This window comes from Ohtaekwangia koreensis (assembly GCF_900167975.1).
GTDB lineage: Bacteria > Bacteroidota > Bacteroidia > Cytophagales > Cyclobacteriaceae > Ohtaekwangia > Ohtaekwangia koreensis.
In genome coordinates this window covers 293,358-408,700 of sequence record NZ_FUZU01000001.1, presented here as the reverse complement: position 1 = coordinate 408,700, position 115,343 = coordinate 293,358, and the positions used below count along the sequence as shown (strand labels likewise).

Annotated in this window: 100 protein-coding genes, 1 tRNA gene and 1 riboswitch (2 of these 102 cut by a window edge); of the genes, 31 read left to right on the top strand and 70 right to left on the bottom strand. The window is 42.0% G+C overall.

The features are described from left to right. On the bottom strand, nucleotides 1-792 hold the 5' portion of the coding sequence (locus B5Y40_RS01725) for a sensor histidine kinase (protein WP_079687046.1). 687 nt of this gene lie to the left of the window's left edge; the window shows 792 of its 1,479 coding nt (coding positions 1-792); its start codon is at nucleotides 790-792; its stop codon lies beyond the left edge, outside the window. Between the two features lie 421 nt (nucleotides 793-1,213). On the opposite strand from B5Y40_RS01725, the gene B5Y40_RS01720 reads away from it, so the two are divergent. After that, entirely contained in the window at nucleotides 1,214-1,756 is a 543-nt protein-coding gene (locus B5Y40_RS01720) for a hypothetical protein (RefSeq protein WP_143785567.1), read from the top strand. A 65-nt stretch (nucleotides 1,757-1,821) separates the two neighbouring features. On the opposite strand, the gene B5Y40_RS01715 is transcribed toward B5Y40_RS01720, so the two are convergent. The 8 genes from B5Y40_RS01715 to B5Y40_RS01680 all read right to left on the bottom strand — a co-directional run bounded on the left by B5Y40_RS01715 (nucleotide 1,822) and on the right by B5Y40_RS01680 (nucleotide 11,795). After that, a tRNA-Pro gene (locus B5Y40_RS01715) sits at nucleotides 1,822-1,896 on the bottom strand. 103 nt (nucleotides 1,897-1,999) lie between these two features. Then, nucleotides 2,000-3,475: a sensor histidine kinase gene (locus tag B5Y40_RS01710; protein WP_079684984.1), complete on the bottom strand. Its 1,476-nt coding sequence runs from the start codon at nucleotides 3,473-3,475 to the stop codon at nucleotides 2,000-2,002. A gap of 6 nt (nucleotides 3,476-3,481) precedes the next feature. Then, complete coding sequence (locus B5Y40_RS01705; RefSeq protein ID WP_079684983.1) at nucleotides 3,482-4,585, bottom strand: BamA/TamA family outer membrane protein; 1,104 nt, start codon at nucleotides 4,583-4,585, stop codon at nucleotides 3,482-3,484. Next, on the bottom strand, nucleotides 4,586-7,708 hold the full coding sequence (locus tag B5Y40_RS01700; RefSeq protein WP_079684982.1) for an efflux RND transporter permease subunit: 3,123 nt from the start codon (nucleotides 7,706-7,708) through the stop codon (nucleotides 4,586-4,588). It abuts the gene before it with no gap. A gap of 6 nt (nucleotides 7,709-7,714) precedes the next feature. After that, nucleotides 7,715-8,014, bottom strand: coding sequence for a DUF190 domain-containing protein (locus B5Y40_RS01695; protein ID WP_079684981.1), 300 nt, complete (start codon nucleotides 8,012-8,014; stop codon nucleotides 7,715-7,717). A gap of 11 nt (nucleotides 8,015-8,025) precedes the next feature. Further along, nucleotides 8,026-8,988, bottom strand: coding sequence for an efflux RND transporter periplasmic adaptor subunit (locus B5Y40_RS01690; protein ID WP_079684980.1), 963 nt, complete (start codon nucleotides 8,986-8,988; stop codon nucleotides 8,026-8,028). A gap of 5 nt (nucleotides 8,989-8,993) precedes the next feature. Further along, the gene (locus B5Y40_RS01685) at nucleotides 8,994-10,241 is read right to left on the bottom strand and encodes a TolC family protein (protein ID WP_079684979.1); all 1,248 of its coding nucleotides are present in this window, start codon (nucleotides 10,239-10,241) and stop codon (nucleotides 8,994-8,996) included. Between the two features lie 210 nt (nucleotides 10,242-10,451). Next, the gene (locus tag B5Y40_RS01680) at nucleotides 10,452-11,795 is read right to left on the bottom strand and encodes a DUF3300 domain-containing protein (protein ID WP_143785566.1); all 1,344 of its coding nucleotides are present in this window, start codon (nucleotides 11,793-11,795) and stop codon (nucleotides 10,452-10,454) included. A gap of 172 nt (nucleotides 11,796-11,967) precedes the next feature. Here B5Y40_RS01680 and B5Y40_RS01675 point away from each other — a divergent pair, with 172 nt between their 5' ends. Both B5Y40_RS01675 and B5Y40_RS01670 read left to right on the top strand, forming a co-directional pair. Further along, entirely contained in the window at nucleotides 11,968-12,501 is a 534-nt protein-coding gene (locus B5Y40_RS01675; RefSeq protein ID WP_079684977.1) for a hypothetical protein, read from the top strand. Nucleotides 12,502-12,662: 161 nt separating this feature from the next. Further along, on the top strand, nucleotides 12,663-13,220 hold the full coding sequence (locus B5Y40_RS01670; RefSeq protein WP_079684976.1) for a hypothetical protein: 558 nt from the start codon (nucleotides 12,663-12,665) through the stop codon (nucleotides 13,218-13,220). Nucleotides 13,221-13,624: 404 nt separating this feature from the next. Here the strand turns inward: B5Y40_RS01670 and B5Y40_RS01665 are convergent, their stop codons facing one another. The 4 genes from B5Y40_RS01665 to B5Y40_RS01650 form a co-directional block, all read right to left on the bottom strand. Then, nucleotides 13,625-14,446, bottom strand: coding sequence for a polysaccharide deacetylase family protein (locus tag B5Y40_RS01665; protein WP_159453578.1), 822 nt, complete (start codon nucleotides 14,444-14,446; stop codon nucleotides 13,625-13,627). Between the two features lie 151 nt (nucleotides 14,447-14,597). Beyond that, a complete protein-coding gene (locus tag B5Y40_RS01660; protein WP_079684974.1) occupies nucleotides 14,598-15,152 on the bottom strand; it encodes a DUF4136 domain-containing protein in 555 nt (184 codons plus the stop codon). 32 nt (nucleotides 15,153-15,184) lie between these two features. After that, the gene (locus B5Y40_RS01655) at nucleotides 15,185-15,724 is read right to left on the bottom strand and encodes a hypothetical protein (RefSeq protein WP_079684973.1); all 540 of its coding nucleotides are present in this window, start codon (nucleotides 15,722-15,724) and stop codon (nucleotides 15,185-15,187) included. Between the two features lie 20 nt (nucleotides 15,725-15,744). Continuing rightward, nucleotides 15,745-16,395: a hypothetical protein gene (locus B5Y40_RS01650; protein WP_079684972.1), complete on the bottom strand. Its 651-nt coding sequence runs from the start codon at nucleotides 16,393-16,395 to the stop codon at nucleotides 15,745-15,747. 158 nt (nucleotides 16,396-16,553) lie between these two features. Between B5Y40_RS01650 and B5Y40_RS01645 the strand changes: the two genes are divergently transcribed. The 3 genes from B5Y40_RS01645 to B5Y40_RS01635 all read left to right on the top strand — a co-directional run bounded on the left by B5Y40_RS01645 (nucleotide 16,554) and on the right by B5Y40_RS01635 (nucleotide 18,586). After that, nucleotides 16,554-17,204 (top strand): response regulator transcription factor, encoded by a 651-nt coding sequence (locus B5Y40_RS01645; RefSeq protein WP_079684971.1) that lies wholly within the window; start codon nucleotides 16,554-16,556, stop codon nucleotides 17,202-17,204. Between the two features lie 144 nt (nucleotides 17,205-17,348). After that, the gene (locus B5Y40_RS01640; RefSeq protein ID WP_079684970.1) at nucleotides 17,349-17,948 is read left to right on the top strand and encodes an RNA polymerase sigma factor; all 600 of its coding nucleotides are present in this window, start codon (nucleotides 17,349-17,351) and stop codon (nucleotides 17,946-17,948) included. 56 nt (nucleotides 17,949-18,004) lie between these two features. After that, entirely contained in the window at nucleotides 18,005-18,586 is a 582-nt protein-coding gene (locus B5Y40_RS01635) for a hypothetical protein (RefSeq protein WP_079684969.1), read from the top strand. 28 nt (nucleotides 18,587-18,614) lie between these two features. Here B5Y40_RS01635 and B5Y40_RS01630 read toward each other — a convergent pair whose 3' ends face one another. Genes B5Y40_RS01630 through B5Y40_RS01615 form a run of 4 tightly spaced genes read right to left on the bottom strand, consistent with a single transcriptional unit; the run spans nucleotide 18,615 to nucleotide 21,827 of the window. Beyond that, a complete protein-coding gene (locus tag B5Y40_RS01630; protein WP_143785565.1) occupies nucleotides 18,615-19,001 on the bottom strand; it encodes a hypothetical protein in 387 nt (128 codons plus the stop codon). A gap of 52 nt (nucleotides 19,002-19,053) precedes the next feature. Next, nucleotides 19,054-20,286 (bottom strand): STN domain-containing protein, encoded by a 1,233-nt coding sequence (locus B5Y40_RS01625; RefSeq protein WP_079684967.1) that lies wholly within the window; start codon nucleotides 20,284-20,286, stop codon nucleotides 19,054-19,056. Next, a complete protein-coding gene (locus tag B5Y40_RS01620; protein WP_079684966.1) occupies nucleotides 20,246-21,244 on the bottom strand; it encodes a FecR domain-containing protein in 999 nt (332 codons plus the stop codon). Before B5Y40_RS01620 ends, B5Y40_RS01625 begins: the two co-directional genes overlap by 41 nt. A 19-nt stretch (nucleotides 21,245-21,263) precedes the next feature. Next, the gene (locus tag B5Y40_RS01615) at nucleotides 21,264-21,827 is read right to left on the bottom strand and encodes an RNA polymerase sigma-70 factor (RefSeq protein WP_143785564.1); all 564 of its coding nucleotides are present in this window, start codon (nucleotides 21,825-21,827) and stop codon (nucleotides 21,264-21,266) included. A gap of 288 nt (nucleotides 21,828-22,115) precedes the next feature. On the opposite strand from B5Y40_RS01615, the gene yiaA reads away from it, so the two are divergent. After that, the gene (gene yiaA / locus B5Y40_RS01610; protein ID WP_079687045.1) at nucleotides 22,116-22,514 is read left to right on the top strand and encodes an inner membrane protein YiaA; all 399 of its coding nucleotides are present in this window, start codon (nucleotides 22,116-22,118) and stop codon (nucleotides 22,512-22,514) included. Between the two features lie 76 nt (nucleotides 22,515-22,590). Next, entirely contained in the window at nucleotides 22,591-23,103 is a 513-nt protein-coding gene (locus B5Y40_RS01605; RefSeq protein ID WP_079684964.1) for a hypothetical protein, read from the top strand. Between the two features lie 104 nt (nucleotides 23,104-23,207). Here the strand turns inward: B5Y40_RS01605 and B5Y40_RS01600 are convergent, their stop codons facing one another. Further along, nucleotides 23,208-23,786, bottom strand: coding sequence for a hypothetical protein (locus tag B5Y40_RS01600; protein ID WP_079684963.1), 579 nt, complete (start codon nucleotides 23,784-23,786; stop codon nucleotides 23,208-23,210). Nucleotides 23,787-24,439: 653 nt separating this feature from the next. Here B5Y40_RS01600 and B5Y40_RS01595 point away from each other — a divergent pair. Then, entirely contained in the window at nucleotides 24,440-24,934 is a 495-nt protein-coding gene (locus B5Y40_RS01595) for a GNAT family N-acetyltransferase (protein ID WP_079684962.1), read from the top strand. A gap of 15 nt (nucleotides 24,935-24,949) precedes the next feature. Here B5Y40_RS01595 and B5Y40_RS01590 read toward each other — a convergent pair whose 3' ends face one another. The 3 genes from B5Y40_RS01590 to B5Y40_RS01580 form a co-directional block, all read right to left on the bottom strand. Beyond that, on the bottom strand, nucleotides 24,950-25,999 hold the full coding sequence (locus B5Y40_RS01590) for an MJ1255/VC2487 family glycosyltransferase (RefSeq protein WP_079684961.1): 1,050 nt from the start codon (nucleotides 25,997-25,999) through the stop codon (nucleotides 24,950-24,952). Between the two features lie 18 nt (nucleotides 26,000-26,017). Next, the gene (locus B5Y40_RS01585; protein WP_079684960.1) at nucleotides 26,018-26,758 is read right to left on the bottom strand and encodes a phosphatase PAP2 family protein; all 741 of its coding nucleotides are present in this window, start codon (nucleotides 26,756-26,758) and stop codon (nucleotides 26,018-26,020) included. 316 nt (nucleotides 26,759-27,074) lie between these two features. After that, nucleotides 27,075-29,330 carry a T9SS type A sorting domain-containing protein gene (locus B5Y40_RS01580; RefSeq protein ID WP_143785562.1) on the bottom strand — a complete coding sequence of 752 codons (2,256 nt, stop codon included), beginning with the start codon at nucleotides 29,328-29,330 and terminating at the stop codon, nucleotides 27,075-27,077. 247 nt (nucleotides 29,331-29,577) lie between these two features. Here B5Y40_RS01580 and B5Y40_RS29275 point away from each other — a divergent pair, with 247 nt between their 5' ends. Then, on the top strand, nucleotides 29,578-29,967 hold the full coding sequence (locus tag B5Y40_RS29275; protein ID WP_143785561.1) for a hypothetical protein: 390 nt from the start codon (nucleotides 29,578-29,580) through the stop codon (nucleotides 29,965-29,967). Between the two features lie 180 nt (nucleotides 29,968-30,147). Here the strand turns inward: B5Y40_RS29275 and B5Y40_RS01575 are convergent, their stop codons facing one another. The 3 genes from B5Y40_RS01575 to B5Y40_RS01565 form a co-directional block, all read right to left on the bottom strand. Beyond that, nucleotides 30,148-32,331, bottom strand: coding sequence for a M43 family zinc metalloprotease (locus B5Y40_RS01575; RefSeq protein ID WP_079684958.1), 2,184 nt, complete (start codon nucleotides 32,329-32,331; stop codon nucleotides 30,148-30,150). An 8-nt stretch (nucleotides 32,332-32,339) separates the two neighbouring features. Next, the gene (locus tag B5Y40_RS01570) at nucleotides 32,340-32,774 is read right to left on the bottom strand and encodes a hypothetical protein (RefSeq protein WP_079684957.1); all 435 of its coding nucleotides are present in this window, start codon (nucleotides 32,772-32,774) and stop codon (nucleotides 32,340-32,342) included. Nucleotides 32,775-33,076: 302 nt separating this feature from the next. Continuing rightward, nucleotides 33,077-33,259: a hypothetical protein gene (locus B5Y40_RS01565; RefSeq protein WP_079684956.1), complete on the bottom strand. Its 183-nt coding sequence runs from the start codon at nucleotides 33,257-33,259 to the stop codon at nucleotides 33,077-33,079. 475 nt (nucleotides 33,260-33,734) lie between these two features. On the opposite strand from B5Y40_RS01565, the gene B5Y40_RS01560 reads away from it, so the two are divergent. Beyond that, nucleotides 33,735-34,133 carry a hypothetical protein gene (locus B5Y40_RS01560; RefSeq protein WP_143785560.1) on the top strand — a complete coding sequence of 133 codons (399 nt, stop codon included), beginning with the start codon at nucleotides 33,735-33,737 and terminating at the stop codon, nucleotides 34,131-34,133. Nucleotides 34,134-34,668: 535 nt separating this feature from the next. Then, nucleotides 34,669-35,382, top strand: a complete 714-nt coding sequence (locus B5Y40_RS01555) for a DUF4197 domain-containing protein (RefSeq protein ID WP_079684954.1) — start codon at nucleotides 34,669-34,671, stop codon at nucleotides 35,380-35,382. A gap of 127 nt (nucleotides 35,383-35,509) precedes the next feature. Here B5Y40_RS01555 and sov read toward each other — a convergent pair whose 3' ends face one another. From sov to B5Y40_RS01470, 17 genes are all read right to left on the bottom strand, one after another. After that, entirely contained in the window at nucleotides 35,510-42,664 is a 7,155-nt protein-coding gene (sov, locus tag B5Y40_RS01550) for a T9SS outer membrane translocon Sov/SprA (protein ID WP_079684953.1), read from the bottom strand. A 331-nt stretch (nucleotides 42,665-42,995) separates the two neighbouring features. After that, entirely contained in the window at nucleotides 42,996-44,420 is a 1,425-nt protein-coding gene (locus B5Y40_RS01545; protein ID WP_079684952.1) for an efflux transporter outer membrane subunit, read from the bottom strand. A 24-nt stretch (nucleotides 44,421-44,444) separates the two neighbouring features. After that, nucleotides 44,445-47,588 carry an efflux RND transporter permease subunit gene (locus B5Y40_RS01540; RefSeq protein ID WP_079684951.1) on the bottom strand — a complete coding sequence of 1,048 codons (3,144 nt, stop codon included), beginning with the start codon at nucleotides 47,586-47,588 and terminating at the stop codon, nucleotides 44,445-44,447. An 81-nt stretch (nucleotides 47,589-47,669) separates the two neighbouring features. Continuing rightward, nucleotides 47,670-48,854 carry an efflux RND transporter periplasmic adaptor subunit gene (locus tag B5Y40_RS01535; RefSeq protein ID WP_079684950.1) on the bottom strand — a complete coding sequence of 395 codons (1,185 nt, stop codon included), beginning with the start codon at nucleotides 48,852-48,854 and terminating at the stop codon, nucleotides 47,670-47,672. Between the two features lie 255 nt (nucleotides 48,855-49,109). Beyond that, nucleotides 49,110-49,985 (bottom strand): helix-turn-helix domain-containing protein, encoded by an 876-nt coding sequence (locus B5Y40_RS01530; protein WP_079684949.1) that lies wholly within the window; start codon nucleotides 49,983-49,985, stop codon nucleotides 49,110-49,112. Between the two features lie 253 nt (nucleotides 49,986-50,238). Then, on the bottom strand, nucleotides 50,239-51,159 hold the full coding sequence (locus tag B5Y40_RS01525) for a transporter family protein (RefSeq protein WP_143785559.1): 921 nt from the start codon (nucleotides 51,157-51,159) through the stop codon (nucleotides 50,239-50,241). 75 nt (nucleotides 51,160-51,234) lie between these two features. Further along, nucleotides 51,235-52,302 carry a cytochrome-c peroxidase gene (locus B5Y40_RS01520; RefSeq protein ID WP_079684947.1) on the bottom strand — a complete coding sequence of 356 codons (1,068 nt, stop codon included), beginning with the start codon at nucleotides 52,300-52,302 and terminating at the stop codon, nucleotides 51,235-51,237. Next, complete coding sequence (locus B5Y40_RS01515; RefSeq protein WP_079684946.1) at nucleotides 52,289-53,077, bottom strand: MbnP family protein; 789 nt, start codon at nucleotides 53,075-53,077, stop codon at nucleotides 52,289-52,291. Before B5Y40_RS01515 ends, B5Y40_RS01520 begins: the two co-directional genes overlap by 14 nt. Nucleotides 53,078-53,173: 96 nt before the next feature. Beyond that, nucleotides 53,174-53,518 carry a hypothetical protein gene (locus B5Y40_RS01510; RefSeq protein ID WP_079684945.1) on the bottom strand — a complete coding sequence of 115 codons (345 nt, stop codon included), beginning with the start codon at nucleotides 53,516-53,518 and terminating at the stop codon, nucleotides 53,174-53,176. A 105-nt stretch (nucleotides 53,519-53,623) separates the two neighbouring features. After that, complete coding sequence (locus tag B5Y40_RS01505; RefSeq protein WP_079684944.1) at nucleotides 53,624-54,490, bottom strand: alpha/beta fold hydrolase; 867 nt, start codon at nucleotides 54,488-54,490, stop codon at nucleotides 53,624-53,626. A 104-nt stretch (nucleotides 54,491-54,594) separates the two neighbouring features. Beyond that, nucleotides 54,595-55,248, bottom strand: coding sequence for an NAD(P)-dependent oxidoreductase (locus B5Y40_RS01500; RefSeq protein ID WP_185145715.1), 654 nt, complete (start codon nucleotides 55,246-55,248; stop codon nucleotides 54,595-54,597). A gap of 66 nt (nucleotides 55,249-55,314) precedes the next feature. Continuing rightward, nucleotides 55,315-55,722 carry an RrF2 family transcriptional regulator gene (locus B5Y40_RS01495; protein ID WP_079684942.1) on the bottom strand — a complete coding sequence of 136 codons (408 nt, stop codon included), beginning with the start codon at nucleotides 55,720-55,722 and terminating at the stop codon, nucleotides 55,315-55,317. A gap of 66 nt (nucleotides 55,723-55,788) precedes the next feature. After that, entirely contained in the window at nucleotides 55,789-56,322 is a 534-nt protein-coding gene (cobC, locus tag B5Y40_RS01490) for an alpha-ribazole phosphatase (RefSeq protein ID WP_079684941.1), read from the bottom strand. After that, nucleotides 56,307-57,083: an adenosylcobinamide-GDP ribazoletransferase gene (locus B5Y40_RS01485; RefSeq protein WP_079684940.1), complete on the bottom strand. Its 777-nt coding sequence runs from the start codon at nucleotides 57,081-57,083 to the stop codon at nucleotides 56,307-56,309. The genes cobC and B5Y40_RS01485 overlap by 16 nt, the downstream gene beginning before the upstream one ends. A gap of 36 nt (nucleotides 57,084-57,119) precedes the next feature. Next, on the bottom strand, nucleotides 57,120-58,163 hold the full coding sequence (cobT, locus tag B5Y40_RS01480) for a nicotinate-nucleotide--dimethylbenzimidazole phosphoribosyltransferase (protein WP_079684939.1): 1,044 nt from the start codon (nucleotides 58,161-58,163) through the stop codon (nucleotides 57,120-57,122). A 3-nt stretch (nucleotides 58,164-58,166) separates the two neighbouring features. Beyond that, the gene (cobU, locus tag B5Y40_RS01475) at nucleotides 58,167-58,682 is read right to left on the bottom strand and encodes a bifunctional adenosylcobinamide kinase/adenosylcobinamide-phosphate guanylyltransferase (RefSeq protein WP_079684938.1); all 516 of its coding nucleotides are present in this window, start codon (nucleotides 58,680-58,682) and stop codon (nucleotides 58,167-58,169) included. 35 nt (nucleotides 58,683-58,717) lie between these two features. Beyond that, complete coding sequence (locus tag B5Y40_RS01470; protein ID WP_159453576.1) at nucleotides 58,718-60,649, bottom strand: TonB-dependent receptor plug domain-containing protein; 1,932 nt, start codon at nucleotides 60,647-60,649, stop codon at nucleotides 58,718-58,720. A gap of 131 nt (nucleotides 60,650-60,780) precedes the next feature. Continuing rightward, nucleotides 60,781-60,997, bottom strand: a riboswitch (cobalamin riboswitch). Between the two features lie 99 nt (nucleotides 60,998-61,096). Between B5Y40_RS01470 and B5Y40_RS01465 the strand changes: the two genes are divergently transcribed. Beyond that, nucleotides 61,097-61,525, top strand: a complete 429-nt coding sequence (locus tag B5Y40_RS01465; protein WP_079684936.1) for a hypothetical protein — start codon at nucleotides 61,097-61,099, stop codon at nucleotides 61,523-61,525. A gap of 116 nt (nucleotides 61,526-61,641) precedes the next feature. On the opposite strand, the gene B5Y40_RS01460 is transcribed toward B5Y40_RS01465, so the two are convergent. The 7 genes from B5Y40_RS01460 to B5Y40_RS01430 form a co-directional block, all read right to left on the bottom strand. Next, entirely contained in the window at nucleotides 61,642-61,851 is a 210-nt protein-coding gene (locus tag B5Y40_RS01460; protein WP_079684935.1) for a zinc ribbon domain-containing protein YjdM, read from the bottom strand. Between the two features lie 66 nt (nucleotides 61,852-61,917). Beyond that, on the bottom strand, nucleotides 61,918-62,817 hold the full coding sequence (locus B5Y40_RS01455) for a serine hydrolase (RefSeq protein ID WP_079684934.1): 900 nt from the start codon (nucleotides 62,815-62,817) through the stop codon (nucleotides 61,918-61,920). 123 nt (nucleotides 62,818-62,940) lie between these two features. Beyond that, nucleotides 62,941-63,492: a hypothetical protein gene (locus tag B5Y40_RS01450; protein WP_143785558.1), complete on the bottom strand. Its 552-nt coding sequence runs from the start codon at nucleotides 63,490-63,492 to the stop codon at nucleotides 62,941-62,943. A gap of 355 nt (nucleotides 63,493-63,847) precedes the next feature. Continuing rightward, nucleotides 63,848-64,456, bottom strand: coding sequence for a superoxide dismutase (locus B5Y40_RS01445; RefSeq protein WP_079684932.1), 609 nt, complete (start codon nucleotides 64,454-64,456; stop codon nucleotides 63,848-63,850). 135 nt (nucleotides 64,457-64,591) lie between these two features. Then, the gene (locus B5Y40_RS01440) at nucleotides 64,592-64,945 is read right to left on the bottom strand and encodes a DUF3127 domain-containing protein (RefSeq protein WP_079684931.1); all 354 of its coding nucleotides are present in this window, start codon (nucleotides 64,943-64,945) and stop codon (nucleotides 64,592-64,594) included. A gap of 8 nt (nucleotides 64,946-64,953) precedes the next feature. After that, nucleotides 64,954-65,397, bottom strand: a complete 444-nt coding sequence (locus B5Y40_RS01435) for a nucleoside deaminase (RefSeq protein ID WP_079684930.1) — start codon at nucleotides 65,395-65,397, stop codon at nucleotides 64,954-64,956. 63 nt (nucleotides 65,398-65,460) lie between these two features. Beyond that, nucleotides 65,461-66,027 carry a hypothetical protein gene (locus B5Y40_RS01430; protein WP_079684929.1) on the bottom strand — a complete coding sequence of 189 codons (567 nt, stop codon included), beginning with the start codon at nucleotides 66,025-66,027 and terminating at the stop codon, nucleotides 65,461-65,463. Between the two features lie 56 nt (nucleotides 66,028-66,083). On the opposite strand from B5Y40_RS01430, the gene aspS reads away from it, so the two are divergent. From aspS to B5Y40_RS01410, 4 genes are all read left to right on the top strand, one after another. Continuing rightward, nucleotides 66,084-67,832, top strand: coding sequence for an aspartate--tRNA ligase (gene aspS / locus B5Y40_RS01425; protein ID WP_079684928.1), 1,749 nt, complete (start codon nucleotides 66,084-66,086; stop codon nucleotides 67,830-67,832). 116 nt (nucleotides 67,833-67,948) lie between these two features. Next, nucleotides 67,949-68,683: a class I SAM-dependent methyltransferase gene (locus tag B5Y40_RS01420; protein ID WP_079684927.1), complete on the top strand. Its 735-nt coding sequence runs from the start codon at nucleotides 67,949-67,951 to the stop codon at nucleotides 68,681-68,683. A 77-nt stretch (nucleotides 68,684-68,760) separates the two neighbouring features. After that, nucleotides 68,761-70,413, top strand: a complete 1,653-nt coding sequence (locus B5Y40_RS01415) for an N-acyl-D-amino-acid deacylase family protein (protein ID WP_079684926.1) — start codon at nucleotides 68,761-68,763, stop codon at nucleotides 70,411-70,413. A 190-nt stretch (nucleotides 70,414-70,603) separates the two neighbouring features. Then, nucleotides 70,604-72,757, top strand: a complete 2,154-nt coding sequence (locus B5Y40_RS01410; RefSeq protein WP_245840454.1) for an OmpA family protein — start codon at nucleotides 70,604-70,606, stop codon at nucleotides 72,755-72,757. 145 nt (nucleotides 72,758-72,902) lie between these two features. Here B5Y40_RS01410 and tsf read toward each other — a convergent pair whose 3' ends face one another. From tsf to B5Y40_RS01380, 6 genes are all read right to left on the bottom strand, one after another. Then, nucleotides 72,903-73,736 carry a translation elongation factor Ts gene (gene tsf, locus B5Y40_RS01405; RefSeq protein WP_079684925.1) on the bottom strand — a complete coding sequence of 278 codons (834 nt, stop codon included), beginning with the start codon at nucleotides 73,734-73,736 and terminating at the stop codon, nucleotides 72,903-72,905. Between the two features lie 147 nt (nucleotides 73,737-73,883). Further along, entirely contained in the window at nucleotides 73,884-74,654 is a 771-nt protein-coding gene (gene rpsB, locus B5Y40_RS01400) for a 30S ribosomal protein S2 (RefSeq protein WP_079684924.1), read from the bottom strand. A 10-nt stretch (nucleotides 74,655-74,664) separates the two neighbouring features. Continuing rightward, nucleotides 74,665-75,051 (bottom strand): 30S ribosomal protein S9, encoded by a 387-nt coding sequence (rpsI, locus tag B5Y40_RS01395; protein WP_079684923.1) that lies wholly within the window; start codon nucleotides 75,049-75,051, stop codon nucleotides 74,665-74,667. 4 nt (nucleotides 75,052-75,055) lie between these two features. Next, nucleotides 75,056-75,499, bottom strand: coding sequence for a 50S ribosomal protein L13 (rplM, locus tag B5Y40_RS01390; protein WP_079684922.1), 444 nt, complete (start codon nucleotides 75,497-75,499; stop codon nucleotides 75,056-75,058). A gap of 259 nt (nucleotides 75,500-75,758) precedes the next feature. Beyond that, the gene (locus tag B5Y40_RS01385) at nucleotides 75,759-76,211 is read right to left on the bottom strand and encodes a VOC family protein (protein ID WP_079684921.1); all 453 of its coding nucleotides are present in this window, start codon (nucleotides 76,209-76,211) and stop codon (nucleotides 75,759-75,761) included. A 117-nt stretch (nucleotides 76,212-76,328) separates the two neighbouring features. Next, the gene (locus B5Y40_RS01380; RefSeq protein WP_079684920.1) at nucleotides 76,329-77,111 is read right to left on the bottom strand and encodes an AraC family transcriptional regulator; all 783 of its coding nucleotides are present in this window, start codon (nucleotides 77,109-77,111) and stop codon (nucleotides 76,329-76,331) included. 78 nt (nucleotides 77,112-77,189) lie between these two features. Between B5Y40_RS01380 and B5Y40_RS01375 the strand changes: the two genes are divergently transcribed. Next, on the top strand, nucleotides 77,190-78,245 hold the full coding sequence (locus B5Y40_RS01375; protein WP_079684919.1) for a flavin reductase family protein: 1,056 nt from the start codon (nucleotides 77,190-77,192) through the stop codon (nucleotides 78,243-78,245). Between the two features lie 58 nt (nucleotides 78,246-78,303). On the opposite strand, the gene B5Y40_RS01370 is transcribed toward B5Y40_RS01375, so the two are convergent. The 4 genes from B5Y40_RS01370 to B5Y40_RS01355 all read right to left on the bottom strand — a co-directional run bounded on the left by B5Y40_RS01370 (nucleotide 78,304) and on the right by B5Y40_RS01355 (nucleotide 82,105). After that, entirely contained in the window at nucleotides 78,304-79,023 is a 720-nt protein-coding gene (locus tag B5Y40_RS01370) for an RluA family pseudouridine synthase (RefSeq protein ID WP_079684918.1), read from the bottom strand. A 17-nt stretch (nucleotides 79,024-79,040) separates the two neighbouring features. After that, nucleotides 79,041-80,093, bottom strand: coding sequence for a sensor histidine kinase (locus B5Y40_RS01365; protein WP_079684917.1), 1,053 nt, complete (start codon nucleotides 80,091-80,093; stop codon nucleotides 79,041-79,043). A 108-nt stretch (nucleotides 80,094-80,201) separates the two neighbouring features. Further along, nucleotides 80,202-80,891, bottom strand: a complete 690-nt coding sequence (locus B5Y40_RS01360) for a response regulator (RefSeq protein ID WP_079684916.1) — start codon at nucleotides 80,889-80,891, stop codon at nucleotides 80,202-80,204. A gap of 164 nt (nucleotides 80,892-81,055) precedes the next feature. Further along, nucleotides 81,056-82,105 carry an aminopeptidase gene (locus B5Y40_RS01355; protein WP_079684915.1) on the bottom strand — a complete coding sequence of 350 codons (1,050 nt, stop codon included), beginning with the start codon at nucleotides 82,103-82,105 and terminating at the stop codon, nucleotides 81,056-81,058. A gap of 336 nt (nucleotides 82,106-82,441) precedes the next feature. On the opposite strand from B5Y40_RS01355, the gene recA reads away from it, so the two are divergent. Continuing rightward, nucleotides 82,442-83,479, top strand: coding sequence for a recombinase RecA (gene recA, locus B5Y40_RS01350; protein ID WP_079684914.1), 1,038 nt, complete (start codon nucleotides 82,442-82,444; stop codon nucleotides 83,477-83,479). A 111-nt stretch (nucleotides 83,480-83,590) separates the two neighbouring features. Here recA and B5Y40_RS01345 read toward each other — a convergent pair whose 3' ends face one another. Further along, complete coding sequence (locus B5Y40_RS01345; RefSeq protein ID WP_079684913.1) at nucleotides 83,591-84,853, bottom strand: ABC transporter permease; 1,263 nt, start codon at nucleotides 84,851-84,853, stop codon at nucleotides 83,591-83,593. Nucleotides 84,854-85,054: 201 nt separating this feature from the next. On the opposite strand from B5Y40_RS01345, the gene queA reads away from it, so the two are divergent. The 4 genes from queA to B5Y40_RS01325 all read left to right on the top strand — a co-directional run bounded on the left by queA (nucleotide 85,055) and on the right by B5Y40_RS01325 (nucleotide 91,272). Then, nucleotides 85,055-86,101, top strand: a complete 1,047-nt coding sequence (gene queA, locus B5Y40_RS01340; RefSeq protein ID WP_079684912.1) for a tRNA preQ1(34) S-adenosylmethionine ribosyltransferase-isomerase QueA — start codon at nucleotides 85,055-85,057, stop codon at nucleotides 86,099-86,101. A 224-nt stretch (nucleotides 86,102-86,325) separates the two neighbouring features. Further along, on the top strand, nucleotides 86,326-87,249 hold the full coding sequence (locus tag B5Y40_RS01335) for a hydroxypyruvate isomerase family protein (RefSeq protein WP_079684911.1): 924 nt from the start codon (nucleotides 86,326-86,328) through the stop codon (nucleotides 87,247-87,249). A gap of 130 nt (nucleotides 87,250-87,379) precedes the next feature. Further along, nucleotides 87,380-90,232 carry a CHAT domain-containing protein gene (locus B5Y40_RS01330; RefSeq protein WP_079684910.1) on the top strand — a complete coding sequence of 951 codons (2,853 nt, stop codon included), beginning with the start codon at nucleotides 87,380-87,382 and terminating at the stop codon, nucleotides 90,230-90,232. A gap of 44 nt (nucleotides 90,233-90,276) precedes the next feature. Then, entirely contained in the window at nucleotides 90,277-91,272 is a 996-nt protein-coding gene (locus tag B5Y40_RS01325) for an aldo/keto reductase (protein ID WP_079684909.1), read from the top strand. 80 nt (nucleotides 91,273-91,352) lie between these two features. Here B5Y40_RS01325 and B5Y40_RS01320 read toward each other — a convergent pair whose 3' ends face one another. From B5Y40_RS01320 to B5Y40_RS01305, 4 genes are all read right to left on the bottom strand, one after another. Next, nucleotides 91,353-92,510, bottom strand: coding sequence for a PQQ-dependent sugar dehydrogenase (locus B5Y40_RS01320; protein WP_079684908.1), 1,158 nt, complete (start codon nucleotides 92,508-92,510; stop codon nucleotides 91,353-91,355). Nucleotides 92,511-92,633: 123 nt separating this feature from the next. Next, nucleotides 92,634-93,212, bottom strand: coding sequence for a GDYXXLXY domain-containing protein (locus tag B5Y40_RS01315; RefSeq protein ID WP_079684907.1), 579 nt, complete (start codon nucleotides 93,210-93,212; stop codon nucleotides 92,634-92,636). Nucleotides 93,213-93,291: 79 nt separating this feature from the next. Next, complete coding sequence (locus tag B5Y40_RS01310; protein ID WP_079684906.1) at nucleotides 93,292-94,587, bottom strand: DUF2157 domain-containing protein; 1,296 nt, start codon at nucleotides 94,585-94,587, stop codon at nucleotides 93,292-93,294. Between the two features lie 82 nt (nucleotides 94,588-94,669). Next, entirely contained in the window at nucleotides 94,670-95,515 is an 846-nt protein-coding gene (locus tag B5Y40_RS01305) for an NHL repeat-containing protein (protein WP_143785557.1), read from the bottom strand. A gap of 258 nt (nucleotides 95,516-95,773) precedes the next feature. On the opposite strand from B5Y40_RS01305, the gene B5Y40_RS01300 reads away from it, so the two are divergent. Together B5Y40_RS01300 and B5Y40_RS01295 are read left to right on the top strand one after the other, a co-directional pair. Then, the gene (locus B5Y40_RS01300) at nucleotides 95,774-96,217 is read left to right on the top strand and encodes a hypothetical protein (RefSeq protein ID WP_079684905.1); all 444 of its coding nucleotides are present in this window, start codon (nucleotides 95,774-95,776) and stop codon (nucleotides 96,215-96,217) included. 133 nt (nucleotides 96,218-96,350) lie between these two features. Continuing rightward, nucleotides 96,351-98,114, top strand: a complete 1,764-nt coding sequence (locus tag B5Y40_RS01295) for an OmpA family protein (RefSeq protein ID WP_079684904.1) — start codon at nucleotides 96,351-96,353, stop codon at nucleotides 98,112-98,114. A gap of 77 nt (nucleotides 98,115-98,191) precedes the next feature. Here the strand turns inward: B5Y40_RS01295 and B5Y40_RS01290 are convergent, their stop codons facing one another. Further along, the gene (locus B5Y40_RS01290) at nucleotides 98,192-98,653 is read right to left on the bottom strand and encodes a hypothetical protein (protein WP_079684903.1); all 462 of its coding nucleotides are present in this window, start codon (nucleotides 98,651-98,653) and stop codon (nucleotides 98,192-98,194) included. 185 nt (nucleotides 98,654-98,838) lie between these two features. Here B5Y40_RS01290 and B5Y40_RS01285 point away from each other — a divergent pair, with 185 nt between their 5' ends. The 3 genes from B5Y40_RS01285 to B5Y40_RS01275 all read left to right on the top strand — a co-directional run bounded on the left by B5Y40_RS01285 (nucleotide 98,839) and on the right by B5Y40_RS01275 (nucleotide 109,149). Beyond that, nucleotides 98,839-107,568: a glycoside hydrolase family 94 protein gene (locus B5Y40_RS01285; protein WP_079684902.1), complete on the top strand. Its 8,730-nt coding sequence runs from the start codon at nucleotides 98,839-98,841 to the stop codon at nucleotides 107,566-107,568. 72 nt (nucleotides 107,569-107,640) lie between these two features. Further along, entirely contained in the window at nucleotides 107,641-107,976 is a 336-nt protein-coding gene (locus B5Y40_RS01280; protein WP_079684901.1) for a response regulator, read from the top strand. A gap of 141 nt (nucleotides 107,977-108,117) precedes the next feature. After that, nucleotides 108,118-109,149: a BON domain-containing protein gene (locus tag B5Y40_RS01275; protein ID WP_079684900.1), complete on the top strand. Its 1,032-nt coding sequence runs from the start codon at nucleotides 108,118-108,120 to the stop codon at nucleotides 109,147-109,149. Between the two features lie 183 nt (nucleotides 109,150-109,332). On the opposite strand, the gene B5Y40_RS01270 is transcribed toward B5Y40_RS01275, so the two are convergent. The 3 genes from B5Y40_RS01270 to B5Y40_RS01260 all read right to left on the bottom strand — a co-directional run bounded on the left by B5Y40_RS01270 (nucleotide 109,333) and on the right by B5Y40_RS01260 (nucleotide 111,380). Further along, the gene (locus B5Y40_RS01270) at nucleotides 109,333-109,812 is read right to left on the bottom strand and encodes a CinA family protein (RefSeq protein ID WP_079684899.1); all 480 of its coding nucleotides are present in this window, start codon (nucleotides 109,810-109,812) and stop codon (nucleotides 109,333-109,335) included. A gap of 6 nt (nucleotides 109,813-109,818) precedes the next feature. Beyond that, a complete protein-coding gene (locus tag B5Y40_RS01265) occupies nucleotides 109,819-110,823 on the bottom strand; it encodes an alpha/beta fold hydrolase (protein WP_079684898.1) in 1,005 nt (334 codons plus the stop codon). Nucleotides 110,824-110,897: 74 nt separating this feature from the next. Beyond that, nucleotides 110,898-111,380, bottom strand: coding sequence for a DUF6232 family protein (locus B5Y40_RS01260; RefSeq protein ID WP_079684897.1), 483 nt, complete (start codon nucleotides 111,378-111,380; stop codon nucleotides 110,898-110,900). 439 nt (nucleotides 111,381-111,819) lie between these two features. Here B5Y40_RS01260 and B5Y40_RS01255 point away from each other — a divergent pair, with 439 nt between their 5' ends. The 3 genes from B5Y40_RS01255 to B5Y40_RS01245 are packed head-to-tail and all read left to right on the top strand — an operon-like array spanning nucleotide 111,820 to nucleotide 113,184. After that, on the top strand, nucleotides 111,820-112,290 hold the full coding sequence (locus B5Y40_RS01255) for a ferritin-like domain-containing protein (RefSeq protein ID WP_079684896.1): 471 nt from the start codon (nucleotides 111,820-111,822) through the stop codon (nucleotides 112,288-112,290). 23 nt (nucleotides 112,291-112,313) lie between these two features. Next, nucleotides 112,314-112,877 (top strand): DUF4142 domain-containing protein, encoded by a 564-nt coding sequence (locus B5Y40_RS01250; RefSeq protein WP_079684895.1) that lies wholly within the window; start codon nucleotides 112,314-112,316, stop codon nucleotides 112,875-112,877. Between the two features lie 25 nt (nucleotides 112,878-112,902). Beyond that, the gene (locus tag B5Y40_RS01245; protein ID WP_079684894.1) at nucleotides 112,903-113,184 is read left to right on the top strand and encodes a YtxH domain-containing protein; all 282 of its coding nucleotides are present in this window, start codon (nucleotides 112,903-112,905) and stop codon (nucleotides 113,182-113,184) included. Between the two features lie 526 nt (nucleotides 113,185-113,710). Here the strand turns inward: B5Y40_RS01245 and B5Y40_RS01240 are convergent. From B5Y40_RS01240 to B5Y40_RS01230, 3 genes are all read right to left on the bottom strand, one after another. After that, nucleotides 113,711-114,232 carry a TIGR00725 family protein gene (locus tag B5Y40_RS01240; RefSeq protein WP_079684893.1) on the bottom strand — a complete coding sequence of 174 codons (522 nt, stop codon included), beginning with the start codon at nucleotides 114,230-114,232 and terminating at the stop codon, nucleotides 113,711-113,713. A gap of 70 nt (nucleotides 114,233-114,302) precedes the next feature. Then, on the bottom strand, nucleotides 114,303-114,704 hold the full coding sequence (locus B5Y40_RS01235; protein WP_079684892.1) for a putative signal transducing protein: 402 nt from the start codon (nucleotides 114,702-114,704) through the stop codon (nucleotides 114,303-114,305). Between the two features lie 88 nt (nucleotides 114,705-114,792). After that, nucleotides 114,793-115,343 carry the 3' portion of a hypothetical protein gene (locus tag B5Y40_RS01230; protein ID WP_079684891.1) on the bottom strand. The gene runs 2,119 nt beyond the window's last position, so 551 of the gene's 2,670 nt are visible here — the last part of the coding sequence; the start codon falls outside the window, past its right edge; its stop codon occupies nucleotides 114,793-114,795.

Sequence of the window (115,343 nt, the reverse complement as noted above, 5' to 3'; positions counted from 1 at the left end):
CATGGCTTCCTGAATTTTCCTTTCCGTGATGTCAATGATGGAAACCAATACGATGATACCTTTCGCTGTTTCAATTGGGTTCAGACCAATTTCTACCTGAACTTCTGCACCATTTTTTTTAAGAGCAAAAAGATCACGCCCGGCACCCATCGCTCGCGTTTTTGGGTTTTTAAAAAATACATCTCGATGACCTGGGTGCTGAGCTTCTAATCGTTCTGGAATCAGGATTTCAAGTTTGTTTCCTATCAATTCATTTCGCTCATATCCAAAAAGCTTTTCTACCTGATTATTAATAAGGATAATGAAGCCCTCACTGTCAACAAGCACTATTGCGTTGGGTACTGATTCCACTACAAGTCTGAATTGCTCTTCCGCTTTTTTAAGTTCCATGTTGGCAATGATCAGTTCTCCTGCACGTTTTTCTTTCTCTTCGTTCTGAAAGACTAGTTCTTTATTAGCGACAATTAACTCGGCCGCTCGTCTTTCCTTTTCTTCATTTTGAAAGGCAAGTTCTTTGTTGGCGATGATTAACTCAGCAGCTCGCTTTTCCTTTTCTTCATTTTGAAAAGCAAGTTCTTTGTTGGCAATAATTAATTCAGCAGCCCGTCTTCCCTTCTCTTCGTTTTGAAAAGCAAGTTCTTTGTTAGCGATGATTAATTCAGCGGCCCGTTTTTCTTTTTCTTCGTTTTGAAAAGCGAGTTCTTTATTGGCGATGATTAACTCGGCAGTCCGTTTTGCTTTTTCTTCGTTTTGAAAGACGAGCTTTTTGGTAACAATGATTAACTCATTCATGTTTTTTATTCTATCCATATCCTGCTTAGACAACTGTCTGATTTATCACCTGCAATGAAAATGAGTTTAATGACGATAAGTTCGCTGACCTTGTATACTTTTTTATTCATTGAACCCAACATCCGATTGAAGAAAACTTCGCGCCAGTCCGTTTACAGAAGGCAGCAGGTGAGATTATCCATAAGTTAACGTAAGTTTTCCGTACCCCCTAATACAAACGAAAATGCTATCAAATTTCTCTCTTTTCACTGTTGTTACAGTAAAAAGTCGTGTTGTCTGTTTTACTCTGTACAAGATATTTTAGAAGGACGTGCTCCGAAGCGTCCGGGTAAAAACACACTTAAAGAGCAACTTCCGTTACGGGGACTCTTAGAATGCAGGTTGTGTAGGAAGACTCTATCCGGTAGTGCATCAAAAGGAAATGGCGGTAAGTATTTTTACCATCACAGTACATGGTTGTCCTGAACGTTTCAGAGCAGAAGAAACCAATGCGAACTTTCTAAACTTTCTTAAAGAGTATACACCTCAACCTGAAACAGCAGAAGTTACTTATGAAGAACTATCACAAAAAATTAAAGCCGATAGGAATATAATTATCACCGAGCTTCAAGAGATCGAAGCGGAGAGTATAAAGAATCGAAAGCGCGTAGAGAACGCGCAGTACTTAATGCTGGATGGCGAGCTTGCATCAGGAGAGTATAAAGAGATCAAGCACAAATGTCCACAAACTAACGAGGCTTTACTTCGAAGGAAAGCTAATCTGGCTTCAGCAGAAGACGACTACCGAGGGTACTTAGAATTTGCTAAGACTCTGCTGGTAAATTTAGATAAATGCTATAGGGAGAATGAAGATTTAAAAGCGAAACAATTGATCATTGGTTCCGTGTTCCCTGAAAAACTAGTCTATGAGAAAAATCAGTTTCGAACCAAAAGAGCCAATGAAGTAATGTCTTACTTCTCTTGAGAAACACAGAGTTAGCTCACAAAAAAAGTGGACGAGGAAAAATTTTTATCCTTCGTCCACCCAGGTCGGGGTGAGATGATTCGAACATCCGACCCCCACGTCCCTAACGTGGTGCGCTAACCGGGCTGCGCTACACCCCGAACTACCCAAAAATTGGGGCTGCAATATTAATAAGAAACATCAACTCACCAAAGTCGTTGTCTATTTTGATGAGGTTCCGTTGGAAGAACGAAAAAAAACGTATCAGGCTGGCAAGATTACTTTAAAAGTGGTTCCCTCTGCTACTTTACTCGACACAGAAATTTCTCCATTGATCAATGGTATCAATTCCTTTACGATAGAAAGTCCCAGGCCGGTGGATCCCTCCCCTGCTGTTGGCTTGTTGTTTAATCGCTCGAACTTTGTAAAAATACGTGGGAGGTCTTCATTCCGGATACCGAGTCCATGGTCGATGATCTCGAAGATCACGTTGCCATCAGACAAATGTACTTTGAGCGTAACTTCCTTTTCAGGATACGAAAACTTTATGGCGTTGGAAAGCAAGTTCTCCAGTATGCGTACCAACACATCTTCATCTGTATAAATAGCTTCTGACGACTGGGCTATACGCAGGGTGATATTTTTCTTCATCGCGATCGGAGTGAACTCGTTGCTCAACCGGTCGAGTATTTTATTCAAGGGTACTTTTTGAACATTAATCTCGGTAGAGCCATGCTCAATCTTATTTATATCGAGAAGATTTTCAATCAGGCGCTGCATATTTATACAGGCATCTTCCATATAGCCGAGGTATTGCAGATCGGAAGCTTGCCTGTTTGGATTATCAACCTTCATAACTTCAATGAGTCGCAGTAGCCCTGACACAGGTGATTTCAAATCGTGTGACGCAATGCCCAAAAAATGATCCTTCTCATAATTCAGTTCGATCAACCTGGTGTGTACAACTTTGAGCTCTTCTATATTTTGTTTCAGTTCTTCATTCAGCCGCAACGTCTCTTCGTTCTTTCGTCCTATTTCCGCTGTTCGGTCGCTTACTTTTTGCTCGAGTATACTGTTCGCTTCTTCGAGGTCGTATAGCAACGCGCGATTCTGCCGTTGCTTATTATATAGTGCAAGAAACGCAGAAGCAGACGTGATCACAATCAGAATCATACTTCCGAGTCGAATGAGATCTTCACGCTCATTTCCTTTTTCATATTCTTCATTGTGGAGATTCAACAGGTAACGCTCGTGTTGTGAGAGATCGTTCATGAGCACACGTAACGTATCCATATAGGTCTTACCCGTTTTAGCGGAGATCAGATTCATCGAACTATCCTGACCGTGTCTGTTAAAAGTTGATAACGAATGATCCAGGAACTCCTGCTTCTTTCTGATGATGGGCTCAATGTGATTTTGCATTAGCAAGGCTTGCCGATTATTTTCACGCACCAACCCGGTGAGCGTATCCAATGCTTGCGTGATATCTTCCTTCGCATCATAATATGGTTCGAGAAAAGAAGAATCTCCGGTAATGATAAATCCATGTTGACCAGTCTCCATATCCTTCATGAGTGAAATGAGATACGTTGATGTCTGGATAACTTTATAGGTATGCGTTACCTGGCTAATCGATTCTTTTCGTTGCTTGCTATTCTGATGCTGAATATAGGAACTGGAAATTACAAGAACCGTTGATACGATCAGGAGTGCAAACACAATATTAAGGGAGAACTTCATAGGCTATTAAAATGCTTCCGCTAAATTAATATACGTTCCCTGAGAATGCTTGCCGAAGCCTGCATCAATTCTTAAATTCAGTTTTTCTTTTTTATTGAGAGAAAAGCGAAGCCCTACACCGACAGAAGGTTTTAACCCTTGTCCGTTTACTACAGACGCTAAGTTTGGTCCAACTTTACCAATACCCGTAAACAGAACAGCTCCCCATCGTTTATATACAGGTGTACGGAATTCAGTTTGAAATGCAATCAGGTTTTTATCCTGGTATCGGCCTTCATAATATCCACGCATATACATATTGGTACCCATTACAGAAAAATCGCGAATTGGTATGGAGCCACTGGCAGCAATCATATTAAGCTGAAAGGCAAGCACACGATCGTGATGCAAGTCAAAATACTTCCGCACATCAAGGTTCTGAATATTAAAATTAAAGTCACTGCCTATAAAATCCCGGTAGGCATTAACAAAATATTGAATATAAAATCCTTTACTGGGACTAAAAGCATTATTGCGTGAATCCCAACAAAGCACTATACCTGTTCCTGAAATCTTACTACCATAGCGACCCGCTATATTTTCAGTATCGAACAGGCTCTCTCCTTGCTTGTTATCGTATTGAAATCGAAATACATTTTGAAACTCGTAGTTGATGCCGGCAAAAAGATTCGGTCGTATTTTCCGAATGAGTTGCGGGTATATATCATACTGACTGATGGTATAATCTTCTTCCGCAGAGGATGGGGTCGTATTCCCTAGTCCCCAGAATTTATCAGGAAAGTGGCTGGCACTTACAATCAGGTGAAGAATGAAGTCTTCGTGCGGGAAGTATATATTGCTTTCGGAAGCAAGTACAACCTGTTTACGTACTGTGACAAAAGATACCAGCTTTACATTGGAAGTTCTTGTCAATGAATCGGGCTTAATCTTGAAGTAATATATACCGGCAGCGCCTGCTCCCCATTTATATTCCGGAGATTTTACCAGCATTGGAAAAAGAATGTAACGGTCGCTCTTGCCTAGCGCTAGTGGAACTCCTCTGCTGACTTCCTGCGCATAGCAACCTATCATCACCATCATGCAGAGCCACACAGCGACCGTTACTTTCATTTATACTTTCTTTTTCTCAATCCAATAGTATAAGGCTGTGAGTAGAAACGGTGTAAAGATCAATGTAGACGTAAGGCCGCCTATAATTACGGTTGCAAGAGGCCGTTGAATATCAGAACCTATACCCGATGATCTGGCAGCAGGCACTAACCCGATGATCGCTACAATCAGCATCATGGTGATTGAGCGCAATTGCCCGGAGGCAGCTTTACTCAGCGTAAACTCAAGGTTCGAATTATCGAGTGTGCGTTCACGGTTGATCGCTGAAATCAGTAGCACCCCGGCCATGACCGAGAGCCCGAACAACGAAACAAAACCAACCCCTGCAGACACGTTGAAATTATACCCGCGCATTAACAACGCCATGATTCCTCCCGCCAGAGCAAACAATACACAGACCAGCGTCATTAAAGCATACTTCAGATTTTTAAACAACATAAACAACACCACCAATACCATAATTACGGTGAGCGGTATAGCAATCATTAATTGTTTACCGGCACGTTCGAGGTTTTCAAACTGTCCGCCATAATTTATAGTATATCCTTGTGGCAAATGTATAACGTTAGCAATCTTTACTTTAGCCTCTGCTACAAATCCACCCTGATCGCGACCTTGCACGTTGGTCTTTACAATAAGCAATCGCTTTCCATCAGCACGGTATAGATTGGTTTCACCATCGAGTAATTTCACCACAGCAAGTTGCCCTATCGGGATCAGTTCACCGGAAGCAGAAGGTATCTGTATAGATCGAATCATATCCAGACTATTCCTATTCTCTGGTACATAGCGAACCACTATATCATATCGTTTATCGTGATCATAAACCGATCCTACATCTTTACCGCCAATGGCAGCTTCAATCATATTTTGTATATCGGCTACATTTATACCATAACGGGCAGCTTCTCTGCGGTTGATCTGTATATTTAGTTGTGCCTGTGGACCTTCCTGTTCCATGCCCACATCCGTTGCGCCCTGCATACCCTTTACAATAGTTCGCACCGTATCGGCTATACCTCGCATTCTATTTATATCATACCCCTGAATGTTAATCGCGAGATCTGCCGCAGAACCAGTTACTGTTTCCATGACGTTGTCAATGATCGGTTGCCCGAACGAAATAAAGGTTGATGGAAGTTCCTCTTTCAATTCTCTGCGCAGCTCCGCAATCAACTCCTGTTTGGTTGTATCCTGCGACCATGTTTTATAGTCCTTCAACACCATCATTACTTCGGTACGATTCGAAGGGAAAGGATCGGTTCCATCATCGTTACGACCAGATTGTGTTACTATGCTTTCAATTTGTTTATGACGCGCTACGACTCTTCTTACCACCGGAGAAATCTTTTGTGTTTCGGTTACAGAAGTACCCGCCGGTAAAAATGCGCGCATCCAGATGGACCCTTCATCGAGTGGTGGCAAAAATTCTGTCCCCAGTTTCCCAATGAATGATACCAATGCAAACACGATCACAAATCCTATAATTACTACCTGCTTGTGATACTTCAAAATTTTAACAAGACCAACTTCATACTTTCTTTCCATCCAGCCTATAACATCGAGTTTCTTTCTCCATGCAGGTATAGTCTCTTTCTGATCTTCGTCCAGGTATTTATTATATACAAACGATATGAGTACGGGTATTACCGTGAGCGCACAGATCATTGCGCCAACTACAGCAAACGCAAGCGTGACTGCCATTGGTGAGAAGAGTTTACCCTCTACACGTTGCATCGTTAGTATAGGCATATAGGCAAGGATGATGATTGTTACCGCGAAAAATATTTCGCGACCAACTTCCTGCGATGCATTGAGGGTAAGTTTGATGATGCCCTCTTTTCGTTCTTCCGGTGTTGCCGTTTTAAATTTATGGACAAGATGCGCTGCCATCACACAGGCACCATCCACGATAATACCAAAGTCGATTGCTCCCAATGATAAAAGGTTAGCCGGAATTCCGTTCAGCTTCATGAGTATAAAAGCGAACAACAACGCAAATGGAATGGTGAACGCAACTACCAATGCCGAACGAAGATTGCCCAGAAAAAGCACGAGAACAATAATCACGATCGACACTCCTTCCAGTAGTGTATGCGATACCGTTTCGAGCGTATTGTTTACAAGCGAAGTTCGGTCATATATAGGAGTAATCTTAACACCTTCCGGAAATTCATTCACCTGCAAATCGGCCATCTTCGCTTTCAACGCCTTCAGCACATCGGACGGGTTCTCTCCTCTTCGCATGGAAACGATTCCTTCAATTCCGGAATTTACATTCTTACCATCATGAAATATAGCATAGCCTAACAAGCCCGATGGAGGCGGAGGCCCTACTTCTACTGAAGCTATATCTTTGATAAATACAGGTACACCGTTGATGCTGGTAATCACTATATTCCGAATATCTTCTTCATTGCGAATAGCACCTATACCACGGATTGCCAATCCTTGTCCACCGCGCTCTATAATATTACCACCCGTATTCCGGTTGTTGGATTCAATGGCGTCCATTACCACCGGCAATGTTAATTTGTACTTGCGCAGTTTTTCAGGTGCTGTGAAAACATGAAACTCTTTTACCGGGCCGCCAAATGTTACTACATCCGCTATACCCGGAACTTGCAATAGCGATGGGACAATGACCCAATCCTGCAGATCACGAAGCTGTGTCGGCGTTACGCTTGGTGGTGCTTCCAATACATACCTATATATTTCACCAACAGCCGTTGTCAATGGACCAATTTCAGGGGTAACACCATCTGGTAAATCAGCACTGGAAAGCCGTTCAATTACCTGCTGACGCGCAAAATAATCATCCGTACCATCCGCAAATGAAAGCTGAATCAGTGCAAGACCAAAAACTGTGCGCGACCTGCGGGCAATTACTTTCGGCACATTATTAAGAGAACGTTCTATAGGTATCGTTACCTGTTGTTCAACTTCCTCTGCAGCACGACCCGGATATTTAGCAATGATAACAACATTGGTATCTGCTATATCCGGATAGGCTTCTATCTTTAATAATTTAAAACAAACCAGTCCAACCACCATCAGCACCAGTGATACAATAATGATGGCAACACGGTTGGTAAGCGATATGATCAATAACCTGCGGATCATGGTATTTTATAGCGTTTCAATTTTTTGAATAATTATCAGTCCTCCATGGAGGTACTCTTGAAGCTTCTTTGCTACGCTTCGTACTTTTTGATCTTCATCGATGAAAGTGATGAGTATAGGAGGCTCATCGAAGGAGAAGAGCTCGTTAGGTCGCTTGATCCGATGATGACGTCCAAAGCCGGCATAGGCACGAAAAGAAGTGGCACCGGCTATATCTTGTTCAATCAGGAATTTCATTATAAAATCATGCAGCGATTGTTCACCCTGGAACCGTTCAAGATCTATATATATTTCAGCCTTTAGCATATGGGTAGTATTTAATATCCGAATGATAATCCTTTTAATTCCATAGCACCTTTCGTTACTACTTTATCCTTTTCATCGAGACCATGCAGCACTACTACCTTGTCATCAATTTGCTGACCGATCAAAACTTCCTTCCGCTCGAATATATTTGCAGTACGCTCCACGAACATATAGTCTTTGCCCTGTACGTTTACCAGCGCACTCACCGGAACTGAAAGTGTATTATTCTTCTGAAGATCAAACAGCACATTAGCGAACATCCCCACCTCGAATTGATTTGCAGGATTCTGCATGACCACACGTACTTTCACCATGCGCGTAATGTTATCGACTTCGGCTCCTATACCATCTACACTTGCTTTGTATTGCTTGTCACCAAATGCTGTGAACGTAACCGTACAAGGTGTACCCGGCTTTACTTGTGCAATTTGATTTTCAGGAACTTCACAAATCAGCCACGCTTCTTTACTGCGAGGTTCTTTCAATCGTTGAGGATCAAGACCTGCTAATTTCAACTTTGCTTCCTGTTCTGTTATAGCAGCTTCCTCATTTGCCAATTGAGTTTCTGCATCGAGCACTTCTTTACCGGTAGCTGCACCATGTTGCTCCAGGTCTTTTACGCGGTTAAGATTTACCTCGAGTGTGTGTATGTTTATAATATGCTGCAGGAATTGTGAATAGGTAGCACTGAGATCTGCATCATCAAACAATACGGTATTGCGACCACCCCGCTCCGAAGATTGGACAATAGAAACCCCTATAGATGCCGGTGCAGCATATTGCGCAGAAAGATTTTCCTTTTTTACAACTTCAGATCCAAAGAACGAGAGGCTTTTCTGGTCGTCCGGGAACGTAATCTTTCTTCCTTGTTCTTCAACCTTTGGTGGTTGTATAACTTTAGGAGCTTCTGAAGTTGTCTGCTTCTGACACGCCCATGCTGTCAGACAAAAAACGATAACAATAGTTTTGTTCATGATACTTATTCTGCCAATTGATTAATAATACCGGTTGCAAAAAGAAGCTGTATATAGCTTCGTCTGAAGTCTTCCATCGTGCTATAGTAGCGTTGCTGCGTATCCAGCCATGAACGCTGCGCTTCGAGGAGATCTATAATAGAAGTACCTCCCTTTACATACGAGTAGCGAACGCTGTTTAATATAGTATCAGCTTCGGTGAGGTTACGTTGATAATCTTCCAGGTTCTGACGTTGTGTTATATACCTGCTATAGGCAGTGGTAACTTCTGTTTCAGCCTGGCGTTCCGTAGCCCAAAGATTTTGCTCTGACTGATACTTAAGCACTTGGGCTTTTTCGCGCTGTCCTTGATTGCGATTAAATATAGGTATAGATACAGTTCCGTAAAATCCAAGATACGGAATGCCATTCTGCGGATTATACATACCGCCTACCTCCGGTTGTGGATACGCCATGGAATGCTGCATTTTTATATTTGAGTTGCTTACATCAATCGCATTCTTGGCAGCAAGAACATCGCTCCGCTCATGTGTTCCCAACTCAACCAGGCTATCGCCCGCAGTAAGTATAGTGTTGAATGTATTGTCAGAGAAATCAACCGTTACACTGTCCGTCAATCCTACAAGGTATTTCAGATTCTGCAGTTCGCTCAAATAGTTTTGACGAGCCGTCACGATATCGCGTTGATACTGTTTTTGCAGCAATTGTGTGCGTTGCAGATCGGTACTGGTGATCACTCTGTTCTTAAGCCGGTATACATTGATGCGCACCAGACTATCAATATTCGTCTTACCCTTCTCGAGTATATCCAGCCCGATCTTGGCCGACCATGCGTCCAGCCATTTGCTCGCTACGGTATAATAAATGCTTCGTGAACTTTCGCTGTAATCAAGTTTTGATTGCGACACCAGCTTGTTGGCTATATCAATTTTATTAGCACGCTGTCCTGCAATTTGCAGAGGCTTGGTTACCTGCCACCAGTACTGACTGTTTGCACTGTTGGTCCAGGATGTGCCTTCTTTACGATTGTTGCTATTGGCAATATGCAGGAGCTGCGCATTGAATATAGGATCGGGTCTGATCTTCGCCGTAGTGATATCTGCTTCTGCAGAATTGATACTATATGCTGCTACTTTCAGATCGGGATTATTCTTTTTTGCCAGTTGAAGTGATTCCTTCAGAGTAAGGATTTTCTGAGCCTGCAACTGTCCAAGAGATGTGATGCAAAACAGTAGGATAAAAATGCGTTTCATAGTTGTGTTTCTTTTGTCGCTGAAAGTTTTTACACTGCCAGCTACGGGGATGCACGGAGTTTGTGTGCGTGTTACTTTTATTTCCGGTTCTTAGATGCTGTTTCCGGTAGAGGTCACATTGACAATATTTAAAAGTTCAAAAACGAAAGTTGAAAGAATTGAGAAGCCGGTGGGATATATACTCGTCTTCCGGCTCCTCAATCGTTTCCATTACCTGCGGAAGTGCCCTCCTCCACCCGCATGTTGCCATCCCATGCTATGAAAAGATTGTGCATGAAAATGATTGAAGCCTGCATTATTAAAATGTTGCTGCGGCATGGCATTATTAAAATGAGGTGTACTGCGGTTCATACCCGCAGGGTTGGAGTTCATTTCACGTGATCGCCCTACGGGCACTGTATTTCTTCCTGCTGCCACATGATTGGACTGCGTATTAAACTCTGTACTTCTAAAAGCAGGGTTGCGTGCAAGCGTTGTAAAATGCCTGCTGGATACATGGTTGAATCCACGGTATACATTGCCATTGACTACACGGGGATTATGCATATCGTAGTATGTATGGTAGTTCCGATACATCACCGGGTAGTGTGAATAACCGATCCCAAAAAACCAGTTGGCATATATATGTGAAGGAAGACCACACACAACCATGTTACCGGAAGGGCCGTAATAAAAACCAGTATGAAAATAAGCCGGTTGCATATACCAGATGGGCGAACTATACCAATATGGATAACCGAACCAGTATGGATATGGAGAGTTGTCGTAATAATTATTATTGACTATATAAGTAGGATCAGGCTGATTATACTGTGTAGCAAATTCATCGGCAGCCTTCTTCATTTCTTCCTGTAGCTTCGGATCGTTTTCAACCTGATTCTTATATACTGCAAGATCTTTTTCATTCTGTTGTTGAAGCTGATCGTGCAATGAATCAAGGTGCTGCTTTACTCCGGTGGGATCCGTCTGATACGCCTCCCCTAATCCTACTGTCACATCAATGTTATCCGTCAGTAACGTCATGATATCGGGCATGGATACGATGGTCTGAAAGTCACGTTGTACATCAGCGGGATATTTCGAAACGATTTTCTGCATCGATGTCTGCGATGACTGGTATAGATCATGCATGCGCACGAGATCGTTGAAATGCCCACGGTATGCGGTCACCAGGTCTTTCTGAATTTCTTCAGGATATGTTTTCACAAGCGCATCAACCTGGTTCGAGCCGGAGCCCATCGCTATAAATTTATTCATCAACTCCGGGTAGCGACTTGCCTGGTATAGTGCCTGCTGATCTTCACGCGGATAGCCCGAGACAAGATCCTGAAACGACTGACTTGTTCTGGCTTGCAGGCGTTCTAACTTAACAAGCACCTGCGGGTATTGTGATGTATTCAGAATGGCAGCACGAACATCTGCCGGGTAAGGTGCAATGGAAGAAGCAATCTCGTGATCTTCGCGCGCCAGGCTATCCATAAATGTCTGCGCATTTACGGCATGAAAAAAAGACAGCGCCACCAGTGACATAAAAAGTATTCTAAGCGTTTTCATATATCTACTATATACTTTATATAATGACAGCAGGAGTTTCCTGCTGCATTATTAAGATGTTCTGTCAGGAAGAATGTCACCCCTAAAAAAAATCATAACCCCGAAAAAAAATTAGTGACCATGTGTGACTTTCTGTTTCAGGTGCATCAAAAGACCAAACAACAGCAACAGCATGAAAAAAGTATTATCAACATTGGTGCTGGCAATGGCGGTAGTGACGGGTGCAAGTGCACAAAGTTCTTCTGTCAGAATCAAGGCGGCTGAGGCGGAAATTCCGGTGAACGTTCTTGAATCATTCAAACGTGATTTTAAAGGTGGCGAGGGCGAAGAATGGGCAATCCTTCCGGCCAAGCTTGTAAATGAAGAATATATAGTTTCAGAGCTTAACACTCAGAGCGGAACGAAACCAAGTTACTATAGTGTAAAAATCAAAGGGTCGAATGTTCACAGTGAAGCTCTATACGACACTAACGGGAAGTTGGTACGAATGAAGGAAGTGGTTAAGAATACAGCGCTTCCCAACGAGGTACGCAACGTAATCAGCAAACGGAATCCTGGATATTCTATAGTAAAGGATAACGAAATAATTAAAGAAGGTAAATCTACTGTGACATTTTACCGAGTTACCATTCTAAAGGGTAAAGAAAAGAAAGTCATTACTGTCGATCCACACGGAGGACATTTAAAAGAGAAAAAAATCGTTTAGTTTTTTCATAGGGGGTTTAGGTTAAGAGAAGAGTTGCGCAGACGGTGTGACTCTTCTTTTGTTTAACACGTGACCACCTTCTGTTCATACCATCTAATCAATATACTTTTTAAATATAGTACACTTGATGAACACATCTCACAATCAAAATTCTATTGCATATGAAAACAATCTTTGGAATTCTTGTGGGGCTTTGCCTCGCGACCGGAGCAAATGCTCAGGAGTCTGAAACAATAACGATCACTCCTGTTAAAAAAGGAGAAGAACCAAAAGCTGTGATGGATGCTATCCGCAATGATTTCCCCAAAGGGATGATCGTGGATTTAAATTTTCTACCGTTAGTTCTTTATGGCGAACAATGGAGTGTGCGCACGGAAGGCAACGTGAAGCAAAGTGATAATGTCAAATTTTACCAGGTAAATATCAAAGAAGGCCAGGAAAGTTACCAGGCAGTTTACGACAAGCACGGGAAGCTTCATTATTCCAAACGGATCATTAAGCATGCAGAGTTGCCGCAGGCAGTTGTCGATGCTATAACGGTAGCACACCCAGACTACAAAATTATAAACGACCGCGAAAAGATCACTTCTGACGCGAACGGGAAACTAAATATAGTATATCACGTTACTATTCAGAAAAAGGAACACGGTATACTACAGGGAATGTTTGTAGATCCTACGGGAAAAATTCTTCGCGAGATCCGTCCCTATAAAGTTTGAACTACGGCTGATATTCACTAGGCCGTACAATAAAGCCACTTGCTGACAAGCAGTGGCTTTTTTATTTATCAGGAAATTACCTACCATAAACTATACAACCTGTACTTCTGTACAGCATCTCTTTACCACATCCAGCTACGTTAGCAACCGCAGTCTTAAGAGGCGTTGCCAGAGACTCCAAACCGTAAGCTCTAATAAGTAATCATTACTCAACAACAAGCTACACAAGCGTTCATTACAAAGTACCTGATTAGCACGATGACTACATTGTGAAGAATTATTTATTAAAATAACATACCTGACAGGAATGATAAATCAATGGCTGGAATTCATTATAAAACAAAGCACTATGTGCCTGGAGTGAATCTCCGGACGCATAGTGCTTAAAGATATATAGGTATAAATTAATGCCTTCCTTTCAGCGGGTGCAATTCAAGCTTTACAAACGTAAAGCCTCGTTGTTGCAACTCTGGCAATGCATCCTTCAATGCTTCATAGCCATTCCACTCAGGGTGGTTCATGTGCATGATAACAATAGAACCATGTTTGGCTCCTGAAAGTAAATTATCCTTTATAACCGCTGCAGGCGTTCCGGGCACAGCATCACCCGATAAAAGATCGTAGCTGATGATTGTTTCTTCCAGGTGATCTGCTATAGCTGCACAGGCTTCATCAGTTGTGGCCGTGGCAGAACGGAAATATACCGGCTTGCGTGAGGTCATGCTTTCAATCTTGCGTGCGTTCAATTCAATCTCATCTATCGCCTGACCAACATTGGCCGTACCATGTATACCGTACATCGTCTCGCCTGCTATAGCACAAGGATGATGTGTAAGACCATGATTTTCTATTTCGAATAATGGATCGGCAGCCAACTCTTTTACTTTATCAGGATGCGCATCCATCCACAAACCACTCAGAAATAATGTAGCCGGTATTTGCTTCTGTCGTAAAAAATTAATAAGCTCTTCATCGTATCCACTGCCATGCGGACCTCCACACGCATCGAACGTAAGTGCCAATACTTTTTTATTGGTAACTATATCTTCGTCTACACCTTTCACAAAAGGACCAAATTGACCGGGCGAAGCATTTTTAAAACGGGAAACGATGCCGGCCTTCAACTTCGTATAAGCACTATCTTCTTTTAATGTACGTTCATTGAAGAACTGGGCATTTACATTAACCACAAAAAGCGAAAAGAGTAAAATAAGTAGGGTACGCATAAAAAAATAATTTAGTCGGAAAACAAATGAAGCCATAAGCAGTGTATCTGCCGGCCGCTATTGTTTAGATCAGTTATATAGTAACGGTCACTATAAACAACGAAGGCCAGTCATTATTACGTGACTGGCCTTCCCTATATTATTCCTATACCTATGATTTAGGAGGAAAATGTCTGAATGACTTCGATACTTCCTTCTGAACAAATTTAGCTTCGTTGTAATTATTAATAGGCGACACTGCGTACGCTCTCCATACGAGCTGATCAGTCTTTGCATCCAGCACGTCAACAATGAGCGTGCCCTCTTCGTAATGCGTTACCCAAAAGTTATTCCACTGGGGTCCCCACCATCCGCCTAAACTATAAAATCTATAGTATGGATAAAAGGCTCCCTGATTTGACAAATAATTCTGGACCTCTTGTTTCTCACGTGCCCCCGCGAGATACGTTACAATCAGATCCGGATTGGTATCGGAGGGTGTGAGACCTTTAGACTGAAGATCCTGTGTAATCGCTGCCTTCACATTTGCATCCATAAATGTATTATCCGTGTCGGTTACACCGAGCTTTCTGATTACTTTGCCCGATTCAAATTTAAAAGTCTTGTAGTTTTTAAAATCAACTTTCTTATCAAAGTCAACATGTACTTGTGCCGATGCAGTAAACGCTAACAGCGTGAGCAGCATCATGAAAATTTTTGTTTTCATAAAAATCACAGTTAAAGGTTATATATACTATACTAATTAGAGGTAAGGCCAACCATCTTGTCACCACGGGCGGCCAGTTCTATTTCTATTATATTTTCATTGTCTATTTGCGCCAGATTTCTGTTTCCTTCCCGCAAGTAAAACCTGAAATTAAAATATAGCTTGTCGGCAGGCATTGATCCGCCAAACGCAACATCTTCTTCAAAATGAAGTTTGCCAATCACTAACTCACCGGGCAGGTTGGTAGTAGGCTTTGTTTTCAGAAATGAAAAATCAATTTGATTTCCAGGCAATTCTGCATTGATCCGTATAGCGCCACTACCTTCTGCCAGCCTCCGGATAAAAGCAAGGTCAGATGAATCGTTCAGCGCGCGAATCGATTCCACCGGAATCACAAATTCAAATCTTTCAAGTGAATTATTTATTCGCGCTTCCAGGTGCCGGGTTATACATTCGTAATGTTTCTTATCGGTTAAAATCCTGATGCGACATTCATTTGCTCCCGTAAAGGTTGATTGACTATATGCATGGACAGAAACTAAAATAAAGATAACGGAGAGCAATTTTTTCATAAATGTATAGTGAGTGGTAATTATGGATTAAACCGTGTTTCCCATTTCAACAGGAGACTATCGATGTTATTTATATTCTCTTTCAATTCTTCTTCTGATACTTTATCACCTCTTTGTAATCGTTTCGATAAAGCCTTAACATCGGCCAATAAACCGTTTTCATCTTTTGTAGGTGTATAGTGATGGAAACTTATATAGCGGCTTGCGTGATCGGCCGCGGACTGCAAATGTGTACCGGCAAGTTCTTCCGACCTGTTAAAGAACTCAGTCTCCGTTACGCGCAGCCGCAGGTGTGCCAAAGATTTTGCTGCTTTTGCAAAAGTGCCGTTCAATTCGTCAATAGACTTAACGCGATTGCCGGCTATATTATCGGAAAGTATTTTGAGTTCGCTGATCGAATGTTCTATCGATTTTTTATTCGCCTGGTGATTATTGGCAATCTCCTTCATTGCGACAATCCCTTCATTGATATAGTCTGAACTTTCTTTATACTCGCCCCGGGCATACGATTTAAGGGCCAGCCAGAATTGTTCATCAGGTTGTGTTTCTGAAAGAACTACTTCGTTTACATTGGCTTCAGCCTTAGGTTGTACAGGATGTTCCTGTTTAGATTGACAAGCAGAAAGGATTATGAATCCCATCAGCATCAAGGATGAAAATGGATTTTTCATTGTCTTATTATTTTATGATCGTAGGTATATAACATCAGGGAAAATATTTATTTAACGAGACATGGCCATGCAGATACGTTTGTATACTTGGATGCTTCATCATAAAAAAGTCACCGAATATCCAATGGAATGTATACTTTTGGGGATCATTGCTTTAAATGGAAAAGATACGCGTAGTCATTGCTGACGACCACAAGATCATCCGTGTTGGACTGAATGCCATTCTTCAATTGGAGAATGATATAGACGTAATTGCTGAGGCTGAGAACGGCACCGATGTGATTGCGCTTATGAAAACACATGTTGTTGATGTTATACTCATGGACATTGACATGGGAGTGCCCAGTGGTATAGAAACAACGCACACGATTAAATCAGATTTCCCCGACATTAAAGTACTGGCGCTTACCCAACACGAAGAACGTGACTATATTCTGAAAATGCTGGAGGCAGGTGCCAACGGATACTTACTTAAAAATTGTGGTCGTGACGAACTGCGTGCGGCTATCCATGCCGTTGTTAATGGCGACAGCTATTTTAGCAATTCGGTTTCTGCAACCCTGCTCAAGGCCATTACGGAATTAAAAGGAAACCTGAAGCCTGCAGCAAAAAGTAATAGTGATCTTACGCAACGTGAAAAGGAAGTACTTCAATTGATCGCGCAGGAATACTCCAATGCAGAGATCGCTGAAAAACTTTTCATCAGCGTTCGTACTGTAGATACACACCGCAGAAACCTCTTGGACAAATTACAGGCTAAGAACACTGCCGGATTGGTGAAATATGCCATCGAAAAAGGCTTGGTCTAAGTAATTATACGGAAAGTCTCTACGCTTTTTAGCGTAGACCGTCTACGCGTTTTACCCTATTTTATCAAAATACGCTTTTTCACTCTATTCTGCCCCCCCGGATCACTGCACCTTTACAGCGTTGAAACCAACTGTTAAAACGCTATGAAAACTTTCAGTCAATTTTCCGATGAGCAACTCATTTCACACATTCTTGAAAACGATAAAGATGCGTTGGGCGAACTATATAATCGTTACTTCAAAAAAGTATATCAGAAGTGTTTCTCTATTCTGAAAGAAAATGATATAGCTTTTGATGTAGCACAGGACTCTATCATGAAAGCTTTCGATAAGCTGGAGTCATTCAAAGGTAATGCGCAATTCTCTACCTGGCTATATATCATTACCCATCGCGATTGTCTGGCATATCTTCGTAAAAAGAACAAGACTACGATGCAGAGCCTCGAAGAAAATACACAGGAGGATGAAGACATAAAAGAAAGTGACTTTGTATCGCAGCATGAACACGAAGAAGCTGACCAGGAGAATATCATGTTTGCACTCATCGAACATTTACCTGCAGAAGAAAAAAGTTTACTGTTGCTGAAATACCAGCAAGGTAAATCAATTGAAGACTTGCAGGCTTCGTATCACCTCACATCAAGCGCTATAAAGATGCGCTTGAAAAGATCAAAAGACAGAATCAACGAGTTGTATTGGGTTGCTCTTGTTTCCGGACTTCCTTATGCATTGTCGCTTCTATAGTATATCGGTTAAATTTCATACGTATATATACGAACGTGATTAGATCATTCGCGAATATGAAGGGTTGTATCGTATATCCTTTTCTATACCACGCTGATTTCAGCAGGGGATACTCGTGGACAATTGAATTGGCACGAAAGCTTAGCATGCCGGTTTTTCTGTTCACCGTAATCTCTCATGAGTATGCTGCTACAGAGAAAGAGGCTTGCTACTACGCTTTTATGAAGGCTCACAGTACCTATATAGAACCGTTTGTCGCTACTCACACATCCACACCGGAAGTGCGAACGGAGCAAATCTGCATGGAGTCCGATACGCTCGCACCACGATTTGAATTCTCTACGAGACTTATACAGTTAGTGCGCCAGAAACGAGATGCGATTGTTGTTTTACAACCCAATCTCTTTTCTGAATCCGATCAGCAACAAATTATCCAGGCATCGAACAGCACGATCGTATTACCTGGCGGAATCGAACAAAATCGTGATGAAAAATTTACTATAAATGAAGAGCAGACGTTCTATGAGACGTTCCGGCTTAGTCATCACTTTAAGATGTCCGATTACTTTCTAAAAAGCCTGGGAAGCGACAAAGAATCGTTCAATTATTTAACGTCCGTTTTTGGCAGACGGTGTTAACCACCCGGGTGCTATAGTATATATACCGTCAGTTTCTGCAATTGGTATATACGAACAAAGTTTTCCATGTGCTTTTTTGCTTGTCATTCAAGACCTGTAACATGGTGGCATCTCTTTTCTCCCGAAGCATTTGAATCTCCGAAGAGCACTGCGATGCATCAAATAAATTATCGGTGTACGCCTTTAAGGTTTTGTCGTAAAAATCGTAATTGATCTGTTGCATCTGTTGAGTCTGCGACTGATCCAGCTTCAACATACATTGCAGTTCAGCTGTAAAATATTCCACAGAGAACCTACGTTCCTCCCACTGTTGCCCCAGGTTTATTGCTCCGATGATTGCCAGCGACAAAAAAACCCAGAAAGCTTCTTTCAAATTTGATTTAGGATTTAATAGAATACTTTTAGTTGGTGCCATACGCTTGTGCATTTGGTCTGTAACTAAAAGACAGGTAGAAATCAGATTGCCACTATGGTCGTTTGAAAAAATTTATTCTATAAGAAATGCTGGCTTCCCAACCTACCAGGTATTTATCGACCGAATAACCCTCTCGTGCATTGCGAACAATTTCAGAGATCGGCCCGCCAGGCGCTGTCGCATAGATAAAAGTAGTTTTATAACCGTAGTTGTATGGAGGGACCGGAGCCAGAGATGCTGCACTGCTTGCGCGACCAAATACTACCACATTCGCTTTCTCCAGCGAATACTTTGTTCTCATATAGCCTAACGTTGGCCCTGCACGAAGACTAATGTTTTTGGTAATGGAATATTGCAACATCAATCTTACCTGGTGGAGTTTTGCCAGAAGTTTGATATCGCTTTCAATCGTCCTATTGTAAATCCTGGCTGATAAATTTTCATCCTGCTTCAATGCACCATAGGTATATACCGGATTAAAAGACAGGTTTCTCGATAACAACAACGATGTACCCAAACCGTATGAACCGTAAAAATTACCGTTGTATAACCAGGAAGGATTATATACTACATATAGCGATCGAATACCAGCTTGTAACTCTCCTCCTGCAGCAAAGTCATTTACCATAAAACCTGCAGAGATAAACCAGCTTGCGTGGCGACTCTTCAAATTTATTTTTTGAATCTCATGTGCTGGAAGCTTTTTCAGGAAGGTGGTATCGAAATATACTTTAAACTCTCCTAAATGTCTGTTAAAATATCTCCCGGAAGTTGATGCTATAGGTCCATCAAAACTACGTTGTGGCACTGCACTGGCCGTATAGGCAACATTCGTTGGAATGATCAGCGGAGTATATCTCGGAACGTTGTAAGATCTTTCAAAATCAGAACGCCTGGTGCGGGGAATAGGTTGGGTACTAACCGCAAGTGCCGGTGATACTGCTATAGTTTTTATGATAACGTACCGATCACGCCTGGCAAATGTCAGATTCGTCTGCCGCCCCAGTAAAAGAAGAACATCGTCCAATGAGCGGTTTGTCGCCGACAATGAAACCTGCTTATTGACTTCGATCTTATTAGAGCTATAGATGAAATTTAAACCCGTTATCTCTGAAAGTTTTTCAATGAGCGTATGAAACTGGACACCGGTAGTGGTTAGTGTGATTTTCTTTGGAGTACCCGTACGGATATACTGTGGCAACGCAGTATGGCTGATAAAAAGCAATAGAAGCGCGGGCATTAGCCTACGGACATCCTTCGCCTTCCAGGGTAAACACTGTGCCATTTTTTACTACCGACAGATTTAATGACTCTGCGATTAAATTTAAGAGATTTTCCGCAGAATCATTGTCAAAGGTAGCAGTCAGCTTGCAATTATTAATATTCGAATTGCCTAAAGTGATCGAATACGGATATACTTTCTGGATGTCTGCGATTACTTCCGGTAAAGGTGCATCCTTAAAAACCAGTTTGCCGGTAGCATATCCCCATGTGTTAACATGTACAGAATCTTTTACGCGAATCGTATGGGTGGCGGGATAAACAATTCCGGTAAACCCTGCTTCCAGGTAACTGCTGTCTTGCGAAGTATATACCAGCACCTTGCCTTCTTTTACACTTACTTCGAGTTGTTCATTTCGTAGGGCCACATTAAATACAGTACCTACTACTTTTATATCCGCCAGCGAAGTATGAATAATGAAAGGCATTTCTTTATTCGGTGCAATTGTAAAAAAAGCTTCGCCACTTGAAAGACTAACTTCACGCTGTTGCTTTCCAAAACCAGAAGGGTATAAAAGCGCACTGTTATGATATAGCGTTACTGTAGAGTTATCGGGTAGACTTATCTGTTTTGATGAATCCTTAGTATTAACTTTAACTTCCGCAATGCTCTCCGTGTTAAAACGTATATATATCAGCAATGACGCCAGTATTGTGATCAGTAAAGATGCAGCGATTCTAAAGAAAATTGTATTCGTACCCTTACGCGGTTTTGACTTCCACATAGGCGCTGGTTCCATTTTCAGATTGAGCTTTTGCCATGCCTGCTTCGCGTTAACATCCGGTGGTGTTTTAGCTGGATGCGCTTGATTCCAGGTAGTCTGAAAGTTTTCATAGTAAGCGCGATTTTCAGCGTGCGTCAGCCAGTCTTGCAATGCGATTGCTTCCTCGGGATCAGCTTCTCCGGCCAAATACCCGACGATAAGTTCGTCCTTAATTTCTATATCATGTTCACGTTTCACTCAGGCCGTGGTTTATGTTTTAAAAATGATCTTTCAATTTTAGTCGCAAGATTCGTAAGGCCTTGCTGATCTGATTCTCTATTGTGTTAACCGAGATGTTCAGTTTTTGAGCGATCTCGGCATACCTTAATTCCTCATACCGGCTCATCATAAAAATAATCCGGCATTGTTGTGGCAATTCGTTTACAACGGACTGGATACTGTTGGATAATTCATCCGGAAAAATTTCCGGTTGCTGTACTCTACTTGTCCCTTCCAACACGCCATACTCCTGGTGCTTCAGCTTTATGGTGCGGTGCTCCAGGTGATTGATACACTGATGATATACCGCGCGGAATAAATAGGATCGTATAGCATGCTGTATATTCAGATCTTCTCTCCTCTCCCATATCTTCAGAAACATAGATTGCACAATATCCTCTGCTTCATCCATATCTTTCAAAATCGTGAAAGCATATTGACAGAGGTTTTCATAGCAGGCATGGAATACCTGTTCAAAGGCACCTTTATCACCCCTCTGAATAGCCTGGATTATTTCCTGATCAGGCGATTGCCCCATTTCTCCTCTGTAGATATGAACCAAATCTATTTATTTTCTTCATGCTGTCTTAGCATAGAGACAGGTAAAAATAAGGTCACCACTACGGATCGCATCAAAAATCGCAGCAACAAGGCTCTTTCCAAGACCTTATCTTCATTTGCAGAGACGAAGTGGCTGTTCGTGAAGTTTTCACGTTTAGAACAAAAACACGTTGTTAATAACTTTGACAAACATTTATGTATACTTGAGCAAACGTGGAGACCAGAAACCACGCGAAAAACGGGGCGAAACCGAAAAGCCATACGAATAGGAAAATCTAACAACAAATCAATGAATCAGAAACCATCCAATGCATTTATCGGTGCTTCCTGGGTAGCTTTATTTGCGGGGATCTTAGCTTTTAACATCGGCCTCTGGAACGCAGAGATGATGCTGAATGAGAAAGGCTACTACTTTACAGTTTTGATGTACGGATTATTCTCCGCCATTTCACTACAAAAAAGTGTTCGCGATCAATTGGAAGGAATACCCGTTACCAATATATACTATGGCCTGAGCTGGTTTTCAACCATCCTTGCAGTTGTATTACTGGTAGTCGGTTTGTGGAACGCCACACTTACGTTAAGCGAAAAAGGATTTTACGGAATGTCATTTGTGCTGAGCATGTTTGCTGCCATTGCCGTGCAAAAGAATACACGCGATAGCAAAAGAGACGATGTAAAAGAATAAAATATATAGTATTGTGATTTCACGCATGGAGAGCCGTCTGCAAGGAAGGCTCTCTTTTTTTATAGCTTTACGTATTATGAGTCCTGCATTAAAATATATAGGCTGTGGCATTATACTCGCACTTACAATGTCCTGTAAAGAAAAACTGAACAACAAAAATGCATCACCTGACACTCAAACAGTAGGAAACATCTCCACAACACTCTCTTCTGACACCGCAACGCTTGGTAAGCTTATTAACTTGAGACTCTATGAACCAACAGCAGCAAAATTCAAGTATACCTTTATGGACAACTCCGGACAAAATGAAAGGCTGTCCACTCCTGGGCCGTCCGATAGTTACCTGGAAGCGATCTTGTACTTTGACGCTGCTACATTTGCACAGCTTTTAAAAGATGCACAACAGCGTGATTCGACTATATCTTCGTTATCAAAAGAAGAATTCAATTTCGATTGGCTTGATCAAAGTATAAAGGACGAACTCATAAAGAGTGAAGCGGTATATGAGAACCATTCTGAATTGTTTGCGGAGTCATCTGAAGTATGGTTCCTTGACAATAAACTTTTGCTGCGCAAGGCCTGGAACTAACCAACAAGAAAAATATAGTCAATAAAAAAAGTGTTGCCATTTTCATGGCAACACTTTCAGGGTCTTTTTCAGAGAGGTCTTTTAAAGTCTTTTAATTCTACTGATTATAGGCTCAATGATTTTGTAACGCCTTTCGAATCAGAAACCTCAAATGTAATGCTGCCTGCATATTGTTCGAAGTTATATACCTGAGCGAAATCGCCATCTACATTTTCAACTTTGCTATATAACAGAGTGCCTTTATCACCGTAGATCTTCACCGTAAGAACATCTTGACCTTTGTTCGCAACGGTAAGTATATATTTATTACGTTCACCAGCTACATGCAGTACATTTGCAAGCTTCTCTACTTTACCAAGTTTGTAGCTCACACGTTCAATCTGGCGTCCGTTGTCACCAATAAGTTCGATTGAATATTCACCTTCTGCAAGATTTGAAAAGTTGTATGGTCTCACGAAGCCATCTACATTTTTAATAGTTTCAGAGTATACAAGGCTATTAGTTGCATTGTAGATTGATACTTTCACATCAGCCTGTTTTGTTCCTTTGTAAAACAATTTGATAGTGCTACCATTTTTCATGATAGCCATACCGGTAGCGGCATTTGGGTTATCAATTATACCTGCAAATAAAGTGCTGCTGAAGATCATCAGGGCTGCAACGATAGACAATGATTTTTTCATATTGATGTTAAGTTAAGTTCGTTTCGTATATGACTCTAAGACGGAAGAATCCTTCTTTTTGTTACAGTGCAAACGTTAATTTTCCTTAACACAGGAACTTTTCCTGAACGGTATAATTCTGTCGGAAGCGGGCCGGTCAAACGAAAGTATCATCAATTTAGATTCAGATTTCTTTAAAAAGATCTCCGTACGATTTTCACAGAAATTTGTTCCGTAATAAAAAATTAACATTCAATAAAAAGTTTTTTTCCGCTTCAAAACGACTATAACTCTACTGGAGAAAAGGGGTAAAGTATATAAAGAGTAAAGGATTCGTTCTTGACAGAATAATCTATCATAGCTGCATCGGATTACTCATATAAAATATGTTTTGATGCAACTTTGCTCTAAACAACGAGGAGACTAGAGCAAAAGCCTAAAAACATTGCACTTCACCTATTATATATAGAAGAATATGTAACCACCAATGAGACACTAATAAAATTCAACGGAAACATTATACGTACGTAGATCGAAATTGAACAGTTAGTGTTCACAAATAGATATCTGAATCATTGACAATATACACTTGACGTTTGTGTCAAGGATTCATATCTAGCACTCTTATATTATTATCATTAAGAGTTTACAGAAATTTGATATAAAATCACACAATGGAAATAATTACAGCAAAAGATGAACACCTTCTGATCATTAAACAGATCGCGTATGACACCTGGCCCGCTACATTTGGCGAAATCATCTCCATGCAGCAAATAGCCTATATGCTAGAATGGATGTATGATGTTGATGCTCTGAAAAAACAGATCAAGGAATCAAGACACGTCTTTATACTGGCTGTAGAAAACGGCGAATACTTTGGTTATGCCTCATACGAAACGAACTATAAGAATCAGCCAAAGACGAAAATTCATAAAATATACATCCTGCCCAAAAGCCAGGGAAAGGGTGTTGGCAGAATGCTGATGGATACCGTTGCTGCTGCTGCACGAGCACAAAATAATTATACCCTTACCCTCAATGTTAACCGCCAGAATAATGCTGTTGATTTTTACAAACGCATCGGCTTTGAAATTACTGGACATGAAAACATTGATATAGGAGAAGGTTTTTTAATGGAAGACTATATCCTCGATAAAAAACTCTGAGCAGCATCAAGCATACTACATGTCTTTCAATTGTTTTTGCAGGGCTTTAAAGAGCTGACTGTTGCCATCTTGTTTATAGGCAGAAAGTTTGTTTGCAAATTTATCGAGGTCGTATAAAAATGCTTTCATAGAATCGGCTTGAAGTTCATCAAAGTGTCTGCCATACCCAAGTTTCTCTATATAGGCTGCATTCATAAATTGCTCGAACTGATTTTTTAGCGGGAAAGAGTAAACCGGTTTCTTAAGGTATACGGCCTCGGATATAAAAGAGAAGCCTCCGTTTGCTATAACCGCTTTGGCGCTGGCCAGGTCGTTTACGAAACCTTGCTCGCTAAAGGTTTTAAAAATTACGTTCTTGTCCTTCTCATCTTTGTTAAAACCGTATACGTAGAATTTCAGATTCGGGATTTGATGTAACACCTGCTTGATCCCTGACAAAGAACTCGAAGTCTGGTATACCAGTATATGCCCTGCATTGCTAACCTCCGCCTTCAGAATGGCATCACGAACAATGGGTGGAACAATGCTGGTGTCCTTCTTACGGATATCAGCGGGAAAAAAGCTGGATATATAGTAATGTTTTGCTCCAGGTACTTTTGCTTTTACAATAGTTTTTGCAAGCCTGTAATTATTCGTCTCCTCTTTGGGGATATCGATGTCCAGTATACATCGCTCCATCACTTGCATATTATCTATACTGATGAGTGGAATGCGATGTTGTTTGGCAAAGAAATGTGTAAACGATTCAAAGTCGCTGATAATTACATCAGGCTTAAAACTTTTATCGATCATCAAATACTTTGAAAAATTATGCAAGAGGTTAGCAGGTGCTGATTTGAGATTCAACAAAAATGTACCCAGCGTTGAAACCTGTGCATTCTTATATGCAAAATGAAGTCCTTTGATTTCATGCACCCTGCCTGGAAAAGATTTTGACAAGAATTGATATGCCCGTGAACTGGACACCACCTGAACGTTGTGTTCTTTCAATAGAAAATCAATAATTACTTTGCTTCGGGTAGCATGTCCCATGCCTTCACCGGGTACTCCGTACAGGATATTCATTTTACGCTATATATTTTATCATCCTCTCTCCGCATGTCGCTGATGCGTTAAGAGTGCTTGTGTTACCGAGAAATAGAGAAGCGTGTGAGAAACTAAAATACCCAAGGCACCGCCTATGCTTACATCCAGCGCTGAATGTGCACCGATAGCCACCCGTGATACTGCTACCAAAACAGCCCACGTCATCGGAAGAATATAGAGCCATCGTAAGTTACGATTTGCCATGTAGTAAATACTGAAAGCTAGTATACTGCCGAGAAGAAACGCATTAAAAGAATGCCCGGATGGAAATGAATACCCGGCTTCTTCTATCCAATGACTAAGTACACGGGCATCTGTATCTCTAAATGATATCGTATCACCATCGATCAGCCCTTGAAAGAATTTTCTTCTTTCAGTAACTGGCAATGTATATAGTGAATCTAATCTGGCCAATGATTTTGTCTGCCGGATGATATAGGTATGGCTCGGTCTGGCCACTTGCAATGTCGACTTAATGAGGTGCTCATTCAAAAAAGCAAAGGTAGAAAGCACTATACTGAAGACGATAAATGTTTTAAAGAAAGTCTTCGCTTTTGCTTTTAAAGATTGTGCGTAAATAGCAAACACAAAACTTGTGATCAGGATTATTACCGGTGTACCAATCCTTCCTGCCGACTCTGTTGCCCAATAAGCAACCGAGCACCATATACTATCTTTTGAACATGCTGTAAATTCAGGATAAAAAAGCCAGACCGTGCATAGTAAGACTATATACATCGGTAGCGATACTTTCAAAAGAGGTCTTATGCTATTCTTCAACCAGTAGTATTATTGCGAATTTTCTTCGAAGGTAAATATTTGTTCGATCACTTTGCGACAAGTGCGCTTTCTCTTACAATTTTTAAAATTTGAATGTTGATTGGAAGATAAAGATATTATTCAAGGATGAGTATGAAAGATCGCAAAAGTCAGAACACTGCGTTTAATACGAAATCAACGGCAGTGCAAGCCCACCGAACCCACAAATAAAAATCTCCCGCAGATAGAGATGAATCTAAACCTGTGGGAGATTGTAGTGACAATATATTTAGTATTACTTCTTAAGAACCTTCACATTACGAAGTCCCGTGCTGGATTCGATTCTAATCAAATACAAACCCGCTGGATGTGCACTGAAGTCATATTGACCGGTAAAGTAACTTCCGTGATCTACCAGCTTTATCAAGCCAATTTGATCGCCTACATTATTCACGATGGGCAGTTCAGAAGCGGAGCTTTGTTCAATCGGCAACTTCATGTTAAATATACCTTCTACAGGGTTGGGGAATGAAGAGATCCGATCCGGAAATTGTTCAGCGCCTAGTGTATACGTTGCTGTCAATACGCAGTTTCCTGCTGTTACTTCTAACCGGTAAACTCCTTTTCCTTTTGCTTTCAATACAGAAGTTGTATCAGCGAGCAGATTGTCGTCCTGGTACCAATGATTACCCGCTGCATAGTTTGACTGAAGCGTTCTTGCATCCAATGGCACGATCACTGCGCTTTCATATTTGGTGATGGATGCCGTCTGTGTTAACGCTGTTGTAGTATTACAGCTATTCACAGCGTTGATCTGTACTATATTTTCACCTTCCACCAAAGATGATGAAGGGATCGTGAATTCAATAAAAGCATTTCCACCGGCAAGAGTGTCGCCAACTACTTCGTTCTTCACAGAGGCAAAATACATTACGTTAGCTTCTGTATTATATACTTTAACCTTACCAGTTCCTGATTCACAAACTTTAAGATTGGTGTCTACTGCAAGGTCCAGAGCATTCGCTTTTTCATTCAGGGTGATTACAAAACGATCAGATGCTTTTGACGCTGCAACATCGCTCACGGTAAATGTATAGGTAGGTGTAGCGGTAACGTTCGTAGTGGTGTTCGTATACTTATCTGTAAAAAGTAAAGTATATCCTGTTAGAAGGCCTGCACTTTCAAATGTGAATTTATAGCTACCCTTTGTAAAATCTTTCATGTCGATGCGCACCTGAGATCCGCATGCTAAATTATCGACAGCGTTTATAGCCATCCGTACATTGTCTGATGAAAGTGTTGACAGATCGAATAGAGAATTATCCATCTTCGGACCATCATAATTATCAAGCGTTGCCTTTGCTGCAGAATTCACTTTAACAAAAGCTTTATCTTCTAAAGTACCATTACTAACAGTAATAGTTAACCTATCCAATACTGGGCTTGCTTTTCTATAAAAGCTATAGGAAGAACCTTGTGGCGCTTTAACATCTTCACTAAAGGTAAGAGAAGGTGAAGCTCCTGTAGCGCGCACCCAAAATGCCTGACCAAGTGCAATAAAATCATCTCCACTAAAATCTGTATTATCATAGTAGCGATATACAAGGCTTCCGCTGCTATTATCTGATATAGCCATAACAGAACTTATATTGCTGGTTGCCCAGGCAGAAGACTCCCAATCCAATGCTGATGGATATGGATTGCCCACCAGGTTATATCCATAAAGAGCAGAGTTGCTCCCGGTTGTAGTAAAGGTTAGACTAGGCGTGCTGGATGAGTTTAAAGTTATAGTACCTTGGTTTATCGAGCCTCTAACGTCAATTATAGTTGGACTTGAACAATTACGAACAAAAGCTGAATAACCTCTTGCTGGAGTTAACACAGCGGATGAGTTTGTTGTTGGATAAGCGACATAAGTTTGTGTCGCTTCATTGAAATAAAACATAGTAGCTGCAGTACCTAAGGCATAACCGCATACGGTATTAGTACCTGTAGATGGATCTGTTTTTGAAGTGCCCGTAAATTTTCCCGTGATAGAAAAATCATCTTGCCAGTTCGCAACTGTAGCGGCTTGGACCGGAGAAGATATATAGCGGTACATTCTAAAGCCTTCGCCACTCATGTACCGTTGCACGGTTACATTACCTTGAAAAGTTGCTCCCGATGGAATTGCTGCAATGGAAGCATCTGCTGCTAGATCATCTCCTGTGGATAGGAGCGTGAGTGTACCTGCGTCGCTAGAACCATCGGCATCAAAAATATCTGTTGAACTATTCAATGTTAAAGAACCGGTAAGATTAACAGTGCCGTCCAGATTCACGCCTGCAGGATTATCAATGCTAATGTTACCGACATTTATAATACCGGTTATCGATTGGGCAGTGGTTAGATTACTGAAGACTAACGTCGCTGTACTAGCATCAAAGCTACCATTATTGGATAGGTTCCCTCCAATTTTTAAATCCGTTGAACCTAAATAAACAGTAGACGTTCCTGTTGAAGTTATAGTCAACGTACCAGCAACAGAAACAAGAAGACCGTCTAAGTTCACATCTTGCGCAAGTGCAGGTGTGTTCCATGTAAAATTCCCAAAGTCTGAATCTAGCCTTACTGGCGCGGCGGTATTAGTTGTATAGCTTGAAATCAAGCAGGTTGAGTTGCTATTCCAAGTTGCTGAGGGAATAGTACCTGCGGTTGTAGTATAAAGGTGTTCGTATATTGAGCCACCTGCAAATACTAACCTTGCGGTTGTAGAGGTAGTTGTCCCTGAGTTTTTGAACGTTCCGTTAATGGTTGCAATGGAATTTGTAGCGTTAACGGTAAATATGTTGGTATTTGTTAGAGTACCATTTACAGTTAGCCTCGTGTTACTTGCTAATATGCTTATAGTTCCAGCATTGGTGAACGAACCGGCAATTACCAAGTTGGTAAGGTTTGAAGCTGATGAACCTGCCGCAAATGCTAAAGTGCCATTGTTTGTTACAGATCCGGTTGATGACACTGTAAAATCAGCAGTTGTTCCTGTTGCAGAATTACTGATTGTTAGTTGGGCATTGGAGCCAATTATTAGATTACCATTTAAGGTGAGAGTTGGTGAAGTTATCGTTTTACCAGTCAAAATAGTTATTGTAGTTCCTGCAGCACCGGAAGGAATACTTGATGCTGCCACCCAGGAAGTACCATTGTAAGTTTGCCAATTTGAAAGTGTAGACCAAGAGCCTGACCCTGTTCCAGTCGTCTGATAATCCCCCGCTGTTTGCGAATAACCACTTAAAGACATCAAAGTGGCTAATCCAATAACTACAATCCTTTTCATAATCCGCAAATATATATTATAAGCGTTCATACACGCAATTTGCGGAAAGTAACTAGTTGTCTACGAAGACTTTCGTTGTGTAATATAATTCCCCGATTTTAAGTCTTAAAAAGTAAATTCCACTACTTGTATTTTCGGCATTGACTTCATACGTCTGGTTAAGCACATCCTGCAGTTGTTGCGCAACAACTTGCCTCCCCATCACATCTACAAGTTCGTATTGCACAGGCTGGCGCTCTGTAAGATTAAAGGTAATATAGAAGTCGCTGGGAGTAATCGGATCGCTGTCGTATACGACAAAAGGGCTGCTCACAGAATTTGGATTTTTATCATCCGATGTAAAAAATTCAATGTTATCCAGGTATATATTATTTCCGTTGTCGTTGGAAAAAACAAAGGCGAGACGAACATCACTCTTGCCAGCAAAGGCTGTGAGGTTTACGTAATTGCGCTGCCAGTCTTCTTTTGATGTAGGTATAGATGTTACAGCGCTCTCATCGATAGATAAAGATGTGCCCGTCTCGTCAAACAAAACTTTATCGTAGGTTACGCCACAATCTGATGAAGCGAGCACTTGCAGATTATCCAGGCTATTTCTATTTCCATCGGTGCTCAGGTACCGATACGACAAATCAAAAAACATACTCGCTGTAGTAGCACTAGAAAAATCAAGCACCGGACTTACAAGCCATGCTTCATCGCCTTCAACTTCATTCGTGGCAGCATTGAAATATAGCGACTGATTATAATTTGTAGTGATCTTCTCCCAGTTCATTCCACTGGATGGATTCACCATGGTCCATTGATTTTCAAATGAATTGCTGTCAAAGTTTTCGCGAAGCGGAATCACATCTGATGATGTATTTACTACAACCGTTCTGACTTTCGTGTTATCTGCAGGGTACTTATCTGAAAATCCATTGAGATCAGAAATCACCACCTCCAATGTATTCTCATCAGCAGCGAGCGTGATGGATGGCAAGTTTAATTCAATTTCCGTACCCGGTATAAATCCCGCTATATCTTTAAATGAAGAACTCTTGGCTGTACCGTTGTTCAATGTATAGGTTGCTTTCAAGCTGGTGATGGTTACCGTGCCGTTATTTTTAATGATCACCGTAGGTATCGCAGTCTCTTCGCACCGAACGGATGAAGGCTCAACAATACTAACAATAGCTATATCTCTCACTGCGTTTGGATCAGGTTCTGTCAGTCCAGGAGAATCAGGAAGTGTTACTCTGCGCGGACTATTTTCCATTACCGTTATCATGCGACCAACTTGTTCCTGCGTAAAAAGATTCATGCACGCATCATCCGAATAGTCCATATAATTCTGGAACATCGTATTCACACTGCAGGAAGATATAGGCCCCTCAGAACATTCACTCGAAGTATAGTCGCCCTGATCAGGAGTATCCGAAACATAATCACCGCTTCCACCACAGGCCCCATCGTCATCTCCCCAGATATGACGGAGTCCCAAAAAGTGACCAACCTCATGTGTTGCTGTTCGACCTTTATCAAATTCAGAATTAAGAGCGAAATCGCCATCATCGCTGCTTCCAAATACAGCATAGTCAATTACCACACCGTCGGTAAGCCTTTCATCTTCTGCATCTTCAAGTCCCGCCAGATTTGATACCGGAAATTGCGCATAGCCCAATAGGCTTGATGAGAGATTCGTTACCCAGATGTTCAAATAATTTTCGGCAGGCCAGTAACTCGTTGCCTTCAAGGCAGCATCATCATTTGTTGACCATGAGCTTTTCGCGCCTTTTACTCTTACTATACCGGTTGTCTCATCACCACTGGGCGATTGCTTTGCCAATACAAATTCTATATTTATACTTCCTGCGACAGATTGAAATGCCGCCGGTGTATTAGAAGCATCGGCGTTGAGCCGGTTGAAATCATTGTTCAATACTTTGATCTGTGAAATGATTTGCTCATCGGGAATGTTTGTGCCTACGCCTACGGCCTCTCCCCTATGAATGACATGTACTACAACGGGTATCAGAAATTTTTCGGATGCATTGGTGCGGCCTGCAGCATTAACTTTTCGTTTGTCCATCCATTGTTCGAACTGAACATCACTTTCGAGGATTGACTTTTTATTCCGCAGGTTTTGCATTACCTCTACCACTCCACATCGATCTTGTGCCTGGCCCTTCACAAAACTGCCTGCAAGCAGGCATACCACCATCACCACATGGCCAGGAATACAACGTATTTTCATAATAGCTTTTACAATTGAAATAGAAAGGGAGGTTTTGTCAACATAGATGTAGGCTCATCATTATGCTTGCCATTTTTGTGTTCTGCATAATTATGATCCCACAGCTTCTTCCATCTTCTTCGCTGGTTAGGATGAAATGTATCCCAGATCTTCTGACTCCGCTGCACTAAATATTGTGCGGCTCTTAATTGCACTGTCGCACGGTCTTGCGGAAAATCCTGAAACGCGCGTTTGAGGTTTTCATAATACTCAATATTGACACGCTGTATATATTTACACTGCGCATCTTTTAACTTCAACTGCTCCTTCCAGAACAGCGGATCATACAATACAATATCTTTCAAATCCTGAGCCTGCTGTCCATGAGCAGCGAAACTCACAACACAACATACCAACAGTGTAGTTATATACTTCAATGGTTGATTGTTATTTTTTATTCTCATAAAATCCTTGATACTAAAATAAATTAATCTTCAAATGAAAACTTCTTCCTATTCAAAATGTGTAGCTCACCGGGCCAATACTGTCGACCAAAAAGAAAAAAACTTTATTGGACGGACTCATCATCGTAAGAAATGCACCCATCCTTTTATCTTGCGGTTCTCGCTAATGGACTCATAACGTAAAACTCCACATCCGCAGTATAATTCTAAACACCCGTAGGTAAGTCATTCCCACCATTATCCCTTCCATTCCAGAATATTCATGGAATTCTCATTATCGGAACAATACTCATATACGGATCTTATATACCCGTTATATTCATTTCGTATTGTACGCTGAAAAACTTCATTGCAACCGTCTGCATTGGAGTAAATACATTTGGCAATTCACGATATGGACAATTATCATTACTCACAGCTTCACCCGAAGGGCCTTCTGCTCCTTCTGCATCGATCGCTGAAACGCGGTAACAACTAGCGTACAAAGAAAGTGCTGTTCCGTAAAGGTAGTATATATCTGAGGTGTTAGCAACAATTTATATTCTTCACCGGAAGATACAACAGCATAAACGCTATAGCCACACTATAGCGATAGACCAGGTTATACTACTGTCCTACACTACATTTTCACTAAGGCACCATCACGCATGACAATTTCGATCTGCTTCACCCCTGCTTTTGCGGCAGGTAATAAAGAAGATGCTACCGCAACACATTAACTGGTATATATTTCTGTCGCCAGTAAATTATTTACCTGCTTACATTGAATAATAAAAAGCCATGATAAAATTCAGCAACAAACACACCTCAATCCCCAGGGCTGGCATCAGAAGCAATAGAATAATTATACAGATAATTCTGCTCGATGTTCTCTTCGCAGACGTCCGGTTATTATCCCGTTTCATCTACTTTTGTTTCACATTCGGTGTAGCCTTCATAATGTTGTATACGAAATATACTATGAAGCAAATTATACTATTGGCAATATCGGCTATTACATACTTCGGCACGCATGCACAGGAAGTATCTGACAGACGAAAATGGAATGATCTTCTATTGATAGAAAGCACGCAGCGATTCCCATATGTAGGCAAGCTCGACCTTGGACAAAATTATCCTAACCCGCTATCAAAATCTGAATCAACTATAATCCGTTACCAGGCCACGGACGTTTCCAATGCGTCCATTATCGTTTACAACGATGTGAATAAAGAACAGGTACTTGTATTGAATAACCTGAAAGAAAATATAGGGCAAGTTGAGATCAATGGTGATCAGCTGCCGGAAGGAACCTATATATACGCTTTACTGGTAAATGGAAGAATGGTGGAGAAGAAGAAAATGATTATTGTTGACTGATTGGTTTTCTTCCTTCTTTAAATTGTATAGGCATGAAGGTATATTTCCATTGCCTGCAGTGAGACTGAACCACCAAACTATACATATTCATTTTACGGATGAGGTTTTTTCACCTGAAGCTCAATCACAACGTGATCGGTTACGGCTAAAAATTCCCCACATCTTAATGCTCTCGCTCACAAAAAAGATTATAGGAAGAATGTACAATATCCTGCTATACCCGTGAGCTGAAAAACAGTATTGGAAATTTGGTCCAATCAATACAACGCCCGCACAAAACATATTGTCGTTGACAGAATGTTTTCACTCATTCATACTTTACAAAACAACGCAGTTCATTCACTTGGGAGTGTCTTAACAAATTGAGATCCGGAAGTCGTTAGGCTTGAGAAAATTTAGTTTGTCGTTTTTTATTACATCACCTTACGGGATTTGGCATTCCTGAGGGTGATATTCTGAAACGATTCTATATTTACGTTCGAAAATAACACTGGTATAGTTATTGACTAACGACTCATATTAACTCTAATCACACATGAAAAAACAAATTATCCTTTTATTAAGCCTGGTGCTGCTCTGCAAAATTGGAACAGCGCAGATCTCGTTGGATAAACTGAAGAAAGCCGTAAAAGGAGAATCCGCATTGAGCACCGAAGAAGTAGCAGAAGGATTGAAGGAAGCGTTAACCAAAGGGGCATCAAAAGGATCGGACCTGGTTTCAAAAGCCGATGGATATTTCAAAAACGCAGAGATAAAAATTCCTTTTCCTCCTGAAGTTCAAAAAGTTGAAACGAAACTTCGTCAGATGGGAATGGGCGCAGAGGTCGACAAATTTGTATTGGCGTTAAACCGCGGTGCTGAAGATGCAGCGAAGGAAGCTAAACCTATTTTCGTTTCAGCGATCAAACAAATGACTATCCAGGATGCATGGTCAATTTTAAAAGGTGAAGATGATGCTGCTACTCAATATTTAAAGCGCACAACTACATCTAACTTGACTGAAAAATTCAAACCTGTTATACAGGCGTCATTGGAAAAGACAAACGCTACGAAATACTATAAAGATCTTGTTACCCGGTATAACAAAATTCCATTGGTTCAAAAAGTGAATCCGAATCTCGATGATTATGCTACTGAAAAAGCAATCAGCGGTTTATTTGTAATGGTGGCAAAAGAAGAAAAAAGTATTCGTGATGATCCCGGATCCCGAACAACCGAGCTCTTGAAGAAAGTATTCTCTGCACAATAAGTATTTGTAAGATATACTAAAATTGAAGAAGGCTATGATGAAAAGTCACAGCCTTCTTTTTTTATATAGTATAGATGCTGTTTCTTGTATAATCAGGTCAATTTAAAATCAACCATACAACTATACATTACTCCGCCAGACTAAACCGTACCTGCACACCCGCATTGGTTGTGGCCCTGCGATATGAGCTTGATACGAGTGGCTCATTAATGGAGCGGGTAAAATAAAATTGAAGGTTTAGTTTCTTGTTAACCACGTAGCTTACTGTTGGTCGGATTTGAATACTGATCGCGCCACTCGTCAATGTATTAACATCATCTATTTTACGCTGGATCGTGCGTGTATCGCTCACCGTTGTATTTAACCGAAACGTGAGATCGTTCTTTAATACAACGGTACGGCCCTGCGATTTAAAAGGTAGCTTCATGTTGTTGCGGGTGAACCCTATTTCAAACGCTATATCTTTCGTTGATATTTCAGTTACCTGCGCATTGGAAACCGTAAGCGTCAAATCGCGCCTCGTCTTGTATTGAAGGCTTGCCGTAACTTTACTCTTCGTGCGGGCACTGATACCCACGAGCGGAGAAAACTGCTCCGACAGAATTACCTGGCTGATTACGTATACCGGCACTGGCGAGCCGTCTACGGTTTTGCTATAGTAAGACGTATTATAGTCTTCAATCGATCGGTCAATTCGCAATTCTTCCACGTTGGTATACTCGAGCGAATTGGAATACGCGGATACTGCATACGTTGATTGATACGCATGCGAGACTGTGAAATTCTGAAATATATTCTTCAGCGCTTTGATATTACCAAGGCCGGAATAATCTACACGCCAATTCGGTTTAGGCATTTTTGGAAAAGGCGTAAGCGAAATAGTTCCGGCATTGCTACCGGTATAGGCGGCTATAAATGCCGGAATTAAAATATCCTGCGAAGCTGTATCATATTCGTTGCCACTGATCTTCATGAAACGATTTTGCATCACGATCAGGTTCTCTTCAAACTTCCTGAATACATCTGAATCTATATCTCCATTCGTTTTATCAAACGCTGTCTTTATACTGATGGTAGATATAGCATAGCTTCCGCTTCTATTGGGACTCAATGAAGCAAAGCCTGATGCATCGGTAGCCTGGTCAGGGTCGTAACGAAAGATCTCTTCGTAAGAAGTTATATTTTCTTTCTTCGCATTCAACGTGATCTTCAGCGTTGGCGATGGTTCCAGGTTTGCACTCAACGTAATCGTTTCACTTCTGGATTGTGTAAACATAGTCGTGAGACTTGAATTTTTGGTCAGTAAATTATTTCGTGCCGCGGTGAAGCGCATTTCCGGATCCTGACTTCCCAATAGAAAACCCCATCCTGGAGCACTCCAGTCTTCACTCATTCCAAAGTATTTCGGTGTATCATTAAATCCTGGCAAAACAGTTCCTTCTGTCAAGCTATAAGTAGCATTTATCGAGCGCACCGACATCACCAATTTCAAAATCCCTTTTACCAATCCGTTGATTGAAGCAGACGATGCTTTGACTGTATCAATCCTTGTCTGCGTCCGATTATTAACAGATGATTTTGCACTCGGTCTTGCAGGCGTGTTCAGCACTTTCAGAAACTTGATCTTGTTATAGAGTTTTACCATATCGATACGCCCGGCTATATTCTGTGTGCGGCTATTCTGAATTGTATTCTTGAAATCGAGTGAATCAACAAGATCTTGTTCACCGGTCTTTACCAGTGAATCCACTTTATTATAGGTTCCCGCTTTCCATGTATAGTCTGCATGAAAACGATAGTCGGCCGAGAGCCAATCCGTAGCTGGAATTTTATCCAATGGTAAAGTATAATTCAAAGTTACTCCTTGCGTGAAGTTCTTCATTCGGCCAAGCTTCTTCAGGTTGTGCATAACACTATCTTTCTTTTCCTGCGTGTTGATATCTCCCTCCGGCTCATCAATCACGGCATTCGCGAGCGCAGCATATTCAAAAGAAAGGTTCTTCGATAAATTCCACTTGACATTATACTGTCGATTGAATACAAAATACTTTACATACGAAGCATCCGACTCCACAAAGTCGCCACTACTACCCGAGTTCCTATATATAGTTTTCGTGAACGACCGGTTCAAGTCCATCCGCACATTTATATTGGCAGGCATCAGGCTTATATTAAAATCTTTAATAAGCTTGAGCCAGGGCGATGACAAGCCCGCTGAATTTTTAAAGGGCTCTATACCGGTTGTCTTCGGACTGAAATTATATACCACCGAACCCTTATACTGCTTGTTCAGGTTTTGCACGGTAGTAAAATCTTTTTGGATCGCATCGCTATAAGAGTAACTGAACGACAGATTTTCAACGTCCCATATATTAGAGCGTGCATTGGGATTTACTTTTACTTTCCGTACGTTGGTAAAATTCAAACTTCGCCTCACCGTTCGGTCTTGTATAATTTTCAGGTATTCTCGTTTCTCATCTTCTGTATTGAAAGCTTCAAGTGCTGCACTTAATTTTACATCGGGATTTGCAGGATCATAGTTCGGAGTGGCTGTACTATTTTCATAGCTTGCAAAGACTGGAATTTTTATACCCGTATTTCCCGGCAATAGTTTATCCAGATTAGCTGCAGCAGATACGTCATACGATGTTGTCTCATCGCGTGTGCGCTCGGATATTTTCGAACTGATGCTCCCAAATCCATAGGTGGTATGCCTTAGCGCAGCATTTATAGTAGCGAAATCTGCAAGCTTTATATTGGCTGAAGATGTTACCGCCCAACCAGCAGTACGATCAAAATCAGTTACTCGCAATTCATTCGCCCACAGGCAAACGGAGTATGATCGCTTGTCGCTTGTTCGCGGATTACGAACACCAATCATCACAGCGAGCACACTGCTGAGATCAGGGCGCCCGAGTATACGAAGTAAATGTCTGCCCACTTCTTTTGGTCCGGCCAGCGGATAGCGGTCGGTTAATGAGAAGTTGGACTTATCGCGTGCAGTCTTTAAGGTATATAATTCGTTTAGCGCAAGATCGATCTCGTTTTCTTCAGGCCACACACCGCGTTCAGTTTCGTTACTCGCATCGGAAACTTTTAAAGGAATCTGAATCTCGTAGTAATTATCTGTAAAGTCTGTACCCAGACGAATGAACGCATACAGATCATCGTTACCGGCTTCGCTGTTTGCATGGAAGAACATTTTAACACGCCCATAATTAAAAAGATCGACAGAAAGATTTTTGTATATAGCCCGCGAGGTGCCATCGGCCAGATCATCGATGCATACCTGTACAGATTGTTCATTCAGCAAACGTGATACGGAAGAGGTGTTATCACGATCGCGCACTACACCCGGTGGAATTATATATCCTGATTTATTCGCTGCTATATCTTTAACGGAATTCTCCTCCAGGTTAACTACCGATACCGTGAAGTTATCCAGGTTCGGTTCTGTGATCTCACCGAACCCGGAATCGTTCAGGTCATCTGTAGTATATCTCCGCCAATAACTTCCCACCATACGGAAATTAGCAAGACGCAATACCACGGGCTCCTTAAACTCGGTGAGCAACATGCGAACGTACTTAATCGACTTAAAGTCTTCAATGTTGCCAAACTTTGATTCATACTCGCGAATCGGAATTCTGAATAAATACCACGTTACGGATTCTTCAAGTTCATTTGTATTCGTGGTAGTGATCTTGTCCACTATATATTCATTATCCACGGCGAGTTTGCCGGGCTTAAGATCAATATCATACTGGTAATACTCTTCCGTTTCATTCAGCGTATTGTCGGCATTTATATCTTCGTTGTCTGGCGTGAGGTAGCTGGAGTATGATATCGCTGAGCTTGACGCAATGGGCGAGTTGCCATCCTGTCCATTGTAATCTTTATAGCGCTGCAGGATCTTTGCATTGGCAGCATCGTATTTACTATCGAGGAAATATGTAAAGTTATCGCCCGAAGGATCGCTCTGCACTTTCTCACGCGCGGCTGCATTTACAGTATTCAGATAACTGCTGAAATATTCTGGCTCTTTTTCATTGGGCAATCCATCGAAACCAACGTCCTGGTTACTACGGGCAGAGGTTGATGTATTATCAAAACTACTGGTAAGATATTGTTCGGTGGTAACGTATCCCCAACTGTTGGCAGCAACTTCTCCTGCCAGGTTACCATCGCCAGGCAAGCCATTCTCAAAGGCATGGCGCGAATCGCGCATCACATCTTCTGATATATTTCCAAGTTGGAAAATAAGTTTTCCTCCGGTTGTATTTACTTTATTAAAAATTCCATCGAGTACTTTTCCCGTACCGCTTGAAAGGTTAATAAACGGATCCATCATCCAGAATTCTATATACTCTATATTTGCCTTATCAAAATCGGTTTCGGATGTAACTGCTTTCGTAATCGCTCCCCAGGTATCTTGTGGTGCTGGGAGAAGTCCGTTGTTATCGAGCGAAGGATTATAGTTATAGGGGCCCCTTTCATTCGGAAAATAGGCCACATCAAATACCTGTTCGTAATATATACCTTGCGTGAGTTGCTTGTTCGGAAAAATCTCCTGTGGACCAACACCCCGTACATAATGATTATAGAGATCTTCTTCACTAATGTTATCGGGCTTCAACGAACCGCTACTGCGTTGCAATTGATTATCGATTGTATACCATGCAATTTTTCCGCGCTTATACCCGGCCGTTATATCATCCACTATCCCACCGCTTGGATCAAAACGATAGTCATCAGTTTTCGGTACAGAGGAAAGTTTCCATCCGGCAGGACTCATCAGTGAATACGGGGTTGTCGTATTTTCAAAATCATCTATATACCCTGTACCTTCACCATCAATTACGTTGGATGTGCCGGGAAGAAGCTGGGCAAATTCACCGGTAAAGTTCACCGTTGATTCTTCCTTAGTCTGGATCAACGGCAATGCATCTACCCATTTGGTGAGCATTCTGCTTTTATTGTTGATGTTGAAGTCGATGCCGTATTGAACATTGCGCGCAGGCTCAGTACCTACTGTATTGCGACTTACCGTAGGGCGTTCGTTATAGTATAGCAATGTAGAACCGAAATTGACATCATCGTTTAGTTTGTAATCCATGCGTGTACCCAACAGACTTTTATTCTGAAAAGAAAAAGCATCGGACTGCTCATACTGTACTTCTATATCCTTACCAGAATTCATAATGGATTCATTGAGGATAGTCACTTTACCAAATGTATAGTCTACTACATAGTCTGTTCCTTCGGTAAGCAAAATACCACCGGCATACACCTTTACAGAACCCTGTGCCACGCCAAAACCGGGTATAATAATTTCGCTTGAGGAACTTGCAGTATACTCTCCGGTGATATAGAATTTATTCTTGGAAGCAAATAAAGCAGCGTCCGATTTCGTGGTGCCATATAGTGTATCATAAGCATACTTTGTGATCAGTGCGTTCTCGGTAGGCTCACCATCAAAGGCTTCACGCAGTGCTTCGCTGAACGGTTTCAGGTAAGGAAATATGATAAGACCCAATGTTGAGTTGATCGTAACACCCTCCACAAAATCAAAGTTACCATCGCGTTGCCGGTCACTTAACGTGTTCAGTTTATCAAGACCCATAATTTCCACGAGCTGTCGGGTACGCACTGTGTTACCGGCCTGTAGCTGTGGATTATCTATACCGGAGGCATCATCGCGATAAATCACGCGCAGCTCAAAGCCACTCTGTGAAAGTTGTGTGGCTCCCAGGGTATATATATTCTTCATCATCAAGTCCCAGGTAGGAATCGTTTCACCATCGGAATCATGTATAGCGATCTTCCGCGGACGAAGAAGCTTCAGGAAGACTACTTCCTCATCCTTAAGATTAGAATAGTCTTCCGACAATTCGCCTACCGTATAGGACTTACCATTATAGGTATATTCATATGATACAGCCAGCGCTTCATCACTTTGCAGCTTTGTGCTCAAGGTAAGATAACCAAGCTGTGTATGGAAAGTATATTCTGTAGCAGCCAGTTTTCGCGCACCGGTGATCTTCTCAAAGTCGGTACCGTTGTTATTATCCTCAGCAAAAAAAGTTTCCAGCGTAGTATTAATGTTATCTGCTGCCCGGCTCTGCGCTGTTACAAAATCGAAAAGATTATTGGCTTTGTTGGATGCTGGCATCGCTGTTCCATTGGAAGTAACGGCTGCATTGTAAATTCTTTTACCCTCGCCCAGATCCATAAGTCCTACAACATTGCGAAGTGTTTGTGTATCACTCTTGCGATTCAATACATATACTTCCACGCGGGTTATATTTATACCAGAAATAACCTGCGGTGTGTTGGAGATCCACTTGGTATAATTATCCCGAAAGAAATGCCCGAGGAAAAAATGCCGATTCTCATCGTAGTTGGAAGCTATAATTTCAAACGGTCGGTTCTGCCCGTTGCTGCTGCCATCAACATTTACCGATGAAGCTTTGCCGCGTTGAGTCGAAGCAATTACTGTAGCCTTCAGTTTACCAAATTGCATTTGCGCTTTTACACCAAACAGATTTTGCGAGCCTTGTATCAACGTATTATTCAACGGAAGGCTAACATTACCGATTTCAAGTTTCTGAAGTATATCTTCTTTGAAGCCGGTATATTCAACCTTCATGTTATTCTGGAAGTCGAATGAATTGTTATTATCAAAGTTTGCTGAAACGGAAAGCTTCTCTCCTACTTTTCCGACAACACTCAGGTTGATCTGCTCATCAAATTCAAACCCGCCACTGCGTTGCTGGCGGATTGGAATCGAGGGATTATTAATACGCTGGAATGCAGCACCAAAATCAAGCGTAACATATCCCCGCGGCACCAGTTCTATATAGCTTCCACCGAAGATGCGATCCAGTATAGGACTGATAAAGATCTTGGGATTCAAACTTCGTCCACTCACGGCACTCTCGCCATCTTTTGCTTTGGTTCTGCTCTTCCAGTAATTTTTTAATTGCTCGCGTTCCTGGTATTGTTTGAATTCTTCCAGTGACATGGTCGATACGGGACGATATTGCAACCCGCCTACCTTTTCATATATAGTATAATTGCCGGAGGTATCGATTTGTATATCTACTTTTACCCGGTCGGGATCTTTCAGTAATAATGGTGATGATGTCTCTGGATTTGAGAAGGGGTCACCGTATCGGTCCTCTGCTTTATAGGATGGTTTTGTACCGGGTTGATATGACTGAACAGAATCTCTCTTTTCCGGAGAAGTGTTTTGCGCCCATACCGCTACCGTTGTACTCATGCATAGCGATAGCATCAGCAGTCCATACTCTGCGACACGGAGAAGGCTTAGGGGAAAACACTGTGTCAATATCAATGCTCAGGTCCTGTTATTCAAAGGTGTTTCTATTCAGCCACGTTGGTAAAAAAATACGCAGCTCCGAAAGAACGCTTTATAAGACAGGATCATGTACGATGGCAACGATGTGTAGACCAGCCCTCTGAATTCAGAGATCAAACCTTCCGAAATAAAAAATGGCCATCGCTGGCCATTTTATAGTTACGAGTTCTGAGCAATACACTACGAGCTTTTAACTCGTAGCGCACGACTCATACCTCAAAGTTTTTTAAAATTACTTCCAACCTCCACCGAGTGATTGGTATAGCTCAACACGTGCGCTTAATTGTTGGCGTGTGATGTCTGCTTTATCAAGTTCAGCTTGCAGCGCATTGCTCTGTGCCGTGATTACTTCGAGATAGTTGGCCATGCCACTTCTGAAAAGTAATCGCGCATTCTTCACAGCTTGTTGCAATGTCTCCACGCGTGTTGTTACAACTAGCTGTTGTGTTTTCAGTTTATCCAACCGAATCAACGCATTGGTAACCTCGTGTACTGCACCTGTTACGGACTGTCTGAATTCTATCACGCGTTGCTCACGTTCTGCTTTAGCAATTTCAAGTTGTGTTCGCAGGGTACGCCTCTGAAAGATTGGTTGTGTAAGACTTCCCATCACGGTTCCGAATAAAGATGCCGGTATATTAAACCAGTTGCTCGCTTCGTATGCATTTAGTCCGCCAGTAGCCGTAAGGTTTAGCGCAGGGTACATATTACCTTGCGCTATACCCACGCGTGCATTAGCAGCCACTAAACCTTTCTCGCTTGCGCGTACATCCGGACGATGACTCAACAGGTCGATGGGTACACCGGTTGCAAATATAGAGTCGTTCAGAATCAACGTACTCAGCTCTGTATTCCGGCTAACTGCACCAGGCCAATCGCCTAACAATAAACGAAGTCCGTTTTCCTGTATCGCTATAGCTTGCTCCAACTGCGGAACCAGTAACGCTGCAGTTTGTTGTTGCGCTACCGCTTGCTGCACGGCCAGTTCAGTCACTTCACCAGCGGTTTTCTGCAACTGCATCATCTGCACTATACTATCACTTAGGAGTACATTTCTATTTGCTATCGCGAGCTGTGCATCCATCATTAATAAATTATAGTATGCATTGGAAACCTGCGCCACAAGTTGAGTCTGTATTGCACGACCAGCTTCGAACGTCTGCAGATAATCCGCTAATGCAGCCTGCTTCGATCTTCTTATTTTTCCCCATACATCAATCTCCCACGAAATGGTTGAGCTCAATGTATAATCCTCAATGTGGTTTGTGCCAAGGAAACTGCTCAGGCTTATACCGTTCAAACTATTTCCGGAAGGATTGTTTGTAGAGGCTGATGCCTGTACACTCCATGTGGGAAGCCACGCTGCGCGTGCTTGTTTCGCGCGCGACTCTGCTATAGCAATACGTTTGATTGCGAGTTGCAAATCGAAATTATTGACTACAGCCTTATCAATCAATCGCAATAATGTGGTGTCGGTAAAAAACTCTTTCCACGATTGCGTTGCTATACTGCTGTCGGATGGCTGTACCGTTGTACCAAACTGCTGCGGGGCTTTCAGATCCGGGCGCTTGTAATTTTTACCTACCGAGCAACCCAGCAAAACAACCGCGAACAACACCACGCCTATACTACTATATATAAATCTGTTACTATACATGATTCAACAAATTAACTGTTATTACTATTCGGTAATTTCTTCAGGCTTGGGAGCACCCGTCACTTTTTCCTGCAGGTACTGGAAGATGATATATAGCACAGGGATCACAAAGATACCCAGCAATACACCCGTCAACATTCCACCGGCTGCACCTGTACTGATAGACCGGTTACCCAAAGCAGATGCTCCGTTCGCGCGCATCAGCGGCAACAAGCCCACTATAAATGCAAAGGATGTCATCAGGATTGGGCGCAGACGAAGTTTGGAAGCTTCAATAGCAGAAGCCAACAAATCCATTCCCGCTCTTCGTCTCTGCACCGCATACTCTACGATCAGAATGGCGTTCTTCGCCAACAGACCAATGAGCATGATCAGTCCTACCTGTACATATATATTATTATCGATACCGAATAAGTTTATAAAGAGAAATACTCCAAAGATCCCCAGTGGTATTGAAAGTATAACCGACAATGGAAGTATATAGCTTTCATATTGCGCTGCCAGCAGGAAGTATACAAATATGAGACAGAGTGTAAAGATGAAACCTGCCTGTCCACCGGAAGCGATTTCTTCTTTTGTCATACCGGCCCATTCGTAGCTATAGCCACGCGGCAAATATTGTGCTGCTACTTCTTCAACTGCTTTGATGGCATCCCCCGAGCTATAGCCAGGTTTCGGAACACCGTTGATCGTTACTGCGGTGAATAAGTTATTCCGTGTAACGGTCTCTGGACCATATACCCGTTCTAAGACCACGAGTGTACTGAGCGGTACCATTTCGTCATACGAGTTCTTCACATACATGCCTTTCAGAGAATTCGGATCATCACGGGAAGGAGCTTCCGCCTGCATGATCACTCTATAGAATTTACCGAAGCGGTTGAAGTCAGAAGCAAATGTACTTCCGTAATATACCTGCAGTGTCTGCAATATATCACTTACGGATACACCGAGTTGTTTTGCTTTCTTCTCGTCAACATTCAACATAAACTGCGGGTTGGCAGTATTGAATGTCGTAAATGCATACGCAATCTCCGGACGTTGCATCAACGCTCCGATCAGACCTTGCGTTGTTTCGTTTAACTTTTCGAGTGATCCACCGGTACGATCCTGCAAGATCAATTCAAAGCCGGCCATGTTACTGAAGCCTGGTACAGTAGGCATCGTAAACGTAAATATATCCGCTTCATTTATACTGGAAAGTTTTTGTTGTACCATCCCCATGATTGCATTTATATCTTTAACAGCACCTCGTTCATCATGCGGTTTCATCTTTACAAAACCAACAGCATAGTTAGAGCTGATGGAAGAGGTGATGATGTTCAACCCCGAAACACTTAAGTAGTGATTCGTTGCTTCAAGTTCATGCATCATGTTCTCTACTTTGTTTACCACTTCACGCGTACGTTGCAGTGATGCACCTGGCGGTAATGTTATAGAGTATACAAAGAAGCTCTGATCTTCATTCGGTATAAATCCGGTAGGCGTTGTGCGCAACATCCATACTGTAACACCTGTTACGATAGCAAGTCCACCTATCGTAAGCCACCTGTGCTTTACAAGGAAATGTACACTGCCGAGATACTTTTCAGTCATGGCGCTGAAGCCTGTATTAAAAGATCTGAAAAAGCGTGTGCTCCATTTGTCATTGCTATGTTCATGATCATCGGCATGATCTGATTTCAGGAACAACGCGCAAAGCGCAGGACTCAATGTTAGTGCATTGACAGCGGAAATAACGATCGCGATCGCTAATGTAAATGCGAACTGACGATAGAATACTCCCGCGGGACCTTGCATAAATCCGACGGGTATAAATACAGCAGACATCACCAATGTAATGGAAACAATCGCTCCGGAGATTTCACTCATGGATTGAATCGTAGCTTTCTTGGCACTCATTTTCGTGAGCTGCATTTTCGAGTGTACCGCCTCCACTACCACAATCGCATCATCCACTACTATACCAATGGCAAGTACAAGAGCGAACAGTGTAAGCAGGTTGATGGTAAACCCGAACAACTGCATGAAGAAGAATGTACCGATAATCGCTACAGGTACAGCTATAGCTGGAATAAGTGTAGAACGAAAATCCTGCAAGAAAATAAACACGACTATAAATACGAGTATAAATGCTTCGATCAGCGTTTCGATTACCTGTTCGATGGATTCATCCAGATACTCCTTTGTACTATAGATGTTAAAGCATGATATACCTTGAGGAAAATTACCTTTAGCCTTTTCCATCAGTTCATTGATAGAAGTCTGTATATCGTTGGCGTTGGAACCAGCCGTCTGGAAGATCGCCACACCGATACCGGATTTACCATTTACAGTAGTGTTCTGATTATAGGTATAGGAGCCGAGTTCTACACGCGCTACATCTCTGAGCCGAAGTACAGATCCATCGGCATCAGCCTTCAGTATAATATCCTCGTACTGCTTTCCTTCGTTTAACTTTCCTTTATACTTGATTACATATTCGAATGATTCCTGACTGTTTTCACCAAATCGTCCTGGAGCAGCTTCAACATTTTGTTCGCGTATAGCATCCAATACATCTTGTACTGCTAAACCATACGAAGCCAAACGATCAGGCTTCAGCCAAATGCGCATGGAGTAATCTTTCGATCCGAATACCATCGCCTGGCCTACACCAGGCACACGTTGTATTTCCGGAATGATGTTGATCTTGGCATAGTTCTGCAAAAATGTTTCGTCATACATTTTTTCATCGCTCACCAGGTTCGTCACCATGATCATACTGTTCTGTTGCTTCTGTGTAGATATACCCGCCTGCACAACTTCGGATGGCAATAAGCTGGTAGCTTTCGACACACGGTTCTGCACGTTCACAGCAGCAAGGTCAGGATCCGTACCGAGTTTGAAATATACTGTCAGGATCATAGACCCATCGTTGTTGGAGGTTGACGTCATATAGGTCATGTTCTCCACACCATTCACAGCTTCCTCTATCGGGGTGGCTACTGAACGGGCAACGACTTCAGCGTTCGCGCCAGGATATACTGCCTGCACCTGTATACTCGGTGGTGCTATATCCGGGAATTGTGTTACCGGGAGGTTCATTAATGAAAGCGTCCCCAGCAGCACAAGAATGATCGACACAACGGTGGCCAGTACCGGCCGTTCTATAAATACTTTTAACATAAGACAGAGTTTTAGTGACCGGATGATCAGTCACCCGGCTTTATTATATAATTTACTTGAGGCCTTCTTTAAAAGGTGGAATTAAAGCGGCTTCGCTTTCAGTAAGCTGTCAAGCGATAATGGCTGTGGATCAATAACAGCTCCATCGCGCAAGCGGCTCAACCCGGTATAGACAATTTTCTCGCCTGTCTTCAAACCGTTCTTTACAAAGTAATAGTTGCTGGTTTGTCCTTCGACAACAATGGGCCTGCTCACTACTTTATTGCTATCCCCTACTACGAATACAAGTACTTTGTCCTGTAGCTCGAACGTTGCGTCCTGTGGTATAACTACAGCTTCGTTGTGTACAGTAGGTATACGAACACGTCCTGTATTGCCGGAGCGTAACAGTCCTTTGTTATTTGGGAATACGGCTCTGAAACTTATAGCGCCTGTAGTTTTATCAAACTGACCTTCTACGGTTTCAACTTTTCCTTTTTCAGAGTAGAAACTATCGTCTGCCAACGTAAGCTCTACTGGCGGAAGGTTCTTGATCTTCTCTTCCAGTGTATTGCCTGGTATACGTTCTTTGAACTGAAGGAAATCAATTTCGCTCATAGAGAAGTATGCATATACTTCATTTACATCCGACAATACAGTTAATGGTTGCGCTTCGCCTCTGCCTACCAAACTACCAATCTTATGCGGAATGCGTCCTATATATCCGCTTACCGGAGCTTTCACCAATGTATATCCGAGACTGATCTGTGCATTTCCTGCCTGCGCTTTGGCTTGTGCTACATTTGCCTTTGCCGATTGCAAGCTTGCTTCCGCAGATTTCAGCTGTATATCCGATACTACATTATTCTTTACCAGTGGTGTAAGGCGATCAACTTCCAATTGTGCTTTTTCTAGATTTGCCTGCGAAGCAAGCAAGGCTGCACTGGCGTTGGAGTTTTGCTCGCGGTAGGGCTGATCATTAATGCGAAACAACGGTTGGCCTACGCGCACGTAAGCACCTTCGTCTACATAAATATGTTCAAGGTATCCATCTACCTGCGGGCGGATCTCAACATTTACTTTACCTTCTACCGTAGCCGGGAATTCGCGATAGGTTGTTGCTGCAAGATTGCTTACTGAAATTACAGGAAGTGAAGGCAGCGGTGGTTGCATGCCACCACCCGCGTTGCCGGATGATGTTGTGCAGCTATTCAATATAATTAAGAGACCGATGCTTCCGAGCACCGTCACTGTTTTTGTTACATAATTGTGACTTGACCTTTTCATATACATCTCATATTAAAAATTAAAAAATCATCTTCGAGTGAAGGAAGGTTTAGCTAACCCTCGTTCGCTTTTTCTAAAAAACATTCATGATTGAAATCTGTATTTAAGTTTTCTTCTGCAGCACCAGAAGAAAGTCTTTCACGAAGAAGTAGTGACAAAAGTTTTACTTTTATCACTATATATGTTCATTCTGAACGTGAACGGTAAAACAAAGTTAGCCTTTGAAGTCCCTTTTTAATTTACCTTATCAAGGTATTAATTGTACTTTTCGCGGATCGTGCGCTGAAAGAGTGATGGTGTATGACCGGTATGTTTTTTAAAGAACCTGTTAAAATAGGAGTCATCTTCAAAACTCAGATAGCCTGCTATCTCTTTTAAACTAAGGTCGCCCCAGAATAATAAACGCTTCGCTTCCATGATGCGTTTTTCATCAATAACCTGTTTCGCTGTTTTTCCAACGGTTGTTTTGATTACATCGTTGAGATGACCAGGGGTAATATATAGCATGTCGGCATATTGTGATACCTGTGTCTTATCACGGAAGTTTGTGTCAACATGCATCTTGAATTGTTGCACGAGTTTATTTTGAGAAGCATCCATGTGCAGTATCGGCAGTGATATCTTACGCATACGTGCGCTGCAAACTATAAATGCATTCAGCAAACTACGAATGACGATTTCACTCTTGGGTTTGTTACCTTGAAATTCTTCGAGCATCAGGTTTGCATATACTTCGAGTTCATGCACGGCAGCTTCGTCCATGTTCATGACAACGTGCCCAAACATACACTCCCAGCAAATTATCCAGCCCCGCATTTCGTGAATCAAAAAATCACGGCTGAATGATATACAAATCATCTCTGCATTTTCGGCATACTCGTATTGATGGATCTGATCAGCTCCTACCGATATAAGTGCAGGCGCTTCTATTACATGGCGTTCAAAATCAATATACTTGGTAACACTGCCTTGAAGTAAAAGTGAAATGTTATAGCCTTCCTGGCGATGAGGTACTTGGAGGTGACCCAATACTTCAAAGGGATCCATGCGGATGATTGCAAAGTCACTTGCTCCGACACATGCGCGGAGATTATAAATAGGAATGATGGTATCTGTAAAGTTTGCTTGCATAGGCTTTGGATTTAAACTCCTCCCTTCTTCCCACTGTGTACAGATAATTGAAAATCGCCCGGAAAAAGTTCATTCGTAACTCAAAAATAATATTCTAGGGTATATCTGCTGACTTCACGCACACGATGACTGAGGGTTCGAATCATGTTTCTGAAAGTAAAAACACGCATTTCGATCAGTACGCTTGTACGCGAAGTCAACAGAAAAAATTTTCCAGGATATAGACGGAGAACGCTATTTTTAATTTACACTTCTAAAAATTATAGGTCATTGAAACGCTCCATCGGTCTTTGGTGGTGATGTCTGCAATATCATCACTGTTATAGTGTTGATGTAGAGGATGTTTATAGTTGACACCAAGTGTAAAATTTTTAAAGTAAGTTTCCAATCCAGCCGAAGCAAGCAGCGCGGAACCACCCGTATTGGTTTGTATCGCTCTTCCATCTTTGTGAGATGCCGCCTGCTCATAATATATACCAGCATTGGGCAGAAATGATATCGCCTTTACATTCTGCCAATAGAACAATTGTGAGGAAGCATGAAACTGATTTCCAAACAGATAATCATTTGAGTTACGCGTGTTGATTTTATACCCGGTCTCTGTATTCAGACCTATTTTCTGATAACGCACGGTATACACGGCGGAGACCAGGAAATCTATACTACCGGTTCCCATCTGAAAATTAGGATTCACAAGTTTACCTTTATCCTGCAATTCAAATTTACCGGTTGGAAGTTTCAAGCCTCCGCCTGCCATCAAGGTATGCTTGAATTTTTTAGTCTTGTCGTCACCTGTATTGAAGAGTAAACAATTGGCAACCACAGTAATATCGCTCAGCCCCTGACTTGTAACATTCTGCTCCGACCCGCGCATTGTATTATAGGCATACGGCACGAAAGCAAACACCTGGAATTTCTTGCTCACATAAAATCTTCCCCACAACTCTACGGAGCTATAGGTATCATGCGAATACTCCGGCTTGGTATATTCGCTTTCGTGATTCATATAGGCATAGAACTTCGCCTGACTCCACCGAAGCCCTACAAAGTTCTTATTAAACTGTGGCAGTATACCATAGTAATTTCCTCCCAGTGAACATCCGCATACATCGCATGCTATAGCAGAAACCGATGTCAACGACAGGATGAGTATCAGCAGAATATATCTTTTCATATACTTCATTTTTTTAAATATTATCAGTATCGATCTGGATACTGTTGATTCTATTATACTACTATACCTTACTTCCTAAAAAGGATCCGCGAAGCGCTTATCCCTTCCGAATTCATCATCTGTTAAAGTTTTGATGAACGCTATTATTTTCAAACGTTCATCATCGGTTATCGGAATACCAAGCGAATCACCTGATCGCAACGCAGGGTCTACTGTTGGCGAGTCTTTCACCTGACGGGCGTAATGCGTCAGTACTTGTTCCAGCGTCTGAAATCGTCCGTCATGCATATAGGGAGGTGTAAGCGCAACATTGCGCAAGCTTGGTACTTTAAATTTACCGAGGTCGTCAGATAACTCTGTGATTCGGCTTCGTCCACTATCTTTTTTAAAATCAGTATCCAGTCCGTTGTTTCGATACGAACCATCTGTAAAAAGATCGGTGGCGTGGCAGGAAGAACACTTGGCTATAAAAAGATCATAGCCGGCAAGTTCCTCTGCTGAAAATTGCTCGCCTTCACCGCGAATCACTTTGTCATACTTTGCATTCGCGGAGACAAACATTACCATAAACTGTGATAGTGCATGGAGTAGTTGCTGACTGTCAATCTCCTCTTTATTAAATGCATTTTTAAAACGCTTTTGATATTCCGGAAGGTCATTTAGCCTTCTCACAACTTCTTCCATTGTATTATCCATTTCAACGTGTGAGGTAAGCGCATTAACTGGAACGAAATCAAGGTGATTGCTTCCACCATCCCAAAAGAAAGAAGATCGAAAAGCGACATTCGTCAACGCTGGTGTATTGCGTGTACCCAGTCGGTTGGCTACACCATGATTAACCCGATGAGCTGGATCTGCGAAAGCCGCCTGCTGAATGTGACAGGTGCTACACGAGATCGTGCTGTCGCCCGAGAGGCGTGTATCATAAAATAGCATTCTCCCCAGCTCAAATCCTTCTTTCGTTACGGGGTTGTTTTCAAGTGTATACGTGGCCTTCGGAAAATTAGCAGGTTGTTCCATGGTATAGGATGTATCAGCAGTGACGTCTGCATCCGAGCATCCCCACAGCAGTGGCACCATCACGGCAAAAATTAAAAAAACCGCTGGTATACCTGTGATCCCAGCCGCATTAGTTATGTACATGGTCTGCTATAAATGTGTTGAGATAGTTCTCCACCACAGGTATATTTTCCTTGGGTGACATTTGCACCGGCACGGCTGCAAAGCTTACTTGATTGGGTGATGCAAAGAATTTTAATACATCTACGATCATATGTACTTCCGGAGTTTTATCGGAAGCAACTTTCGCAGCCGTGAACGTAACCGTTTTGGTTTTTACATTATTAGCAGAACTCGGATTGGTATCAATTATTTTATATCCACCTACATGATACATCACAGCTTTATTCTCTTCTGTGGATGCTGCAGATATACCTTCAAACTTTAAGAATATATAGCCACTGTTCCAGCTCCAGAACATATCGTTCGCTATATCCAGTGCGCCCGTCTGTGCACCTTCCGTTACGCGGTTTGCGTCTACACCAATGGTAAAGGTCATGCTGGTATAACTTCCGGCAGGTACGTTGTTCAATGTTATTAACTGCGATACAGCATTCGCTTCATCCACCAGGTAATATCCTTTGGAACCATCCGCAGTAACTTCATCCTGGTAAATAGACCCGTCTTCACGGGTAAGTATAATGTTGCTTATATAGTATTTCAGCATGGTCACTTTAAAAGTTTCACCGGCAGCATTCGTATATACTTCTTCGGTTGTATTCAGTGTGAGGTCGTCCTCTCCAACAACGTTGTCAAATTCAATTTCGATTGAACCCGACTGCGGGTTTTCATCGTCTGAACAGGAGGTCAGTAAAATAAAAGCAATAGCAAGAACAGAAAGAGATAATATCTTTTTCATAACCAAAATTCGTAAAATGTTAAAAAATAATAATGACGAAACAGACAGCGCTTGTTAACTACAAGGCCTGCTTACGTGAGAATAAGAAAAGAATGGTTATGCTAAAGAAGGCGGGTGAAAGATGGCAGGTAACGGTGCAGTATACTTCCTGTTTTTAACATATATATTTGAAGTATCGGCAATTGCATTACGTTCTATATTCAAAGCGAAGTCGTGCTGTTGAACAAACAATAAAATTTCGTGTGCGTTTGAAAAAAATGGAGGAATACTTTGATCACTGGTATCCTGATGGACAACAGGAAGCCCTTCGTTAAAATCATAATCGCTGCTACATAAAGCGATCGGGATCTCCGAGATAAGACCGATTGTATAGGCTATATCGTGGCGCTGTTGATATATATAGGAAAGAATACCCAACCTGCTGCCGCAATGCAGTGTCATGCTTAAAAGAATTACATAGCAGATTATTTTCCTGAACACGGCCGCAAGGTAAATCAGGAAGCAATAGGAACCAATATGAAATATCTAAAAACTTAATGGGCTTTATTATTGTGGAAGTACCCTTTTCAGAAAATCATCGATGTGTGCTGCGATCTCTGCATGAAACTCTTCCAATGCGAAATGGCCTGTATTCAGTAAATGAATTTCTGCGTCTGGCAAATCTTTTTTATATGCCACGGCACCTTTGTCTGTAAACAGGGCATCATTTTTCCCCCAGGTTATCAATGCCGGAGGTTGATGATCGCGAAGGTATTTCTGCCACACCGGATACAGCGTAATGTTGTTGCGATAGTCGTAAAGGAGATCAAGTTGAATTTTTTTATTGCCTTCACGGTCTAAAAATAATTGATCATAGAGGTACGCATCCGGACTTATTTTCTCCGGGGATTCAACTCCATCCATGTATTGCATCTTAGTACCCTCTATGGTAAGTATACCACGCATGGCATTTTCGGTTTCTTCATTTCGATTCGCCCAGAAACGTTTTCCATCTTCGATAGCAGGTCCTAATCCTTCTTCATACGCATTTGCATTTTGAATGATGAGCGCCTGAATCTGTGCAGGTCTTCTCACTGCGATTCTATAGCCCACGGGGGAGCCATAATCCTGCATGTATATACTAAACTTTGAAAGCTTCAGAGCATCGATGAATTTCTCTATGGTCATCGAGAGATTATCAAAGGTATAGGAGTATATATTCCGGTCGGGCATGTCGCTGTTGCCGAAAGCCGGATAGTCGGGAGCGATGAGGTGATAATCATCCGCAAGATCATACATAAGATCGCGATACATATGCGATGATGAGGGAAATCCGTGGAGTAAAAGAATCAGTGGATTGAACGGAGAGCCTGCTTCACGATAGAATATTTTTATTCCATCAACAGATATAGTCTTGTGAAGAACTGATGCCATTTTTTTGGAATTTGGGGTGATGAAAGCAGCGAGTTGTCAGCCACGCATTAGAGAAGTATACTATATTCCTTATAACGTGAAAGCCGGCAACTCGCCGTTAATTTTTAATACGCTGCAGTAAAGCGTTTACGGATGAATTTTTTATTATCCAATTCGTCTATCAATACTATACTTAGATCTTCAGGAGAAAGTCTGCTCGCGCCATTTGCATCGAATACAGGTTGATCCGTTCCCAGACGATATTTACCCGTGCGACCATCTTTTATACCGTGGTGCATTTCTATTGCAGGACTAAAGAATGTCCAATCCAATGCATCTTCCTTACGGATGATATTTAAATAATCACGCGCAGCCAACGCACCAGATTTCCATTCGGCAGGGAATTGTGGTGTATCTACCAATTGGACACCTGGAGCGATCTCGAGACTACCACCTCCACCTACTACGATCAAACGTTTCACTCCGGATTTTTTCACGCCTTCCTGTATAGCTTGTGAACCTTTCAGAAAATCATCATATAGGTTTGGGTTTTGCCAGCCTGCATTATAGGAGCTGATAACAGCATCGTGACCACTTACAAGCTTGGCAATTTCATCTGTATTGAAAACATCACCTTTTTTAGCCTGAAGGTTGGGATGTTTCTCTGTAATCTTTTCAGGATTACGCACAATCGCTGTTACCTGGTGGCCGCGATCCAATGCTTCTTTCAAAATGTGCGAACCAACAAATCCTGAGGCTCCGATCAATGCAATTTTCATGATTATAAATTTTAATGGTTAATGTATATTGTAATAATTTTTATTACAGTTTAATTCAAAAAAAATTCAATTGAACCGGTTTGTAAATTCTGACAATGTTGTTTTGTCGAGTTTCTTCACCAGTGCCTCTTCAGCTTCATCAAAAAGATTATTCAAATGCTTATCAATTTGTTTCCCCACGAGGCACTTCGGATTCGGTGTATTCTTGGTTTGTCCTAATACAGGTGTCTGCCGAACCGCCTTGTATATATCCGAGAGACGAATCTGCTTCGAAGGCTTTGCCAACATAAAGCCGCCTGCTTTGCCTTCTTTGCTTGCTACGAGTCCGTGTTTCTTCAGATTACTGATCTCCTTGCGTACCAGCACGGGGTTAATATTTATACTCCCAGCCATGAATTCGGACGACACTAACTCGTTTGGAAACCTGTCCAGCAAAGTCAGGATATGCAAAGAGATGGAAAATCGGCCGTTCATACTGTAATCTTATTTATTACAGTACAAATGTAGAAAGCTTTTGGTTCAACGCAAGAAAAAATAATTTTATACTTGGAAGCGGATGATTTCTCCGTACGCTGACTGATACGCCATGGCGTCTTTGAGCGAGATTTTGTCAATGAGCGCTTTCATTGATTTGATAACGCCTCCGTGGGTAACAACGGCGATTGTCTGATGATCTGAAGTGGCAATAGCTTCCAGGAAATTTTTAACACGGCTTACAAGCTGCAAGTATGATTCTCCATTGGGACAACATTCTTCCTCGTAGTTGTCCATCCAGCGCATCAATGCTGTTTGTTCTATAGTATCCCAACGCTGCATTTCCCAATCACCGAAATTCAATTCTTTTAAACGATCGTCTGTTATGATGTGAACATTGCTTTGAGCCGCTATAGCAGCTGCCAACCTGGCACATCGCTCTAGCGGACTGGTATATATTATCTGTATGTGCTGGGGAATCTTTGAAAGTATAGATCGAACTTCCTCTTCAAAAGCATGCGTAACCGGGATATCGGAATGCCCATAGCAAACACCTTTGGCAACGTCTGGTGTGGTATGGCGGATTACATAAATCTCCATAACGCCAGGATACTTAAATAGATTACAACTTCATTTACCTGTTGTGTTGCACCCAGGCAGTCACCGGTATATCCGCTAATCCATTTCTTAAAATACCATCGCAGATATATAGTCACTAATACTACAGGAATAACGACTGCCAGCATCAACATATTAATATATACCAATATCGCCAGCGGTATAATGGCCCACAATGAAGCTATCAAAAGGTTTTTTAAACGCAACTGCTGAGCGACAGGCTTAGCTTTACTATCGGCATCTTCACGGGCATATACAGAGGTGAAAATTATCATCACTGCAGACAATCTGCTGAGCGAATGCGCTGTAACCAGTATCAAAGCAAAGTACAATCCTGGAAGAGAACCAAATTGTAACAACGAGAAAAATTTCAGGAGCAGAATAAAGATTAACCCAACAACGCCATACGTCCCTACCCGGCTATCTTTCATGATCGTCAGGATTTTTTCTTTCGTCCAACCGCCACCAAAGCCATCGCATACATCAGCCAAACCATCTTCATGAAAAGCACCGGTAATGAATATACCAGCCACTATAGAAAGAATTATACTTATCTCGCCAGGAAATAAATATTTACTGCCTGCAAAAATCAACCACGAAAAGGCCGCTACAATCCAGCCGACCAACGGAAAGTAACGCGTAGCTTCATTGAGATTTGCCGCATCGTGATCCACCCAACGCGGACAAGGTATACGCGTGTAGAACATTACAGCTGTAAAAAATATCTGAAGCTCTCGTCTCAAGAAATTATTTATATTATAAGTATTTCGCTTTCAGCCTTACGCTTTCTTCCCGCTTACGCTAGCCGATTCAAAACTCGCCATCTGATTTAGAAACGCTACTGCAGATTGTACAATAGGATACGCTACCGCTGCACCCGTGCCTTCGCCAAGGCGCATATTTAAATCAAGCAGTGGCTTCACATCGAGCGCCTGCAACATGAGGGTATGTCCTTTCTCCTGCGACTGATGACAAAATATACTATAGTCGCGTACGGCAGGTTCTATAGCCTGCGCTACCAGGTATGCTGATGTTGTAATGAAACCATCTACGAGTATAATCATTCCAAGTTCTGCCGCCTGCAACATCGCCCCTACTATCTGGGCGATTTCGAAACCACCAAATGTAGCGAGCATGGCAATCGGTGTATCATGTTTGTTGTATTGCTTCAGCGCTTCTGTGACAACGGCTGTTTTATGCTGGAGTGCACTCTCATTTAATCCTGTACCAAGACCGACACATTGCGCTACAGGTATATCACAGAATAAACTCATCAATGCGCTCGCAGAAGTTGTATTCCCGATACCCATCTCTCCAAAGCCGATAATGTTACAACCTTTGGCATGTATACTCTTTATAATTTCGGAGGAAGATTCTATACACCGCTGTGCTTGCTCGATTGTCATGGCCTGTCCTTTTAAAAAATTACGGGTGCCTTTGCCAACCTTATTATACACAAGACCTTCGAGACCTTCCGGAAAATCATAGTTAACACCAGCGTCCACTACGTTCAATGTTATACCATGCTGCTTGCAGAAAACATTGATGGCAGCACCACCTTGTATAAAATTCATTACCATCTGCCAGGTAACTTCTTGCGGATAAGCACTCACGCCTTCTTCTACGATACCGTGATCGCCCGCGAAAACAAGTATATGTGGATTGGACAGCGATGGTGTGAGCGTCTGTTGAATGGTGCCTATTTGCAATGCCAGTTCCTCTAACCGACCTAACGCTCCCAATGGTTTTGTTTTCTGATCGATCTTCCGCTTGAGCGATTGTTCCAGGGAGGTATTGACAGGCTTAATCTTAAATTTCTTCATACGTTAATGCGTTGCAGGTTTTATTCTGACCGGTATACCCGACACCATAAAAATTACTTCTTCGGCTTGTGATGCTATATATTGATTAGCCCATCCTTGTAGGTCTACAAACTTTCTTCCCACTTCGGTATCAGCATGAAGTCCCATGCCGATCTCATTTGTAATGATGATGAAAGTCGCTGCCTGTGCAGCGACTTTATCAATCTCGTTTTTGAATTCGACCAATGCAGCCTCTATATCTTGCTGATGATCGACAAAAAAATTAGTAAGCCAAAGCGTCACACAGTCTATTACTACAACGCTGCCGTCAAGCGGCAATGTACTTATATACTTCTCTGCTTCATAGTTGGTCCACTCCGGGCCACGCTCCTGTTGATGCCGCCTGATCCTGCTTTTAAAGTCCTCGTCCCATACCCGTGCCGTAGCAACGTATACCGGTTGCTCCGTTGCCTGCTTTGCACGTTCTTGCGCATAACGGCTCTTTCCACTACGGGCACCTCCGGTTACGAGAATTATCATAGCACTTGGTTTACTAAGTATTATTACTCAAATAATTAAAGACTAAAGGAAACACCTACATTTCCATTTATACCCATCGTAGTATAGCCATAGGTTTCGTAGTAGTCTTTATCCAGTATGTTTCGTACATCGGCAAACACCTTTAACTTCCCGGCAAGGAATTTATACTCTGCGTAAACATCCAGCAGTTCATAAGCATCCATTGCAACAAGGTCATTATTAAACGTTGTAGAATTAAAGAAAAGATCATTGCGTTTACCAAAGGTTTTCAGGTTGGCGCTTACAAACAGATTGCTTGTTACAGCATAGCCTATATTTATACCTACGGAGTGTTTCGGCCGTCTGATCAGGTTATTATAAGTGGTATCGCGTTCCGGTGTAAGCTTCGTGGTAAGATCGCCTTCTACAAATGCGTAAAATGCTTTCAGCTTTATTTTATCGGTTACGGCAAACTCTGTCTCCAGTTCAACACCTTTATCATTCTGCTTATCCATATTAATATAACCCGGATACAGATATACAATTACATTTTCAATCTTTCTTGAGAAGGCCGTTGCGCGGAGAACCAGTTTATCATTCAAAACAGTAAAATCAACTCCGGCTTCGATATTTTTACTTTTCTCAGGTTCCAGGTTTTCGTTGCCATAGCTTTTGTTATACAACTGATCAACTACGGGTGTCTTGAACCCGGTCGAGTAATTGGCAAACAACTTGATTTTGCGATTGATAAGATACGATGGATTTATACTATAGATAAATGTATTACCAAACTGCGAATGGTGTACAAATCGTCCTCCCAGTTCAGCCGAAAAGCCTTGTATATCTTTTATAAAAAATGAAGCATAGGGACTGAGCATATCGAGTGACGATTCTTTTAGTGCATCTGATCCTTCAACATTCATTTTTTGATTCTGGTAATTTACACCACCTAATGCCTGGAAATGTTCTGCAAGGTTATAGTTTACAAATGCTTCTGCATTATGAAATTTACCGGTATAGGAGGTTGTGGCGATTATCGCAGGATCAAAAAAATCGGGTTGTATATAGTCGCGACCGATCTTATTGTAGCCATATTGAATGTTTAAAGCACCTTTGGAAAAGGCTATCTGACTATTAAGACCGGCATTGAAAAATTTAGATTCATAGTCGGAGTTTTTATCATCACTAAATGCACCGGCATCATATTTACCATCAAACTTGCTGTAGCGCACAAATGGTCTGATTGAAATATTATCTGTTGGTTTGATACCTACATTTACCTGTACCGAATTCTGCTTGTATCCATCTTTATCAAAGTTACCTGTATCCGCAGTATCTTTTGCTTCGCTTATACCGTCTGTCTTTAAATATGTATAGCCTACATTATAGTCTATAATACTGGTTGTGCCGGCCACTACCAGGTTACCCTTACGAGTATTATAGCTTCCATAGCCTGCCATACCAGAAACACCTACCGGCTTATCACCTTTCTTTTTTGTAATGATGTTGATAACACCAGCTATAGCATCGGTTCCATATAATGTCGACTGACTGCCTTTGAGAATTTCAATACGCTCGATCTGATCGATCGGCAACATACGCAGATCAAATGCACCTCCACCGATACTGCTCGGGTCGTTCAACGGTATACCATCCAGCAACACCAATGTATACTCACTCTTGGCGCCACGCAGGTATACCGATTTGTCTTTACCCGGATTGCTGTTCGCTCCGGTTATAACTATACCCACCTGTTCGTTGAGTACTTGTGCCAGATCTTTACCAGCACTGCGGCTTAATTGTTCTTCATCGATAACGGTTAAAACCTTACCGGTTTCACTTTGGTTTTTTGGAAATTTTGTAGCGGTGATAACGACTTCATCGAGGTTAGATAAAGCCAATGAATCCTGCTGAGCAATTGTTTTATTTGGCGCCAACAACCAAACGGCAATCAACGTGATTGCCCATACTTTTCTCTCCTTTTTCATTACTAGGTTTTTTAAGGGATCTGTGAAAAAAGAGTAAAAGGCTTGAATGAGATCAAAGCGTGTGATTGCGTGAGTAGTATAGGCAATCATCGTCAAGGTCACATCCATTGCTTTTTACCCGAAGCACTGAATTGAATTTGTTTGTAGTGGCAGGTCTCCTGGCTTTCCCAGCTCTTGCTTGCCTTCTCATTCATCGATTTATGAATAATGACTTTTCTTGCACGAGCACAGACTTTAGTATACCTAAAGTCGGGATTACAGTAGCGGGAACTGCTCCGGAGTTACACCGGAATTCCCTTTTAATCTCATCACCCACAGGTGATAAAAACCAATACAGCTGCAAGTATAGCTGTAATTTTAATCTTGTTCAACTGCGCTTGTTAGCCATTAGCCGATTAACAATGTCTTGTGAATTACGAACTGCTATATTTGCATGTCTGATAGTATATGGCAAAAAAAATCCTGATCGTTCCCTTCCTGCTTGTTTCGATTACAACGTTTTCGCAAATCGCCAAAGACATCATGATTGGTGTAGGAACCGACCTGATGAAAACCGACAATGATAATATTGCCGGCAAAGCCCAGATTGGCGTAGAAGGTAATTATTTTCTGACGCGAAATCTTACTGCCACCGGAGGCATTGAAATCTGGACAGCCGATGAAGTTAGTTTTGTAACCGGTATACGGTGGTTTCCGGTCGAAGAAGCTTTTGTACGCTTCCGCGGATTAATTGGTGAGAACGATCTTTCCCTAGGGGGCGGCTGGATGAAACCGCTTGATGAAAACTGGAAATTTGAAGCTATCGGTGATTTTTATTTCAAAGGAGAGTTTTCTATTCGTGCAGGGTTTATATATCTCATCCGAAGGAATTACTGATTCGAACAACAATACCATTCCACAAAGTATACCTGAGATATATTCTAAAACATACTCAGTATGAATACTGAATATGTTTAGTCTTCATGAGTATCTTGAACAGGCTTCGTGCCGTCTTACATCTTCTTCAGAAATTCTGTTCTTAGCACAATGCTACTTCCGTTTACGCGGCAATCCACTTCATTGGCATCTTCAGTAAGCTTAATCTTTTTAACAACCGTACCGCGCTTTAAGGTAAGCGAAGAACCTTTTACTTTCAGATCTTTAATTAATGTAACTGAATCTCCATCGTTCAGCACGTTGCCATTACTGTCTTTAACTTCCATGTGTTAGTATACTAATTATGGCTGCAAGATAAAGCTTTAATTTACCGAATAAGAATATCGTCTAAATTATGGCTGCATCATATAGCTATAAATCATTTCCGAAACAGAAGCCATGGCTGCTATCGCTGCCTTTTCATCTTTTGCTTCTTTGGATAACAGCACTACTATATACTTTCGTCCATCGGGAAGAAATACGATACCCGAATCGTGATTCACACCGGCAATGTTTCCGGTCTTGTGGGCAACCTTAACATCCTTCGGGAGTTTTGCAGGAATGATTTCATTAAACTTCTGATCCGAAAGTATACCAATCATAATCTGGGATGCTTCCGGATTAACGGCTTCACCGTTCGCTATCTTTTCGAAGATCACCATCAAGTCGTAAGCGGTAGTTGTATTTATAAGTCCTCGATCAAAAGCTTTAGCATCCTCCACGCCTCGTAACACTTGTATATCTCTGGCACCGAGATCGCGCATCGTCTGCGTTACATTTTTAGCATCGACCAGTTCAATAATTAAGTTCGTAGCCAGATTACTGCTGGCAATAATCATGTCGTACGCGAGTGAAGAAATCGATCGCTTTTCACCCAGGTGATTATATAGTTCCTGCTCACTATCATCTTGCGGGTCTAACGTAAACACGCTGCTGTCTACTATACTTTTAAATTCATTCTTTAAGACAATAGAATCTGTCAGTGAAAATTTGCCAGCCACTACCTGTTTGCATACCTCTATCAACACGGGTGTTTTCATAGTGCTGGCGGCATGAAAACTTTCACGTTCATCAATCAATATTTCTTCGCCTGTCGTTAAATCTTTAAACGCTACAGCGAAAACGCCAGACTGTTGCCCGAGTACCGATGCTATATTCTTGCCCAGTTTCTCTTTCGTTACTTTCGATTGACAGGATAAAAGCATGATTATGCACGATGCTATCAGCAGTGTATCTGACTTTAGAGTTCTCATTATGTATATATTCGTTTCAAGATAGAAACAAAAAAAGGCTTCTGGATAGAAGCCTTATTGAATTTGTTTACCTGATAACGGATCGGGTAGATAACCCGTAGTAGCCCAATGAAAAATCTTATGTTATTTTGAACGTCTTGATACCGGGAACATTTGGCAGAAGTCGCAGTTCAATCCGCTGTCGCATGCACAGGCAGAAGCCACGAATTGACGTGTACCCGTGATCTGAACTGTTTTACTTGCCACTACCCGGTTGGTGGTTATGGATCCTCCACCTTGTGTCATAATTTTTGTATTCTCATTCGCATTGAATGTACCCTCGATGGATAGTTCACCACGATCAAGAACCTGAATATTTTTTATGGCAGTAGACTGCGCAATTATATCGCCTTTAATATATAGTTTGCCTTCGCCTGCAACGATGAGTTCAAGATCCTGACGGATAACGAGATCTCCTTCGATCAGCAACACACCCCGTACTTCCAATACTGTATTTGGACCAATGTTACAATTCTCTTTTACAGTAACAGATCTGCCCGCTTCAATCAGGAATTTACTTTTATCTTCCAATGAAGATATAGTAGTTTTCGTTGCTGTTTCAGGTGCAACAGAAATCCCAAAGAAGTTGCTGAAAAGAAAAAAAACCGCGGTTATTGAACTGATCATTAAATTCATAGGGCTATACATTTTTGTGGTCGTCTATATGGTGCAACGTTTGTGTTTACCATGAAACTGTTTTCAAATATGGCGAAACAGAAACCAACGGAAATCAGCCAATTCTGATTTTAAAAATTCATTCCCTTAGACGGTTTTTATTCATTTTTGAAGAGGAAAAAGCCTTTTTCAAACAACTGATGGGCTGTACGCACGCACCGTGTGTGGTCCATCGGATAACCACGTTGTGAAGGGATCAGAATATTTCCCTATATATCAGATATATCTGATATCAATCGATTACTGTTAACACATTTAAATGACAAAGGCCTCCTGAAAGGAAGCCTTTGTGTGTTATAACGTTTTGTTGTAACGCTTATTTAGCAGCTTCAAAACGCTTTGATACTTCACTCCAGTTTACAACATTCCAGAATGCAGCGATGTAATCTGGTCTGCGGTTTTGGTAGTTCAAATAGTAAGCATGTTCCCAAACATCCAGTCCTAAGATTGGAGTTCCTTTTACCTCAGCAACATCCATAAGCGGATTATCCTGATTAGGCGTTGAAGTGATCTGAAGTTTTTTACTTCCATCAACAATTAACCAAGCCCAGCCTGAACCGAAGCGACCTGTACCAGCTGCTCCGAATTTAGTTTTGAACTCATCGAAGTTCCCAAATGTAGCATTGATAGCATCTGCCAACGCACCTGTTGGAGCACCACCAGCATTTGGACCAAGTATAGTCCAGAACAAGCTGTGATTATAATGACCACCGCCATTGTTACGTACTGCTACAGGATACTTGGAGATATTTTTATTGATCTCTTCAATGCTAAGCTTCTCAGCATCTGTACCTGCAATAGCATTGTTAAGATTCGTTACATACGTGTTATGATGTTTACCATGGTGTATCTCCATAGTCTTTGCATCGATATGTGGTTCAAGAGCATTGGCTGCATACGGCAGCGCGGGCAATGTAAAAGCCATAGTACTTAATATTTATAGGTTGAACATTTTGTAAGAAATCAAATATACAACCATAACCTCACCGAGAAAATTTCACAAGTATTATGATTATACTAATTATTTTATGTTACTGCTACGACTGATCGTATCTGCTTCCTAGAAAGGCAGATCATCTGACGGGCTATTGTCTCCATAAAAAGGTTCATCGCCAGGAGGCGGTGCACTGCTGCTACCTTTGCCACTGCCACCACTCTTCTCAAGCTTCCATGCTCTTGCTTCAGTATACCAGCGTCCGTTATACTCTCTGCTCTCCAGATCAACCGATACTGAAACTTCATCGCCAACTGACAAATTATACTGATCAACTTTATCTCCCCATGCTGAAAGACATACTTTTTTAGGGTATTGAGTTTGTGTTTCAATAATAAATTCCTGTTTCTTCCATGTGCCTTTTTTTCCCTGGCCGGTTTGCAACTGTAACAGTTGGATTACTTTTCCTTTTATTTCCATGTGACTAATTAATTTCTGATTCTCTTAAAAAAATCGGTTAACATTTGTTTGCTCTCTTCGGCTTTCACGCCTTTCACTACTTCCGTTTTTGGATGTAGTAATGGTGTACTTACCAGACTATATCCACGCTGTATATCTGAAGCACCAAATACTAATTTTTGCAACTGTGTCCAATGCAAAGCTCCGGCACACATTACACAAGGCTCAAGTGTAACATATAGTGTACACTCGCTTAAGTATTTTGATCCTAAATAATTTGCTGCAGCCGTAATGGCTAACATTTCAGCATGCGCGGTAGCATCAGTAAGTTTTTCAGTCTGGTTGTGCGCTCTGCCTATAATTTTATTATTGCTCACTACAACCGCTCCTACCGGCACTTCCCCTATATCAAAAGCCTTCGCAGCTTCTTTCATTGCTTCACGCATGAAGTATTCATCGGTATATAATTCCATAGCAAAACGCAAAGCTAAAAGCTTTACGCTTAAACTCAAGATGCAAATCGCAAAGCCGAAAAACTACTTTACTTTAATTGCTTTCATCATCGTTCGCGCTGTTTCCTGCCACTGATCTTTTACACGCCTCGGGCAGTTGAATGAGAAGACAAGCGTTCGGCCTGGTTCCAGTAAATATTGAATATAGGTATAGCGCATAATGGGATCCTGAAATCCTTCCTGCTGTCGGTTGCCGCTGATCTTTGATTCAAATTCGAAATAGATAAATTTCTTTTTGTTGATCTCCTGAACACCTTCCTGAATCATATCAACCCGATCGAATGTATTCATCAGACTTGCTTTGAAAAATTCTTTTGCAAGTTCATGGTTGGTATCCGGCCATCGTGTTGCAGAAATGTTTACGCTGAAATCAACAATTCTATCTTCATTGGTATAGGCTGCCAACGGTGCACGAACGGAAGGATAACGTTGTGTGAAATCCATAGCATCCATGGGGCGCCAGCCTTGTGGAATAGATACCGTTATCTGGTCATTCACCTTCGTTTTCACAAGCTTCGGTTTATCGGCTGCCAGGCAGGTCAAAGCCAATACAATCAACATATTCGGAATGGCACTTTTAATTTTTAGCATATCGCGCAGGGAGACAAAGTATTGTTAAATTCGCGGCTAAATTAATTAAAACTAACATGTTACGAACCCACACCTGCGGTGAATTGAGATTAGCAGATGTTAACAAGCAAGTAACCCTGGCTGGCTGGGTGCAGCGCCAGCGCGATAAGGGTAGTGTTCTTTGGATTGACCTTCGTGATCGGTACGGAATAACGCAGTTGATTTTTGAAGAAGGAAAAACGGATGCCGCATTGTTTAGCGTGGCCCGTGGTGCCGGCCGTGAATATGTACTTCAGGTGGAAGGAACTGTTGTTGAACGCCTTTCCAAAAATGATAAGATTGCTACGGGCGAAGTTGAAGTGAAAGTATCGAAGCTTACAATTCTGAATACAGCAAAACTTCCTCCTTTTACCATTGAAGATGAGACTGACGGTGGCGATGACCTTCGTATGAAATATCGTTACCTGGACCTGAGAAGAAATCCGGTGCGCGAAAAACTTCAACTCCGTCATAAGATGGCGCAACAAACGCGCGCATATTTAGATGGCCAGGAATTTATAGAAGTGGAAACACCTGTGCTGATCAAGTCTACACCGGAAGGTGCACGTGACTTCGTGGTACCATCACGCATTCATCACGGTGAGTTTTATGCTTTACCTCAGTCGCCGCAAACATTTAAACAACTACTGATGGTATCCGGCTTCGACCGGTATTATCAGATTGTGAAATGTTTCCGCGATGAAGATCTGCGTGCCGATCGTCAGCCTGAATTTACACAGATCGACTGTGAGATGGCATTTATTACACAAGAAGATATACTTAATACTTTCGAAGGATTGGTGCGTCATCTTTTCAAGAATGTAAAAGGTATAGAGCTTCCTTCTGTACCGCGTATGTTTTATGATGACGCCATGAAACTATATGGATCTGACAAACCGGATACTCGTTTCGATATGAAGTTTGTTGAGATCACAGAGCTTACGAAAGGGAAAAATTTCCCGGTGTTCGAAAGCGCTGAACTCGTGGTAGGTATAAATGCAAAAGGATGTTCTGAATATACCCGCAAACAAATTGACGAGCTTACTGAATATGTAAAACGTCCACAGGTTGGCGCCAAGGGTTTGGTATATCTACAGTATAGAACTGACGGTACATTAAAATCATCCGTTGATAAATTCTATACTCCTGAAGAATTAAAAGCATGGGCGGTGAAATTCAACGCTCAACCTGGTGATCTGATTTTATTATTGGCAGGCGAAAGCTATACCACCCGCAAGCAATTGAATGAACTTCGTTTGTTGATGGGAGAGAAACTTGGCTTACGCGATAAGAGTAAATTCTCTGCGCTGTGGGTAATCGATTTTCCGTTGCTGGAATGGAATGAAGAGACCAAGCGTTATCACGCGATGCATCATCCATTCACTTCTCCGAAAATTGAAGATCTTCATTTACTCGATACGGATCCTGGTAAAGTACGCGCCAATGCGTATGACATGGTGATCAACGGAACAGAAGTTGGTGGTGGTTCGATTCGTATTCACGACAGACCTACTCAACAACTCATGTTCAATCATCTTGGTTTTACAGAGGAGGAAGCGAAAAAACAATTTGGATTCCTGATGGATGCCTTTGAATTTGGTGCGCCTCCTCACGGTGGTATAGCATTTGGATTCGACCGCTTGTGTTCCATCTTCGGTGGTGTAGATTCTATCCGTGACTTTATCGCATTCCCTAAAAACAATGCAGGTAAGGATGTGATGATCGACTCACCTTCTCCTATATCAGACGAGCAGTTAAAAGAACTGGCGTTGACTGTTAAGAAATAATCTGAAAAATAATAAAATATATAGCTGTGAGCATCCTTAACGGGTGCTCACAGTTTTTTTTTACAAAGATCTCGTTCCTATATATACCCGACCTTCGCTCTTTCGTATAAGAAGGTATGAAAGACTACTTTTCCAACCATTCGAAAATCTACGCTTCTTTCCGGCCCACATATCCCGAAGCACTATATCATTTTATCTTTCAACATTTAAAAAATAAAGGCACTGCGTGGGATTGTGCTACTGGTAACGGCCAGGTTGCACAATATCTTTCCAAACATTTTGCACATGTTTATGCTACCGACATTAGTCAGCAACAACTGGACAACGCCTTCCATGAAAACAACATTCACTACTCGGTAAGTACCGCTGAAAAAACACCCTTTGATAATCAACAATTTGATCTTATCACCGTAGCCCAGGCGTTGCATTGGTTTAACCGTGATCAATTTTATACTGAAGTGAAACGCATTGGTAAACCCGGATCGCTCCTCGCAGCTTGGGGGTATGCATTGCTATATATTAATCCTGTGATCGATGAGATCATACTGGATTTTTATACCAACACTGTCGGTCCATATTGGGATGATGCACGAAGACTGGTGGAGCAAGAGTATAAAACTATAGCATTCCCTTTCGAGGAAATTATAGTGCCTCCGTTTTCGATTGATGTGCATTGGACTTTGGAGCACCTCACCGGCTACCTGGAGAGCTGGTCTGCTACACAAAAATTCATCAAACAAAATGCAATCAATCCGGTGGACGCTGTAGCGGAAAATCTACGGAAACACTGGCCAACAGGCGAAACTAAAATGGTATCATTCCCCATCTTTACGCGACTGGGTATCATTTAAAGTAACTCATGCTTCTTTCTTACATCACGTTTCATTTCTCCTGAAACCTCACTATCATCGTATTCTTTTTCTTCCGCATGCGCTACTTTATTTTTTCTGCAGCAGGACTTTTTATCGTTCTGGCTTGCATACAAAAGCCCAAACAACAGTATGATCTTATCATCCGGAATGGAACGGTATATGACGGTTCCGGATCTGCACCTTTTACAGGAGACATCGCGATACAGGGAGATACCATTGCTGCTATAGGAAAATTAAGTGATGCTTCCGGCAAAAAAGAAATTGATGCAACAGGTCTCGCAGTTGCTCCCGGTTTTATAAACATGTTAAGTTGGGCCGATCAGAATTTATTGAAGGATGGCCGCTCGATGAGTGACATCAAACAAGGTGTGACGCTGGAAGTATTTGGTGAAGGCTGGTCGCCAGGACCAATGAAACGAAAAAGTAAAGTTGCTGTAGATAGCCTTTGGACAACGCTGGGAGGATACTTCAACTGGCTGCAGAAAAAAGGTACGTCACCTAATGTAGCTTCTTTTGTAGGCCAAACTTCTGTGCGCAATTATGTGATGGGCTACGATAACCGTAAACCTACGGATGCTGAGCTTGTACAAATGAAACAGCTTGTACAACAGGCGATGGAAGAAGGCGCAATGGGACTGGGCACTTCGTTAATTTACGCACCAGCAACTTATGCATCTACCGAAGAGTTGATTGAATTATCCAAAGTTGCTTCACAATACGGAGGTATATATACTACACATATGCGCAGTGAGGGTGACTTTATTCTCGATGCTGTTAATGAAACAATTCGTATAGCAAAGGAAGCGAAGATCCATACGGAGATATACCACATGAAAATTAATATAGCCCGTAACTGGAACAAGATTGATACGCTGCTTACTAAAATTGACAGTGCACAAAAAGCCGGGCTAAAAGTTACAGCGAATATGTATCCCTATACGGCCAGCGCTACGGGGCTCACCTCACGTTTACCTAACTGGGTGCAAGAGGGTGGCGCGAAAGTAATGCGGCAAAAATTGAAGACTCCGGCCATTCGCAAAAAAGTACTTTATGAAATGGAGATGGGAATTCCCTATAAAAATTCAGGACCTGAATATGTAGTATTGATGGGCTTTCGTTTGGATTCGCTTAACAAACTATATAAAGGTAAACGCCTGAGTGAAGTTGCACGTCTTCATGGTAAAAATGCAGATGAAACGGTGATCGACCTGATCGTGCGTGATAAATCAAGAATTGAAGCGCTATACTATCAGCAGTCTGAAGACAATATAAAACGCATCATTCAACTTCCTTATGTAAGCTTTGGCTCCGATGGCGGATCAGAAACCATTGATGACAAAAACCTGGAAGAAGGTGCGCATCCAAGAAGTTACGGAACGTTTGCACGTGTGTTGGCAAAGTATGTTCGCGATGAGAAATTAATATCATTACAAGAGGCTGTTCGCAGGCTAACATCATTACCTGCTTCCAACTTGAAAATAAAAAAACGTGGTAGCCTGAAAACTGGTTACTACGGTGATATCGCTATTTTCAATCCTGCAAAAATTCAGGATTACGCGACCTTCGAAAAACCGAAACAATATGCCACCGGCATGGTGCATGTTTTTGTTAATGGCGTGCAGGTTTTACAAAATGGAGAGCATACCGGAGCGAAGCCCGGTAGAACTGTAAGAGGTCCGGGATATAAGGCGAAGAAAAAAACGTCATGAAATCGCTGATGCCTCGTATCAATAGACATATGACAATTCAACGATCACGCAAAGAATGGTATACTTCATATCATCGACCAGCGTGCATGTATATCGCCAAGTCCTTGATCGATAATGTTTTTACAGGCATTTTTTCAATTATATTTACTGTGATTTTTTCACCTTTTTATAATCAATTTCTATCCACCTGATGGATAAGCTAGTTTACCTGACGCTACTCATTTTTGGCCTGATGATCTCGATCCCCGGCCAATCACAAAATCTTATTGATAAGGGTAATCGTCTATTCGAAAAGAAAGATTATGAAAACGCTTTAAAGGCTTTACTGGATGCAAATGCAGCCGATGATGCCGATGTGAATTTCAAAATCGGGATGTGCTATCTCTACCTGGAGACGAAATCAAAATCGCTTCCTTACCTCGAAAAAGCATTTAACGCCAAGTCAAATATCAGCGAGGACATCCATTACTATCTTGGTATGGCCTACCAAAATAATCATCAGTACTCCAAAGCACGCGAACACTACGAAGAGTTTCGAAGCAAAAACAAGAAGCTATATGAGTTAGCTACCGAGAAAATATTCGAATGCGAGATTGGTGATTCCCTCACGCGCAAACCTATCAGAGCTGTTATTACCAATGTGGGAGCGGGAGTAAATTCTTCTTTCAATGAATACTCTCCATTGGTTTCCAGCGACGGACAGACGATGATATTTACTTCCAATCGTTCTACAGACGACTATAAAATTAAAAGTGGCACTAACTTCGAAGATATATATATAGTACGGAAAGCCGGCAGCAGTTGGGGCACTCCTGAAAAGATCAGTCCTAACATCAACATAAAATTTAATGACGCTGCAGCTTCGCTTTCTCCGGATGGCAAAACTTTGTTTCTCTATTACGAAGATGGGGCTGGAGATATATATACTTCACATCTTGAAGGTTCCGACTGGACTAAACCTGAGCCGCTCAGTAAGACTATCAACACACCGCTGTTCTGGGAAACTTCTGCCTGCATTTCTGCTGATGGACAGAAACTTTTTTTTGCCAGCAACCGTCCGGGAGGAAAAGGTGAACTCGATATATGGGTGAGCACACTGGATGCAAAAGGAAACTGGGCCAAGCCTACTAACCTGGGAAGTGCTATAAATACACCTGGCAACGAAGATTCACCGTTCATTCATCCCGATGGTGTTACCCTATATTTCTCATCCGATGGACTTCCGAGTATGGGTAGCAATGACATCTATAAAAGCGAATTTAAAGATGGCAAATGGCAGAAGCCTGTTAATCTAGGTTACCCAATCAACTCCATTGAGTATGATGGATTTTTCAGCATTTCAGAAGACAAGAAAACAGGTTATTACTCAACGCTTCGTGCAGAGGGTATGGGTAGCGCAGATATATATACCATTACATTTTTACCTCCTGCAAAAGAAGAGAAGGAGCCGGTGTTGCTTGCCAGCACAGAGCCTGCCGTTCAGCAACCAAAAGTTGAAGAGCCGAAAGTTATTGAGCAGCCGAAAACCAAAGAACCAAAAGTGGTTGAGAAACCGAAAGAGGAACCTCCGGTAGTGATCAAGGAAGAGCCTAAAGTGGTAGTTGTAACACCTCCTCCTGCGGTAACACAACCTGTTGCAGAAACCAAAACACCAGAGCCTGCGGCAACAGAGTTTGTCGATCCGATCATCGAAGTACATAAAGCTAACAAGGTTGTTACCCTGCTGAAGGGAAAAGTAATTGATGAAACTACAGCCCAACCGTTGGCCGCTACAATTTCATTGGTGGATAACATTACAAACAAGGTTATTACGAAGATCAACTCAAATCCTCAGACGGGTGATTTTGAACTTATCATTCCTCACGGTGGTAACTATGGTGTAGCGACAGAACGACAAGGATATCTTTTCAACTCCATCAACTTTAATCTGCCTCAATTTGCCGAGTACCAGGAAATTGATACGCACATCATTATGGTAAAGGCAGAGATCGGATCAAAAGTAGTATTGAAAAATATCTTCTTCGATATAGGTAAATCCGATCTGAAACCGGAATCTATAGCAGAGGTTGAAAACATCAAGGAGTTATTAATTATAAATCCGCAGTTAAGTGTTCAGATCAACGGACACACTGATAACACCGGGAATGCGGAAACCAACAAAGCGCTTTCTTTAAGACGCGCCAGTGCTGTTGTCTCTTACCTGATTGAGCATGGCATCAATGCTTCAAGATTAACAGCGAAAGGGTATGGCTCGGAACGTCCCATTGTAAGTAACGATGATGAGTCTGAAGGGCGCGCGATTAACCGAAGAACGGAGATTGAAATTATTGACGCGAAGGGATAATAGCAATCGCTTTGATTCTATTCGCAGAGATATAGTATATCAATCAAATCCCAAAATTAATTATACAAAAGCCGGATAAAAAAATAAGCCCGTTCCAGTTGATACTGAAACGGGCTTAAATGTATAGTATATATCAGGCTTCGAACTAAGCGATTGTTACACGCTTGAATTCTGCTACCGTCAATCCTTTTGTCACGCTGTCAAGATATTGAGCAACAGTCTTTGAGTTATCCTTCACAAAAGCCTGGTGTAACAAAGTTGTTTCTTTGAAGAATTTCTGAAGTTTACCTTGAGCGATTTTCTCAACCATGTTCTCAGGTTTACCTTCTGCTAGAATTTGAGCTTTAGCAATCTCAAGTTCTTTTTCGATGATAGCTTTGTCCACAGATGATTCATCAACGGCTACCGGATTCATAGCTGCTATTTGCATACCAACATCCTTACCCGCTTCAGTTACATCTTTACCATTAACACCTTTCAGTGATACAAGCACACCTAATTTAGATCCGGCATGGATGTATGATACAATTGCCTCACCAGTCATGTGAACATATTCACTCACTTCGATCTTCTCACCGATCTTACCTACCAGCTCGATAATTTTGTCATTCAATGTAAGACCACCAGCAGTCAGGCTTAACAATGCTTCTTTCGTAGCAGGCTTATTTGCAAATGCAGTATCAGCAATCAGTTTACCAAGCGTTTGAAATTCTTCGTTCTTACCTACGAAATCAGTCTCGCAGTTAAGTGCGATAAGAACAGCTTCTTTCTGGTCATCACTAACTTTAATAAATACAGCGCCTTCTTTCGCTTCTCTGTCAGAACGGGAAGCAGAAACTTTTTGACCTTTCTTTCTTAATATCTCAATAGCTTTATCAAAATCGCCTTCGGCTTCGGCGAGGGCTTTTTTACAATCCATCATACCTGCACCCGTCATTTGGCGGAGCTTGTTTACATCTTGTGCTGAAATAGCTGACATAGTATTTACGATTTTATATTTTACGATTATTCCGTTTGGACTCCCTAAAAAAACTAAACACCGGCTTTAGGCCGATGTTTAGTGCATTATCATTGCATTAATTATGACTACCTATACATTGCTGCACCGGCACATCAGCGCATTCTATTACTTGGTTTCTTCAACCGCAGTATCTACTTTTCTTTTCTCATCTTCCTCTTTCTTCTGAGCAGCGTCATCCTTATCCTTCTTACGCTCCATCAAACCTTCTTCAATCACTTTACCAATATATTTAGTAAGGATGTTGATTGATTTGAATGCATCATCGTTAGCAGGAACCGGGAAATCTACACCTGAAGGATCAGAGTTTGTATCTACCAATGCGAACACTGGGATATTCAATTTCTGAGCTTCTGTTACAGCGATGTGTTCACGCTTTACGTCAATCACAAACAATGCAGCAGGAAGTCTGTTCAGATCAGCTATACCACCTAACAATTTTTCGAGTTTAGCTTTCTCGCGAGTAACCATCAAACGTTCACGTTTCGCCAAGTTTGTGAAAGCTTCGTCCTTCATCAACTTTTCGATTTGTGCAAGTTTTTTCAGTGACTTACGGATAGTAGCGAAGTTTGTAAGCATACCACCTAACCAACGCTCTGTAACGAACGGCATGTTAAGACGCTTTGCTTCTTCTGATACGATGTCTTTGGCTTGCTTCTTAGTAGCAACGAACATGATCTTACGACCTGAGCGAACGATGTTCTTCAGAGCGAAAGCCGCTTCGTCTAAGCGCGCCAGAGTTTTATTCAGGTCAATAAGATGGATACCGTTATTTTCCATGAAGATGTATTCAGCCATCTTCGGGTTCCACTTGCGGGTAAGGTGACCAAAGTGTACACCTGCATCCAACAAATCCTGATATGTTAATTTTTCAGCCATTCTCTTGTTATTAACGCTTGCTAAACTGGAATTTTCTTCTCGCCTTTCTTCTACCTGGTTTCTTACGCTCAACCATTCTAGAGTCGCGCGTTAACAGGCCTTCTTTTCTCAAAGCAGGTTTGTTTTCTGTGTTAAACTGAACCAATGCCCGGGCGATACCAAGACGAACTGCTTCAGCCTGGCCTTTTACGCCACCACCTTCAACATTTACTGTTACATCATACTGACCCTCTACCTTAACGGTAGCAAGAGGTTGTTTTACTGTAGTTTGGTGAATTTCAGAAAGGAAGTATTCCTTCAGATCACGGTCATTCACTTTGATATCTCCTTTTCCAGGTTTTACATACACTCTGGCAATGGAGGTCTTTCTTCTACCGATTGTGTTGATGATCTGCATGATATCAGAACTTTATTTCTTTAGGTTGTTGAGCAGTATGAGGATGTTCATTACCAGCATAAACATGCAGGCTTCTGAAAAGTTCGCGTCCGAGTCTGTTCTTAGGGAGCATACCACGTACAGCGTGCTCGATCAGGCGCTCAGGATGTTTTGAACGGATCAAGGTAGGAGTGTGCTCGCGCTGACCGCCAGGATAACCAGAGTGAGTGTAGATCACACGATCCGTCCACTTCTTACCAGTCATTCTTACTTTTTCAGCGTTGATAACAATTACGTTATCGCCACAATCTACATTTGGCGTGTAGCTTGTTTTATGCTTACCACGGATAATGCGGGCAACTTCGCTAGCAACACGGCCAAGCACTTGTGCTTCTGCGTCCACCACTATCCAGCTTTTTTCAACTGTAGCCTTGTTGGCATTCAGTGTTTTATAGCTATTATGATCCATTGTATTATTAGAAATTCAATTAAAAACACTTACCCCTTTTAAAAAGGGACACAAAGGTAAACTGCCTGTCTGGTAAATGCAAGCATGATTTCGAAATTGCTCTAAAATCAATTAAAACAATTTCGCATCTATGATAAAACACTGATCGTTAGTCGTTTGGCCAATAACCAAGAGTTCTTTCGGCTCGCAAAGTTCTCTTTTTTTCCGACTCTCAAACTGAATGCCTCGATTTTTTTACCAAAAAATTCCAAATTATCGTTCAACTCTGCGAAGAGAAACCGTTGGCGGCAAGTCTTTCCATCTCTTCTTTCGAAACATTTTTCACCACTTGCGCAATCCACCACTGATGCCCGGAAGGATCCTTAAAGCCGCCCTCACGATAGCCGTAAAACCGATTGTCAGGTTTCATGATCGAGACCGCTCCGTTCTGAAGAGCTTTCTCAAATACGGCATCGACATCCCATACAAAAACATAGGTCATGCTTTCGGTCGGATATCCCGGCTGTGCTTTTCCTAACATGATGGTGCAATCACCGATTTGAATTTCCGCATGACGGATCGATCCATCGGCAGCTGTAAGTTTTTCCGTGACCTCTCCTTCCATCACTTCCGCTAGAAATAGTAGTGACTTTTCAATGTCGGCAACCATGAGGTAAGGACATACCCTGGAATATCCCGCAGGAGCGGGAGTCTGTTTTTTCTGATCGTTCATAATTCTATTTGTTAAAATATGATGATGAAGCTAGAAGGGAATGCTGGTATATAATTGGACAAACGCGACATGATGCCGTTATCATTATCCAGATCAGAAATTATATAGATATATACTTTAAGTATGAAGCTGAATAAAATTATCAGCACGACATGAAGCAGGAAGGTTGAAATATTCACGGGGTGAGAATCCTGCAAATTCTTTGAACTCCCGAATGAAGTGAGATTGATCAAAATAACCAGCGGCATAGGCAATGTCAGTTAAAGATTTCACAGTCTGTGATTGCGCTGTACGCAACGTTTTCTGAAATCGTATAAGCCTTAAAAATACTTTAGGCGAAAAGCCTACGGAAGTCTGAAATTTTCTTTCCAACTGACGGTTGGAAATGCCGGCTTGTCTTGCGAGGGTCTCTATCTTAACATCACTATTGCTATGAATTATATACTGAATGCCTCGAAGAAACTTATCATCCGGTATATTTTGCTTTTGAGTTTTTTGAAGGAGATAGTCTGACAAAATACTAACACGAAGATCATCGGTAAGTGCACAGAGTATCCTTTCTTCCAACACACTAAACTCCTTTCGATTGAAGTCATCTAAAGGCAGATGCTGGTGTGTAAGTTCATTCGATGGAGTTTTAAACAACAGCGGCAACGCATAAGGATATAAGTATACTCCCATCATTTTAAATTTGCCCGACATTGAAAATGTTTTGTACTCCGTAGTCTGGCCATTGATAGCACCATACTGACTGTTAAAGAAAAATACAAGTCCGGGAAAACTCTCTGCGAGTAATTTGTACTGAACTGGATGTTCGATCTCTCCGTTATATTCGAGCACCCAGAAAAATCTTACCAGGTGTTGTAGTATAGCGGGCGGTTGAATCTCCTTATAGTACATGATGCTTGGGGATTATGTTAAATTTAAGCATTTGACATAAAGATTTAGAATTATAGTTACAAGATTAAATTTATACGATTGAACAATACATCATCAGCTTATAAAAGAATTGTTGTCCAGGACGTTATATCAGAGACAAAAGACGTAAAGACTTTTCAGCTTCTTTATGAAGACGGAACGCCGTTGAAATATGAGGCCGGACAATTCATTACGTTTATTTTCCCAAAGCATGATCAACAGGAAGAAGATAGAAGGAGCTACTCGTTTTCTACAACGCCTGGGTTAGACGACATTCCTGCGATTACATTGAAGCGTGTTGAAAACGGAGAGTATTCCAGAAAACTTATTGATCGCACGAAACCGGGTGATGTTTTGCTTACCATTGGTGCGTCCGGCTACTTTACATTGCCTGAAAATATTAAGGGATATAAACGCTTTATTTTTCTGGCAGCGGGAAGCGGCATCACGCCCGTTTATTCTTTGGTAAAAGATATACTTTATCATCACCCGACCTTAGAAGTGGTTCTTATTTACAGTAATCGTGAGCCCATCGAAACTATATTTCACAAAGAGCTTACTAACTTGCAAGAGCGGTATAGCAATCGCTTCAAGATTGAATTCTTATTCAGTACTTCTCCCAACCTGTTACGTGCCAGACTTAGCAAGTGGTTACTTGAAGTACTCTTAAAAAAGTATGCTGCTGAAGATTGCCATCAAACTCTTTTTTACCTCTGCGGACCCTATGACTATATGCGGATGGCTACCATCGTTTTACAAACAGAGGGTGTTTCTTCTGACAACATTCGAAAAGAGCATTATGCAATACACAAACCAGTGCGAAAAAATGAGCCACCTGATAAAGCGATCCACCGGGTTGAAATCCGAATGAATGGGAACATATATACTTTTGAAACGCAATTTCCGGAAACCATTCTTCAACATGCTAAAAAGATGAATATACCATTAGCCTATAGCTGTGAATCCGGACAATGTGGAACGTGTGCTGCCACTTGTACGCAAGGCAAAGTATGGATGTGGAACAATGAAGTGCTTGTAGATGCAGAGGTAGAAAAAGGAAGAGTGCTGACATGCACTGGCTATCCTATTGAAGGAGATATAGTCTTGGAATTGTAAAATATAAATTGCCTCGGGATTAATCCCAAGGCAATTTATATTTATGCTTCATGTTTCATCAGCTGTTATTTTCCAACTGCTTGATCAATGCCTGTATATCTTTGGGATATGGTGCCTCCACGGTTTTCTTATCGCCTTTCAAATCTGCAAAAGTAAGTGCATAAGCATGGAGTGCCATGCGCCTCATGATAGGTTGTTCTTCTGTCTCCTTCTTCAAATTGAAACCGCGTTTTACACTCGATAAAAAGAATGGTTTCCCTCCGTATAGTTCATCTCCTGTAATAGAAGCTTTCAATGTTGACAGATGGATTCGGATCTGGTGCATTCTTCCGGTAACGGGTCTGCATTCCACCAGGGTATGAAGTTTATAAGACTTCAGCGAAGTGAAATAAGTTTGCGCAGATTTACCTTCGCGCTTGCTGATCTTTACAACACCATCATCCTGTTTCAGGATCGGAAGATCAACGAGATCGTCTTTAAAGTTATGGATTCCATCTACCACAGCATGGTAGACTTTCGTTACTTCTCTCTTTTCAAACTGCAGGCTCATGTGACGATAGGCTTCCGGGTTTTTCGCAATTGCGAGTACCCCGGAAGTATCTTTATCGAGACGATGGCATACCTGTGCTGTAGAAATATAGTCGCGCGCCAGGCCTAACAAATTAACTTTCTCATGGCGGTCCTCCAGCGTAGAAACATACGGAGGTTTATTGATGAGGATAAAATCGTCATCCTCGAAGAGAATAAGGTCTTCTAAATTGATACTGGAATTCTTCAATGAAAAATGCTTTTAGTTTAATCTACCTGATCTGCGTCAGGCTTAACACGCGGCAATTTAAAACTAAAAGTAGAACCTTTACCCGGTTCACTGTGTACTTCTGCTTTTGTATTATGACCATCGAGGATATGCTTGACGATGGCAAGCCCTAAACCTGTACCGCCTTTCTCTCGGCTTCGGCTCTTATCAACACGATAAAACCGCTCGAAGATGCGGGCTTGATGTTCGGCAGGTATACCTTCACCAAAGTCGCGCACATGGGTAACAACGTTCTTCTTGCTGATGTCAAAGCTTACTACCACTTCGGAACCATCGTGCGAATGCTTGATGGCGTTGCTGATAAAATTAGTCATCACCTGGCTGATCCGTTGCCAGTCGGCATATACCAAAGCTTTATGGTGTGAGCCCTCTACACGTAACTTGATATTTCTTTTTTCGCCTTTCTCTTCAAACTGCTCAAACACTTCTTCTGTTAACTTATGCATATCGATCGTTTCAAAATGCATTTTGATCTGACCGGTTTCAATATGTGAGAGTGTAAGGAGGTCCTGAACCAGTATATCGAGTCCATCTAAACTCTTCGCAGCTTTTTTTAGAAATTTAGTCCGCACCGTCTTATCATTCACGGCACCATCGAGCAGCGTATGAACAAATCCCTGTGCAGCGAAAATAGGAGTCTTCAATTCGTGCGATACATCGGCTATAAATTCTCTGCGGAATGCTTCGAGTTTTTTGAGCTCATCAATCTCTTTTTGCTTCAGTTCAGCAAATGAATAAATATCTTCGTTGATTGTTTTAAGTGGATTGAGAGGAGCTGTTTTCTGCTTATCAATTTTCGCAAGCTCCTTCTTTTTAAGCTTCCCCATCAACTTATATATCTTATTGATTTCTCTGAAGATGAGAAACTCCAGAACAGTAAAGATTAATAAATATGAAACAGAAAAACTGATCGCGAATGCTACTAACAGTGCACTTACTGCGATGCTTTTAAACAGCGAAAGAAATAAAGACGTAATGAGTGCTATGCAGAATGCTAACAGCAGGGCAAGACCGCGAGAACTGTAAACCATGCCCGAAGATAATTGTTTAGCCGTTATCCGTGAACTGTTGATACATTAACCGTGAATCGTTGCAGTTATAAGAATATAACATAACGATTCACGAGTAGCGTATAAACTTTAATTAAGACTGAATTTATAGCCTACACCTTTTACAGTGGTGATAAAATCGTCACCGATTTTTTCGCGCACTTTACGGATGTGAACATCTACGGTTCTGGCAAGTACATATACATCCGAGCCCCAGATATTTTGAAGTAGATCTTCTCTGCTAAAAACCTTATTGGGATTTTGCGCGAGGAAGTAAAGCAATTCAAATTCTTTCTTAGGAAGATTGATTTCTTTTTCGCTCACCTTAATGGTATAGCTCGTTCTGTCAATGGTAAGTTCGCCAATGGTAATGAGGCTCGAAGGAGATGACTTCTTGGAATCTCTTCTGAACAGAGCGCTGATACGACTCATCAATGCCCGTGGCTTGATAGGCTTCGTTATATAATCATCTGCTCCTACATCAAACGCTGCTACCTCAGAGTATTCTTCAGAACGCGCGGTGAGGAAAACAACAAATGTTTTTTGCAACTCTGGAATGTCGCGTAGCAGTCTGCAGGTTTCCACGCCATCCATCTTTGGCATCATGATGTCGAGAAGTACCAGGTCTGGCACAAATTTCTTGGCAATATCTACAGCCTTAGAGCCATCAGACGCTGTTTTTACATCGTATCCGCCCTTTTCAAGGTTGTACTTCAGAAGTTCCAAAATCGGTTCTTCATCGTCTACGACAAGCACTTTGTGCATTTGCTTGTTTCCCATAGTTCAACTATTTGTTCCAAAAATATACATAAAAAAGCCCATTAAAAACCAGGAAGTGTTTCTTAACAATTCCTTAAGCACACATAACAATTCGGTAATGAAAGAAAGTTTTATGACGACCTTCGGGGAAGAAGAAGAAATTGATTTTCAATCGAAATCTCGTCTCAAAGGAAAGGATACTTCTCACTCAAGTATTTTATATACCCGCGCAGATCACCATGAAAAGTGTTGGTCCACTCCTCTCCAAAAATATTTTGCTTGGACTGATACTGACGGAAATTCATGAAGTAAGCATTGTTGGGCAATTTATCTTTGAAGCGTTGTGATGGGTGCTTTGTCAACGCAAGCGAAAGTGTATCCATGTTGGTAACGATCTTCCGGATGACACCTTCTTTCAGTTGTTTTTTCTTTTCGAGGGAATCTCCTTCATGCATAGAATTATATAGACTATCCAGCAGACCTGCACCTCGAAGCATGTGATTTACATACTTGAGATAATCCTTATCTTCATCGATATACGTTATATACTCGCGAGAATTTCTACCATACTTATAGATCAAAAATTTCTCTGCACCCCGATCACCAATAAATGTGGCCAGGTTTTCATTGAAGTCAACACTATCCTTTACAAAAATAGTGGCGTGCGACATTTCATGAATGATGAGATTCGCTAAATCTCCTTCGCTGCGGCTGAGCATTTTACTGAGGATGGGATCTGTAAACCAGCCGAGTGTCGACCAGCCTCCAGGGTTTCGTACGATCACATCAAATCCCTGTTGCTCCAGTTCTTTTTTCAACTCGAAGGCTAGGCGCTGATTGAAAAATCCTTTGTACGGTACAGAGCCGATCACCGGAAATTCCCATTCTTTCGGTTGGAGTCTGAAAGGTTCTGCTGCAAGAACAACCCACATAACCTCCTTGCCTTTCTGGTCATATAGCGTCTTATAGTTCTCGGTGTCTTTCAAGCCGAGTGAATCGATCGCATACTGGCGTACTTCATCGATCAACGTTAACCTTGCTTTGAGTGAATCAGGAAACGATGGATCAGCCATGAATTCCTCTACAGGGCGTGCACTCCACACGATGTTTAGCTGCCCGTAACCCTGACGAATGCCATAAGTAACGAGTTCCCAATAAATGATAACGAGTATAACAACGATCGCTGTGATTGCCAGCAATATGCGTTTAATGATTTTACCTGAACGCCTCAGCATACACCTAAAAAATAATTCTCTCCATCTATAGTCCGCAAGATAAAAGTATCAGGCAACTTTGTACACATTGAAAATGCCATTGCTGGTTAAACCGAAATTGATCGCAGGTTTCGGGAAAATGATACTTATAGAATAAAAAACCTGGAGCAATCAACTTTAAGCGTTTTGATTTTCTATTTTAATTAGTATTTTTATCCCGAATTAAAACTAATAATAATAGTATTCAGTTTTTTCAAGGTTAACAAAATAGATTCCTGAAGTGTGCTCTGAATGATCTTTGTACTTTCAACCAAGCTTTGTTAGCCTGATCTACAACGTGAGAATAAAATAATAAATATGAGTGATGCAAAAGAAAAACTGAAGGCACTTCAGTTAACGATCGACAAACTTGAAAAAACATACGGTAAAGGAACCGTAATGAAACTAAGCGATGAGAAAGTAGTGGATGTACCTGCTATTTCTACCGGTTCGCTTGGCCTTGACATCGCCCTTGGTATTGGCGGTATTCCCCGTGGAAGAATCACAGAGATCTACGGACCTGAATCGTCTGGTAAAACTACGCTTACGATGCATTGCATTGCCGAAGCACAAAAGCGTGGCGGTCTTGCAGCCTTCATCGATGCAGAACACGCTTTCGATAAAGCATACGCAGAGAAGCTCGGCATCGATACTGAAAATCTTTTGATCTCTCAACCAGACAATGGTGAACAGGCTTTGGAAATTGCCGATCACCTGATCCGCTCGGGAGCAATTGACATTATTGTAATTGACTCGGTTGCTGCCCTTGTGCCGAAAGGCGAATTGGAAGGCGAGATGGGTGAAAGTAAAATGGGCTTGCAGGCACGTCTGATGTCACAGGCTCTTCGTAAGCTTACAGGTACTATCAGCAAAACAGGTTGCTCTTGTGTCTTCATTAACCAGTTACGCGAAAAGATCGGCGTGATGTTCGGTAACCCTGAGACAACAACGGGTGGTAACGCTTTGAAATTCTACGCATCTGTACGATTAGACATTCGTAGAATTGGACAGATTAAAGAAGCTGCTGATGATATTACCGGTAACCGCGTAAAAGTAAAAGTGGTTAAGAATAAAGTAGCACCTCCTTTTAAAGTAGTTGAATTTGATATCATGTATGGTCGTGGTATATCTAAGTCCGGTGAAATCATTGACCTTGGTGTTGAACTTAACGTAGTTCAAAAAGCAGGTTCATGGTTCTCTTACAATGGGAACAAACTCGGTCAGGGACGTGATGCAGTTAAACAACTAATCGAAGACAATCCTGAGTTAATGGATGAACTTGAAAAGAAAATCAAAGATCATCTGGCAGGTGTAACCGGAGATAAAAAGGTAGTACTGGAGGAAAAAGAAAAATAAGATAAAACAAAAGTCGATAGTCCGATTTTCGGAGATTGTATAAATGAAAATGGCCCGCGATTGAATCGCGGGCTATTTGTTTATATATACTTTGATGGTATCTGGTATATATTATGTTGCCCGAATGGCAATTACCGGATCAAGTCTTGCTGCCATTGCCGCTGGTACAATTCCGGAGATCAATCCTATAGCAGAAGATACTGCCAAGCCCAGCACAATATTTTTAACCGTGAGTGTAACTACGAGTGTCCCCAACGGAATAAAGGTGATCAGATATACCAGGAATAATCCCATGAGTCCTCCTATGAGACTTAGGAAAATGGCTTCGAACAAAAACTGGAAGAGTATAAAATAATTCTTCGCACCGAGTGATTTCTGTAGTCCTATCACGCTCGTTCGTTCCTTTACGGAAACAAACATAATGTTTGCTATACCGAACCCTCCTACAAGTATAGAGAACCCTCCGATGATCCATCCGGCAATACCTACTACATCAAACAAATTACCAATGATATTCGCCAGTGCTTCGGGACGATTGATCGCAAAATTATCTTTATCAGACGGGCGAAGTCCTCGCCTTGCACGCATAACACCACGCACCTCATTTTCCAATTCAACCAATCCTAAATCAGATTCCAGCCCGCGTATACCTATACTGGATTCCATTTCATCCCATCGGCCCGAGCCGGTTTGATATAATTTTCGGAACGCTGTGTACGGTACAATGGTAACATAATCATTACTTGGAGTCCCCATAAAGCTTTGACCTTCCTTCTTTACAGTACCGATCACGGTGAACTTCCTGTTCTTTATCTTCACGACTTTACCAATCGGATCATCATTCGGAAAAAGTGTCTTGGATACTTCGTATCCAATGATCACGACATCCCGTCCTCCGACAATTTCATCCGTTGTGAGGTAGCGACCGTTATCGATGTTTACGGTAAAAATATTTTCATATCCCTCACTGGCACCCACAAGACGCACGTCGCTGATACTGTTGTTATCACGTTTCACAGTCATCCTACCCTTATCGGCATAGATGGCGATGTTCGTGCTATATTTCAGATTTTCCTGCAGGAACTTGTATTCGTTATAAGAAGAGTTAGGTCGTCTCCAGAAATCCCACCAGCGATATTCACCTTCGGCATCTGCTAGCCAAGGCCACTTATCAACGTAGATCACGTTGGTACCAATAAAATTAAGACTGTCTTTGATGTTTTTCTCAAGAGAGTCCACCAGCGTGAGCACGGCAATGATGGCAAAAATACCCACCGTTACCCCGAGCAACGAGAGCACTGTGCGCAGGATATTGGATTTTAATGCCCTCCAGGCAAACCGGAAACTTTCGAAAATCTGGCGTAAAGTATACATTTTGTCAGTAACGCAATGTTAGATTAAATGAGTTTGTCGGCTTATTCCCTAACAAATTACTCTTTAAAGACTGAAAATCTTGCTTTTTTGTTACAAGCTTGAAAAAAAGAGCACCTTTTGTCGTAAAAGCCAATTGTTACCTTATTTTTGCAACCCAAAATAAAATTTACCCTTTATTGGGCATACTTTGCATTAACGAATATGAAGTTATCCGAATTTAAATTCGAACTCCCTAACAACTCTATTGCCCTTGACCCAGCTGAGAACCGTGATGAAGCACGGCTTATGGTGGTACATAAAGACACCGGCAAAATAGAGCATAAGATATTTAAAGATGTCGTTGAATACTTCAATGATGGCGATGTAATGGTCGGCAATGACACCATGGTGTTTCCTGCTCGTCTTTATGGACGAAAAGAAAAGACTGGTGCCAAGATCGAAGTATTCCTGCTGCGTGAGCTGAATGCTGATATGCACTTATGGGATGTGTTGGTTGACCCTGCGCGGAAAATCCGTGTTGGCAACAAACTATATTTCGGTAATGGCGATCTCGTTGCTGAAGTTATAGACAACACCACATCACGTGGCCGTACAATCCGTTTTCTTTTTGATGGTGACTCCGCTGCTTTTGATAAAGTGGTTGAGACATTGGGAGAAACTCCGCTTCCAAAGTATATCAAGCGTAAAGTTAAGCCAGAAGATAAAGATCGCTTCCAGACAATCTTTGCTAAAAACAAAGGTGCTGTGTCCGCTCCTACTGCAGGTCTTCACTTTACACGCCAGTTATTGAAACGCCTTCAGTTGAAAGGTGTAGATATGACTTTCGTTACTCTTCACATTGGTCTAGGGACATTTCGCCCGGTAGATGTTGAAGATCTTACCAAGCATAAAATGGATTCCGAAAATTTCATTGTTGGAACTGAAGCTGTTGATATTGTTAACAAGGCATTGGACAACAAGAACAGAGTATGTGCTATAGGTACAACTACGATGCGTGCTCTGGAATCTGCTGTATCCGCTACGAACCGCTTGAAAGCACGCGAAGGATGGACTGACAAGTTTATCTTCCCTCCGTATGATTTCAAGATCTGCAACGCGATGATCACAAACTTTCACATGCCAGAGTCCACATTATTAATGATGGCTTCTGCTTTCGGTGGATATGAGTTGATCATGGAAGCTTACAGAGTTGCGAAAAAAGAAAAGTATAAATTCCTTACGTACGGTGATGCGATGCTCATCATCTAGTACTTAAAATACTGATAACATAAAGCCAGCCATTTCCAGGGCTGGCTTTTTTCATTTATAGCCGACTTGAGTGATTGGCCAGAGAAAATTCAATTTCAATCATACTGTTTATAAATCTTCAATCCTATATATCACTCTACATCCGGCTACAACACTTCGTCCCAAAACACGCGCACGTCAATACTATTTATACTATATTGAGAGACAACTCAAACCAACACACCATGAAACGAAGAAACTTTTTGAAGAACGGTTTTACTGTGGCCGCTTCTACAGCAACACTCGGAAGTGCGTTTGCCTCAACCGTTGTGAACTCACCCGCAGCAGGCACAGCAGAAAAAACGTTCAAGTGTAATTATGGCCCGCACGATGGAATGTTTGCAAACCATGCTGGAAAAGATTTTATAGATCAGATTAAGTTCATGTACGACCAGGGCTTCAGAAGTATTGAAGATAATGGACTATTAAAACGCACAAAAGAAGAGCAGGATAAAATTGGCGCGACTCTCGCAAAGCTCGGCATGACCATGGGTGTATTTGTTGTGGATGGTGGAGATAACTGGAAAGTATCATTAACCACTGGCAAACAGGAATTCAAAGACAACTTCGTCAAGACTTGCAAAGCGTGTGTTGAACTAGCCAAGCGTGTGAATGCAAAATGGATGACCGTAGTGCCGGGATTTTTTGAACGCAATATTCCTATAGGTATACAAACTGCCAATGTAGTAGATGCCCTGCGAAGAGGATCAGAAATTTTTGAACCCAATGGATTGATCATGGTGCTCGAACCCTTAAGTGATGTACCTGATCTGTTCATGCGCACATCCGACCAAACGTATGAATTATGCAAAGCAGTAAACAGCCCTTCGTGCAAAATCCTGTACGACATCTATCACATGCAGCGCAATGAAGGAAACATTATATCAAATATAGATCGCTGCTGGGAGGAGATCGCATATTTTCAGATTGGCGATAACCCAGGAAGAAAAGAACCAACAACGGGTGAGATCAACTATAAAAACATTTTCAAGCATGTATACGATAAAGGTTATCGTGGTGTATGGGGAATGGAGCATGGTATATCCAAGCCTGGTAAAGAAGGTGAAATAGCATTGATCAAAGCGTACCGCGAAGTAGATACTTTCTAATTCTGAAAGATGATATCAGTGTTATCAAAACAATTTTGATAACACTGATACTTAAAGCGCACAATTTCTTTTCATTCTCTGAAACCCTGCCGCTTCGTTTTAGTTAAATTTAAACTATAAAAACCCGATCATGAAGCGAATCCCTATAATCGCAGGTATACTTTTAACCCTGACTTTTCCCCTCCAGGCTCAACTCCTGAAAGATCTTAAAAAAGCTGCCACCGATGCAGGCAAGAGCCTCAACACGAAAGACAATCGAGATAAGGTATTCAACCTTGCCATGAAGGATATGGAGCGAGCTCGCGCAGAGTTTGACTCCGCGGATTTCGACTATGCGATTTTGCTTAGTGATAACTCAGGACTCTTTGACGTAAAGGAAAAAGGTGAAACCGCTGCGCGCTTTACTTCTGCAGTCGGGCTAACATCTTCATATTTAAAAAATGATGCATTGTCCGATGCAGAGCTCGCTCGCTTCCATCGCGAAGCAGGTGAAGTGTGGTATGCCAACGGTAAATTTACCATGGCAGAAAAAAAGTTTGTAGCCGCTAAAACGGCTTATGAAAAAGCCAATCTGAAAGAAGATATAGGGTATATTAAAACTATATCCAACCAAGGCTTGCTTTATGCTACCATGGGACGCTTCACACAAGCGGAAGAATTAACAGTTGAAGCGCTGGATTTACGCAAAGCAAAATTCGGAGACACAAACACAAGCGTAGCCGCATCGCTCAACAATTACGGAGTTTTAAAATATAGTCTTGCCCGCTATAACGAAGCCGAAAAAGATTTTGAAACATCGCTTTCCATTATCAAGTCGAACAATCTGCAGGCAGCCATGCCCTACGCCATTATACTCAACAACCAGGCGATGTTGTTTCAATCGATCGGCAGGTTTGAAGAAGCAGAGAAAACTCTGAAAGAGGCTATTGTGATCGGTGAAAAATTGCAAAGCAGTAAATCCAGGAATCACCTGAAGTTCTTGTCCAACCTCGCATTACTCTATCAGCAAATGGGGAAATATCCGGAAGCTGAAACTATATACCTTGGCATGGAAAAACGTTTAGGAAAAAATAATCCAGACTATGCCTCCATGTTAAACAACCAGGCAGCACTTTATATAGTAATGGGAAAAGAAGATAAAGTGGAAGACCTTTTAAAACGCTCTGCTGCTATATATAAATCAAACTTCAATGAAGAAAACCCGGCTTACGCCAAGGCCATCAGTGATCAGGGAAATTTCTACCGCTATAAAGGTAAATATACCGATGCAGATCCATTGCTTGAAAAAGCGCTGGCCATCCGTGAAGCCACGCTGGGAATCAATCACCCGCTATACGTTCAATCGCAGGAGGATATAGCTATACTATACTGGAAGCGAAAAATATGGGATAGATCATTCATGATGTATCGCAACGTTATGGATAAGTCGCTTGACTTTATCAACACATACTTTCCGCCCATGAGCGAAGCGGAGAAGACTAAATACTGGGATATACTTTCACCACGCTTTCAGCGGTTCTACAATTTTGCTATTGATGCAAGTATAGAAAACCCACATGCCATCGAATCACTTTACGATTACCAGATCGCCACCAAGGCACTGCTCCTCAATTCCACCAACCGTGTAAAGCAGGCAATTCTTACCAGTAAAGATGTGCAGCTTATCAAAGATTATCGCACGTGGCTTGACCAGAAAGAAACCTTGGCAAGACTATATGCTTATTCCAAACAAGATCTTCGACAACAGAATATAAATCTGGATTCACTCGAACGTGCCGCCAATGCAATGGAGCGAAAACTTTCTGAGCGTTCAGCAGATTTTTCTTCAAGTTATTCTGCCAAAAAAGTAAGTGCTGATCAGATCAAAGCATTGCTTACCGACACTGAAGCAGTAGTTGAAATTATCCGCGTTCAAAAGTATGATCAGAAGTTTGAAAACGATGCGCGGTACCTGGCATTGGTATTAACAAAAGGTATAGATATACCCAAGCTTGTAATTCTGGATAATGGATCACAATTGGACACCCGCTATTCGAAATTCTATCGCAATGCCGTTCAGCAGCGAATCGCGGATGAATACTCATACGATCAATACTGGGCACGTATAGAACCCGAACTCAAAGGGAAGAAACTCATCTATATATCTCCGGATGGCGCTTACAATCAGATCAATCTCAACACCCTGAAAAAGCCGGATGCCGATTACGTCATAAACCGATACGACCTCGTGATCCTGGGAAATTCAAAAGACCTGATCGCCTGGAAAAGTAAAAAGGCAAAAGCTCCACGAAAAAATGCAACATTGATTGGTTTTCCGGATTATGGTGCCGGTGAAATTGCTGCGCTACCCGGAACCAAAATCGAGATGAATACTATATCAAAAGTATTAAAGACCTCTGGCTACCAGGTGACTTTGTTCTCTGAAAAAACAGCGACCGAGAAAAATCTAAAATCGATCAAGGCACCAACACTTATACACATTGCGACTCATGGATATTTTCTGAAAGATACCGAGAGCAGTGGCGCTGCCTTTGGTGTACATCTTGAAAATGCCAACGACAATCCTTTACTCCGCTCAGGGCTGTTACTCGCTGGCGCATCCGGAACGGTAAGCGGTAAACGAATGCCCAACCTGGAGAGCAATGACAACGGTATACTTACTGCGTACGAAGCGATGAATCTGAACCTTGAAGGAACCGATCTGATCGTATTGAGTGCATGCGAGACAGGGCTGGGTGATGTAAAGGCTGGTGAAGGTGTATATGGCTTGCAACGTGCTTTTCTTGTAGCAGGCGCGGATGCGTTGATCATGAGCCTCTGGAAAGTTGATGATGCCGCAACCCAACAACTCATGAGTAACTTTTATACAAACTGGTTGAAGCTTGGCAATAAACAAAAAGCTTTTAAGCAAGCACAACTTCAGCTCATGGTCAAATATAAAGAGCCTTACTACTGGGGCGCCTTTGTGATGATGGGCATGTGATCAGAATCTATATAGTATATTTATACCTATAATTCAATACAACGATGGATTTGAAGAAAATTGGAAACTCATCCGTACAGGTAACACCCATGGCTTTTGGAGCTTGGGCTGTTGGCGGATGGATGTGGGGAGGCGCTGAAGAAAGTGCTGCATTACGGGCAATTCGTGCTTCCTTTGATTTGGGCATGACAACCATTGATACAGCACCGGTGTATGGATTTGGCCGTAGCGAAGAACTGGTAGGCCGTGCGTTGCAAGGTATACCCCGTGATCAATACCAGATTCTTACAAAGTATGGATTGAACTGGGAAACCGCTGAAGGTGAATTCTATTTTGACACTACCGATAACAACGGGAAGGCCCTAAAAGTATATCGCTATGCAGCGGCAGCGAAAGTGATCAAAGAATGTGAAGATAGTCTGCGCAGGTTGAAAACCGACTATATAGATCTGCTCCAGATTCACTGGTCTGACGCCACTACACCTATTGAAGAAACGATGCGTGCCGTTGTCAAACTTATTGAACAAGGTAAAGTACGTGCAGCGGGCGTTTGCAATTACAGTACAACACAAGTTGATGAAGCCTTAAAAGTTGTAAAGCTTGCTTCGAATCAAGTGCCGTATAGTATGATCAATCGTGGCATTGAAAAAGATATAGTACCGCAGGCACTGCAAAAAGGAATGAGTATAATTCCTTATAGTCCATTGCAACGCGGGCTTCTTTCCGGAAAAATAAAGCCAGGACATAAATTTGGTGAAGGTGATACGCGCGAGAACAATAAATTTTATACCACAGAGAATATAAATCGCGCGAATGCGCTCCTTGAAAAAATAAAACCGATCGCAGATGGTCATAACGCAAGTTTATCACAACTCGTTATCAACTGGACAACCCGACAGCCGGCCATGGATTGTGTATTGGTTGGTGCAAGAGATGAGCAACAAGTAAAAGAAAACGTGAAGGCCCTCGACTTTAAACTTTCAGATGAAGAGCTAAAGAAAATTACACAGGCTGCGAATGAATTTATGCTGGCAGAATAATATATAGATCCGCGTTTTTAGCTATGCGCTACAAGTAAAGAACTGCAACTCGTAGCGCATAGCAAAAGCTCGCAGCTGATTTAATTGCTTGCGGGCACAATCTTCAACAACATTCCCGGACTTTGAGTCGCGATGTATACATATCCGTCAGGTCCTTGCGTAACCATTCGAACACGCCCTACTTTGTCGAGGAGTTTTTCGTGCTTCACATATTTTCCATTGCTTACTTCAACACGTGCTATATGTGTTTGTGCTAAGGCGCCTACTATAAAGTTATTCTTCCAATTTGGATATTTATCACTCGTAACTTGCGTTAAGCCACACGTTGCTATAGATGGAACCCAGTACCAAACAGGTTGTTCCATTCCCTCTTTCGCGGTGATGTCTGTAATCGGAGTACCATCGTAGTTAATACCATAGGTAATCACAGGCCATCCATAATTTTTTCCTTTCTCAACTTTATTTAATTCATCTCCACCCTTGGGACCGTGCTCTGCATCCCATAGCTCACCCGTTGCTTTATCATATACCAGTCCCTGCGGATTACGATGTCCATAACTCCAGATCTCCGGCTTAGCGCCTGCTGTATTTACAAACGGATTATCTTTTGGCACTGTCCCATCTTCATTGAGACGAAGTACTTTTCCTAAATGATTACCAAGGTTCTGCGCATTCTCCTTGGTACCTCTTTCTCCGCTTGAAAAAAAAATATGACCCTGGCCGTCAAAAACGATACGCGATCCAAAGTGAACTTCAGAATCTGCAAAAGGTTTAGCAGAAAATAAATCCTGAAAGTCGGTGAAAGCATTGCCATTCAGTTTGGTCCGTGCGATCGTTGTGCCACCACCGCCTTCGCCAGGCTTTGCATAGCTCAGGTATATCCAACCATTATTAGCATAATCCGGATGTACAATTATATCGAGTAATCCACCTTGTCCATGATCATATACCGCAGGAACATTTTCAATTTTCTCATCCAGTAATTTACCATCCTTTATAATTCTGATCTCGCCTTTTTTTTCTGTTACCAGGATTCTTCCATCCGGCAGAAATGCTATACCCCAGGGATTATCAAGTTTATCGGTTAATGTATCGACCGTGAATTTTAACTTTTCAGATTCAATTACAGCACCTACTGTCGTCGTTTCTGTATTAGTCTTCTCTGTTCCGTTTTTATCAGAACAAGCCAATACCGACAAAGCAAGTGACGCATATACTATTCCATTTCTTAGGGTCATAGAGTTTATATTTTATATTAATAGGATATCTGCTTATATACCATCCAAGAGGAAAGATAGGGCAAGTTAACAAGGTGCCCAACCTGGTCGTGTCGCTTTTTGACGAACTGGAGAGATCACCCGTCAATCGGATGATTGCGCCTGATTAATCTCAGCAACGATATCAGCAATACTACGGTCATTGATCATCACATCCTTCAGTCCTGCCTTACCATCCTTTACACTTACCACGGCATACGTAACTTGCGTTGAATCTGTACGCGCCTGCCACGATACCCGTTCAGCTTCAGCTGCTTTCGATTCTTCAAGATAAAACCTTTCGAAAGGATACGCGATCCAAAGTGTATACGGCGCATCATATGAATCAACGCTTTGCACACGCGCCTTTATATAGTCTACGCCTTCCGGCTCATACATGGAAACGCTGTTGATCCGTGCATAACCGGCTGAATCTCGAAGCGAAACATACACATCCGCCACATTCTCCCATTCCTTAAAGTCTGTAACATTGATATGATCTTCTTCGAAATTCAGGGTTATATATTTTCCCCGAAAGGGATCAGAAGGGTCGATGGGACGCGTTTTAAATTTATATACTTTGCCTTCGCTTAAAACTTGCTCCTGATCATAGATCATCATCCCAGGCACATACCATTGCGCCAGACACATCAAAGCAAACAACAGAAGTAATATCTTTTTCATTTCGTTTCAGTGTTACAAGACAAGGCCGCTACAGCCTGGCTTTGGTTTCATACTATATATATACTATACGTACTAATCATTATACATTGCTATTAAGCTCAGCTTTACGCTTGCGCACCATCCAGGCGTTGGCAACGAAAAATCCTACGCCCACAGCTACGAACAGCAAGCCACGTACTACGAAGCTCATATCAACATCAAAGAAACGGCAAATGATCAGTGCTGTAAGAATCAGCAAACCATAGTTTAACAAGCTCAAACGATTTTGCTGTGCACCGTCACGAATGGTAAATATCCCGAATGCAAACAAGATTATATTCGTCAGTATCCGTGCTAACTGGGGTGATTGAAAACTGATGAACACCAACAGTAATACGATGATAAAGCCATAGCTTTTAACATTCAGAGATAAAAAGGATTTCCTAATACCTGACCAGATCAGTAAAGCTATAGCCAAACCAAAAGTGATCCAATACGGATACGCATCGATCAACTCCGGCCTATATTCCCGCCCTCCCGACAGCTCAATCCAAAACTCTTCAAAACTCAGAAAGAGCAATATCGAAATTAGTCCCAGGCTTCCTGCTATCAGAAATCCATTGGTGATAAGCCTGCGCTGGTAAATCTTTTCAACCTGACCAATCAATATAAAAAAACAAAAAACATTTATATAGGTAATGACTGTAATTTCTTCCAGCCAGTTACCAAACATTCCCAACACCGTGGTAATGGAAGCTGCTATAAACCACGAATGAAATGCAAAGAAATTACTATTTGACCTTTTCGTATAGAGTAAATAATAATGTGGAAGTACCAACAACAATAGTCCCCAATACCACCAGGCCGTTTCGTTCGGGTAATGGAAATAGCTAAGCTGACAAGCATACCAGGTGATGCCTAAGATATATAGTAAAGATGCAAAGGACGACTGCATCACATAGATCACCGGAAACGCAAGCAACATCCACAGAAATAAAAATCCATGCAGTGTGCCTTCGATATTATATACCTGGCTTACGATAGATATACTGGCCGCAATAGAAAGGAACAGGAACGCTGCACTGCTTTCCCGCCAGGCAGTGTGATCGCGTTTTTTCAAAAACACGAAGCCACAGACAGCCTGCCCCACCAGCATGGGAAGCAATGCTATAGCAAGCTTCGGAACCTTGCCCAGTGTATCCCAGTTGTGAGCGATAATCAGGATGATACCCAACCCTACGAGCAGCGCTCCTAAAATACCAAAGACAATAACAAGCCTGTTGGGTACCTGTGCTTCCTTTTGATTATAATATACTCTGATTTTCTGTGCGGTTTCTTCCGTGATGATGGTTGCCTCAACAAGTTCATGCAGGTCTTTCAGGATAGGTTTACTCATATTGTTCCGGGGTCTCCTTTAAAGCTATAGCGTATGTCCAATACGCTATAGCCTTTCAGGCGTAAATTACTAAAAAACGATATTATTTCTGAACGGTATAGGCCGCTATACTATTCCCGAAAAATGTCGGAATGTAAAGCGTCTTCGTTTTAGAATCGTAGTCTACGTCAGCACTATTAAGTTTCTGTTCCTTTGTATCAAGCAACCGCGTTGCTTTGCCGGTTGAATCAACTAAATATACTTCACCATACCAGGAGGAAATTATAAATTCATTCTTGCCGACAGAAACAATACCATCACCACCCGGAGCAGCAGTACCAACTTTTGAGAGTTTTTTACTCCAGTCGAGTTTATAAAAATTACCAGTCTGGAAATCTACAAAGTAAAGGGCATCCTTCATCGCCAGCACACCATTGGTACTTTTAATTTCAGCATTCTCATAATATACTTCGGCTTTACCATTGGCAAATTTGTGGATCTTGCCCGTACGGGAATCCGACACATATACATTTCCTTTTTCATCGGTGGTAACATCGTTCAAAAAAATGGCACCTTCCACTTCTGTGAATGTTGGTTTCCCGGTAGCAATGTCGATAGTAACGATGCGGCTCAGGTCTGCTACATATAAATTGTTTTTATAGATACCCATGCCTTTCGGAGCATTCAACCCGGTTACCCATTCCAATGTAATTACTTTCCCTTCCGGAGATACCTTGGATATAAATCCTTTCCCATCTTTCTCATCAGATTTACCATCAATGTTGGCTACATATAGCACGTTGTTTTTTGCATCTACATACACGGACTCAGGAACACGAAATACAGTATCTGATTTCCATTTCATAGTCAGTGTTTGCGCGTTCGCACAGAAGGCTACCAGTATCAGTAGTAAAACAGTAAAGTTTTTGAGGGTTGTGTGTTTTTTCATAGTGTATTTTATTTATGCAGATAAATTATGATGAGTGGTTTCGCAGTTGCAAATCTATACTATAATGATTTCCATAGCATTTCTAAAACCAGTAAGTAAATATCATCGATATCCTGAAGATGGCAAAGAAAACTTAGATTAACGGAGGCTATGGTTCCTGTATTCTGAAGTTAAATGTTTGCACACTCCAAAGAAGTTATGAAAGGCTCGGAACTTTGAAATTGCCTTGTTAATTTGTGCGCAAATTAAATCTTTGCTATGTATACCGGATTATTCCATACCCATTCATCCCTTCGCTACATCTTGTTGCTCTTGCTTATTGTAGTGATTGTAAAATCATTGCTGGGCTTTGTTAACAAAAAACCTTTTGGAAAAGCAGACGATAAGCTGAGTCTTTTCCTGTTGATCTTTACACATATACAGTTTGTGGTCGGGTTGACGCTCTATTTTGTAAGTCCTTTCGTGCAGTTTGGAAGTACTACGATGAGTGATAAAGTTACACGTTATTGGACAGTGGAACATATCTTTGGAATGCTTATCGCGGTAATACTCATCACGGTAGCACGCTCTACATCGAAACGCATGACTGACGCAACCGCTAAACATAAACGCTTGTTTATCTTCAATGCCCTGGCGCTTGTTATCATTATTGCTGTGGTCCTTATGGGTGGCCTAAAGATCATCGGCAGCACGCGTATGTAAAGTCTATGTAAGTAATTTTTCATAAAGCTATTAAATAACGCTATGGCTATCGACCAACCGGGCAAAAGCCCGGTTTTTTTGTGTGTTACGATTTCTGTTATTGTCTTAACTTTACTCTGTTAATTTAACCTACATGAAAACCCCACTATTACTATTTTTTAGTCTCCTAACTTTTTGCGCACTTGGCCAATCGGCTCAACAATCTATGGAGCGCTACGAGCTTGTTAAAATGGACAAGAACGTTAACACGTTCCATCATGAAGCTGCTCCGGTAATTTCTCCGGACGGCAACACGCTATACTTTTTTGTTCAGGATCATCCTGAAAACACACAAGGTAAAGATGATACTCAAGACATCTGGGTATCGAAGAAAGATGCGAATGGCGTTTGGGGAAAAGCAGAACATCTTCGCAGTCCATTCAACATCCATCGTTCTAACCAGGTGTTCACTGTATTCCCGGATGGAAACTTGTTCATTAAAGGAGGAAGAACAAAAGGTGAAAAAGGGTTCTCAATTGTTACAGGCGGTTCACTTCGCGAGCTCGATGTAAAAGATTTTAAGTCTATGAATAAAGGCCGCTTCTATGGCGCGAGTATGTCGGCCGATATGAAGCATATGATCATATACTTCAGTGAAAAAGAAAATAGTCCCAACAGTGATCTCTATGGAAGTGATCTGCTTCCAAACGGCTCATGGTCTAAACCAGTGAAATTGAAACTCAGTACTACACTAGACGATGTTGGACCATTTATCGGCCCCGATCAAAAAACACTATACTTCGCAAGTGCACGTCAGTCACCAGGCAGACAAGGTGGTGTTGATATTTATAGGACAACACGCCTGGATGAAACATGGGCAAACTGGTCTGAACCTATAAACATGGGCAAACCCATCAACACAAGTGCTCTTGATTATTATTTCACCATTGATAATGCCGGCAATGTATTTACAAGTCGTGCAAACAAAGCTATGGATGGCGCACAACTCGACCTCTACCAGCTGGTGCCCAAAACATTTAAAGTACAGTTAACTGGTATCGTGCTGAATGAAAAAACACAAGAGCCGTTGCAAGCTAACGTAGATATAAAAGTTGCAGATAAAGAACCTGTAAAGCTGCGCTCCAATGCCACCGGTAAATTTGATACCAAAGTACCCGAGATGAACAGCTTTGCTATAGCTGCCAGCACCGAAGGGTTCCTTCCAAAGGAGCAGTCCTTTAAATTACCTGTACTCACAAAAGATACCACTATATATATCGAGATGTTGCTGAAGCCGGTAGCCAAAAAACTTCTGGTCTCCGGAAATGTTTACGATAAGAAGACGGATAAACAAATCGCTGCCAAGCTTGACATCGCTTTGCGAAACGACCGTAAGACTAACTTCAAAGTAGATGCGTCCCGTGGCAGCTATGAAAAAGAAGTACCAAAATTAGGTTGGTATATGATCACCGCTTCCGCGGAAGGATATTTGAATTCAACAGACAGCGTTCAGCTTGAAAGCGAAGAACTTTCACCCGCGATACGCGATCTATACTTGCTGCCGATCGAGATTGGTGTGACCGTTCGTCTAAAAAATATATACTTCGATTTCGACAAGACTACTTTAAAGAAAGAATCTTTCACAGAGTTGAACAAAGTAGTTGAATTTCTGAAGCAGAACAGCACCGTTGAAATTGAAATTGCAGGACATACCGACAACAAAGGCTCTGATGATTACAACGCAAACTTGTCGCAGGGAAGATCACAGTCAGTAGTAGATTACCTGATCAGCCAAGGTATAGAAGCTTTCCGTCTTACAGCGCACGGCTATGGAGAAAGCAAACCTATCGATACCAACGATACAGATGCCGGCCGCGCCAACAATCGCAGAGTTGAATTCACAGTAGTGAAAAAATAATATAGTATATATAAATGCAATTGCCTCGGGATTAATCCCGAGGCAATTGATAATTCCGGAAAAACAACTACATATAATTAGATCAACCCTGCCTCTTTTAAAGCTTTCTGTTCATCGCCCGTTATATAGGAAAAAATCTTTAGGGCATCGTCCCGATACTGCAATAAATAAATTACCTGAAATTCAATAGCGATGGCTTTACCATCCGTGCGCTCATAGCGCGAATCCCAATCAACAGTAGCCAGTACGTGGTATTCATTGAGCACTGTTACTTCGATATCTCTGATTTTCATAGAACGAGTTCCGATACTTCGGTAAAATTCATTACCCTTCGGAATCATTTTACGAAATGAATCATCGTTCTTACCAACAATGACTCCCGCAGGATTAGCTTCAATAAAATTCTCCGCGAAAGCGTTAACAGTCCCCTCTATGTCGTCTACTCCGCCTTCTATTCTATTATCACCGTCTAACGCCCTCGCAAAACGGTCTTCATAATCCTGGAAGAAAGCCTTTACTTTCTGTTTTAGACTATCCATAGGAGCTATACCCTCAAATCCTATTCCCTTATGGCTTGTTTGAGATAGGGAATATAATTCCCCAAGTTACCGCTAATGTTAAGTACATTTACATGAAGTCCGTTGTTTTCCACACTGTCCCTATTGGTAGGATCATTTAAAGACTAACTGTCCGGCACTCCACATAAAAAATTATTGCTTCCACAATGAAGGTAAACTCAGCAACCATAGAGGACCTTTTTGATCAGCTTCGTCAGCATTTTCAAAAGGATTATTTAACCCGTGAAGATGTTAATGAAAAACCCCCGTTACGATCAGAGCTATATAGTGCAGACCAGATGGACTTGCATGCACACGAGCTGGCTACGGCACATATCCTTGCTTCCGGAGAGACTCCTGAGCTATTGCTAAATCGCCTCGCACAAAATGAGGAAATACTGTTTCGTGTAGCAGCTCTTTTACAGACCGCTGTGAAAGAGAAAAAAATTATAACTCCCGCTGGCGAGTGGCTTCTGGATAATTTTTACCTCGTTGAAGAACAGATTCGTATCGCAAAACGTCACTTGCCAAAAGGATATAGTAAAGGACTGCCTAGAATTGCCAGCGGTAAATCTGCTGGTCTTCCCAGAGTATATGATATAGCGATAGAAATCATTTCGCATAGTGATGGTCATGTTGATATCTATAGTCTCAATAATTTTATCACGGCCTATCAAAAAGTAAATTACCTTACGCTTGGCGAACTGTGGGCTGTACCCATTACACTGCGCCTGGCGTTGCTTGAAAATTTAAGTCGTGTTGCATCACGTATTGCTATTGATCTGCTGGATGAAGATCTCGCCAACGGTTGGGCTGAGCGCATTCTCGAGACAGCCGAAAAAGATCCCAAAAATCTGGTACTGGTGATAGCTGATATGTCGCGATCCAATCCCCCCATGGTCAGCGCATTCATTGCAGCCTTCACACGCAAACTTCAATGGAAAGGTCCTGATCTCACACTGCCTATAAATTGGATCGAACAACATCTCTCTGAAACCGGCATTACCATCAATGCCATGGTGCTTGCCGAAAACCAGAAGAAGGCAGCAAACCAGGTATCGATGAGCAACAGTATAAACAGCCTGCGTTTCCTTTCCAAGATGGACTGGCGTGAGTTTGTGGAAGCTGTGAGTGTAGTAGAACAAACGCTTCGATTGGACGCTGCCGGTATATATCCCAAGATGGATTTTGCTACACGCGATCGCTACCGGCATGTGATCGAAAAAATGGCGAAGAAGAGTGAGTTATCCGAACATGCGCTATCGGAAATTGCACTGACGCTTTCGCAGGAAAAGAAAATTGAAAATGGTGATCAACGTAAAGCACACGTAGGGTACTACCTCATTGGCCCCGGAGTAAAAGAAACTGCACAACGCGCAAAGGCTGTGTCGTACAACGGCATGGCTATCCTGCACTTTTGCAGACGCAACGCAGGTAGTATATATAGTATTGGTGTAGTGTTATTGACTATAGCTGTTGCTGTTGGGTTATTAACAAGAGCCTATAATAACGGTGTCCACGATGGACTATTTATACTCCTTATGCTCCTTGTAATACTAGGAGCCAGTCAATTTGCACTTGCTATAGTAAACTGGATTGCTACCATTGCAACGAGTCCTGCACGCTTACCCAAAATGAACTTCTCTACGGGTATACCCAATGAGTATCGCACACTCGTGGTCGTCCCGAGCTTGGTGGGTAATCAAAAGCAAGCGGAAAAATTACTGGAAGATATAGAGGTACGTTTTCTGGCAAACCGGGATCCGAATCTTCTCTTCGGCTTGCTGACTGACTTTAAAGATGCATCACAGGAAACATTGCCGGAAGATCAGGCGCTGGTCAACACATTACAACAAGGCGTTCAGCATCTCAACGCAAAGTATGGAAGAACAATAAATGATACCTTCTTTCTGTTTCATCGTCCAAGATTATGGAATGCGCGCGAAGGAAAGTGGATGGGCTATGAACGCAAGCGAGGAAAGCTCAGCGATTTGAATCGGTTAATACGCGACAATGTAAAGCAAGCATTCGCCTTGATTATCGGAGAAGAAACGATCTATAAATCGGTACGCTATATTATTACGTTGGATACCGATACGCAACTGCCGCGTGATGCTGCCTGGAAACTTGTTGGCATCATGGCGCATCCGTTGAATCAACCGGTATATAGCGAAGAAAAGAAACGTATAACCGAAGGATACGGCATTGTGCAGCCGCGCATTGCAGTAAGCTTACACGGTGCCGAACGCACACGCTATACCCATCTTCATGAAAATGACTCGGGAATTGATCCGTACACGAATGCTGTGTCGGATGTATACCAGGATGTATTTTCAGAAGGCTCATTTATAGGAAAAGGTATATATGACATTGATGCCTTCGAAAAAGTACTGGATGATCGCTTCCCCGAAAACCGGATTCTCAGCCACGATTTGATCGAAGGTGCATATGTTCGGTGTGGCTATGCCAGCGATATACAGTTCTACGAAGATTATCCTTCCAACTACGGTGTTGATATCGGCAGGCGCCATCGCTGGGTTCGTGGCGACTGGCAGATCTGGAATTGGATTCTACCAGTTGTACCCAACAAGAATGGGAACCTGCAGAAAAATCCTGTCTCAACATTATCCCGCTGGAAGATCTTTGACAACCTCAGACGCAGTGTTGTTCCGATTGCCCTGACTATGCTATATATACTCACCTGGCTTTTTTTACCTGCCACGTGGTTCTGGACTATCTGTATAACCGGATTAATTATACTTCCTTCTATTCTGATTTCCCTCTGGAGCATGCTTCACAAACCGAAAGAAGTTTTGTTCCGGCATCACATCCTGAATTCACTCCGCAATACCTATAAAACTATTTTACAGGCTTCCTTTACAATAGTCTGTTTACCATACGAGGCCTATATCAACGCGGATGCTATCGTACGCACAGTATGGAGAATGTTTATATCGCGCAAGAAGTTATTGGAATGGAATCCATCCGGTTCTGTCCAACCAGGCCACCGGGAAAATATACTTGAAACATATACACGCATGTTCATCGCCCCGGTGTTGGCACTGGGCATTCTGGTGGCACTAATCAAACTTCGCCCGGAAGCAGTGGTGGTCGCTATACCCTTCCTGGTATTATGGATTCTGTCGCCTGCTATCGTTGCGTGGCTCAATAGTCCGGTACCTGCATTGATCGGAGAGTTGAGCATTGATCAGCGAAGTACATTACGAGAACTGTCGCGTAAAACGTGGGCATTTTTCGAAGACCTCGTAGGCCCTGCTGATCATTGGCTTCCGCCAGATAACCTCCAGGAATATCCTATACCGGTAGTAGCACACCGCACTTCACCAACCAATATAGGATTGGCGCTGCTTGCGAATCTGACGGCCCTTGATTTTGGATATGCCTCGGGTATACAATTCATCAATCGCACTGCGAACACATTCAACACGATGAAAAAACTCGAGCGGTATCAAGGTCATTTTTACAATTGGTATGATACCACTACGCTCCAGACTTTACATCCAAGATATATATCAACGGTTGATAGCGGTAATTTGGCCGGGCACCTGATCACATTAAGTCAGGGGCTTCAGCAACTGCCCAATAAGACCGTAACGGATCGTGCGGTGGTAGAAGGACTTTACGACACGCTGCGTTTAGTGATCCGAAACCTTCCTGCGTCACAAGCTACCCTATACGAATCCATTCAAAAAGATATAGCGGAGCTACTGATGCTGAAGCGCATCACATTTCAGGACATTATAAGTACACTTAAAAATATAGTAGCACATAGCAATCTGACTATAAATCAACTTGATCAGAAAAGCGAAGGATACTATTGGGCAATGGCGCTTGCCAAACAAGCGAACACTTTCCTTGAAGAATTTGATTTTATAGCACCATGGCATACATTACTGCCAGCACCTGAGAAATTCACACACTTAAAGATCTTCAATGAGATTCCTACACTGGCACAACTCGCAGAGATTGATCAAACAACACTGGCAGAACTACCAACACTTCCACTTCAAAAGAGAACCGAAGAAGAAGAGCTGTGGCTCGAAAAATTTGACAGCGCATTAAAAACTGCCGCACAATATGCACAGGAACAATTACTCATCATTGAAAACCTGGTGAATGAATGCTCCGGCTTTGCAGCGATGGAGTATGATTTCTTATATGATAAAGCACAGCACTTGCTTGCTATAGGATATAATGCAGAGATCCTTCAACGTGATTCCAGTTTCTACGATCTGCTGGCATCTGAAGCGCGACTAAGTTCTTTTGTAGCAATCGCGCAAGGAAAAATTCCGCAGGACAATTGGTTTGCATTGGGAAGACGTCTCACGACAGCGGGTAGTACTCCGGTGTTGCTCTCATGGAGCGGATCCATGTTCGAGTATCTCATGCCAATGCTGGTTATGCCAAGTTATCCCAACACCTTGCTGGATGAAACCATGCTCGGCACCGTAAAAAAACAAATTGAATACGGCCGGCAACGAAATATACCCTGGGGAGTTTCCGAATCATGCTACAACGTAGTGGATACACATTTGATATACCAGTACCGTGCATTCGGTGTTCCAGGATTAGGATTTAAAAGAGGACTTGGTGAAGATCTTGTTATAGCACCCTATGCAACTGTAATGGCATTGATGGTACATCCACAAGCCGCACATGAAAATCTTGAACGATTGCGCAAAGAAGATTTTGAAGGACGTTACGGATTTTACGAATCTATAGACTATACGCCTTCGCGTTCTCCGCGTGGACAACGGCACGTATTGATTCAAACGTTCATGGCACATCACCAGGGCATGGGATTTCTGTCTCTAGCCTATACGCTGCTGGATCAGCCAATGCAGAAAAGATTTGAAGCTGATCCTGCGGTTCAAACTGCATTGCTTCTGTTGCAGGAACGTGTACCACAAACTACAGGTTTCTATTCGGCAGCAACCGATATGCAGGATGTTACCACCGTGCTGACACCAACTGAAATGCGCGTGATCAACACCTCGGATACACCTTCACCCGAAGTACAACTGCTGTCCAATGGAAGTTATCATGTTATGCTCACCAACGCTGGTGGCGGCTATAGCCGATGGAAAGATATAGCGATCACACGCTGGCGTGAAGATAGTACATGCGACAACTGGGGTTCCTTCTGCTATATACGCGACCTTGACGCTGGTAATTTCTGGTCTACATCACATCAGCCAACCTTGAAACTGGCAGATCAGTATGCCGCTGTTTTTTCACAAGGCAGGGTTGAATTCAGAAGACTTGACAATGCTATAGAAACTCATACGGAGATTATTGTATCACCCGAAGATGATATAGAGATCAGACGTATACACATCATCAATCGCTCGCGTAAGAAAAGGAAGATAGACATTACCAGCTTTGCAGAAGTTGTACTCAATGCGCAAAATGCTGACACGGCGCACCCTGCATTCAGCAACTTGTTTGTACAAACGGAGATCCTCTCTCACCAACATGCTATCATGGCTACACGAAGGCCGCGTTCACATGATGAGCAACCACCGTGGATGCTACACATGATGAAGTTCAACGGCACGCATGCAACAGACATCTCCTATGAAACCGATCGCGATAAATTTATAGGGCGTGGCAATAGTATAGCAGCCCCGAAAGCGATGAAGGTAAAAGAACCCCTTGGTAACTCACAGGGTTCTGTGCTGGATCCCATTGTTGCTGTACAATATCGCATGACGCTTGAACCGGATGATGCTATTGCTATAGATATAGTTACCGGCATCGCCAAAACCAAAGGTGAATGTCAGGGTTTGATCGATCGTTACCAGGATCCGCACTTGCGTGATCGCGCGTTTGAACTATCGTGGACGCATAGTCAGGTTGTATTGCGACAGATCAATGCAGCGGAAGGTGATGAACAATTATTTGGAAGACTCGCCAGTTCAGTGATCTACAGCAATCCAGTACTTCGCGCGAAGCAAAATATACTCGTACGGAATCAACGTGGACAATCTGCGTTGTGGAGTTACTCTATATCCGGAGATTTACCGATTGTATTGGTGCGCGTATCCGATTCATCCAACATTACACTGGCACGGCAACTTGTGCAGGCACATGCTTACTGGAAACTGAAAGGACTTGCTGTTGATCTTGTGATTATAAATGAAGATCACACAGGCTACAGACAAGTTTTACAAGATCAGATTCACGGCTTGATTGCCGCGGGTATAGGTGTAAACGGACCTGGCAAACAAGGTGGAATTTTTGTACGATCATCCGATCAGATTCCCAACGAAGACTGGGTATTATTGCAGACTGTAGCGCGTGTAATTTTATCAGATACCCGCGGAAGTCTGATCGACCAGGTGAATAAACGTGGTGCGATCAAAACAAGTATACCGTATCTCGACCCGACAAGTGTTGCTATACCGATACAGCTTGGAGCTTCCAATACGGGTTTATCCTTACGCACCGATCTTGTATTCTTCAATGGCCATGGTGGTTTCACAAAAGATGGAAAAGAGTATGTCATCTATACTACGAAAGATAAACCAACGCCACTTCCGTGGATCAATGTTATTGCTAATAAAAACTTTGGCACCATCGCTACAGAAAGTGGTTCATCCTATACCTGGGCAGAGAACGCACACGAGTATCGCTTGTCGCCCTGGCACAACGATCCGGTTACTGGATTAAGTGGAGAGGCTTTCTACATACGCGATGAAGAAAGTGGCTATAGCTGGTCGCCGATGCCTTTCCCTGCCAAAGGGAAAACACCCTATATTACACGGCATGGATTCGGCTATACTGTATATGAACATTTGGAAGATGGTATATTTACAGAAGTATGGGTATATGTAGACCTGGAGGCTGCCGTAAAATTCACCGTTGTCAAAATCAAAAACAATTCCGGAAGAACCCGTCAGTTAACAGCGACCGGATATATAGAATGGGTGCTGTCAGATTTACGCGAGAAGTCGGTATTGCATCTTGTAACAGAGGTTGATGCCGCTACGCGTGCGATCGTGGCTACAAATCCCTATAACGCTGAATTCAATAGTCGTGCAGCCTTCTTTGATGTCGATGCCGAAGAATATACTTTCACCTGCGATCGCACTGAATTTATAGGACGCAACGGTACACTCGAAGCACCGGACGCATTAAAGCGTGTGCAACTCTCCGGTAAATATGGAGCTGGTTTGGATGCGTGTACCGCTATGCAAGTTCCGATTGAACTTGAAAATGGTAAAGAGCGTGAAATAGTTTTCCGTACTGGTTCAGGAAGAAATATACCAGAAGTAAAAGAGACCATACGCAAACATCGCGGAAGAAAAGTTGCACAGGAGGCCTTGCAAAATGTTCACCGTTTCTGGAATAAAACACTCGGCACTATATATATCGAAACGCCCGATGCTGCATTGAATATGTTAACCAACGGATGGCTGGTATATCAAGTGCTGTCTTCACGGCTTTGGGGAAGAAGCGGCTTTTACCAAAGTGGTGGTGCCTTTGGATTCCGTGATCAGCTTCAGGATGTAATGGCATTACTGCATGCAAAACCTGAACTCGCACGCGAGCAGATTATACTCGCAGCGTCACGTCAATTCAAAGATGGTGATGTGCAACATTGGTGGCATCCTCCTGTAGGCCGCGGTGTACGTACACAATGTTCTGACGATTTTATGTGGCTTCCCTTTGTTGCCAGCCGTTACGTTATCGCAACCGGTGACGTACAGATTCTGGATGAAGTCGTACCGTTCCTCGAAGGTCGTCCGCTGAACGCCAATGAAGAATCGTACTACGATCTCCCCGGTATATCCGAGCAACGTGTCAGTATATATGATCACTGTAAGCGCGCCATCCACCGTGGACTCATGCTATATGGAGAGCATGGACTGCCGCTCATTGGCTCAGGTGACTGGAACGATGGTATGAATATGGTTGGTATACATGGCAAAGGGGAAAGCACGTGGCTTGCGTTTTTCTTTCATGATGTACTGAAACGTTTTGAATCTATAGCACACGTGCACAACGATATAGCATTTGCTGAAGAATGCGCTTCGAACGCACGGCAACTCGGCAAGAATATCAACCAGCATACATGGGACGGCAACTGGTATGTGCGCGCTTATTATGACGATGGTACACCGCTCGGTTCATCTGCAAATGATGAATGCCGCATTGACTCTATATCACAAAGCTGGGCGGTTCTCTCCGGAGCTGGTGAGCCCGACCGCATTGTCAGCGCCATGAATTCGGTAGACCAATATCTCGTGCGAAGAAACCATAAGCTTATACAATTACTAGATCCTCCGTTCAACAACTCTGAAAAGGATCCAGGATATATAAAAGGGTATGTTCCGGGTGTACGTGAAAATGGCGGACAGTATACACACGCAGCGGTGTGGATGGTGATGGCGTTTGCTAAACTCCACGACCGGCAGCGTACGTGGGAGTTGTTGAACATGATCAACCCGGTAAACCACGGTAAAGATGCGACCGAGATCCAGGTATATAAAACAGAGCCGTATGTAATGGCGGCCGATGTATACGGAGTGGCTCCGCATGAGAGTCGTGGCGGCTGGACATGGTATACCGGCTCTGCCGGATGGATGTACCAGCTCATCATCGAATCATTTATAGGGTTAAGACGGGAAGGCGACCAATTGTTCTTCGAACCTTGTCTTCCTAAGGAATGGCCCGCCATTAAAATACACTATCGTTTCAAAGAAACGATTTACTATATCACGATCGACCATACTTCGGGAGATGAAACGGAACTCATTATTGATTCCGTTCGCAAGGCTGAGAACAATATCCGCCTGCAAGATGACAGACGTGAGCATTATGTCACCATTAAAGTTAAGGAAACTGAGATGAGTAATTTGATACACATTTAATTTTAACGATCCCTTGCCTGACACTATATAAATAAGTAACAACGTTGGTAGGAGATTTTAATAAACAAAGCTATGAAGGCCAAAAAAATTTTGCTGATCGATGATGAACGGGATTTTGGTGTCCTGATGAAAAGCTTCTTTACTCGAAAGAATTTCGAGGTCTATCATGCTGTTACGTTAGCAGAAGGAATGAAAATTCTGGATGAGATTGAACCGGACTATATTTTTCTGGACAATAACCTTCCAGATGGATTGGGTTGGGGTAAAACCGAATATATACTGGTGAATTATCCAAAGGCTCAATTGAATCTCATTAGCGCTTATCACGTGCCTAAAACTTCTGCTTCGTCATTTCGCATTTTAGAAAAGCCGCTTGTCATGGAAGAACTTAACAGGATCTTCGAGTAAAGATCACGGCAGTTGTGTAAATCAAGTAACATCTTCGGATGTATCGAGTAACTGTATGCTCAATATTTCCCGTCACAAAAAGGCACGGTTTTGTCGATTGCTATAGCATATTCAATTGTTAAACACTTAAATTTTTCAATTATGGCTAACTACAATCGTGCGCAACGCGGATCGCGTTCCTACTGGCCTAATAAAGAAAGTAGCTCACGTGGTTCTAATTATGGAGACCGTTATACCAATGGTCACCATTTGGAAAATTCTGACTGGAATGAAGGTCGCTATGGCCAAGGTTCTTCCTACGATGACAGGTCATCCGGATATCATGGCAATGAAAATCAGTATAACTCGAAACGCTATGATGATCGCGGAAATGATTATCGCAATCAGGGACGCTCCGGAAGATCAGAGTATGGTAACGCGCGTTCCTACGACCGTGATTTCGATTCGCGATACTATGGAAACCAGAATACATATAGCGGTGGAAGTTATGAAGGTGGATATGGCAACAGGGGTTACGACACCAATTCTAACCGCGAACAATGGAACGATGACCTGGGTTATGATTCCGACTATCGTGGCGGCTATAGTCAAGGCCGTATAAGCGATGGTGGCTACGGTGGTTCCACTTATGGTTCTGGTAATTATGGCGCCTATAGCTCAAACTATAATCGCTCAGGTTACGGTCAAGACGAGGAACGCAGCTGGTGGGATCGCAGTCGTGACGAGGTATCATCCTGGTTCGGTGATGATGATGCTGAACGCAGACGCGAACAAGACCGGCAAAGAAGTGGTCAGCACAAAGGTAAAGGTCCTAAAGGCTACAGACGTTCTGATGAGCGCATCAAAGAAGACATCAGCGACAGACTTGGTGATGACCCCTATATTGATGCTTCGGAAATAGAGATCAGTGTAAGCAACGGTGAGGTGACTTTGATCGGGGCCGTAGATAATCGTTCTGAAAAACGCAGAGCCGAAGATATAGTTGAGAATATATCTGGCGTGCTGAATGTTGAAAACAGAATCCGCGTACGATCCAGCAGTGGTATGAGCGGTGTCGATTTATCTCCGAAATCAGGACAATCTTCAAAAGATAATTCGAGCATGTCCACTCCGGTTGGTAGTGCGACTTCCGCCACCAATACATCGCGCAAGACAAGTCCTGCGGAAGCATAGTGTATTAAAATTATATACTATAATTTAATTAAAAGCATCGCTCAAATCAGGGCGATGCTTTTGTTTATAAGCACAATTCGAATTTCTGTTCGGTGTATATAGGATCAAATATTCAGATCAAATATTCAGATCAAATATTCAGATCAAATATTCAGATCAAATATTTCAGATCAAATATTCAGATCAAACTATTAAAGACGCAAACTCTTTAATTACTTCCTCAGTAAAAAATTTCTGAACTTCCCATGCATCTTTTATAGTGGTATGTATCTTCTTTACTTCAAGGTTTTTTCCGCGGAAAGAAAAAGAGAAGAAGGCGAAAGGTTCCTCCACGGAAACCTCGGGTGCCGGCATAGCATACCCGGTAATTCCTATACCCCAATCACTTCTGAAGAGGCTACAAACATTATCTGCCATTTCCATCGCTACCCTTTCAGATACGCAATTTGTAAATTGCGCATGTATTGGCTCCACCTGCAAGTGTCGGTACTTCTGCCCTAAATTATAAGCGGTGATTCCTCCTTGGAAAAATTTCATCGCAAATTCTGCCCGTGACAAAGCAGCCTGTATATGTCCGGAGGTAACACTTTCGGCAACCGACACAGTCTGGTTGCTTCGTAACATATAGTCTTTAATGACATTGATTTCCTTGAGATCGTACATGCTCTATTATTGCGCTATAAAATCTTTTAATGCCTGGTTAAATCTTTCCGTATTTTCCAGATGAGGTATATGGCCAACATTCTCAAACTCTATAAGATGTGCTCCGGTTATAGACTCCGCTATTTTTCTGCCGAGTGTTGGATATTGTCCTACGGTTTTTCTTTCCTCTTCAGACAGCGCATCTTTCCCTATAGATGTTCTGTCAGCCTGTCCTATAATTAGCAAGGTAGGACGCTTTATGTTTGCAAATTCATAAACCACGGGCTGCGTATAGATCATGTGACTGGTTAATGCATTTACCCAGGCGAGCCTGTTATACTCTGCGCTTAACGTCCAGCGGTATTGAACCTGAACATACTGTTCATACTCCTGCTTCCATACAACGTAATAAGTCTCATGATATTTTCGAATGCTCGCTTCTGTTCTGGCAAGTTCCTTTTGATATTCCTTTTCTATGGAACTATAGGAAACCTTCACTTTATAATCTTCAAGACCAATGGGATTCTCTAATATCAAATGGCTTACCCTTGCAGGATACATCAGTGTAAAGCGTGTTGCCAACATCCCTCCCATCGAGTGCCCCACTACCGCTACAGTTTGTATAGAAAGTGAATCAAGCAATTTTTTAGTTTGCTCGGCCAGAAGTTGAAAAGAATAAACAATAGATGCCTTAGACGATTTCCCAAAACCAACTTGGTCAGGCACTATAACACGATATCCTAATGCCGCCATGAATCGAATCGATTTCTCCCAATACGCTCCGAAGAAATTTTTGCCATGCAAAAAAAGAACAGTTTTACCGTTCTCATTTGCAACGGGCTTTATGTCCATATAGGCCATGGAAACATCTTGACCCTGGATATGAAGTTTTATATACTGTATGGGAAACGGATATTTAAAATTCTCCAATGCGAGTCCTAATGGTTCCTTAGGCTCTTTAGGTTCAACCTGGCACCAGGCTGAATGTATACTCATGATAACAATCAGTGACGCGGTAATAAATTTTACCATACAAACGCAAGTATAAATATATAGTCAAAAAAAAAGTCTGTCCCGTTGCCGGGACAGACCCCTAATAATTCAGCTTACTCTTTTACAGCGATGAATGAATGACCAGAACCTGGCCGGGCAAATCTCAATGCTTCATTCAATGCGTTTACAATTTGTGCTACATATTCTTTACGATAACTTACTACTGCATTCTTCTCACCTTCGGCAGTGGCAATTCGCACCGCATATTTTTCGCGGATCAAAGCGATGACTACTATTCCAATTACAAAAAATGCTACACCAATCCACATGATGATCGTGTTTGCATTTATAAATTCTCCTGAGTCTGTGCGCATCTCACCAAATGCATTAATAGGAAACACATTCATGAATCCACAAAGACCAAGAATGAGTCCTGCCAGCATCAACAGAATTCCTGGCAAGCGCTGAGGCCTTACAATAAGCAAACCGTGTTTGATAATTCCTTTCAAACTATACGATGTATTCTTTACCTGGAAAGTAGAATCTGTTACAGTTACATCGTGTCCATCGGTATACAAAATCTTATCTGGTATCATAACATTATAATTTTTGTTATCCTGAAATCAATTTGTGATATACCAAATTGTATAGAAATATTTATGCCTTTGCATTTAAAACGAAGCACACTATATATAATATGGATTGAGGTGAGAAAAATCTGCCTCATGGCAGGCAAAATAGCCCACCTTGGAAGCATTTGATGGGATGACCAATGACTTTCTTTAAAAATGACAGTTTAAAATATCGTCCCCTATATATCTCAGTATGTGGTTATTTTCCTCAATACGTGTCAACTTTTTATAACGTATTCAATTTTCCACCACGTGTTCAAACGCAGGTCCTCTTCTTGGGGCAGTGTGTACTCAAAATATGCCATTCATTCCAACATTATTTAGCGTGTTGAATGGCATGTTTTTTTGAATATACGTTTAAGTCAGTAAGTACTGACTCGAAAACTACTTAAATATATATGCTATGAAAACGAATGAAAGAGTCGTCAGTATTCTGAATGACCTGATCCGTACTAATCTCGATCGTATTAAAGGATATCAAAAAGCTGCTGAAGAGATTAAAGATACAACCGACTTTGAAATCAAAACTATCTTTATTCAGATGGCAGAAGATAGCCGAAACTATAAAAGCGCTTTGACAGACGCAGTGATACGTCTGGGTGGTGAACCTGCAAAAGACACATCTGCTGCCGGAGATATATACCGCGCGTGGATGGATGTAAAAAGTACATTTTCTTCCGATGATGTATTGGCGGCTTTACAGCTTTGCGAATTCGGAGAAGACAGAGCGTTGGAATCTTATAAAGATGCCTTAAGCGAAAACTTCGAATGGCCTGTAGGAGTAAAGAATATAGTTGAGAATCAACGTAAATCTATCAAGGCATCGCACGATACTATAAAGACTTATCGTGATCAGTATGCACATGCACATTAGCCACTAACTCAAAAACAAAAAAAATGAGACTCGTTCAAAAATTTATTCCCTTTCTATTTGCAGGATTCGTTGTGATATCCTGTGGTAAAAAGGAGACTACAGATACAAATGAAATAGCGGAAGAATCAAATGAAGAAAAATTTGATGAACGTAAGGAAGAGAAAGATGCAGACTTTGTTGCAGAAACAGTTGCTGCAAATTATGCCGAGATAAGCTTAGCCAAACTCGCTACACAAAAATCGGATAACGCACAGATCAAGGAGATAGCACAATTGCTTGAAAAGGAACATGGTAAATTGCTGGAAGATCTGCAGACCTTTGCAAGTCTAAAGGCTATTACTGTTCCAAGTGAGGAGAAAGACGAAGCGAAGCGGAAAATTGAAGATCTGACGAAGGAAGAGAATGTAAAAGACTTCAATAAGAAATGGTGCAAGACCATGGTTGATCAACATGAAAAGAATATAAAAGAATTTGAATCACGTCTTGAGAAGACAGAAGATGCAGATTTAAAAATATTGATTGACCAAAAGTTACCAGACTTAAGAGCACACCTTGATAAGGTAAAAGCGTGTGAACAAAGTATATAATTTTCCACTTTAAATTTTAATCATCATGAACTCAACATCTAAAGTAATTGTCGGCATCCTGGGTGCTGCCGCTGCGGGCGTAATTGTAGGAATGCTCATCGCACCAGAAAAAGGAGAAGACCTCCGCAAAAACATTAAGAAAACTACTGATGACTGGCTGGATGACGTTGCCCAATGGATGGGTAAAGGAAAAAGCTTTCTCTCCGAAATGAAAGACCGCGCATCTGAAGAAGTTGAAGATGCTACTTCAGAAGCATCACAAGGTATTAATGGATTAAAAGAGAATCTTGGAAGAAGGAAACAATAAAAAATGATCTTTTGTAAGTCTTTTTCATTTTTCACTGATACTGGAATTTGAATAAGCAAGAAAAGATCGAGAGGACTCTCATCGAGAGTCCTCTCTTTTTTATATATACTTATACGTATTACATACTATATATATAGTATTGATTGCACATTATTTGGTTACACATAAATTTCCTTCTTACCAGGGTGATTATGTAACCGGATGTGGAACTATATCCCAGAAGAATACACATTTTGCGAAATCTATTTCGCGCTTTTCTTGGGAATATGGCGTTATGCAAGCTTCAGGGGACTGGCACCGTATTTTAATATATAGGCGTAACAGATTTCTTTCATCTTTAGGGGTGCTTCCTTTAACTGAGATGTGAATCTTGGATAAAAAGCTGAGAATATACTCTATATAGCCTGATTCCAGGTAATACTGGCGAAGGTAAAGAAGAAAGAATCTTGGGAGGCTCCTCACGGAGCCTCCTTCTTTATTTATAGGTAACTATATTTATGGGCAACTAATTTCCGAGGACGATTAACTATTCATGTGTAGTTAATCCGGCCTGATGTACGGCAAGATAATCTTTGATCTGGAAGATCACTTCATCAACGTTTTTGGCAACCATCACACGGTATGTACCGATGTTCTTGAAAAACCGTATGGTTATTTCATCCTGGTTCAAGAGGATAACTTTCTTATTTGATTTGATCGCCAGTGCTACTTCAGACGCTGTACCAGCGGCCATCCCTAACACTACAATGATATTGCTTGATAATACGCTGATCAGGTTTCGGGCACTTCCCATACCCGTTACGATTTTGATCTGTGCGTTTTCAGAAGAGTTACGGTCATTGCTATCGGGCAGCACACCGATGGTTAATCCACCAACATCACGTGCACCTTTCATAGCAGCATCCATTACTCCGAAACTGCGACCGCCAGTCAAAACGATCCAGCCATGCTTGGCGATAGCACGCCCAAGCTCGAATGCAATTTCGTTATCATCCGGGGTTGCGTTCTCGCCAGGCCCCATAATTCCTACAATCGTTTTAACAGACATATTTCAGTGAAATTCTGCCACTAAAGTACTCATGGAACGAACGATTTACAAGCGTAACATTTACACGAATTTAAAATTCATGCTCGCAATCCAGACAGCGGTTCACTTTTCGCTTTGGAAAGAAAATTCCGAAGAAGAGTATATTAAGACCAGCCAAAAATTGTTCGCTAAGCTTGCGTGGAAAATCGCGTTCTATCTTTTTTGATTGACATTGCGGACAGGCGGGCGCTGAGTCATCTTCAATGATGAGGTTTGCCTCACTCAAAATATGGCGGGCCTGCGACACGTCACTTTCAAATAAATGAAGCCGAACCTGGAAGAACGCATGCTGTTGGCCAGGGTATAGATTCGCCAGATTCTCTTCCGTTAAAAAACAAGGAATGCCATAGGCGTCCAACTTCGTCTTAATGATATTAGCATGTATAGTATTATCGAACTGCTGAAAGACAACAATCTCGTTCCGCTCTTCCATGGCAAGGATTAAACTTTATTAAGATACGAACAAATCAGTAAAGTCTTCTCCATCATTCTCTTTACTTAAAGAAAATCAAGCAGCGCGTTTACAATGGCTGCAATGTAAGCGAGCGGCCCAGGCCGCTATAGGCTTTCAGACTACCCTGATTAGTACGGCGCACGATCAGCGCATTGCTTTCCAATGGGAGTGTCGTAATCAACTTGCCCTGTCCGTCATAAATAAACGACAGGTCCTGACTTCGATCCGTGATGCTGATATATACTTTACCATTTCCAAAGTCATAGTAACGAACTTCTGCCGGATTGTTGCCTACGAAATCGCTGGCGAATATTTCCTTCAACTCCTGGTTCATCACGGTCAACTGCCGGGGTTCCTGGCGGATCACGAGATATGATTTTTCATTCTCTTCGCGCACTAAACTAAAGCGGGCTTCCGGTACAGTTTTAATAAGAGACTCGCGACTGATAATCTTTCCATCCAGATTAAATTTGATTCTGAAACCATCACGCGATACAATTATAAAACTTGTTGATGCAGCATCATTACCGGCTTCTACTGCATAACTTCCTACGGGGCGGGCATCGAGATTCAGCGGAAAGTTCTTCAACGTCTCTCCCCTGCGATTCATCAGATTAA

Excerpts from the sequence above, each read along its gene's own strand:
- B5Y40_RS01720 (WP_143785567.1), top strand. The coding sequence starts at position 1,214 with ATGGCGGTAAGTATTTTTACCATCACAGTACATGGTTGTCCTGAACGT.
- B5Y40_RS01710 (WP_079684984.1), bottom strand. The coding sequence starts at position 3,475 with ATGAAGTTCTCCCTTAATATTGTGTTTGCACTCCTGATCGTATCAACG.
- B5Y40_RS01705 (WP_079684983.1), bottom strand. The coding sequence starts at position 4,585 with ATGAAAGTAACGGTCGCTGTGTGGCTCTGCATGATGGTGATGATAGGT.
- B5Y40_RS01700 (WP_079684982.1), bottom strand. The coding sequence starts at position 7,708 with ATGATCCGCAGGTTATTGATCATATCGCTTACCAACCGTGTTGCCATC.
- B5Y40_RS01695 (WP_079684981.1), bottom strand. The coding sequence starts at position 8,014 with ATGCTAAAGGCTGAAATATATATAGATCTTGAACGGTTCCAGGGTGAA.
- B5Y40_RS01690 (WP_079684980.1), bottom strand. The coding sequence starts at position 8,988 with ATGAACAAAACTATTGTTATCGTTTTTTGTCTGACAGCATGGGCGTGT.
- B5Y40_RS01685 (WP_079684979.1), bottom strand. The coding sequence starts at position 10,241 with ATGAAACGCATTTTTATCCTACTGTTTTGCATCACATCTCTTGGACAG.
- B5Y40_RS01680 (WP_143785566.1), bottom strand. The coding sequence starts at position 11,795 with ATGAAAACGCTTAGAATACTTTTTATGTCACTGGTGGCGCTGTCTTTT.
- B5Y40_RS01675 (WP_079684977.1), top strand. The coding sequence starts at position 11,968 with ATGAAAAAAGTATTATCAACATTGGTGCTGGCAATGGCGGTAGTGACG.
- B5Y40_RS01670 (WP_079684976.1), top strand. The coding sequence starts at position 12,663 with ATGAAAACAATCTTTGGAATTCTTGTGGGGCTTTGCCTCGCGACCGGA.
- B5Y40_RS01665 (WP_159453578.1), bottom strand. The coding sequence starts at position 14,446 with ATGCGTACCCTACTTATTTTACTCTTTTCGCTTTTTGTGGTTAATGTA.
- B5Y40_RS01660 (WP_079684974.1), bottom strand. The coding sequence starts at position 15,152 with ATGAAAACAAAAATTTTCATGATGCTGCTCACGCTGTTAGCGTTTACT.
- B5Y40_RS01655 (WP_079684973.1), bottom strand. The coding sequence starts at position 15,724 with ATGAAAAAATTGCTCTCCGTTATCTTTATTTTAGTTTCTGTCCATGCA.
- B5Y40_RS01650 (WP_079684972.1), bottom strand. The coding sequence starts at position 16,395 with ATGAAAAATCCATTTTCATCCTTGATGCTGATGGGATTCATAATCCTT.
- B5Y40_RS01645 (WP_079684971.1), top strand. The coding sequence starts at position 16,554 with ATGGAAAAGATACGCGTAGTCATTGCTGACGACCACAAGATCATCCGT.
- B5Y40_RS01640 (WP_079684970.1), top strand. The coding sequence starts at position 17,349 with ATGAAAACTTTCAGTCAATTTTCCGATGAGCAACTCATTTCACACATT.
- B5Y40_RS01635 (WP_079684969.1), top strand. The coding sequence starts at position 18,005 with ATGAAGGGTTGTATCGTATATCCTTTTCTATACCACGCTGATTTCAGC.
- B5Y40_RS01630 (WP_143785565.1), bottom strand. The coding sequence starts at position 19,001 with ATGGCACCAACTAAAAGTATTCTATTAAATCCTAAATCAAATTTGAAA.
- B5Y40_RS01625 (WP_079684967.1), bottom strand. The coding sequence starts at position 20,286 with ATGGCACAGTGTTTACCCTGGAAGGCGAAGGATGTCCGTAGGCTAATG.
- yiaA (WP_079687045.1), top strand. The coding sequence starts at position 22,116 with ATGAATCAGAAACCATCCAATGCATTTATCGGTGCTTCCTGGGTAGCT.
- B5Y40_RS01605 (WP_079684964.1), top strand. The coding sequence starts at position 22,591 with ATGAGTCCTGCATTAAAATATATAGGCTGTGGCATTATACTCGCACTT.
- B5Y40_RS01600 (WP_079684963.1), bottom strand. The coding sequence starts at position 23,786 with ATGAAAAAATCATTGTCTATCGTTGCAGCCCTGATGATCTTCAGCAGC.
- B5Y40_RS01595 (WP_079684962.1), top strand. The coding sequence starts at position 24,440 with ATGGAAATAATTACAGCAAAAGATGAACACCTTCTGATCATTAAACAG.
- B5Y40_RS01590 (WP_079684961.1), bottom strand. The coding sequence starts at position 25,999 with ATGAATATCCTGTACGGAGTACCCGGTGAAGGCATGGGACATGCTACC.
- B5Y40_RS01585 (WP_079684960.1), bottom strand. The coding sequence starts at position 26,758 with ATGTATATAGTCTTACTATGCACGGTCTGGCTTTTTTATCCTGAATTT.
- B5Y40_RS29275 (WP_143785561.1), top strand. The coding sequence starts at position 29,578 with ATGGAATTTGTAGCGTTAACGGTAAATATGTTGGTATTTGTTAGAGTA.
- B5Y40_RS01575 (WP_079684958.1), bottom strand. The coding sequence starts at position 32,331 with ATGAAAATACGTTGTATTCCTGGCCATGTGGTGATGGTGGTATGCCTG.
- B5Y40_RS01570 (WP_079684957.1), bottom strand. The coding sequence starts at position 32,774 with ATGAGAATAAAAAATAACAATCAACCATTGAAGTATATAACTACACTG.
- B5Y40_RS01560 (WP_143785560.1), top strand. The coding sequence starts at position 33,735 with ATGAAGCAAATTATACTATTGGCAATATCGGCTATTACATACTTCGGC.
- B5Y40_RS01555 (WP_079684954.1), top strand. The coding sequence starts at position 34,669 with ATGAAAAAACAAATTATCCTTTTATTAAGCCTGGTGCTGCTCTGCAAA.
- sov (WP_079684953.1), bottom strand. The coding sequence starts at position 42,664 with ATGAGTACAACGGTAGCGGTATGGGCGCAAAACACTTCTCCGGAAAAG.
- B5Y40_RS01545 (WP_079684952.1), bottom strand. The coding sequence starts at position 44,420 with ATGTATAGTAACAGATTTATATATAGTAGTATAGGCGTGGTGTTGTTC.
- B5Y40_RS01540 (WP_079684951.1), bottom strand. The coding sequence starts at position 47,588 with ATGTTAAAAGTATTTATAGAACGGCCGGTACTGGCCACCGTTGTGTCG.
- B5Y40_RS01535 (WP_079684950.1), bottom strand. The coding sequence starts at position 48,854 with ATGAAAAGGTCAAGTCACAATTATGTAACAAAAACAGTGACGGTGCTC.
- B5Y40_RS01530 (WP_079684949.1), bottom strand. The coding sequence starts at position 49,985 with ATGCAAGCAAACTTTACAGATACCATCATTCCTATTTATAATCTCCGC.
- B5Y40_RS01525 (WP_143785559.1), bottom strand. The coding sequence starts at position 51,159 with ATGAAAAGATATATTCTGCTGATACTCATCCTGTCGTTGACATCGGTT.
- B5Y40_RS01520 (WP_079684947.1), bottom strand. The coding sequence starts at position 52,302 with ATGTACATAACTAATGCGGCTGGGATCACAGGTATACCAGCGGTTTTT.
- B5Y40_RS01515 (WP_079684946.1), bottom strand. The coding sequence starts at position 53,077 with ATGAAAAAGATATTATCTCTTTCTGTTCTTGCTATTGCTTTTATTTTA.
- B5Y40_RS01510 (WP_079684945.1), bottom strand. The coding sequence starts at position 53,518 with ATGACACTGCATTGCGGCAGCAGGTTGGGTATTCTTTCCTATATATAT.
- B5Y40_RS01505 (WP_079684944.1), bottom strand. The coding sequence starts at position 54,490 with ATGGCATCAGTTCTTCACAAGACTATATCTGTTGATGGAATAAAAATA.
- B5Y40_RS01500 (WP_185145715.1), bottom strand. The coding sequence starts at position 55,248 with ATGAAAATTGCATTGATCGGAGCCTCAGGATTTGTTGGTTCGCACATT.
- B5Y40_RS01495 (WP_079684942.1), bottom strand. The coding sequence starts at position 55,722 with ATGAACGGCCGATTTTCCATCTCTTTGCATATCCTGACTTTGCTGGAC.
- cobC (WP_079684941.1), bottom strand. The coding sequence starts at position 56,322 with ATGGAGATTTATGTAATCCGCCATACCACACCAGACGTTGCCAAAGGT.
- cobT (WP_079684939.1), bottom strand. The coding sequence starts at position 58,163 with ATGAAGAAATTTAAGATTAAGCCTGTCAATACCTCCCTGGAACAATCG.
- cobU (WP_079684938.1), bottom strand. The coding sequence starts at position 58,682 with ATGATAATTCTCGTAACCGGAGGTGCCCGTAGTGGAAAGAGCCGTTAT.
- B5Y40_RS01470 (WP_159453576.1), bottom strand. The coding sequence starts at position 60,649 with ATGAAAAAGGAGAGAAAAGTATGGGCAATCACGTTGATTGCCGTTTGG.
- B5Y40_RS01465 (WP_079684936.1), top strand. The coding sequence starts at position 61,097 with ATGGCAAAAAAAATCCTGATCGTTCCCTTCCTGCTTGTTTCGATTACA.
- B5Y40_RS01460 (WP_079684935.1), bottom strand. The coding sequence starts at position 61,851 with ATGGAAGTTAAAGACAGTAATGGCAACGTGCTGAACGATGGAGATTCA.
- B5Y40_RS01455 (WP_079684934.1), bottom strand. The coding sequence starts at position 62,817 with ATGAGAACTCTAAAGTCAGATACACTGCTGATAGCATCGTGCATAATC.
- B5Y40_RS01450 (WP_143785558.1), bottom strand. The coding sequence starts at position 63,492 with ATGAATTTAATGATCAGTTCAATAACCGCGGTTTTTTTTCTTTTCAGC.
- B5Y40_RS01445 (WP_079684932.1), bottom strand. The coding sequence starts at position 64,456 with ATGGCTTTTACATTGCCCGCGCTGCCGTATGCAGCCAATGCTCTTGAA.
- B5Y40_RS01440 (WP_079684931.1), bottom strand. The coding sequence starts at position 64,945 with ATGGAAATAAAAGGAAAAGTAATCCAACTGTTACAGTTGCAAACCGGC.
- B5Y40_RS01435 (WP_079684930.1), bottom strand. The coding sequence starts at position 65,397 with ATGGAATTATATACCGATGAATACTTCATGCGTGAAGCAATGAAAGAA.
- B5Y40_RS01430 (WP_079684929.1), bottom strand. The coding sequence starts at position 66,027 with ATGCTAAAAATTAAAAGTGCCATTCCGAATATGTTGATTGTATTGGCT.
- aspS (WP_079684928.1), top strand. The coding sequence starts at position 66,084 with ATGTTACGAACCCACACCTGCGGTGAATTGAGATTAGCAGATGTTAAC.
- B5Y40_RS01420 (WP_079684927.1), top strand. The coding sequence starts at position 67,949 with ATGAAAGACTACTTTTCCAACCATTCGAAAATCTACGCTTCTTTCCGG.
- B5Y40_RS01415 (WP_079684926.1), top strand. The coding sequence starts at position 68,761 with ATGCGCTACTTTATTTTTTCTGCAGCAGGACTTTTTATCGTTCTGGCT.
- B5Y40_RS01410 (WP_245840454.1), top strand. The coding sequence starts at position 70,604 with ATGGATAAGCTAGTTTACCTGACGCTACTCATTTTTGGCCTGATGATC.
- tsf (WP_079684925.1), bottom strand. The coding sequence starts at position 73,736 with ATGTCAGCTATTTCAGCACAAGATGTAAACAAGCTCCGCCAAATGACG.
- rpsB (WP_079684924.1), bottom strand. The coding sequence starts at position 74,654 with ATGGCTGAAAAATTAACATATCAGGATTTGTTGGATGCAGGTGTACAC.
- rpsI (WP_079684923.1), bottom strand. The coding sequence starts at position 75,051 with ATGCAGATCATCAACACAATCGGTAGAAGAAAGACCTCCATTGCCAGA.
- rplM (WP_079684922.1), bottom strand. The coding sequence starts at position 75,499 with ATGGATCATAATAGCTATAAAACACTGAATGCCAACAAGGCTACAGTT.
- B5Y40_RS01385 (WP_079684921.1), bottom strand. The coding sequence starts at position 76,211 with ATGAACGATCAGAAAAAACAGACTCCCGCTCCTGCGGGATATTCCAGG.
- B5Y40_RS01380 (WP_079684920.1), bottom strand. The coding sequence starts at position 77,111 with ATGTACTATAAGGAGATTCAACCGCCCGCTATACTACAACACCTGGTA.
- B5Y40_RS01365 (WP_079684917.1), bottom strand. The coding sequence starts at position 80,093 with ATGGTTTACAGTTCTCGCGGTCTTGCCCTGCTGTTAGCATTCTGCATA.
- B5Y40_RS01360 (WP_079684916.1), bottom strand. The coding sequence starts at position 80,891 with ATGGGAAACAAGCAAATGCACAAAGTGCTTGTCGTAGACGATGAAGAA.
- B5Y40_RS01355 (WP_079684915.1), bottom strand. The coding sequence starts at position 82,105 with ATGCTGAGGCGTTCAGGTAAAATCATTAAACGCATATTGCTGGCAATC.
- recA (WP_079684914.1), top strand. The coding sequence starts at position 82,442 with ATGAGTGATGCAAAAGAAAAACTGAAGGCACTTCAGTTAACGATCGAC.
- B5Y40_RS01345 (WP_079684913.1), bottom strand. The coding sequence starts at position 84,853 with ATGTATACTTTACGCCAGATTTTCGAAAGTTTCCGGTTTGCCTGGAGG.
- queA (WP_079684912.1), top strand. The coding sequence starts at position 85,055 with ATGAAGTTATCCGAATTTAAATTCGAACTCCCTAACAACTCTATTGCC.
- B5Y40_RS01335 (WP_079684911.1), top strand. The coding sequence starts at position 86,326 with ATGAAACGAAGAAACTTTTTGAAGAACGGTTTTACTGTGGCCGCTTCT.
- B5Y40_RS01330 (WP_079684910.1), top strand. The coding sequence starts at position 87,380 with ATGAAGCGAATCCCTATAATCGCAGGTATACTTTTAACCCTGACTTTT.
- B5Y40_RS01325 (WP_079684909.1), top strand. The coding sequence starts at position 90,277 with ATGGATTTGAAGAAAATTGGAAACTCATCCGTACAGGTAACACCCATG.
- B5Y40_RS01320 (WP_079684908.1), bottom strand. The coding sequence starts at position 92,510 with ATGACCCTAAGAAATGGAATAGTATATGCGTCACTTGCTTTGTCGGTA.
- B5Y40_RS01315 (WP_079684907.1), bottom strand. The coding sequence starts at position 93,212 with ATGAAAAAGATATTACTTCTGTTGTTTGCTTTGATGTGTCTGGCGCAA.
- B5Y40_RS01310 (WP_079684906.1), bottom strand. The coding sequence starts at position 94,587 with ATGAGTAAACCTATCCTGAAAGACCTGCATGAACTTGTTGAGGCAACC.
- B5Y40_RS01305 (WP_143785557.1), bottom strand. The coding sequence starts at position 95,515 with ATGAAAAAACACACAACCCTCAAAAACTTTACTGTTTTACTACTGATA.
- B5Y40_RS01300 (WP_079684905.1), top strand. The coding sequence starts at position 95,774 with ATGTATACCGGATTATTCCATACCCATTCATCCCTTCGCTACATCTTG.
- B5Y40_RS01295 (WP_079684904.1), top strand. The coding sequence starts at position 96,351 with ATGAAAACCCCACTATTACTATTTTTTAGTCTCCTAACTTTTTGCGCA.
- B5Y40_RS01290 (WP_079684903.1), bottom strand. The coding sequence starts at position 98,653 with ATGGATAGTCTAAAACAGAAAGTAAAGGCTTTCTTCCAGGATTATGAA.
- B5Y40_RS01285 (WP_079684902.1), top strand. The coding sequence starts at position 98,839 with ATGAAGGTAAACTCAGCAACCATAGAGGACCTTTTTGATCAGCTTCGT.
- B5Y40_RS01280 (WP_079684901.1), top strand. The coding sequence starts at position 107,641 with ATGAAGGCCAAAAAAATTTTGCTGATCGATGATGAACGGGATTTTGGT.
- B5Y40_RS01275 (WP_079684900.1), top strand. The coding sequence starts at position 108,118 with ATGGCTAACTACAATCGTGCGCAACGCGGATCGCGTTCCTACTGGCCT.
- B5Y40_RS01270 (WP_079684899.1), bottom strand. The coding sequence starts at position 109,812 with ATGTACGATCTCAAGGAAATCAATGTCATTAAAGACTATATGTTACGA.
- B5Y40_RS01265 (WP_079684898.1), bottom strand. The coding sequence starts at position 110,823 with ATGGTAAAATTTATTACCGCGTCACTGATTGTTATCATGAGTATACAT.
- B5Y40_RS01260 (WP_079684897.1), bottom strand. The coding sequence starts at position 111,380 with ATGATACCAGATAAGATTTTGTATACCGATGGACACGATGTAACTGTA.
- B5Y40_RS01255 (WP_079684896.1), top strand. The coding sequence starts at position 111,820 with ATGAAAACGAATGAAAGAGTCGTCAGTATTCTGAATGACCTGATCCGT.
- B5Y40_RS01250 (WP_079684895.1), top strand. The coding sequence starts at position 112,314 with ATGAGACTCGTTCAAAAATTTATTCCCTTTCTATTTGCAGGATTCGTT.
- B5Y40_RS01245 (WP_079684894.1), top strand. The coding sequence starts at position 112,903 with ATGAACTCAACATCTAAAGTAATTGTCGGCATCCTGGGTGCTGCCGCT.
- B5Y40_RS01240 (WP_079684893.1), bottom strand. The coding sequence starts at position 114,232 with ATGTCTGTTAAAACGATTGTAGGAATTATGGGGCCTGGCGAGAACGCA.
- B5Y40_RS01235 (WP_079684892.1), bottom strand. The coding sequence starts at position 114,704 with ATGGAAGAGCGGAACGAGATTGTTGTCTTTCAGCAGTTCGATAATACT.